Genomic DNA, 99,880 nt, shown 5'->3' with positions numbered 1-99,880 from the left:
GTGGTGACACGTGGAGCTGACAGATACTAATAGATCGAGGACTTAACCTATATTCTAATGTGAAAAATGAACATTGTTATCTAGTTTTGAGAGAATATTTTTAAAATATCTCTTGATTTATTTTCAATACATAGTATAATATCTTTTGTCACTAAATTGTCTGGTGATGATGGCGAAGAGGTCACACCCGTTCCCATACCGAACACGGAAGTTAAGCTCTTCAGCGCCGATGGTAGTTGGGGGTTTCCCCCTGTGAGAGTAGGACATCGCCAGGCTTTCTTCATTCCGCAGTAGCTCAGTGGTAGAGCTATCGGCTGTTAACCGATCGGTCGTAGGTTCGAATCCTACCTGCGGAGCCAATTTGGAGAGCTGTCCGAGTGGCCGAAGGAGCACGATTGGAAATCGTGTAGGCGGTAACCCCGTCTCAAGGGTTCGAATCCCTTGCTCTCCGCCACAATTTACATAATAAAGGGCCCGTTGGTCAAGCGGTTAAGACACCGCCCTTTCACGGCGGTAACACGGGTTCGAATCCCGTACGGGTCACCATTTTTATAGAAATACATACCAGCATTTTATTCGGAGGATTAGCTCAGCTGGGAGAGCATCTGCCTTACAAGCAGAGGGTCGGCGGTTCGAGCCCGTCATCCTCCACCATATCTTTTATATCGTCGCGGGGTGGAGCAGTTCGGTAGCTCGTCGGGCTCATAACCCGAAGGTCGCAGGTTCAAATCCTGCCCCCGCAACCAAATTTCTCTTTATTGGTCCGGTAGTTCAGTTGGTTAGAATGCCTGCCTGTCACGCAGGAGGTCGCGGGTTCGAGTCCCGTCCGGACCGCCATTTTTTAAAAAGAATACTTGGCTCGGTAGCTCAGTTGGTAGAGCAACGGACTGAAAATCCGTGTGTCGGCGGTTCGATTCCGTCCCGAGCCACCACTATTTGCCGGTGTAGCTCAATTGGTAGAGCAACTGACTTGTAATCAGTAGGTTGGGGGTTCAAGTCCTCTTGCCGGCACTGTTTTTCAAATGTGGAGGGGTAGCGAAGTGGCTAAACGCGGCGGACTGTAAATCCGCTCCCTCCGGGTTCGGCGGTTCGAATCCGCCCCCCTCCACCATTTTTATTTTCATAGGGGCATAGTTTAACGGTAGAACAGAGGTCTCCAAAACCTCCGGTGTGGGTTCGATTCCTACTGCCCCTGCCAATTATATGATTCATTACATCTATGGCGGTTGTGGCGAAGTGGTTAACGCACCAGATTGTGGCTCTGGCACTCGTGGGTTCGATTCCCATCAATCGCCCCATTTTATTATTGGGCTATAGCCAAGCGGTAAGGCAACGGACTTTGACTCCGTCATGCGTTGGTTCGAATCCAGCTAGCCCAGTTGATATGCGGAAGTAGTTCAGTGGTAGAACACCACCTTGCCAAGGTGGGGGTCGCGGGTTCGAATCCCGTCTTCCGCTCCAATTATGGCGGCATAGCCAAGTGGTAAGGCAGAGGTCTGCAAAACCTTTATCCCCGGTTCAAATCCGGGTGTCGCCTTTTTTGAAAAGACTGCCGGGGTGGTGGAATTGGCAGACACACAGGACTTAAAATCCTGCGGTAGGTGACTACCGTGCCGGTTCAAGTCCGGCCCTCGGCACCATTTTTTATTATTATAAGTTGCGCTCTTTAATGATCATGCCGGTGTGGCGGAATTGGCAGACGCGCACGACTCAAAATCGTGTTCCTCACGGAGTGCCGGTTCGACCCCGGCCACCGGTATTTTTAGATTAATTTATGCTAAGATTAATTATTCAAAAAAGCTCATGAATCCTTTATCTTAAAGGATTTTTGAGCTTTTTATTTTTTTGAACTATACGATAGAAACCGATAGAATTTCAAATCATTTTACACATTTTTTACACAATCATATTCTCGAAAGTATTAATTGTTCCAAGCTCGTCTTTTTCTCGTAACTCTTTAATGACGTGAGTGTATGCCCTTAACTTTGTATCAATGTCACCATGTCCAAGTCTTTCACTTACATAATAAATTGAAACTTTTTTATACAACAATAAGCTGGCATGAGTATGCCGTAATCCGTGCATGGTAATTGGATCTATCCGAAGATCAGTTAATATATTTCTTAACAGCTTATTTGCATTAGTATTGCTGATTACTTTGTATTTGGAAGATGGGCTATAAAAGACTAACTGATGAATATTAGTAGGAATACTTTTAAATAGCTCTTTAAAATGTCCCATGGTCTTGCCATCCATTTTAATTGTTCGATTTGATTGCTCATTTTTTGTTGGACCAAACCCTTCAGGATGTCTTTTCAAATAGCCCCAAGTTTTATTGATTTTGATTGTATTATTAACAAAATCAAAATCGTTTCTCGTTAACCCTACAAGCTCTCCAAAGCGCATTCCTGATGTTAAACCTAGTAAAAGTAAGGAATAACCCAATCCTTTTTCAAGACGCTTCCAGATCTCTTTTAACAACAATTCACTTTCTTTCTAGTGTAAGTACTTTTCATCAGGTTTTTTAGCAAGCGTTGTAAAGGTTATTTTAGCATTTCTTGTAAAGTCACGATGTATGATTTGTTCATCCACTGCATCCTTCACACAAGCACGGATATGGGTATTGACCTTTTCAACGGTTTCCTTAGCTTTATTAGAACCGAATTCATTGATAAACATCTGATAATCATATCTAGTGATTTCCTGCAATGGTTTACTGCCGAAAAATGTTCTTATTGCCCTAGATGTGTATTCATAATGCATACGAGTAGTAACACTTATATTTGTCTTATAAAGATTCACCCATTTGTCAAAATACTCATCTATTGGAACTGGAGTTAGGTGCGGAAGCAAACCTTAGCTTAGTTTTGATTCTATTTCTGCAGCTGCTATTTGAGCTTCTTTCTTTGTGCGAAATCCTCCTTTACGAATAGATTTTGATTTTCCATTTACAGTACGACTGACGGTAAACTGATATGTTTTACCTCTCTTTTGAATGCTAGCCATATTATCCCCTCACTTTTAAAATAGGGGTAGACAGCCGAAATAGGTTACCCCTATCTTAACAAGTCTTATTTAAATTTTGTAATTACACTGTATGAATAATTTTTAGCTGCTGAATATTTGTTGAAAATTCCTCTCCAAAAACTCAGCCATTTTTGTAGCTTGAAAACACCATGTTTGCCCCTTTGTTCTTGGATAATAGACAAACCCGCCATATTCCACATCAAGTAATGTTCCAAACTTTTTTGGATAAAGTATATTCTCTTTAATCCATTCATGTTTTCTATTAATTCTTACTTCAAGATCTCTGATAAAACGCTCAGGCGTCAAGTATAGGTAGATCAACTGCATTGTTGGACTATCGATAATATATTGGCGTACTGGGCGTTTTTTGTATGTAAAATTTGAAGGAGGACTAATTAAATGAAGAATATTTCACTAGCATTTTCTGATGCGGAATCGACAGAAAGAATGGAGCAAGTTCAAAGAACAAGGCAAAAGTGGATTGAAGAAGGTGAGCAGCTTTTAAAGTGGCGAGAAAAGTTAGGGTTATCAAGAGCATTTATTGCTCTCGAGTAACGGGAGTGAACTATGGAAGAATAACCAGGATAGAGTTTGGGGAACCAGTCAAAGAAGCAAAGTTAATAAGGCAGGTATATAAATTGACATTAGAAAAAGTAGAAATACTAGAAATACTAAGAGCGATGGATAGAGATAGAGTATTAAAAAGAACTGGAATCATATCATCTTTATATTCTCTTAACTAGGTCAGGGGGCTAATCAATCACTGAGCGTCAATAATGATTAGTCCTCTCTGAAACTGATATTAGTTCTAATTACATTTAAACTAGGTGTAAGGGAAGGAATTTGTATCGTTTTATAAAAACGAAGAGAACGTGATAAAATCAAGGCTTTTATAAGGGAATAAATTAAACGATAAAAGTCTTGACAATCAAGGGATTAGGAACCGTTGATTTCTCAATGTCCTGAAAAATTATAACACGTGGATTTCCAAAGGATGTTTAATAAAGCAAAATCAGCGGTAATACTATTTGTTTACGCATTTTTCAACAAAATATGTGATATAGCTCAAAAATCCGAGTAATAAAAGTAGTTGTGGGAGGAGTATGTAGTTTTCTATTCTATTACTTTTTCATCGATCATATTTCATATGTCTGTCAAATGTTTTTTTGAACTCAGATATAGCCTCACGGGCAATATTCAATAGACCCTTAGCAAAAGCAAAGTGTGTTTTTACAAGTTTACTTTCTTTTGTGTATTTCTACACGTCAATAGGTAAATCTTTTAAAAAATTAAATTTGATATAATGGATCAGGATATATTTGGGTATTATAACCAGAAATATTAAAAAGTAGGTGTTTATTGTTGTCCGAGTTTAAAATAAAAATATCTAATTTTAGATCTATTTTCAACCTTACAGTGGATTGTAAAAACGGGGAACTTTTAATAGTTTGCGGTCCTAATAACATTGTAAAAACAAATTTTTTAAGAGCGCTTGATTTATTCTTTTATTTAGATAAAGATAAGTTCAATCATGAAATTGATATTCCATACCACATTGCGGAGGGTTCTTACGGAGGCGGTAGTAAGTCCCAAATTACTGTGGAATTCGGTAATCAATCTGGGGATATTTATACTATTACAACTAAGTATTCCAGAAGTAGAAGTGAGAACATTTTTCAAATGAATGGGAAAAAAATACGACAGAACTCAGTATTGTTGAAATAAAAGGTTTTTTATCAAATTTTAAATTTACTTATATTCAATCAAATAATATAGATTTACCTAGTCTTATAGCTACATATTTTACTGATGAAATTTTACCTGGTTTGGACAGGCTCCGGAGAAGACAGACAGAGCTATTAACATCATTAAATGAATTTATGTTAAAATCCAAACAATTGGAGCGTTATTTAGTGATCAACCATATGAAGCAGTCCAAAATTAAGCCGCTTGTACATCAATAGGAAAAGCAACCATTAAATGGTTGTATAAAATTTTAAGGTATTTAAAAGATTTGGAAATACCAATGATGTCTTCATAACATTCACTTAGGCTATTGGTGGCAAGGACAATAAGCGATTAAAATCTCCAAAAGAAAATAGAGAAGTTTGCACAAGGATTAGGAACATTTTCCTTTACATATTGACCAATTGAAAAAGAATATTGTGAATAATGGTCAGAACAATTTGTAAAAAACAGATAGCTTCGAAATGTCTTGGAGGGAGAACTATGTCAATAGATATGGAAAGTTTAGTAAAAGGCGAAAAATATAATCGTGATGCGCTAGCTTCATTATGGGGTTACAAAAAACGCCAAGCGATAAGCCGTGGCATTGTTACACCAGCAAATCAGAAAATAATTATTTTATTTGTAACTAAAATAAAGCAAAAATCCGATACTCAGTATCAGGATTACTTTATTGAAGAAGGCTTGTTGCATTTGGAAGGAGAAACAAGCCATACGAATGATGAAAGGCTTATTAATGCTGGATCCCAGAATGATTCTATTTATTTATTTTACAGAGAAATACATCATACCCCATTTATCTATTATGGTAGGGTATTTTTAGTTGACTATAAAGTTTATGCTGATAAGCCCTCAATTTTTATTTTATCAACAACCAAAAGTATGGCAGTAGGCGCTAGGGCTTACGCAACTGAAATGAACAAGACAAGTTTGATTGAAGATGATTTTATACCTGACCAGGAAGGCGCAAAAAGAGTCAAAACACATGTAAGTTATGAAAGGAGTTTAAAAAACCGAGCAAAGGCAATCGAAATACATGGGACGGTTTGCAAAGCATGTGGTTTTGACTTTAATTTGTTTTACGGAAGAGATTTGGCTTTCCATTTTATCGAAATCCATCATGTAATCCAACTTTCGGAACTTCGGGAGGGAACAAGTATTAATCCTGAAACTGATTTGGTTCCTCTATGTTCAAACTGCCACAGTATGATTCATCGTAAAAGGGAAAGTACCCTGTCGGTAGAAGAGCTAACAATGGCGATTGAAAAAAGAAGGAAGCAAGTGCTATTAAAATTATAAAAGACCTAGTTGGAATTCCTTATCAAAGGGGTTCCATTTTTATCATGATAGATATTAATCATTTCTTCCTTTTTAGAGACTCCAGCAGAAAAGATTTAGACTGAACGCAAATGATTTCGCTCAACTACAGAGAAATAGTGCAGATCCGGTTATCTACTTCATAATTTCCTCCAATATACAATCATCTGAAAAAGTTGAAGGCATGACATGGTTAATAATTAAAATGATTTTTCTCCTAGAATACCAATTTCTTAAAGAATTGTAGTAAAATTATTATTATATGGCTAGGGCGTAATATTTGCACCGGGAAATAGTGCCCATTAGAAATAGAGGTGGGAAATCCTAATGGGCATAACTGTAACGATGCTCTTTAAATCCTTTAAAACTGGGAGAATTGGTGGCACTCAATGAAGCCATCATTGAAAATATGCCCGAACAAATAATAGATTTTAAAAAATAGAAAGAGAGGTTAATAATAATAGATATGAACCTGATAAATGTTATGAACGATTTTTCTTCCCCAAAGTATGATGAGCATCGAATGGCAGTCGAAAGGTTGCGTAAAAAAGGACGGGACTGGAATTTTATTAAATATTACGGCAAGCATGATGTAGAGGGGCTAAAATATAAACTTGAATTATTACAAGAAGCCGATCAGATTCCCGAAGATTTGAATGCACAAATGTGGATGGCGATCGTAGATTTTTTGCGTGAGGCAGAAGAGCGAGAACAGTTGATTGAAGAGAAAATTGCCAATAATCGTATTTTAAGTCGTCGGATAGATAATGATTTGACGATTCCTACTAGCGCTGCAAGTAGCTGGATATTATATAAGAACAAGTTAATCCAACAACGTTGGACTGATGAATCGATAAAAGATGTTGAAAATACAACAATCAGTATTTTAAGAAAGCTCCGGGTAGAGACAGAGAATCCGATAAAAGGTTTAACCATTGGTCATGTGCAGTCAGGTAAAACAGCAAGTATGGCTGCATTAATGGCAATGGCAGCTGATTGGGAGTTTAATTTATTCATCGTTTTATCCGGAACAATTGAAAATTTGCGTAAACAAACAGAAGAACGTCTCATGGATGACTTGAAAAATCCAGGAAATCTTTCTTGGGAACGTTTAAGTCAGCTTTCATTAAAGCCGGGTTCTTCCCATAAAGTCAGCAGTCTTTTATTGAATGAAAGGTCACGTGACCGTTACTTAAATGTATGCTTGAAAAATAAGACACGATTAAATGATTTAATTCAATGGTTAAAAGAAGATGGAAAAAAGCTTTCTCAAATGCGTATTTTGATTATTGATGATGAATCCGACCAAGGTGGAATAAATACAAATGATGTAAATGATTCCTTGGCGGAACGAACAGCATTGAATAAAGCAATTGTAGAACTCGTGAATATTCAAGCAAATGATGGTTCGAAACCATTGAGTATGAATTACGTCAGTTATACAGCTACACCTTATGCTAATTTTTTAAATGAAGCTTCACAAGAGTCCTTATACCCACGTGATTTTGTTGCTGTTCTAAATCCGGCGAAAGAATATTTTGGTGCCAAACAAATTTTTGGTTTAGACAATAATGAATATTATCGCGGGTTGCCAATTGTTCGTGAAATTACCATTAACGACCGTGATTTAGTAGTAGGTGGTATTCATAAAGGAGAGGAATCATATTTACCACAATCATTTGAAGATGCACTCCATTGGTTTTTATTAGCTACTTCCATTATGCGTTATCGTAAATATAAAAAGCCGATAAGTATGCTTGTCCATACGAGTCAAAAGCAAATACATCATCAAATTTTTGCTGATTTAATCAACTCGTATTTCAGAAGTACATCGAAAGCGCAAATTATTGAAAATTGTAAATTATTATATGAACAAGAGCAAAAAAAACTTACAAAAGAAGACTTTGAAATGGAGTTTGAAGTTTATCCAAATAAAGAGGATGTAAAAGATTATCCGCCATTTGAAAAAATTGAAGAAGAGCTAAAACGTTTAATCCGTCAATATCCTTCTCACATCAATGTGTTAGAAGATACAAAACGATTGGAATATCATGACGGATTACATTTATGCATCGATAACTGTGCAAATAATGGTATAACGGAAGATTTAGAGCATGTACGTTTAGTATATCCAGATCCAAAATCACCAAATTACCCTGCTCCAGCACCAGCATTTATTGTTATTGGTGGTAGTACATTATCGCGCGGTTTAACTATTGAGGGGTTAGTAAGCACATATTTCCTTCGTACGACCTCTCAGGCAGATACGTTACTTCAAATGGGGCGTTTCTTTGGTTATCGTAAAGGTTATGAAATGTTACCGCGTATTTGGCTAACAAAGGATACAGAAGCGAAATTTAGATTTATGGCTACCCTTGAGGAAGAATTACGTGAGGATATTGAAACATATATTTTAGAAGGTATGGATGCCAATGAATACGGACCAAAAATTAAAAACTCACCGAAAGTATCATGGTTGCGAATTACAGCAAAAAAACGTATGCAAAGTGCAGAGGAAATCGATTTGGACTTCTCTGGGACATCGAGTCAGACCATTGTATTTGATGATGATGCAGTTATTCAGAGACAAAATATCAATGTAACCGAACAATTTCTAAATTATTTAGGTTCGCCAAATGAAACACGGAATAATCGGGGTCTCTATTGGGTAGATGTGCCGTTCCAACAAATTATGGATGACTTTTTCCGTAAATTCACATTTAGTCAGAATAGTGAATTCTCTAATATTGAAACCTTTTTTAAATGGTATCAAAAGAAACAAACGGAAGCCGGTTTTACTAACTGGAATGTCGTTTTATCTAGCAGTGGTAAGTTAGATGATCTCACACATAAACAATGGATAGTCTGTGGTCGTGGTGTAGGGCTAGCTACACGTAGTCGTCGTGGATCGGCTACTGGCGAAAAAATTAATATTGGTGTGTTACGTACTCCATCTGATTTATATGCAGATATGACGAAAGAAATGTATGACTCTATTCCAGAGGAATTTAAGTTAACACAAGCTGGGAAAGCAAAGCGCGCACATATTGAAGATCAATTAGAAGAAATTGATCAAAAACAGCAAAAGAAAAGTGTTGTAAATGAAATACGTAAAGTTGCCGGTATTGGTTTAACACCTCAGCTACTTATATATCGTATTGATAAAGATTCAAAATTTGAAAAAAGACAAAGCCCAAATACAAAAGAAGCTGATAGACGTTATGACTTAAATGCTTCAGAAGATTTAATTGGTGTTAGTTTGTTTGTTCCGGGGTATCGTTCGGGCAAAAATTTAGCTACAAAATTGTCAATTCGAATTGAGAATCCAATGGGTGAGACTGAAACGGAAGAAGGAAATGAGTAATGCAAATTGAGATTGCAGAGATTGGGAAAATGTCCCAAACCGGCAGTTCATTATTAAAACTTATTCAGAATAACGATTTACCGATTTTAGATTTACTTGTCCGTGAAGCTGTGCAAAATAGTTTAGATGCGGGTATTCGTGTAGAAGGGCATGACTCTGTGTATGTGGACATTGGCATCAAGGATGTCAATGTCCCGAACTTTGCTAAACATTTGGATGGAATTACAGATCGATTAATCGAAAAGTATGGAGCCTCCCCACAAAAGGCGATTTATATTGAAGATGCCAATACAACCGGATTAACGGGTTCATTAGACTTTAAACGTTCACCAAATGGCAATATTTTTAAACTAATCTATGGGATTAGCATGGCACAAGAAACACCAGGTGCTGGCGGGTCTTGGGGATTAGGGAAAACTGTTTATTTCCGTATAGGCATTGGCTTAGTTGTTTACTATACACATATTTTAAATGACAATGGTTGTTACGAGCATCGTTTAGCTGTGACATTAGTAGAAAACGAGAAAATGCCGGATCCGATTATTCCAAGATCCGCCGGAAAAGTCCCGAGCGGAATTGCCTGGTGGGGACAACGGATATCATCTGATCAATATGATACTATTCCAATTACAGATCAAGTATTGATTCGAGATATTTTACAATCCTTATCTATTGAGCCGTTTGAGGGCGACCGTCTTGGTACAAAAATCATAATTCCATTTATTGATGAACAGCAGTTACTAATTAAGCACGAAATCAATCCAGATGAAAACAAGCCATGGGAATCAAATGTAGTCGATTATATACGAGTGGGAATGCAACGTTGGTATGCACCGCGCTTAGCTAATAAAAAATATTATTATGGAAAATATTTAGACGGGCATGTCAATGGAGAGAGGCTAGAAAAGGACGATTTTTTACCAGTATTCTTTGAGTTACAATTAATGTACAACGCAGCTGTACTCGGTGGTAATTCAAATCGTTATTTTATCAATGACATTCAAATTCGTAATTACTTTGAACACAATAAAGTAAATAACGCGGGGCGAGTAGCGTATAGGAAGTTCACGATGAAGGAGCTAGATATGCTAGCACCTTTAAATGGTCCGAGTCCATTTACATGTGTGAATAAGAAGAATCCGGATGTTGAGCAAAATGCTCCAATAATGGCTTATGCAAGAAGACCGGGAATGATTGTGAATTATGAAACAGATGGCGAATGGTGTAAAGGACTGGGTGCAACAGAAGAGAACGAATATTTAGTTGCTATTTTTGTGCCAAATTCCAATACGAAATTACTGAATCCAGAAAATGATGTCGTAGATTTAGAGGGCTATTTACGAAAAAGTGAGATGGCAGATCACACCACTTGGACAGACCTTATTATAAAAAGTAAACCGTTTGATATTGTTGAGAAAATTCGAGCACAAGCTCGCCGTAAAATCAAAGCGTCATTTGAAAATAAAAAAGAAGTGAAAGAAAAGCAATCTCTTAATAAACTAGCACGCAATGTTGGAAAGATGCTATTACCGCCGACCGGATTTGGACGTCGTGCTTCCAGTCGTAATCGAGCGGGCGGTCCGAAGTCCCCCACTATTAGAGGTAATCGTGGCAATAGTTTTACGATTGTATCACAAAAATATTTAGAAACTGGTACTTTAGAAGTTCATTTTCAATTGAAACTAGCAAAAAATGTTGCTGCTTTTACAATAGAGTTATATATTGCTTCCGAAGGTGGGAAAATCTCAGCAATGGATTGGGAATCAGTAGATAGTGTAGGGACACCATTCCCTGCACAAATTACGTACTATTCTTTCCCAAATACTATGGGTCTATTTGGGAGATCCTCTGCTCAAAAAAGTGACAGCAAAGTGTTGCATGCTATACGTATTGAGAAAAGCGAAGTGCCAGTTGAATGTTCAGGTATATTAGTATTCACTTGTACTGACCCTCATGTGCAAGTCGAAATGTTGATGAAGCCAGAAGGAAGTGTAGACAATGGCTAATAAGATTAGCATGCATCGACTTTATGATGAGGCTATGGAAGAATTGTTAGATGTCTCGATAGATTTCCAGTTCTTTTACAGGGGTGAAGATGGTAGAGAATATGTCCTCAATCAAACTGAAGACTATGAATATAAAACATTGTTGAGTAATGAAGATGATAGCTGGGACTATGTAGAAAATGGTTTTGGGCTCTCAGGCAATTTAAAACTAGGATGTCCATCCAGTTTGTTTGGACCAACACAATTGATAAATAGTGATGCCGAGTTAGGGATTGCGATGCAATGGCTGTCAAAGCAATCTTCTCAGCGCGGTGTTATCCCGGTTGGAACCATTACAAGTACAACGCCGAATGGTTTGATTATACCTATTGATTATTATTTCCCAAACGATAAATTATTTGGCGAAGTATATATTTCAATTGTCATTTATTTAAAAAAAGCGAGCCGCAATGGAATGCATGGACAATCACAACTACCAGGTACGATCTTAGGGAAGTTAGTAGAATGGGCTATTATTTTAGATGGATCTGGTTCGACATTCCCGATTGTGCTTGTAAATGAACCGGATAAACCTTTATGGTATGTCGACTTCAATTATACCGAGCCTTTAGTTGAACCGTTTGACAAAGAATATATCGCGATTTATTTAAATAAAGCACATGTCGCATTCCCGTCGATTCAAAACCCGAAAACGAAGCTCGATCAAACATTATATGTGGAGTTTTTAGCAAGCGCCCTTCAGCTTATATTGCAAAACTTGATGGAATGTCCAGATTGGCACGATATTCAAGACGGGAGAAACTGCGAAGAAGGTTCTATTGGGCAAGTCATGCATTATTTTAAAACAACTCTGAATTGGGATTTCGATACGCCAGAAAAACTTGCGATGTCTCTTCGCAAAGATTTAGAGACAAGAGTAAAGACAGGTGAAATGTAGTGTGGGAAAGTGTGGTATATACAAAAGCACAAGCAAAATTTAAGTTTCAGCAAATTATGTCCGAACCGGAAAACTGTGCACCACGACAAGTCAAAGCGCCTTTTGATCATCTGCGTGAAATCATGATGAATGAAAAAAAAACATTTTTAATGGATGGAATGAAGAAAATTAATTCTTATGCATTTGATTTGCATATGGGATTGTTATTGTACCATGTACTAAAAAAATATTACCGCTTTAATGAGAGATTAGCGGCTCAAGATGAGATATGGCGTTATTTATCGTTAGAAGTATTTCCGGACTTAGTATACGAACGTTATGGGATGAATGATCAACGTTTTTTTAAAGGAACACGTCGTATTTGGCTGAAAGGTATTTGGTGGTATATTCATCTTTCTTGGCAAGGAACAGAGGAAGAAACGCTCGATACATTAAAAGATAATTCGTCGGATGAAATCCTACAGCTACTCGACCGTTCAGGCATCGGCGGTTATCGTTTGGAACTGACACGCGAAATTATGCGTCAGTATAAAATACATGCTAGTAGCAAAGTTCCACAATTATTTCGTCGTGTGTTGAAATTAAACACCGCAAGGTTAAATATGATTGAACCTAATTTAGTAGAAGGTGGCATAGAAACATACGTAACAGATTTGTATAATTATTTTTTTAATGATTTTTGCACAATTGGAGAAAAGAGTCCGGTATATGGAAACATTACAAAAAATTAGAGATAGGTTCGCTTATTTTCGAATATCTGCAAAACGTTCCATTGCGTTCAAAGAGCTTTATTATTGGATTATAAAAATTGATGGGATGCAAGGTGTTGCAATTGAAATCCCGACAGATAAATATGTAAATGAGCGGTTTGCCAGCATATCTTATTATACGAAGGAAATTGTAGTTGGCGGTGAAGAACGGCATTTATTAATGTTGCTATCTGATCATCCGAAGTTATACGATGATTTTGCAATTATTTGTTCCGGCTTTTTAGAGAAGATACTCTATGCAGAATCCTATCAAGAAATCAAACAGAATCCAATCTCATGGTGGCATTCGATGAAAGAACTGATGGGCAATGCCAATATTGAAAAGGCAACCTATAGTGTAATAGCAGAAATGCTAAGTTATTATCATTTGCTTAAAGAAGAAAGGGACGTTTCTTGGGTTGGACCATTTGGTGGTTCTATTGATTTTAATTGTAATGATGGTAGTTATGAGGTGAAATCGACTGTAGCACGATATGGTTCAAAAATTACAATTAATAGTCAATACCAGCTAAAAGCAAAATATTTGTTATTTTATCGTTTTGAGCCAGATGTACACGGCATTTCAATTCAGGATATGGTAACAAAATTAGTAGAATTGGGAGTAGAAAAATCGGAAATAGAACGTGCACTTGAAAAGCTAAAATATCCACTTGGCAGTGAGGTTCGAAGAAAATCATATCGCCTGCTCGAAGTAAAGAAATATGAAGTCGATGAAAGCTTCCCAAAAATCGTACCAGAAAGTTTTAAAGATGAACAGTTGCCAAAACATATTAGCGGACTCGTTTATACATTAGATTTAGATGGTTTGAATGGGGCAGTTATCGACTTGAAGGAATTCCAATAGAAATAGTGATGTTTTTTTAAAATGAACATCAAGGACGTAATTTCAACGCTCCAGAGAAAGCAAAGAAGGTTTTGCCAAGATAACTCAATTCAGAAAGCGCCTCTTCAGAGGCGCTTTTAAAATTAATTCGAGTAAGGAGTGGGTGAAAAATCAAACAGACCACTTTTTCCGGTTATTAAACAAAGGGAGTTTATCATTCACACTTACTTTGGTGGTAAGTTGTTTTTTTTCATTCCGGTTCGAAAGAAAAACCCACCCAAATAATTAGTGAAAAGTGACGATAATCCTCCTATATACTGAGAATATGAGGTCTCAAAAATAACTGTAACACATATATGTTAAGGTTAGTTTTTTGCATATAAAGTTGATGTAAATACCGGGAAAAGAATTATTATACTAATACTTAATCGCTGTTCCGGAGAACAAAGCAACGCCAATCTGCCCACCGTAAACGCCAGCCAGTCATAGTAATGGCATACGCGCCAATACTCGTCTTTCTTTACACTCCAAAATCCATGAAATAGGTTTCATTATCAATTTTATAGACTCTCACACTTGTTCTTCCGTAAGCGATGACATCCTGTGCGTCTACTCTCCCGCCGAAAGGAACACCAATCCGGTTACGGAAATACCTTCCCATGAGGCTGTTGTTTTCATGGGTATGTATGGCTTTTCGGTTGGCCTGAGCCATAACGCACATCAGCCGCTCTCCATCATCTGTAACTATAGTAAACTCCTGCTCAAGCGGAGGGAAGAAGTCAGGGTCTGCGGCGTGAATTGTGGATGAAACGGGAATGTACGCCTGATTCCGTTCTCTTCCTTCGCGTTGCCCCCAGTTAAGCCCGCTTCTTTCATGGATGGCAGTATCGTTATTCAGAAGTAGAGGTAGATCCACATACGGCAGATGATGCAGATGACGGTAATCCCTTCGGTCCGATCCGTAAGTTTTCTGCTGAATGGTAACAATTCTTTCATGATTTCTTATTGTCCGCCTGATAAACATATCATGGAATCTGATATGTTGTTCAATTGTCGGGTCGGTGCAGCTTAGGCAATCGGGAACATCAAACACTTCTTCAATATTGTCATGATTCGCTTCTACAATAAGTTCCGTTTGGTCTCTGAATCCTCCCCAAGAGAAGTTCGCCGAGCCGACGTATGTCATGGAGTCCTGAAATAAGCCTCCATTATGCCAATGGTAGATTTTATTGTGAACAGGAGGCAGGCTTGTTTTATAACTGATGCTAATCCGAGGATTTTCGTTCATGATTTGCTGATAGCGTTCATGATCCCAACGTCTAATTCCATCTTGTTTGCTCATTCCGATAATAAGTTCAATTTCAATCTCAGGGTATCTGTTCAAAATGTGATACAAAAAAGCGCTGGATGCATACCCGGAGAGGATTCGCAGTTTACGGTAGCCCCGTTCGTAAGGAACGCGAAAAACACGCTCTTCCAAATTATTGATAAGGTACATTTTATTTCCCCCAATTCTATTAAATTACACTATTAATTTAATAATAATTAAATTTGGTTAGCATGTCATCTATTAAAATGGGAATCCATTCCTTTGTATCAGAAACTTTTTTTGATAGAGTAGGTAGTGTATAATAATATTTACGACAAATACTACAAACGTAGGAGAGTTATAGAATGATTTTCGAAAAGGAGAACTGTTCTGCGGTCCGGGCGGATTATCGCTCGGAGCAAAAGAAGCAGTTGTATTAGATGAAAATGGACAAGTTGTTTTAGACGAAAACGGAGAAGAATATAAAGTAGTACATGCATGGGCGAATGATTTTCATGAAGATACATGCAAAACTTTCCGCCTTAATATCGTTGGTAATGATGAGGATACTGTAACTGTAAAGCATGGGGACGTAAAAGAACTTGATATTAAATCCCTTCCGCCCATCGATTTCTTCGCGTTCGGATTCCCATGCAACGATTTCAGTTTAGTGGGCGAAACCAAGGGACTTGATGGTAAATATGGCGGACTATACAGGTACGGAATAAAGTTATTGAATCACCATCAGCCAAGTGTGTTTGTAGACGAAAATGTAGGCGGATTAGAAGGCGCCAATGAAGGAAAAGCATTCGTCCAAATCTTAAAAGCAATGGAAGAAGCAGGAGAGTTCGGCTTTAATATTACGCCTCATAAGTACCGCTTTGAGGAGTATGGCGTGCCGCAAGCGCGTCACCGCATTATAATCGTCGGCATTCGAAAAGATTTAGGGCTGAGATTTCTGGTTCCAAATGCTCCTTTTAAAAACAAGGAACAATGGATGATAGCAAAAGAAGCATTGGAAAGTGAGCCGATTGAAAAGGATGCCCTTAATCATGAATTCACAAACCATCACCCTAAGGTTGTGAAAATGCTGGATGAAATCCTTCCAGGGGATAACTGCTGGGTAGATTACCTCTCCCCGGAATTGCGGCTAAATGTGAAGGGCGCGAAAATGAGTAACATTTACAGACGTTTACACCCTGAGGAACCAGCATATACTGTTACAGGAAGCGGCGGAGGCGGAACACATATGTACCATTACGACGAGCCAAGAGCATAAACGAATCGAGAGAGGGCGCGTCTCCAGACTTTCCCGGACTGGTTCGAATTCATCGGTGTAAAAGAAAGTGTCAGAAGGCAAATCGGCATGGCGGTTCCTCCAAAGGGAGCGAAAGTGATTGTGGAAGCCATTTTAAAAACGTTCGCAAAAGTTCCATACGAAACGGAAGATGCCAAATGGGACGAAGAACATATTCAGGAGATGCTGGCATCAGGGGAAAACAAAAAGAAGAGGCGTTCCGGCAAAATCAAAAATAAAAAAGAAGCGCCGGAAGGTCAGACTGAACTCGAGTTGGAAGAAACAAAGGCATAAAGGAGCAAAAGCATGTTCTGTAAAGAATGCCACTTATAGAAGAATACTCTAAAGGTTAAAAGACAAAATCAGCTACCAGTGGCTTTGCGACGTTGAATGCCTTGAGTGCGGAAAGGTTTAAAATTCCCAGCCATATGATTTTTGGACAAACAATCAACAAAGCCAGAAACTTAAAAAAAGGAGATCGAAATTGATCTCCTTTTTTGTTAGTCATAGATTTTAATGTAATGTCCTTCATCTGCCAATTTTTCCGTATGTGCCACTTTAAAATCCTTTAATGCTTTTACTACATATTCGCCTAATTCTTCTGCGCTGGAACCGGTAACGACAACTTCCATATGCTGATATAATTCCTGAATAACTATTGCCAGGTCCTGTACCGTTCCGATTGTTTCCACTTTTTTTATAAGAATCCTCACTTTTTCTTGTTTTCTCCTGTTATTTTAACATCAATCATATTAGGGTGTGATATTTTTAAATTATCAATGAAGGAAATAATATCATTGATTGACTGGTTAAAATCTTCTTTCACCTGATGCTCCCATATTCTTTTTATTTGCCAACCTTTATCCAGATAGTAGGCGGTTACTTCCTTATCCCTTTTAACGTTCCGTTCCAATTTTTCCTAGTAATCCATATTGCTTTTCGGTATGTTTCCGTGTATGGGGCAAGCGTGCCAGAAGTAGCTATCAATAAAAATGACGACTTTATATTTTTTGATGGCAATGTCTGGTTTACCTTTGAGGTCTTTTACATTTCTTCTGAACCTTATACTCTTGCTCCATAATTGCTTCGTTATTTTATCTTCCAATTTTGAAACAGACTTAATTGCCTGCATGTTTTTTGTTCTATTTTCTTTCGAGATCCTGTCAGCCATTTGGATCACACCACCGTCATATAAAAGTTTATTGCTTGATGTGCCTTTTTAATAAAGGGTATCAAAAAACAAATCAAAAGTACAAAAAGGAGGAAGGTAAGGAGAAGTAAGATAAATAAATAGTTAGAAAATTTAAACGTATATCTACATATTCAAAATTTCCGGAGCTATTTGATTTGGACATACTAAATGGGAAAAGAGAAATTGTTATATCTGATGATTATGGTCAGCAAGATTTTGAGGCGATAACTTCCAAAATATGCTCTTTTACAAGGTCAAAATAAGCTTTAGAATTACCGTACATCCACTGCACTGTTGTCAGTGCTCGTCAACACAATTAAGCCATGGATAATATTTGATATGTAGAAATGTTCATAAAAAGTCAAGTTATGACATTTTTGTTAACGCTATGATAAATATTTAACGAAAGTAGAAAACAATCATGCTCTTTTAATATTTATAAATAAAAATCCTTTTACACAAGTTTTACACTTTAACCGAATAAAACCTTGTAATATCAATACTAATTAACCTATTTCGACCCCGACCACCGGTATTAATTAAAAGTTTCATGATTGGTTTTTACCATGAACCTAACGTTTCACCCTCGTGGTGAAACGTTTTTTTGTGGTTTAAATGAGTTATTTAGATGAAAATAGAATCCTATTAGAAGAGAATGAGCATGTACTACTTTTAACAGAATAAACTTTAGATGATTTGCAACATTTGGTACGATACATTTAACCATATAAGGAAACAAAATGGAGTAGCGCATTCACATAAAACAATAAACTACCTTTGTGTAACTAAATGAATATTTGTGGGTACATACACATCTTTAGCTGGCATCATCATTGTGACCCAGTTTTGGGGGGAGAATTTATGAAAAAACAAAAAGATCATGAAGAGTTATTGACAGGTGGAAATGTCTCGAACGTATATCGTTCGGGAGATACGGTTCGCAGAGAGGTAAAGTCAGATAATATGAATATACAAAAGCTGCTAAAGCATTTAGAAAAAAAGAATTTCTCCTATGCTCCAAAGTTTTTAGGGGTTGATGAAAAAGGTAGAGAGATCTTGTCCTTCATTGAAGGTGTAGCCGGTCATGATCCCTTAAAAAAATACATGTGCTCTCACAATGCTTTAAAAGAAATAGCGAGAATGCTTAGACTGTATCATGATGCTGTTAGTGATTTTCCCATTTCAGACGACTGGGAACGAATGGACAATACGCCTAACAACATAGAGGTTGTGTGCCATAATGATTTTGCGATGTACAACATCATTTTCAAAGATCAAAAGCCAGTGGGAATCATTGATTTTGATGTAGCCGCCCCTGGTCCAAGGCTTTGGGATATTGCATATACTCTCTATACTTGTGTCCCTCTCAGTAGGTTTTTTCGTACTGAAACAGGGGAGGTCGTAAATTATCATTCATTAGAGCATGCAGCCCATTTAAAGTATAGAGTCAAACTGTTTTTTGAAGCTTATGGTGAGGAAATACCAGAAGATTATGTGGACATGGTGTTGCTGCGTTTAGAAGGTTTATGTCAATACATGAAGCGAAAAGCGAATGAAGGGGATAGAGCCTTTCAAAAAATGATTCATGAGGGGCACCTTGAACATTATCAAAAAGACATACAATTCATTCATGAACACAGAAAAGAATGGATTTGAGGATGACAAGGGTTTTATAAAAGAAAAAGGACAACTCATCTTTTTACTAGTTTCATGTGGATGTTACAATTGGTTATAATAGTTCAATAGAATGAATGTAAAGAGGCGGAGTTGTTATTTTGCAAACGAAGACGATATTACAGACTATTATTGAAGATGAGCGATCACATGATTATCCGCTTTTTAGACAGTACTGTGTAAGGAAAGAACAGGGTCTGCGTAAAGATGCGTTAAAGGTTCTTCAGTCTTTTGTTGAAGAGATGAATAAGAATGAATTTGCAGCACGGCGTTCATTTGTTGCTTGGCTGTTTGATTACATTGAACGTTTTGAGGATGGTCATCATTTGCTTGTGTATCCATTGGTACATGGGGTGATCCACCCTGTTCTTCGAGAGTGGGAAAATATTGATCCAATGGATGTGAGACTGTATCGCTGGCAAGGCTTGTTTGTGCATCAGGGGGAAGGGCTGCCCTATTTATTGAAGGCACTAGAGATGGGAGGCAGCAAAGAGCAGCGAGTGATTGTTCAAATTTGCGAAACCTATTTCTCGGCTTTGTGGTATTCGTTTCATCATATACATGAAGATCTTTATTTAAGCACCTATGAGAAAGATCATGAGCGAATTCAAGGGATTCAAGATGTCATGAAACTGATCGAAGATAAAAATGTTCAAAGCAATGTTGAAAAACTAGCAGTCTACTATAACCAGCTTTTATCGGACTGGAAGGAATTTCAGCAGACGGAGACAAGAGGTTTTGTGAAATGGTGTGCGGATCGTAAGAAGCCCTATGAGTGGGTACAGACATTTTACTATCACCAATAGTTGTTTTTCATAAGAAAAAGGCAGGGATCAACCCTGCCTTTTTTATTTATGCCATATTCTTTCTATTTCTACATGGTCTGGTTTAAAATATTTCAGGATGTAGACATCTGGATTGCTTAGTTGTTCCCACTCCTTGAATCCAATTGCAGGATCGGCGTGTTTTAGAAGCAGGCTCATAATATTGCCATGAGTGGCGAATAAAGTATGATCTCTTCCTAATTTTATTTGTTCATAGAGTGCCTCTACAATACGATTCATCGCTTCTTGGCTCGATTCTCCGCCTTCACAGGTCATATGCAAGTCCGAAAAACTGAGCTTTAGTTTTTCATACCAATCCTTCATTGGTTGACTGCTTAACCTACGTTCAGAGAGACGCTTATCCATTTGTACCTTGATCTGTTTGGCATGAGCAAGGGGCTCAACGGTTTGAATCGCTCGTTTATAAGGACTTGAGATGATGTGGTTGAGCTGAATGCCGGAAAAAAACTGTGCGAGTTCATGCGATTGTGTGATGCCTTGAGGCGTTAAAGACGCATCCTCGGATTGTCCATCTGCTTGACAGTGTCTGACGAAATAATATGTCTTCATAGGGGGACACCTTCCTCTAAGTATAAAAAAATCATCCAATATTGGATGAGGGTTCACGAAAGTTTAGGTTCTATTTGTTCGTGTCTGCTTCTTTGTATGGATCTATCAGTTTTGAGGTTAGGTCTAAGTTGAACAAAAAATCATCTATGGTGTCTGTGCCAAAGGGAAGGGTGGAAAAATTAATTGGGATGCTGTCTTCTTGCGTATCTGAAGTAATCGGCTGTTTGTGCTGCTTTTTTCTCCAGTTCTTAAACAAGCGCATGTGAGGCCCCCTTTTCTAAAAAAAGATGGATTTATACATAATATACGGGGAGAGTTGTCCGAGCGTCAATTGTTTTCTTCAAAAGGATTTATTACATTTGTACGAAAAGAGCCACAGCTAAGTGCGGCTCTTTCCATGTTTTGACATGGCACGGTGTATGGCTTGTTGTACCTTTCGTTCGCATTTGATGTTGTATGGTTTCTTATGGAGTTTACTCGTCTTAAATTGACCAATTACACGGCGGACTCCTTGATCATAAATGATCAGCTCTCTGCTCGTTTGATCATTTAATAACGCTTGAAACCAGCTGTATTTTTTTAGCTGTGCTGCATTTCGTGATATATCATCTTCATCTACCTGTAAAAAAGGGATATACAGAGCAAGATTGAAGATGTCTAAAATGAATCCCATATTACCGGCCCCCTTCATATCGTTTATTACGTTTAGAAAGGGGAATGGTTCCATACAATTGGTTTTAAAAACAATCCCAGTGCATGAACCATTCTTTATTGTGTTTGTCGTAATAGAAATACATCGTGCCGTTATCACCAATCATGAACCGAGGTTTTTCTTCTGAGGCGATTTGCAGCATGAATTCTCCTGACATCTGGTGGGGAGGAGATTGGATGTAAGCCCCGTATCCACCGATTTTTGTGAACGAGTAGTTTGAGTAATGCTCGAAGAAATGATCTGTTGCTTCTTCACTTTCATTAACCTCTGATAAGTCAACGTATGACCAAGCTTCCTCCCAGCATGGATAATCCGGTTGTTCCCCTTCGAGCCACTCTATCTGGAAAGGTTTAATTCCTTTCACGTCTTCAGGGGTCTCAGCGATTTCTAATCCTTCCATTGATGAATATTCAATGAGTTTCCAGCCCTCACCGTTTTTGGCGATATCAATCGGAAGGGTTTTCTTGTTGATGAAAATTTGAATCATCTTACATTCATCAAAGCCGTTCATTCCCCCTGGTACTTCGGGTAAATACATTTGTAAAATGGGAATCATAGCTCCATCTTGATCTGCCGGCCACCCTTTATCACGTTGGATGAAAAAATGGCCAGCAAACCAGCTGTACTTAGATGGATCAGGACGAAATCCGCCTATTTTGGCTACAATAGGTGTTTTTCCTAGTTGATTTAATTCGTCAAAAGCTTTGATCTTCATTTATCCATCCCCCATTCTTTAGCCAGCAATGTGTGCATCTTGAAACGTTCCATTCATATTGCCAGAGACAATGATGACATGTCCCCAAAATAAATCTCCGTCATGATAGTAGGCTTCGAATTCTCCATTTGGATAAGCATGGAGGCTTTCAAGAGAGATGCGGCTGATAAATTGATCCGGTGTGATCTCTTCTGAATGTTCAGCGGAGTCGTCTTGTTCCTGCCAATCTTTTGCTAGTTCAATCAGCTGATTTGCTGCATATGACTTCATGGAGGCATCCCATGTTGTCTGCTCTTCTACGAGTTGTCTAGCCGTTTTCAGAGAGTCATTCATTTCTTCCTCTTCTTCAAGATTGAAGTAAAGAAGGCACTCCTCATTGCCCCACTTGATGGTTGTTTCAAATAAGTCTAGTCCTTTCACTAATTCAAAGGTACCCAGCTTGTCATCATGGTAAAAGATAGGTTGTTGAGCTTCTTCTAATATTTCTTGAAGTTCTTTATCTTCAGTATCTGTATCAACAAGTGAAACGAGCATAAATTCACCTTCACCTTTACGTACTTGAAGTGTGACGATAGATTCTTTATGTAATTGCGCTTGTTTTTCTCGTAATCCCTTTTCATCTGTTAACCAGCACAGTCTCACTTTTTCGGTTATGATGCGGTCTTTTTCCTTCCATGCAATGAGCGGGATTGAAGCAGTCCAAAGAGTCTCTTTTCCTGCTTTTCCTGCGCCGACTCCAGAAGGTCCTGTAACAGCCATGATGTCTATCACTTCTTCTGAGAATCTTTGTTCAAATATGTTGATTTGTTTGTTTGATTTCATAGGATGTCCCCCAGCTTGATTTATTTGATGGAGCTATACCTTTATCACACCGTACATTGGCAGGGGAAATCAAGCTTTTTTTATTTAAAACTGTTTTTTAGGTATGTGGCAGCAGAGAGGATACATGGATTGTAGGAGGTTGAGTCACAATAAAAAAGCAAATCGGTTCGGATTTTGTATAAATTTGGCTAAGTGAGTCGAAAAGCCTAGGTGATTCTTCCTTTTCTTTATAATTACTTTGACACGATTAGATGAAAAAAGTAAAGTAGTACTGAGTGATTTACAAAACCTTCATCATTCTCTGAAACATGTAGAGGCAGTAAATTTAATGTAAATGGATATTTTTCCTTTTATTTACTCGTATTTTTTTTGAAACTTATGATGCTTCTTATTCGTTATATTAAAGGAGCACATGTAACCTGCGGAGAAAAGAGCATCGGAATGCTTGGTGCAGAAGATTTACATTTGCAAAATCAATGTAAATTTTTTATGATTTCATTTATATCAGATCGAAAATAAGAAAGAAGAGGTTTTATGAAAAAAATATTTGCGAACAAATATAGCTTTTTTGTTTTGGCTGTCCTTTTATTTTGGGCAAAATCGTACACAGCCTACAAAATGGACTTTAATTTAGGAGTGAAGGGATCTTTTCAAGAGGGTCTTCTCTTATTAAATCCATTTAGTTCAGCCATTGTGTTTTTGGGACTGGCTCTCTTTTTGAAGGGGCGTAAATCGGCCATTGTTTTAATTGTCATTGATTTTATTATGACCGCACTTTTATATGCGAATGTAGCGTACTATCGTTTCTTTGATGATTTTTTAACATTCCCGACAATGAAACAAGCCGGTAATCTTGGGGGAGGTATGACCGGTGGTGTTTTAGCAAGTATTAAGCCGCATGACCTTTTGTACTTCCTTGATATCATCATTTTAATTGCCATTGTCATTTGGAGACCAGAAGTGAAGAAGTTCCAAATGAAAAAAACTTTCGCACTGCTGATTGTGGCTGCAGGTGTTGGACTATTCTTCGTTAACCTACACTTAGCTGAAAAAGATCGTCCAGAATTATTGACGAGAACATTTGATCATAAGTACATTGTGAAATATTTAGGTGTTTATAACTATGCGATTTATGACGGCGTGCAAACCGCACAAAATGCAACGCAGGTAGCAAATGCGAGTAGTGATGATTTAACGGATGTCGTGAACTATACGACCTCTCACTATGCGAAACCAAATGCAGAATACTTTGGTCAAGCAAAAGGGAAAAACATCATCAAAATCCATTTAGAAAGCTTCCAGTCATTTTTAATTGACTACAAGTTAAATGGAGAAGAAGTGACGCCGTTTTTAAACAAACTAGCTCATGGAAAAGAAGATTTTACGTATTTTGATAACTTCTTCCACCAGACTGGTCAAGGGAAGACTTCTGATGCTGAGCTCATGATGGATAATAGCATGTTCGGCTTGCCAGAGGGAGCAGCGTTTGTGACAAAAGGTGAAAATACCTTCCAATCACTTCCTGCTATCCTAAATCAAAAATCAGGCTATACGAGCGCAGTGCTTCACGGAGACTATAAATCTTTCTGGAACCGTGACACAATTTATAAGCACATGGGGTATGATCAATTCTTCGATGCTTCATATTACAACATGGATGAAGAAAACCTTGTGAACATGGGTCTGAAGGATAAGCCGTTCTTTAAAGAATCAATCCCAATGTTAGAATCAATGAAAAAGCCATTTTATGCACACTTAATGACATTGACCAACCATTATCCATTTAATTTAGATGAGAAAGATGCGACAATCGCTAAGGCAACAACTGGCGATAAAACAGTGGATAATTATTTCCAAACAGCGAGATATTTGGATGAGTCATTAGAACAATTCTTTAAGGACTTGAAAAAATCGGGTCTGTATAAAGACTCAGTGATTCTATTATATGGTGACCATAATGGAATTTCTGAGAACCATAACCGTGCAATGAGTGAGATTCAAGGGAAAGAAATTACGCCATATCAAAATGCACAAAATCAGCGTGTACCGCTCATGATTCGTATCCCTGGGAAACAAGGCGGCGTGAATCATACGTATGGCGGTGAAGTAGACGTGATGCCAACGCTTCTTCACTTACAAGGTATTGATTCAAATGAGTACGTGAATTTTGGAACAGATTTATTCTCTAAGAAGCACGATCAAACTGTTGCATTCCGTAACGGAAACTATGTGACACCAAAATATACCCTTGTAGATAATACGGTCTACGATACAAAAACGGGTAAAGTGGTGAAACAAAACAAAAAGACAGAAGCGATTAAAGCCCGTGTTGATAATCAGTTAAGCCTGTCAGATAAAGTACTGTACAGGGATCTTCTTCGATTCCATAAGCTATCTGATTTTAAACCAGTGAATCCATCTGATTATTTCTATGGTAAAACAAACAAAGAGACAGAAGCGGATTCTTCTGCTAACTAACTGAGTTTTGGGCAAGCACAGAAAGGTGCTTGCCTTTTTCTCTCTTACAGCTTGATTTGTTGGCAAAATATGTTTATATTTAGGGAGAAACAAGCGTGGCGTCAGCGATCAGCTGGCGATAACTCATTTTGTCCTAGGGGATTTCAGGAGGAGCTTATGACAACAAATACAAAAACACAAAAAAAGAAATCAGAATTATGGGGCTGGATCAAAGCCATCTTAATCGCATTTATTGCTGTTTTTATCATTCGTAACTTTTTATTCGCACCGTATATTGTGAAGGGGACTTCTATGGAACCGACACTGCATAATACAGAGCGGGTGTTTGTGAATAAAACAGTCGATTACTTCGGCGATTATAAACGCGGACAGATCATTGTTCTTGATGGGGAAGACCGCAGTACTCACTATGTGAAACGATTGATTGGTTTACCTGGTGATAAAATCGAAATGAAAAATGACCAGCTATATGTGAACGGTCAAAAAGTGGCGGAGCCTTATTTAGCATCAAACAAAAAGAAAGCTGCCGCAGATGGCACCTTGTTGACACCTGATTTTGGTCCTCTTACAGTCCCTAAAGGAAAGTACTTTGTCATGGGTGACAATCGCCAAAACTCAATGGACAGTCGCAACGGTTTAGGTCTTTTTACAAAGAGTGACATTCAAGGGACAACATCATTCGTGTTTTATCCCTTCCAAGATATTCGATTAATCAATCACTAATCAATAAGAAAAAGCACACAGGCGTGTGCTTTCAGATTGTTGACAAAGGGATAAAATGAACTTTATTTTATCCCTTTGTCTTCTTTTCAGCCCAGCGTGATAGAAAACCTTTGCAGTCTAGGAAGGACGAGTACTGGCGCGGAGCGAATTTGACATTCGTGAGCACCAGCACGCAGGACTGACAAAGAATGCGAGGGTTTGTCTACACGATGAAAGCACACAGGCGTGTGCTTTTTTTGTTTGGTTAAGACTGGCTTTTTGAAATTGCCTGTTCTAGATCTGCCAGAATATCTTCAATCGCTTCTGTTCCAACAGATAAACGAATAAGTTCTGGTGTCACCCCTGTGGCTTTTTGCTCTGCTTCACTTAATTGCTGATGCGTTGTGCTGGCAGGGTGGATGATGAGTGACTTAGAGTCGCCTACGTTTGCAAGATGTGAGAAAAGCTGAACCGAATCAATGAGTTTTTTTCCTGCGTCTTTGCCACCTTTAATGCCGAATGTGAGGATGGCACCTTGTCCTTTTGGTAAATAAGTTTGAGCCAGCTCAAAGGATTCATGGCCTTCAAGACCTGGATAGCTGACCCATTCTACAAGAGGATGATCTTGTAAAAATTGTGCTGTCTTCAATGCATTTTCACTGTGGCGTTCAAGACGTAGATGCAAGGTTTCTAAGCCTTGCAAGAGTAAAAATGAGTTGAATGGTGATAAAGCCGCCCCTAGATCACGTAAGAGCTGTACACGTGCTTTTGTGATATAAGCCGCTTCACCAATCGCTTCCGTATACGTCAGGCCATGATAGCTTGGGTCTGGTTCAGTCAGGCCTTTGAACTTATCGCTATCACCCCAAGGAAACTTGCCGCTGTCGACGATGACTCCGCCAATAGATGTGCCGTGGCCGCCGATGAATTTCGTCGCTGAATGGACGACAATGTCTGCGCCAAATTCAATCGGTCTTAACAAATAAGGGCTGGCAAGTGTGTTATCCACAATTAGAGGGATGTGGTGCTTGTGTGCAATGGCTGATACGGCTTCAATATGTAAAATGTCGCCTTTTGGATTTCCGATGCTCTCTGCATACACTGCTTTTGTTTTATCTGTAATGGCTGCTTCAAGTTCTTCAAGGTTTGAGGAATCCACAAACTTTACTGTTATTCCAAGCTTTTTCAAGGTATGCGCAAATAAATTATATGTGCCGCCATACAGACTGCTGGAGGATACGATTTCGTCACCAGCTCCTGCAATGTTTAAAATGGAGTAAGTGGTCGCTGCTTGTCCTGAGGAGACAGCAAGTGCACCAATTCCACCTTCAAGCTCAGCGATCCGTTTTTCAAACACATCATTTGTCGGGTTCATAATACGTGAATAAATATTACCGGGTTCCTGAAGTCCGAATAAATTCGCCGCATGCTCACTATCTCTAAAACCGAAAGAGCTTGTTTGGTAAATAGGTACAGCTCTTGAATAGGTGGCTGAATCCAGTTCTTGACCTGCGTGTATTGCTTTTGTTTCTAAACGAAATTGAAGTTCTTCTGACATGTGTGTATCCTCCTTTTGTTAGATAAAACCAACTACTTTAATAAGAAATATTTAATAAGACTATAAATCTTGTTTACTGCCTGGTCAATCATTTTTTAGATAAATCTGAAAAAACAATAAATATAGTTGACATGTCGGAATAGTATGTATTAACATAAGCATACTGAAAATACCAACAAGAATCGCTGATCGGTCAACCGAAGGCTCGTTCACTCAGGCATGAGTGAAGGGCCTTTTTTTATTTTAATCAGGAGGGAAGCTGAAGATGGAGAAAAAGAAAAAACGAAAAAAATACAGAAAACATTTGGATATCACATTAGACATTTTGATTGAGCGGAACAAATATGAGATTTACAGCAATCAAGAACGAATAGAAGAAATTTACGATCGTATTGATGAAAAGCATACAAGGTCAAAATAACCATTTTATAAAATATAGTTGATTTATAGGAATAATATGATTTAGGATGGTGCTAACAACTCAATATGAATAGCTGATCGGACAACACGAAGGCTCTTATCTCTCTTTTGGGATAAGGGCCTTTCTGTGTATTTATCTGATGAAAAGAGGAGTGAACTTGCAATGACTATTTCCATTGATATTGTGGATAAGTCTTTTTGGAAAGACAAACAAACCATTCAAGTGCTTGAAAACGTAAGGCTCACCATCGTTCCTGGTGAATTCGTGACGGTGATTGGTCCGAGCGGATGCGGGAAAAGTACATTGCTGAAGATGATTGGAGGCCTTGATACAGATTATGATGGGCAGATCGTGATAGGAGAAAGGCGTGTGGTAGAACCAGGAATGAAACAGGGCTTTATCTTTCAAGAGCATCGCTTGTTTCCATGGCTGACGGTCGAAGAAAATATCGCTGCCAATTTCAATTTAAAACAGGTGGCTGTTCGCCGCAAAGTGGATGAATTAATTGAAATTGTTCGGTTAAAAGGTTTTGAACACGCCTATCCACATGAGCTTTCAGGCGGGATGTCACAACGTGTTGCTATTGCAAGAGCACTTCTGCGTGATCCGGAGATTTTATTGCTTGATGAACCTTTTGGTGCGCTAGATGCATTTACACGGAAACACTTACAGGATGTACTGCTGGATATTTGGCAGGAGAAAAGAACAACGATGGTGCTTGTCACTCATGATATTGACGAATCCATTTATTTAGCCAATGAAATTGTGCTGTTACAAGCAAGACCCGGCCGAATTCATAAAATCCTTCCCGTGAACTTACCATTCCCGCGGAATAGAACGTCAACAGCTTTTCAGAGCTTAAGACAAAGGGTGCTTTCAGAATTTGAGAAAACAGATGAGCTGTTACTGACGAATGGCTCAGGAATTTAAGGAGGTCAAATTGAATGAAAAGGCAAAAAAGGATCGTTCTCTTTCTGGGTATCCTCCTTGTATTAGCTGGGTGTGGTCAAGCAGCGAATGGATCAGAAGACAAGCCGAAAGAGATTCGGATTGGGCTTCAGCAAAGTCTAAGCCCACTTCTTTTAGCAAAGGAAAAAGGGTGGTTTGAGCAATCATTTGAAAAAGAAGGTGTGAAAGTCAAGTGGGTGGAGTTCCAAAGTGGTCCTCCCCAATTCGAAGGACTCGCCGCCAATCAATTAGATTTTTCACAGGTTGGTAATTCACCTGTTATAGCTGGTCAGGCAGCAGGTATTGATTTTAAGGAAATTGGTTTATCTCAGGATGGGTTAAAGGCGAATGGGATTTTAGTGAATAAGAACAGTGAGATTCAAAAAGTAGAAGATTTAAAAGGAAAAAAAATCGCCGTTGCCAAAGGAAGCAGTGGTTTTGACTTTTTATACAAAGTATTAGATCAGGCTGGTTTATCTGCAAAGGATGTTCAGATCATTCAGCTTCAGCCGGATGAGGCAATATCTGCGTTTGAAAATGGATCAGTTGATGCTTGGTCGATCTGGGAGCCGTTCTTATCACTTGAAACGATAGAAAAGGGAGCAAAGCTACTGGTTAATGGAGAAGCGACCGATTTATATTCACCTGGATTCACACTTGTCAGATCCAAGTTTGCCGATGAGTACCCTGAACTAGTGGTGCAATTTTTAAAAGTATATGACAAAGCGGTGAAATGGCAGAAAGACCATCAACAGGAAGCCATTACACTTTATGCTCGTTTGAAACAATTAGATCAGAAGGTGGTGACACAAGTATTAAACAATACAGAGCCGCTCAATGAGCCCATTTCTAAGAAGATCATAAACGCTCAGCAGCATACAGCTGATTTTCAATATCAAACAAAGGCGATTCAGCGGAAGATTGATGTCAATCAGGTGGTAGATAATTCGTTTATTGAAAAAATGCTGAAAGAGGAGAAGAGTTGATGAAAGCTGCATCTAACCCAGCCCTTGTGACTAAAACTGAGCGAATGAAGAAAAAAAGGAGAAAAGCTTCATCCTTCATCATGTTAAAAGGACTTGTATTACCTGCTTTACTCATTGCGATTTGGCAGGGAGCTGCTGCTTCCCAAATCGTTTCTTCTACTGTACTACCTGCACCCACTGTCATTGCGGAATCTTTTCGTGAGTTGATTCGTTCCGGTGAGCTGTTTGGCCATCTTTACATCAGTCTCTACAGAGCAATATGCGGGTTTTTACTTGGGGGAGGTTTAGGACTTGCGATGGGTCTGTGTGTCGGTTTTTCTAGGAAAACCGAGCAGTATGTAGATCCGACCTTGCAAATGCTGAGAACAGTTCCTCATTTAGCGGTGACTCCTTTATTTATTCTTTGGTTTGGTTTTGATGAATCAGCGAAAATTTTATTGATTGCACTTGGGGCTTTTTTTCCGATCTATATCAATACTTTTCTAGGAATTCGCAGTGTAGATAACAAGCTTTTCGACGTGGCTCGCGCTTTAGAGTTTAATCTGTATCAAAATATCACAAAGCTCATTTTACCTGCTGCCCTTCCTCATATTCTTCTGGGCGTGAGGCTTTCATTAGGCATTGCCTGGCTTGGTTTAGTGGTGGCTGAATTGATGGGGTCGAGTAGTGGAGTCGGCTACATGATTATGGATGCAAGACAATTCTCGCAAACGGATAAAGTGTTTGTAGGGATTATCATCTTTGCGGTAGTTGGTAAGATGACTGATTCATTTGTACGGCTGTTAGAAAAGCGATTGCTCAAATGGCGCATAAGTTATCAAGGTGAAAAATAATAGGAGGCGATATGATGAATATTCTATGGTTTATTCCAACGCATGGGGATGGGCGTTATTTAGGATCTTCGAAAGGGGCAAGACAGGCAGACTATCCGTATTTTAAACAAATTGCTCAAGCTGCCGATCAGCTTGGGTACACAGGGGTCTTGCTACCTACTGGTAGATCTTGTGAAGATCCATGGCTGACAGCGGCCGCTTTAGCTGCAGAAACAACCCATTTAAAGTTTCTTGTGGCTCTTCGGCCAGGGTTGATGCAGCCATCTGTTGCTGCTAGAATGACCTCCACATTTGATCGGCTTTCAGGCGGGAGACTGCTGATCAATGTTGTAGCGGGAGGAAGTAAAGAAGAACTTGAAGGAGACGGGCTATTCATTTCTCATGATGAACGTTATGAGGCAGCAGAAGAATTTTTGACCATATGGAAGAGGTTATTGAAAGGAGAGAATGTTCAGTTTCAAGGGAAGCATCTGCAAACACAAAATGGACGGCTGTTATTTCCACCAGCTCAAACACCACATCCACCCGTTTTTTTTGGAGGATCATCAGAAGCAGGCATTCAAGCCGCTGCAAAACATACAGATGTTTATTTAACTTGGGGCGAGCCGCCTGCACAAGTAAAAGAGAAAATCGCACAAGTGAAAAAGCAGGCTGAAAAGGAGGGAAGAACGGTGAGGTTTGGTATTCGACTTCATGTGATCGTGAGGGAAACGGAAGATGAAGCTTGGCAGGCAGCGGAACATCTGATTCGTCATTTAGATCAAGAGACTATTGATGATGCGCAAAAGACTTTACAAGGGATGGACTCAGTAGGGCAAAAACGAATGGTTGAATTACATCAAGGGAATAAAGAGAAGCTTGAAATTAGCCCTAATCTTTGGGCGGGCATTGGCTTAGTTAGAGGCGGGGCAGGAACAGCGCTCGTCGGGGACCCGCATACAGTAGCAGAACGTATAATAGAATATCAGTCTCTAGGTATTGATACATTTATCTTTTCTGGTTATCCGCACTTAGAAGAATCTTATTATTTAGCAGAACTTGTTTTCCCGCTTCTCCCATTTAAAAGAAATGGTGATGCAGGACCACACGTTCCTGATGGTGAAATTATTGGGAACAATTACTTTCCTGATACAGCCTCTGCTGCAAGTTCCTCATAAATGAAAGCAAAGCAGTCATACTTGTCGGGCTGCTTTGCTTTTTTTATAGAAAGAGAAGCAAGTAAAATGATATGTGCTGTGGAAGAAGGCAAGGGCTTTTTTCCCAACAGGTTTTCTTGTATATACATATTTTAAGAGACAAGAGAAGAAGGAAAATATGCTCACTCTTTTGTCGGAATTATCAGTTAATATGTCGTATTTGATGTGTTAACGACATATAATTAGGACTTTTATATCTGATATATCGGGGGAATTCTTTCTATCTCAAAAAAATGAAAGATTAAATAGAAGAGATGATGAAAATGAACTATTTGAAAAAAGGCAGAAAAAAGATGGATTTATTGACAATATATGGGTTTGGTGGTTCTTATGTTGTGGTGGAAAATAGTAAAAAAGGGAGAATTTATATAGTTGAACATGAATAATTGAATAAAAAGTCACATTTTACACGAAAATGTGTTCGGTCAAAAATGGGATCTTCTGTTGATGTTTGGAGTGTGACGCCTATGATACGATCATCATAAGCTGGGAGGTGAAAAGTATGACTTATGCAGCGCCGCAAGTTGACTATTCCACTATGGAACCTGCTATTATGGACCAAGCTTGGTTCTTAGTATTTGTTGCTGTCCTTCTTGGATTGGGAGCAACAGTTGTTCTAGGAGCAGCAGTTTGGTGTTTAGCAAACGGCAAGGGTAGCTTTACAGGAGCCGTTCAGTGGGAAAGTGGCTTAAAAGTCCAAATTGAATGTAAGTAGCTATACTTAGGATTCATCTTTTTACTTCTTAGATAAGACACCAGGGCTAAACCGTCTGTGGCGGGCGGTTTAGCCTGATCTGTTTTTAAAGAATATGCAGACACTTGGAGGTTATATGTTTACGATCGAGAATTTAACCAAGACGTATAAAAATAACGTGACTGCTGTCAATGATTTTCATTTGAAAATTGCCCCTCATCAAATCGTTGCTGTGGCTGGACCAAATGGATCCGGTAAAACAACGATGATTAACTGTGTACTCGGCATCATTAAGCATACAGAAGGAACCATTCATATCAAGGATGTCACAAATGATGATCCATCCTTTAAAAAACAAGTCGCCTATGTTCCAGATGATCTGCTGCTCCCTGAAGCATTGACTGGTGCTGAATATTTAGATTTTGTTTCTTCTATGTATGAATGTAAAACAATTCAAAGAAGAAATCAACTAATTGAATTGTTTGATATGGAAACAGCTTTATCAAGACCGATTGAAACCTATTCCCATGGAATGAAAAAAAAGACACAGCTGATTGCTGCCTTTATGCTTGAGAGTCAATTAGTGATCATGGATGAGCCCTTTAGAGGACTTGATATTGAAGCGGTTATAAACACAAAGAAACTGATGAAACGTTATGCCGAGCACCATGGTGCAATCTTGCTTTCAACGCATGATATGCTTTCAGCGGAAGAGCTGTGCCACAAGATCGCCATTATTTCTAAAGGAAATAAAATGGATGAAGGGACGGTTTCAGCTTTAAAAGAAAAGTATCAATCAAGCACATTGGAACAGGTGTTTCTGAAAGCTTCAATGTTAAGTGATAGGGGTGCACATTTTGATGAAATCATTAATCATTTCTAAAATGATGCTTAAAATGTGGCAGCAGGAGATGTATAAGCTCTTTGATACTCAAACGAAGCGAATCATTGTGGTCTTATTCTTTTTGTTTGCAGTCACAATGGGAGCCATCATCGGATACAGTTTTACGGGTGTCTTTATGAAGGCTTTCTTAAATGGAGATGAACGGTCACTTGGGTTGTTGGTTGTGTCGATGGCAATCAATGCATCCATTTTTACAAGCTTGTTATTTGTGCTGATCAAAGTCAGAACACCTGAACAAGATCGTTTTTCTATGCAGCTCAGCTGGTTTCCGCTGTCTACCTTTCAAAAAAGTCTTGGTTACTTCATTCCGATGGTGACAGTCGTGACAGGGCTTGTTTTATTTTTCATCGGGATCTTGCTTTTACCTAATTTTATTGCACAAGGGATCGGTATTTTCTTTATTCTTACATTCTTTTTGATGGTGCTTTTGCAATCCCTCTTTGTCTTAACACTGCTTCAGCTCATTTACAACGTGACTTATTTACTCGTACTAAAATTAAAATTACCGTTGCAAAAATTTGCAGCGATATTTGTTTTATTAGCGCTAGTTGTAGCGTATGGAATGACACATTTCGACATCAATCAAATACAGCAATCATATGTACAGTTTGATTATCATTTGATGTATTTTACAGCGCCGTTTTTCTTAGCGGCACAAGGGATGTCTCCTGACGGGGTGAATTATGCGATTTTGATCCTCTTCATCTTATTATCTGCGGGAGGCGCATTTATTTCTCTTGCTTTAATGCCAATTATGGCTGAGAAAAAAGCGTTAACCTTTCTGCACAAACTACCATTTTCATCTTCGAAAAAGTGGTCACTCATTGTAAAGGAAATAAAGTCACAAGTGAGAAATGAAGAAAATATTTTAAACTTTCTCATCCTCCTTATTGTCATTTTATTTGTCCGTTATCAGTTTGCCTTCCGCTTTGAAGGAGAAGCTTTTTTTGTCTTATGTGCGCTAGCTGGGTTAACAGCTTTTAATTCATTTGGCAATGACAAACGTATGCTTGGGATGTATAAAACGTTTGGTCTAAGGCCATGGGAAGTGGCTCTTTATAAGTTTCTCGGACTTTTGCTCGTTGGTGTGATCCAAATTGTTTTATTTATGATCACAACACTGACGCTCCCGGATCAGATCTGGATCGTGTTGATTGGCGCTGCTGTCTTGTGTAATGCAACGGCTCTCTTTTATGTGGTAGGTATTTTATTACCCCTTGATCGAAATAATCCTTACACAGGTATTTTCTCGTTTGGAGCGCTTATTTTAATCATGATTCCGATTGTATTTATTGGAAACTATGTGATAGGGGAATCGAGTCAAATGCTTCAGTGGCTGCTTGTGGCAGGATTTGAATGTCTGCTCATCTTTGCCATATATAAAGGTTTTTCATGGAGGTATTCACATGATTCAACTTCTTAACAATAAGCTAAAGATTGAGCGGGTGCCGGCACTTGCGCCATATGTGACTTTACAAAAAAGGCATTTGACTGATACGCAGTACGGAAGCTCACTTCCAATTAACGAAAGTGCATATCATATGTTAACGAAAGTGGATGGTCAAAGGACAGAGGCGAGTATTACGGCAGAACTCGCCGATTTGTTTCAGGTCGATGAGTCTGTGATTGCCCGCGATTTTTATCAATTGATGATGGGGCTGAATCAGCATCACTTGCTGTCGATTCATTATCAATCGCCATATCGGACTGTCACAGCCTTCTGTCAATTTTTTAAGCAGTATCAAGTAAAGATGAAAGAGCGATTTGACTGCACGGGTCATTCATTTCTTCACATATTGGGTACGGCTCTGCTGATGGTGACGCGCAAAATCATCTTTTTCTGGGTGCTCTTTATGATCATGGCGGGAATCGCCTTTTTATTTATTCCTGATCCATCGATTGCAGCCATTGCGATTTATTTTACGATTATTTATTTCGGATTAATTACTGGAACCGCCTTGCATGAGGCGGCACATGGGTATGCACATCGGAAGTTCGCCGGCCGGGATGGCCCTCAAGGCTTTTTTGCGAGCGATATGATGTCTGTGAAATTTGTGAGGCCTGTTTTAGATCCGTTTCAGAAAAAACAGGTGTGGATTACACTGCTTGGTCCGCTTTTGCCGGGGCTCATTGGCGCAGCCGGAATCATTGTGACTGTTTTATTTCTAAAAGAAAATCCAATTTCGACAGGGTTTTTCATTTTTTCAATCACGTATTTTATTCAATTGCTCTACCTTCTTCCGTTTATGGGGGATGGTAAGTCTATTATGAAGCAGTTATTGCTTGGTGGAATGGGAGGACAACGATCATGAACGTTCAGGCAATGAAACAAGGTGCAATTGTTGGTAGTTTCCTAGGTTTCTTAGGCTTTCCGATGCTGACCATTGGTGTTCTGTTCTATCACTTATTTCAATCAAAAACAAATAATGAATTATTATTTAACAGTCTTGCTTTTGAGATGGAAGGTTCGTCTGCATTTACGTTCCAAATCAAACCAAACTTTTTTATTTATATGGTTGTCATTTTTGCTGTCAGTTTTCTCATTGTGGCATTCCTATCAGCCATGAAACAGAAAAAAGCGAAAGATTAGGAGAATACTCCTAATCTTTTTTTGTATAATCAACCAAATTTTAGTATAATAAAAAATAAAAGTATAAAAGGGGATATCAATGATTAAGAAATGGAGCATTCTTTTATTGACTGTTTTTCTATTAGCAGGATGCGGCGAGAAGGCTGCAGAAACAACAACGACAGAGAAAACGGTCTCTAAAATAGAAACAGAGTCTGACTCTAAAAACCAAGTAACGATTGAAAAAATGAAATTGACAAAGAAAGAAAAAAACTTACTAGAGGCATCAACGACGAATGAAATAGTAGCTCTTACACTTAAAGGATTAACGAAGAATGATAAGAGTATTACTTTTATCGGGAGCCACTACAAAAATGGCCGGCTAGTTGATAAGGAAGTATATTCTTCGACTTTTACGTTACATCAGGATGGAACTGACCAAACGATGAATATACTTTTACAATTAAGAGATGAGAAAGATACATATGAATCACAATTTAGTATGTGGTCAGACAACAAGAATGAGGGAATGACAAAAGCAACAGCAAGTTTTCCGTTCAAAATAAGTGATTATGTTTTTTCTGCACAATCTGATACTGTCAAAGTCTCTTCTGGAGGAAAGGCACTGATTGCATATACAGCGGAAATGGGAAAAGACGGGAATTCACCGATGCTTGAAAGGATTGAGAAAAATCCTAAGCAAGCGCTGAAGAATAAGTCACATGCCTACTTATTTTATATCCAGCTAGACAAATAACTATCGTAATATATATGGAGAATATGAAATTTTTTGACGAAAAATCTTCATATTCTCTTGACGAATTGTTAAGAAAGTTGTAACATAATAAAAGTCAACGCAATGATGTTGTCTTTAAAAGATTGATGCGGGTGTAGTTTAGTGGTAAAACCTCAGCCTTCCAAGCTGATGTCGTGAGTTCGATTCTCATCACCCGCTCCAATACATAATTTTGTTTATAACGCAGTATTTCGTTTCATAGATAAACGAAGTGTTGCGTTTTTTATTATGTCAGTATAATGTAAAAAGCACTGTCACCTACAGTGCTTTTTCAATGAGTTCATATTTACTTTCTCCACCATGTATTTGTATAAACATCTTCGTCAAGGATTGTATAAGTGCCTCACTCTTTTCCCGGGAAATAGATGGTGGGAAGAGAATGATTTGAAGAATGCTTTTTGTGTCTTGAGAAATTTGAGCTTTACTTGCTTGAGAAAATAACCCTTTAAGCTCTGCGCCATCCTGCCATTCAATATGACCAGTTTCATTTTTGGATAATGAAAGAGGCCCTTTCAATTGATCGGCATCTAATGTAAGGATAGGCAAGAAATATTTTAATGAAAAAAATATCGACAAATCCTGTACGGAATTGGTCGAGTCAATAAATTGTTCTTTTTGAATATCAGCAAGAAGCGGAAGAAAGGGGACACCTTCTAGAAGATTCGTCCATTCTTTGATCGCTGGTACTTCTTCCAAAGTTTGATCTTCATATTCAAAAAACAAAGATTCTTGAAACAGTCGCAGTCGGCCTTTTAACATTTGAGGGGATTTTCCTATCTCAATATGTGAATATTCAATCTGTCCAACATGGATAGACGGGCTTTGAGGTTGGGAGATTTCCATTTGTATCTTCACAGTGACTCACTCCAATCGGTCATGATACACTCGTATTATACTGAAAACAACTGAAGAAACAAAGAAAGGAGGTTTGCAAGGTGATTCATGTTGGACAATTAAAAGAAGAGTTAATTCAATATGCGAATGAAATTGGTGTCGATAAAATTCGATTTGCAAGTGCTGATACATTTGATTCATTAAAGGACCGCCTCATCTTACATGAATCGTTAGGGTATTTGTCCGGTTTTGAAGAGCCTGATATCGAAAAACGAACAAATCCTGCTTTGCTGCTTCCAAAAGCAAAATCAATTGTCGCCATTGCGCTCGCATACCCTTCCAAAATGAAAGATGCTCCCCGAAGTACAAAGGATGCAAGAAGAGGGATTTTTTGCAGGGCTTCATGGGGAACTGATTATCATGTTGTGCTGAAAAAAAAGCTCGACATGCTTGAAGAATTTTTGCGCAGTAAACACGAAGATATTCGGACAAAATCAATGGTGGACACAGGTGAATTGTCTGACCGTGCTGTAGCCGAACGTGCTGGCATTGGCTTTAGTGCAAAGAACTGTATGATTATCACACCAGAGTTCGGATCTTATGTCTATTTGGCTGAGATGATTACAAATGTTCCATTTGAACCGGATGAGAAAATAGAAGACCAGTGCGGAACTTGTAATAAATGTGTGGATTCATGCCCAACGGGTGCTCTTGTGAATCCAGGCCAGCTCAATTCTCAAAGGTGTATTTCGTTTTTAACACAGACAAAAGGGTTTTTACCTGACGAATTTCGCTCGAAAATAGGGAATCGGTTGTATGGATGTGATACGTGCCAAACGGTTTGCCCAATTAATAAAGGGAAAGACTTTCATCTACATCCTGAAATGGAGCCGGACCCTGAAATTGCAAAGCCGCTCTTAAAGCCACTGCTGACAATCAGCAATCGTGAATTTAAAGAGAAGTATGGTCATGTTTCTGGATCATGGCGAGGGAAAAAGCCAATTCAGCGGAATGCCATTTTGGCACTTGCTCACTTTAAAGATACATCTGCTTTGCCAGATTTGGTTGACCTGATGCATAAAGATCCAAGACCAGTCATTCGAGGCACGGCTGCTTGGGCAATCGGTAAAATTGGCGATGGTCAGCAGCTTTCAGAACTCGAAAAAGCCCTTGAGCGGGAAAGTGATGAAGAAGCAAAACAAGAGATCATCAAAGGGATTGAATTGTTACAAACACCTTTAAATACTAAATAACCTCCCATTGAACATAGAATGAACCAAACAGAGATGTTAAAAAAAGTTTGGTGGTGTCTGTGTGAAACAATTATTAGAACAAACGTTAGAAGACAGACTGGCATATTTATTAAATGGCAGTACGATCAAACAGCCGCAGCTGATGTCTGATGTGGACGCTGTGGAGAGAAAGAAAGAGCTGTTTGCAAGAAGACAAGTTGAGATTGTCAAGGCGAAAGCAAAAGCAAAACTTCTCGATTCAGCTATTCAAGATGATGGAGCTCAGCAAGTACAATATCTCGCGCACCTCACTTATGTCTGTAAGGATATAGACGATTCTTTTTATTTAGAGGAACAGGTTGAGAAAAGAGAAGCGTTTCTTTATAACGACATGCTTGTGAAAGATCGGATGATGTTAGAAGAACGACAAAAGGAAGATCAGGTGGATGAGCGCTTCCAAAATGAAGACCAATTTGGAAGAGCTTTTCACTATGACCGGCGTGCAGCTGTTCAATATGCTGAGACGTATTGGAATAAACGGAATCCAGCCTATAAAAATTTCGAAGATAACTGTACGAATTTTATTTCACAATGTCTAAAAGCAGGGAATGCGCCAACGAGAGGATATCCGAACCGTGGATCTGGCTGGTGGGTTCGTCCACATACGTGGAGCTACAGCTGGACGGTGGCACATTCGATGAAAAATTATTTAGCGAATTCCAAAGCGGGGTTGAGAGCGAAGAAGCTCAAGGAGCCGCAGGAGCTTCAAATAGGTGATGTTATTTGTTACGATTTTGAAGGTGACGGTAGGTATAATCATACAACCATTGTCGTTGATCATGATAAAGGCGGAATGCCTCTTGTGAATGCACAAACGTATGACAGCCGTATGCGTTACTGGTCGTATGAAGATTCAACGGCTTATACACCTAGTATTCGTTATACGTTTTTTCACATTTTGGACGATGCTCCGAAGGATAGTTAATGGTATAATGTTGAGCGGAAAAGAAAATTAGAGGTGAACTTTTTTGGGACTTCATGTCGTTTTATATCAACCAGAAATTCCAGCTAATACTGGAAATATTGCGCGAACATGTGCAGCAACAAATACAACACTTCATCTGATTCGTCCGCTTGGTTTTTCGACAGATGATAAAATGCTGAAGCGTGCAGGACTCGATTATTGGAAATATGCCAATGTCGTCTATCATGATTCATTAGATGAATTGTTTGAGGCTCATCCGAAGGGGCAATTTTTCTATATCACAAAGTTTGGGCAAAAGCCGCATACAACGTTCGATTACTCGCAGCTAGATGAAGACTACTTCTTCGTATTTGGCAGAGAAACGAGTGGATTGCCAAAAGATTTGATTGAACGGAATATGGATCGCTGTCTACGTTTACCAATGACAGAGCATGTTCGTTCACTGAACCTATCGAATACGGCAGCGATTCTTGTGTATGAGGCGCTTCGCCAGCAGCAATACCGAGATTTGATATAAGAACATGATAAAAGCCGAGATCCCATCTCGCTTTCAGTGAATATGTAAGTACTGAAAATATGAACGAAATGAAAAAGGATGTTCCGCTGATGGAACATCCTTTTTTTCATTTACCAGGCTTGCCTTCGTAGCCAGCTGTGAAAATGGATACTAAAAACGTAATGATGACGCCCATCATAATGACCGTTCTCATATAAGCTCCCCCTTATCCCTTTGTTCCTTCGCTGCCGGTTTCATATGTTGTGAAGTTCGCCTTGAAAAGCAGGAGATGAAGATCATTTTTCTCCTGTTTTTCCTTTATTATGAAGGGTCTTGCGGATGGTTGTCAATTCAGTTTGCCAATTCGTCATTTTGAAGAACGAAAGCATGTAATAGGACGCCTCCGCATAGATTGTAAAACAGTATCTGATTTCTAGCTTCAATCTTGAAAGAGGAGGTTCATATGGATATTTTAAAGAAAATTGAACAGCACAGAGAAGAAGAGCAGCGACTGAAATGGGAAGGCACCTTCAGCGAATATTTAGATATTATTAAAGAAAATCCACTTGTCGCTCAATCTGCTCATTCTCGCGTTTATCATATGATTAAGGACAGCGGGATTGAAGAGGAGAATGGGGTCAGAACCTACAAATTTTTTGATCAGGAGCTTTTTGGTTTAGAGGAATCATTGGAAAGGCTAGTGGAAGAGTATTTTCACCCTGCGGCTAAACGTTTAGATGTCAGAAAGCGTATTTTATTGTTAATGGGTCCAGTCAGCGGCGGGAAATCGACGCTTGTCACAAGGCTGAAAAGAGGGCTTGAAGAGTATTCACTAACAGATCATGGCGCAGTCTATGCGATTAAAGGCTGCCCAATGCATGAAGATCCGCTTCATCTCATTCCGCAAAATTTGCGGGAGGATTTTTATAGAGAATATGGCATACGTGTGCAGGGGAATTTATCACCTTTGAACTTGATGAGGCTCGAAGAGGAATATGGTGGCCGCATTGAGGATGTGAGAGTGGAACGAATTTTTTTCTCAGAGGACAAACGGACCGGCATTGGTACCTTCAGCCCGTCGGATCCGAAATCTCAGGACATTGCTGACTTAACAGGAAGTATTGATTTTTCAACGATTGCTGAATTTGGTTCAGAGTCAGACCCGCGTGCGTACCGGTTTGATGGAGAGCTCAATAAAGCGAACCGTGGAATGATGGAATTTCAGGAGATGTTAAAGTGTGATGAGAAATTTCTATGGCATCTTCTTTCATTAACGCAGGAGGGAAATTTTAAGGCGGGGCGTTTTGCGTTGATTAGTGCGGATGAATTGATTGTTGCACATACGAATGAAACGGAGTATCGATCATTTATTTCGAATAAAAAGAACGAGGCTTTACACTCAAGAATTATTGTGATGCCGATCCCTTATAATTTAAAGGTGACAGAGGAAGAACGCATTTATCATAAGATGATTTCAGAAAGTGATGTCTCAGATGTTCATATTGCACCGCACACGCTAAAGGTGGCTGCGATGTTCTCTATTTTGACAAGACTGAAAGAGCCGAAGCGGTCTGATATCGATTTGGTGAAAAAAATGCGACTGTATGATGGGGAAAGTGTCGAAGGTTTCCAATCTGTTGATATTGATGAGATGAAAAAGGAATTTCATGACGAAGGAATGAGCGGAATTGACCCGAGATATGTCATTAACCGCATTTCATCCACTATTATTCGAAAGAACATGGAATCCATCAATGCACTGGATGTCCTCCGTTCCTTAAAAGAAGGACTCGATCAGCATCCATCGATCTCAAGTGAAGATCGGGAACGTTATTTGAATTTTATTTCTGTCGCACGAAAAGAGTATGACGATATGGCGAAGAAGGAAGTTCAAAAGGCATTTGTGTATTCCTATGAGGAGTCTGCGAAAACTCTCATGGATAATTACTTAGATAATGTTGAGGCGTACTGCAATAAAAACAAACTGCGTGATCCGTTAACAGGTGAAGAAATGAATCCTGATGAAAAGCTCATGCGTTCAATTGAGGAACAGATCGGCATTTCTGAAAACGCCAAAAAGGCATTCAGAGAAGAAATCCTTATTCGGATTTCAGCTTATGCGAGAAAGGGCAAACGCTTTGATTATAATTCTCACGAGAGATTACGAGAAGCTATTCAGAAGAAGCTCTTTGCCGATTTGAAAGATGTCGTGAAAATTACGACATCGACGAAAACGCCGGATGAGCAACAGTTGAAAAAGGTCAATGAAGTAGTGGCGCGATTGATTGATGAGCATGGCTATAATTCTACAAGTGCAAATGAACTCTTAAAATATGTAGGCAGTCTTCTGAATCGTTAATAAATGAAGGAGGCATTATTGGCGCAAACTAGCACCGGTAATGTCTTTTTTAAAAATCATCGTCATTTCGACGACGGCCAGCATACGATAATGGAATCGATGGGTACAAGAATTGTCCAAAAAGGTGAGGAGGGGGATGGATGTCCCGGCAAGAAAAAAGTCAGTTTATTGTGTCTCAGGAAGACTGGTCCCTCCATCGAAAAGGCTTTGATGACCAGCAGCGTCATCAGAAAAAAGTCAAAGAGGCGATTAAAAACAATTTGCCGGATCTTGTCACAGAGGAAAGCATCATCATGTCTAATGGCAAAGATGTGGTCAAAATTCCGATCCGTTCTTTAGATGAATATAAAATTCGGTACAACTATGATAAGAATAAGCATGTAGGTCAGGGGGATGGAGAGAGCCAGGTTGGCGATGTGGTCGCTCGGGATGGATCTGACAGTAAGCAAGGGCAGGGAAAAGGTCAAGGTGCTGGAGATCAAGCCGGTGATGATTATTACGAAGCAGAAGTCTCATTAATGGATTTAGAGGAAGCGCTATTTCGTGAGCTGGAGCTACCAAATCTTAAACAAAAGGAACTTGATGATATCGTTGTCGAGGAAATTGAGTTTAATGATATTCGCAAAACGGGGTTAACCGGTAATATTCATAAAAAACGAACCATGCTGTCAGCATTTAAACGAAATGCCATGACAGGAAGCCCTTCCTTTTATCCTATTTATCCAGAGGATATTAAGTATAAGACGTGGAATGAAGTCACCAAACCAGAATCAAAAGCGGTTGTCCTAGCGATGATGGATACGAGCGGAAGTATGGGGCTTTGGGAAAAATATATGGCGAGAAGCTTTTTCTTTTGGATGACACGTTTCTTGCGGACAAAGTATGAGACAGTCGAGATCGAATTCATTGCCCACCATACAGAGGCGAAGGTCGTAGACGAGGAGCACTTCTTTTCTCGGGGAGAGAGCGGGGGAACCATTTGTTCTTCTGTCTATCGAAAGGCACTAGAGCTCATAGACGAACGATATCCTCCGTCACGATATAATATTTATCCTTTCCATTTTTCTGATGGTGACAATTTGACCTCTGATAATGCACGGTGCGTGAAGCTCGTTTCTGAAATTATGAAAAAAGCCAATTTATTTTGTTATGGTGAAGTGAATCAATATAATCGGCATTCTACGTTAATGTCAGCATATAAACATATTCAGGATGAGAAATTTAAGCATTATATTTTGAAGCAAAAATCAGACGTTTTTCTCGCATTAAAAAAATTTTTTCAGCAGGAAGAAGTTCTTTCTTAAAGAGAACATTCAAAAAAACCTTTCAGCATAAGGGCTGAAAGGTTTTTTGTGTGGAGAAGGAAGGGATCACCAGAAAAAAAGTAAAACTTTCTCTTTGACATTTCAATTTTCATTTATTAATATTTAATCTTGTTAAATATAAGTTTTTCAAAAAAGATGCCGATTGTCTTTTCTTCTTTTTCTGCTTTTTGCTCATAAGTGAACAATAAGTATAAATGGGCTGCACACCATTTTCAGCGGAGTAGAAAAAGGGGAAACAGGCAGCTCTATGAGCTTGTTTCATAATCTGTCAGATGATGGGCATTCTAAGTTTGCTAAAGCAGATGACACTATATTTTTATACATGAAAGGAGAAACAAAACATGAACAGAGGGCGTTTATTGCTAACGAATATTATTGGCCTTATTGTGATTCTTGCCATTATTGCCGGAGGTGCTTATTACTACTACGAAAGCACAAACTTCGTAAAAACAGATGAAGCAAAAGTGACAGGTGACATGTACCAAATTACAGCGCCAGCAGCTGGACAAATCAAAGGCTGGGACATCAATGAAGGTGACGAAGTGCAAAAAGACAGCACAGTTGCAAAAGTTGAAGGAGAAGCAAAAACTAACATTAAAGCAGTGGCTGATGGCACATTAGTCAAAAAAGAAGTACAAAACAACCAACAAGTGCAGCCTGGGACAGTTCTTGGTGAAACGATTGACCTAAGCAAGCTTTACATTACAGCGAATATTAAAGAAACAGACATTAAGAACATTGAAAAAGGTGACAAAGTGGACATCGTTGTAGACGGCGATCCTGATACAACATTTGAAGGAACAGTTGAACAAATTGGTTATGCAACAAACTCAACATTCAATATGCTGCCAGCAACAAACTCAAGTGGTAACTACACGAAAGTGACACAAAAAGTAGCAGTGAAAATTTCAATTAAAAATCCATCTGACAAAGTACTTCCAGGTATGAATGCTTCTGTCAAAATTTCATCTTAATGATGACTGATATCAAAAAATGAAAGGAGGTTGTCTGAGATGGCAAATCAACCTGCAGCGACAAAACAGGGAGCAGGCTCCTTGTCTTTACTGATCATTTTAATGGCCGGTTTGTTCGTAGCGATTTTAAACCAAACGCTTTTGAACGTAGCCATGCCCCATTTAATGACTGAATTTAATGTGAGTGCGACGACAATTCAGTGGCTTACAACAGGTTACATGCTTGTCAACGGTGTGCTCATTCCGTTATCTGCGTTTTTAATCACACGTTTTGGCCAGCGCAGCTTATTCCTCGTGGCGATGATTTCATTTACACTAGGGACTTTTATTTGCGGTATTGCGCCAAACTTTTCTACGATGCTGATTGGTCGTTTGATTCAGGCAGTCGGTGGCGGTATCTTACAGCCGCTCGTCATGACAACAATCCTTTTTATTTTCCCTCCAGAAAACAGAGGGAAAGGAATGGGGATTTTTGGTCTTGCGATGATGTTTGCGCCAGCTGTCGGACCAACGTTATCTGGTTATATTATTGAACACTATTCATGGCGTATTATGTTTTATGGACTTGTACCAATCGGTGCGATTGTCATTATCGCGGCTTTCTTTATGTTTAAAAATATTGTAGAGCCTAAAAAAATCAAGCTGGACACTCTTGGTGCGATTCTGTCGATCGTTGGTTTTGCTTCGCTTCTATACGGAGTGAGTGAAGCGGGAAGTGATGGTTGGACAGATCCAATCGTTTTATCTACGATTATCATTGGTGCGATTGCGATCATTCTCTTTATTTTCCAACAGCTAAAAGCGGATAATCCGATGCTTGATTTCCGCGTGTTTAAATACAGCATTTTCTCATTATCAAGTGTTATTAACATTATTATTACCGTTGCCTTATACACTGGGATGTTCTTACTACCGATCTACTTGCAGAACCTCGTTGGGTTTACTGCACTGCAATCGGGGCTATTAATGCTTCCAGGGGCACTTGCGATGCTTATTATGTCCCCAATTTCAGGGATCTTGTTTGATAAATTTGGACCTCGTCCACTTGCCATTGTGGGGATGCTGATTACGGTTGTCACCACATACGAGTTTACAAGGCTAACGATTGATACATCTTATAGTCACATTGTGCTCATGTATGCAGTACGTGCCTTTGGTATGTCACTCTTGATGATGCCAGTCATGACTGCTGGGATGAACCAATTACCGCAGCATTTAAACAGTCATGGTACAGCGATGTCAAACACACTGAGACAAATCAGTGGTTCGATCGGTACGAGTTTGATCACGACGATTTATACAAATCGCACGACATTCCATTATTCCAATATGGCAGATCAAACGAATACAGCTGATCCGTTCTTTATGAATTCATTCCAAGCGGCTGTCTCTAATGTGATGCACCATATGGGCATGACAGCAGAAGCTGCTCAAAAATATGTGTCGACCCAGCTCTTTACGAAAGCACAAGTCGATTCCAATGTGATGGGCATCAATGATGCTTACATGTGGGTGACATTATTCTGTGCAGCGGGTGTGATTCTCAGCTTGTTCCTGCGAGATGTACGTAAGGATAAAAAGCGAAAAGAAAAGCAGGATAAGAAACAAGAAATGACATTGCTTCCAGCACCTAAGGAAGCAAACCAAGATGCAAGATAAGTGTGGAGGGACCGTACATGAAAATTTATGTCGTATATGATAGTGAAGGTGACCATACAAAAGCACTTGCAGAAGCGATTGCAGCTGGCGCAGGTGAAACAGAGCACGCTGAAGTGTTCATTGATCATGTGAAAGATGCGGATATCCGCAAGCTTGATCAAATGGATGCAATCATTTGGGGCTGCCCTGGTCACTTTGGTACCATTAGTTCTGGATTAAAGACATGGATTGACCGTCTTGGGTATTTATGGGCAGAAGGAAAACTCATCGATAAAGTCGGTGCCGTTTTCTGTACCACTGCAACAACACACGGCGGATTAGAAATGACGATGCATAATTTGATTACGCCAATGTTCCATCAAGGGATGCTTGTGGTCGGCCTTCCTGGAAATGTTCCAGAAAATGCGTTATACGGCTCTTATTATGGAGCAGGTGTGACGTGCCCGATTGATTCTGATGAAGTGATTTCTTCAGAAGGCATTGAGCTGGGGAAAGCATTAGGAAGACGTGTAGCATCAGTCACTGCGTCATTTAAGCGATAAGGAGAGGGTTCTTTTGGCGACGATTATTGTAGCGTTAGTAGCTGCTGTTCTAGTCATTATCGGATTAGTAGCGTTCAATGTCAGACACGCTTCGGCCGAGAAGGAAGAGATCAAAGAAGATGTATCGAATCATCCTGACGTGCCGCATAGCGAGCCAGAAGTTGCGGCGAGACCTGTAGAGCCTGAAGTGGAAGAAAAAGCGTCAGAGCCTTCTCAGACAGATGATGCTCCGTCAGGTGATGATTTCTATAGACAGGCGCTTCAAAAGTTTAAGCAGCCAGAACCACCTGTCAAAGAAGAAGAACCAGAGACGAAAATGAATGATGATATGTATCGTTCTGCTTTACAGAAACTAAAGCAGAAGGACAAATAAAAAGAGAACCTTTCGTCAGGTTCTCTTTTTATTGCACAAAAAAACCGCCGGCATAAAAGCCGAGCGGTTTTCCTTCACTCTATAAAGTGCTAAAAGAGCAGATGCTCTTAAATTACGCTTTGTTAACGTTAGCAGCTTGTGGTCCACGGTTACCTTCAACGATTTCGAAAGAAACTGATTGACCTTCTTCTAAAGTTTTGAAGCCTTCGCCTTGGATAGCAGAGAAGTGAACGAATACATCGTCTTGACCTTCTACTTCGATGAATCCGAAACCTTTTTCAGAGTTGAACCATTTTACTTTACCTTCTAACATGAAATTTCCTCCTAAAGCGATCTTAACGCTTAAATTCACTATTCTTGCTCTTACACAAACTTCAAAGACGAAAACTCTTTCAAAACTTTCTTCTTAAAGATGATACGAACAAAAATAATTACCTTTACTTTACCAGTGTTTGCGGGAAAAAACAACTGTTATACGAAAACTTTTTTAAAAATAATTAGCGCTAACAAATTGAGGAAAAAGCCTATGTTAAGTGTTCTCTTTTTCGTCCAGAAAAGCTCACTTGGTTTCTGCCTGCCTGCTTCGCTTTATAGAGCTCCTGGTCTGCAATAATCGGTAATTGTTTGATGTTTTCACTTGTTCCTGCATCATAAGCACATCCAATTGACACCGTAATGTGAATCGATGTTCCGTTTTGTAAATAAATTGGCTGATCCGCCATTTTTTTTCGTAAACGTTCCGCAATTTGCCATGTTTTTTCAACGGAACAATTCGGTAAAAGCACAGCAAATTCTTCACCGCCGATTCGCCCAATATAATCAGAGCTTCTTGTGTTTTTAATTAGCCTTGTTCCGATTTCTTTTAAAACGATATCTCCCTCATGATGTCCATACTGATCATTGATGGTTTTGAAATAATCGATGTCTAGATAAATCAAGGACATTTGATGGATAGGTTGCTTTAAGTTCAGAGAAAAAGCATCACTTAATATTTCATCGAATTTCCGTTTATTTAAAACACCAGTTAAAAAGTCATAATGAGCTTGGAATTTATACAAATTTAACATCTGATACGCTTTTGTTTGATGCTCAATGACATAAAAGTTAAATAAACCGGCAATATACGAGAACATCCAATAGGCAGCATGTAGTTCAAATGACCTTTCATTGACGATGATGATAAATAAAATCGTCGCTATGACGTTGCTCATGGTAATAGATAACAGCATTTTTACGACGTGATTGATATGACGCTCAGCAATTAAAAAAGAAGCTGTGGCGATAAATATCATGGAAAAAATATTAATGAAAGAAGCGACATTGGCTTCGATTAATAATCGGCCAATAATGATCACACAGGCTGCAATGAACGTTTGTGCAATGCCTCCATAAAATGCCGTTAAAATAAGGGGGATATGTCTTAAATCGATGATGGCTGGTCCTGCTTTAATAGAGAAAAACATTAAGAGGACACCGAGTAACCCAGAAATCATTCCTTTATAAATTTGTCTGAGCAGGGTGTCTTCCTTTTTTAAAAAATTCTCTTTAAACACAAGCATCAATAAATAATGGAAAGTGACAAGAATTGTTAAATTAATAAAGAGGTCTCTTAGCAAAATAAAATCACCTTTTTAAAATTACTAAAATTTGTTGCAAAAGAAAAGGGGAAACAAGATAATTAATAAAAATTTCACTTATGAGGGGTTTAAAATGAGGAGAAAACAATTTCCAGATCGAACGGACTGGCTTTCTTTTTTTGAGACGTGGCCTGATGAAGGATTTGAACGAGATATGCCCATTGAATATCAAGATCTAACGTTTCGGTTTGAGAATGAGGAAGAGCGATTTGTGGTGACGATGTCTCTTGGAGTACAAGAATTTTCTTTGAAGGCTGTTCGAAAAAAGGACGCATCCGTTTTAGGAGTATATGCCTTTAAAACTGTGCGACATGTAGAAATAAAAAAGGATCGGCAGCATGAAAAAGAGCTGTTGATACTATTAGATGGTGTGGAACGGTTTGTTATCACGATCGAAATCACCTTCTTGCCTTCCTTCTGCATCATGGTGAAAGAGCATTTTTCAGGAGAATAAACAGGAGCCTTCTGAAAAAAGGCTCCTGTTTTAGTTATTTGTGCTCGATGTCATTGAGCACTTGCTGAATAGATTCATCATCCATTACATTCATGACACTTTCATCAATGTGAAGAGACTGGGCGTAAGACTCTCTCGGCGGCTGATGAGTTTGGTATGTTTTTGATGATGTTTGATGCTGGCTTGTTTCATTTGGCTGGACAGCGGTGAATGCTTGCTTGATCATTTGTCCTACTTCAGCTGTGCCTTTTGAGTCTTTACGTGAATGTGAATGGGACTCATGACGAGATGACTCATGCTGGTGTTGATCTTTGCCTTTCATCATTGAGGACAAATTCATTTGAGTCATGCTGCTTAGTCTTCTCCGTAATAGTGGTGAAAATAATGCAATGATGGCTGTTGATGCTGCGATCATTGCACCAGTACTCATACCTTTTCTCTTTTTAAACAAACGAATCCCTCCATTTGATCGTGATGATACTTCTTCATCATGTTTAGGATGACCAATCAAGGCTGATTTATGAATTCATTGCTGAAATAGAGGATGTGTGCATAAAAAGTCTGCTGGATGAAAAACCTATGAGCAAAAGGAGGGAATAAATTGATGAATAAGAAATGGATGCTATCTTTATTACTCGTTCCAACATTGATCACTGCTGGGTGTGGAATGAACAACCAAGGCGATGAACGAAGAGGAACAATGAAACGACAGTACGAAAATGTCACATATAAGAACGACAACATGAGACAGGATCAACCAAATGTACAAACACCTCAGAAGGTGAAAGTGGCAGATAAGGCATCAGAGCTTGTTGCCAACATGTCTGAAGTGAAAACAGCGAACATACTTGTCACAGGGAAAAATGCATTTGTTGCTGTCGTGCTTGAAGGCAATAAAAGCGGAGATGTAACAGACGATTTGAAAAAGAAAATTTCTGACAAAGTCAAATCGACGGATCAACAAATTGATAATGTGTATGTATCTGCTAATCCAGACTTTGTCGATCGTATGGCAGGGTACGGAAAACGTATTAGAAGTGGAGAGCCAATTTCAGGATTCTTCGACGAGTTTACTGAAACGGTTCGACGTGTCTTCCCTGAATCAAAATAGCTACGACAAAAGCCGTATGTCATATGCGGCTTTTTTGTTTGGAACCGCACCTTGCGCACCTGACTGCATAAAGTAAAAAATATATCACCTCTTGTTGATCTTTGTTTTTTCATAGAGAGAAAGAGGTTGCAGGATGAATTCAGGTGGGGAGTAAATGAAAGCAAAACCGTCATTAATTCATAAAAAACTTGTAAGCGGAATGATTGCAGCAGGTTTGATTTTTTATGCGTTCACTGCGTACTTGATTTATGTAGGGTTCCAGCTGGCAGAGCAATATCTAGAGCAGCATTCTTCGCCTAAAACGGTCTTAACGGAAGGACTCAATAAGCAAGTCTATGAACATATTCGAATATACTATGCAAAGGATGAGGGCGCCTTTGTCGATTTGACCATAGAAGCGCTGGAACAGGCAAAGAAGAGAACGATGTCAGTGTTTCAGTATGAAGCTGACAAACCGTTAGATATCATTTATTTTGATGATAAAGAGACGATTGAGCAATTTGCCGGTATCAAGCATATTACAGGTTTTTATTCTGATGTTGATCATATGATTGGATTATACCCAGATAAACGGGAAGAATTGTTGAAGAAAGAGACACTGCCTTTATACTTTTTCAACACGTTATTCATTCATGAGTATGCCCATTTCGTTTTCTATGAAAAGGTGCATGCATACAATGTATCTCCAGTCGTCTTTCCCCTTTGGTTCCATGAAGGAACAGCAGAATGGACGGCCTATGATGTGCTGAACGCCACGTCTGAACGGTTTGACGTCATTCCTTTTAAATCTCTTTATTCTGATCAAGACTGGCAAGAATCTCGCACGACGTATGAGACAGATGTTTATTTACAAAGCTACTATATGATCTATGAGCTTGTGCAGCTTTATGGACGAGATGTCATACATGAGATCATGGAGGAAACGGCGAAAACTAGTCGTTTTGATAGAGGGTTTGAACAAGCGACAGGACAACGTCTCACAGATTTTGAAGAGCAATTTAAACTGAATTATCAAAGAAAAAACGGCTGACCTGTAAATAGGGCGGCCGTTGTTTTTGGTTAATGAAGCGGTTTTTGCTGGTTGGCTTTGCTTGGCGGCATCTGCACTTGTCCCTGCATAGGGGCAAATGTAGACGTCATCGCCTGCATATCTTGCGCTGTAAGCTGCGGAACTTGATAATAGCTATGTTTGTTTTGATATAAGAAAATTTCATACGCCATTTCAATAAAGTTCGGGATTTGCGCTGCAAGCACACGTCGCACCACAGGGTTTGTGACCTCTAATGCAGTCATTGAGAGTAATCCAGCATGAGATTTCATGAGACCAAGCATATGCCCTGTAATTCCCGCATCTTTTACATCCTGTAATGATTGATTTGGCTTCTTAGGCTGGGATGGTTTTATTCCGTATGTCACCTGTGTCTGTTCTTTCATCATATAAGTAGATGTTTCTTCACTAGGCTTTTGACCAGTAGAAAAGCAATCTACCGTGACGTTGTACTGGGACAATACAAATTGATATTGTCGATCTAACATGTCGGATAATGCGGGATCTTGGATAAATTGCCGAAAGATCATGTACTGATCCAAAATATTAATGGTCCCTGCTAATACCTCATGTAAATCAAATAACTCATGCCCGCCATGATTGAATTGGGACTGCTGGACATGTCCTTGAACGTTTGGTTGCTGATCGTTTTGCATAAAGAATCCTCCTTCTGTTTATACAGTCTGTTTTAATGTGAGGAAGTTTTCCTCCTTTCATGCAAAAACATTATTTACAATTAGAGGGTTTTCTTCCTTTTTGTCGAAAAAATGTATCAGACGAATGAACATGGGGGTACCAGATGCAGGACAAAATCATTAATCGTTTGATAGAAGACGAACATGTGCAGGCACCAGTGATTGGCATCGGTGTTTCGCCGTTTGAACAGCATCATCTTGAGGCTTTTTTTCAATCATTTCCGCATGAATTAAATGCCTCTTTTATTGTTGTGCAAAATCATGTGACAGGCGATTGTGTAACTGATTTGGAAGCACTTGTTTTACCGATTGGCTACCGGGCAAAGCCGATTAAGCATGGTGAGAAAGTCATGAAAAATACGATTTATGTTTGTCCGCAGCATGCAGCTGTGACATTGACAGAAGACAAACGGCTACACATAACAGAGCAGCATCCTACGAACAAGGCGTGTGCTGTAAATTCGTTGTTTCAGTCACTTGCAATTGTGCAAAAGGAAGAGGCCTATGCGATCTTTTTTCAAAAAGGCTATTGTGTAGGAAGTGGTTTGCTTCAAATCGTTGAGCAAGGCGGTACAGCCATATCGTGCAGTGAGACAAATAGTGGGTTTGATCGTATGTATCATCAAACATTTCAAGACCCTTCTGCACTTGCGTCATATATAGCCAACATCATCAACGTTCCGCATACAGATGTTGCAGACCCTGTTTTGATCAGAATCATTGAACGTCTTGAAATGCATAAAGGAATTGCATTTTCAACCTATGAGAAGCGGAGACTGCTCTCTGTCATTCAAAAAAGAATGAGGAGTGCGAACCAATCGATCTCCTTATTGTCCGAGTACGATCGTTTATTAGAGAGAGAACCAGATGAGCTTGATCGCCTGCATGTACAGCTCTTAAGCGGCACGACTTCCTTTTTTAGAGATATGGAAGCCTTTCGAGTATGTGAACATCACATCATTCCGTCGATCATTGATAATACATTGAAAAATGGGAAATCTCGATGCCGCATTTGGATTGCAGGATGTTCTACAGGTGAAGAAGCCTATTCTTTTGCGATGTTATTTTTAGAAGAAATGAAACGAAGACAAGTGTCCATTGAACTTCAAGTGTTTGCAACAGACATCAACCGGAAAGCCATCCAAAGTGCAAGCAAAGGTGTTTATTCGCTTGAGTCTATGGCACGGATGCCAGAAAAATGGAGGGCACGATATTTCGAAAAAAAAGGTGACGCTTTTATTGTGAAGCAGTCGCTTAGAAAACATATTGTTTTTGCTCCTCACAATTTATTGATCGATTCACCTTTTATCCACCTCGATTTTATCAGTTGCCGAAATGTTCTGATGTACTTCCAGCCAGAAGTACAAAAACGAGTCTTATCTCGATTCCAATATGCACTAAAGGATCAAGGGATGTTGATATTAGGACCGAATGAAAAGGTACCCAATATCCCTCGTTTATTTCATTTGTTCAATGAAAAGTGGAACATTTACACCCACTCAAACGTTCCTAAATACAATGCAGGTCATACGGAGTTAAAAGAACGAGCTGTTCAATATATGAAAGAAGTAGAGCAGGAGTATGATGCATGTTTCATCATAGACGATTGCGAGAAAATCCTCGCGATATCAAACGGTGCCTATTCTTTCTTAGCGCATGCAGAAGTCTCAGATGAATTATGTGAATATGTAACCCCTGATTATATGAAAGAGATACTAAGTCAAAGCTTTCAAAAGGTATGGACTGAAGAGACTGAGGTTGTCTTTCAACATGTCCTCATTTCGGAAAATGGAAGAAAGCAGTATGCTGATTTCACAGTGAAACATTTTGATCGCCGTTTTAAAGGAGTATACGTCATTCTCATTCGGATGAGTGAGAGAGGAAAAAATCAAAAGAACGGCAGGGACAAAGAGATGTTAGAGCAGAATTCGGTTTATCAACAGCGAATTGTCGATTTAGAAAACGAGCTCAATGAGGTCAAACAAAAGGAGCAAGAAGCAAGGGCTCAATTAAAAGAAAAAAACAAGCAAATAGAAGTGCGCGAGAAAACAAACGAGCATTTTATTAATATTATAAACAATTTAAAGGTGACAAGAGAAGAACTGTACCGGCCGTCTGTGAAGCCAGAACTTGCCACGTTGTTTGTGGACCGGGAAATGAATATTCGCTATCACACTCCTACAGCTACCTCTTTATTCACTTCAGCTCAAACCCGGCACCAGCAAACGTTTCAGTCGATGGTGAAGAAGTTATCGAAGGAAATGCTCTATCATGATATTCAATCTGTCATTTCAGATAGGCGCGTGATCGAACGTGAAATTGAAACGAACGAAGGAGAACAATTCACGGTTCATTTGACGCCTTTCTATGATCAAGATCGCGAGGGAGCAGTGATGACCTGGATCAAAATGACCGAAATGACGAAATTGAAGCAGGCTCTTCATCTTGCGGTGACAGCACTTGATAACAGCCATATTCATATTGTGGTTGCAACAGGAGAAGGTGTCATTCAGTGTGTCAACCAGCGCTTTTGTCAGTTTGTACAACAGCATGAATATGACTTGATCGGAAAAGATATTTTTTCTGTCTATTATGCGTTGTGTCAATGTGATGATCTAGCGAAACAATGGGACATGTGTTTAAGAGAGGGCAGCTGGACAGGTGAGCTGTATTTTCAGAACTTATCAGGGCGTGAGCGATGGGAAAGAGTCTCTTTACACCGAATCGATGACCCTGACAAAATGCAGTCTACTGTCATGCGGATTTCAGAGGATATTACAAGTCAAAAACAGTCTGAGAAAATGCTGATGAAGTCTGAAATGCTGTCAGCAGTTGGACAGCTTGCAGCTGGTATTGCTCATGAGATACGTAACCCACTTACGTCGTTAAAAGGCTTTTTACAGCTAATGATTCAAAGTAAAAAGTATCAGAAGGATTATGCCGATGTGATGATGTCAGAGTTTAATCGGCTTGAGTCTATTATTAACGAATTCCTTGTGCTCTCTAGAAGTAAATCTGTTAAATTTGAACCGGTGAATGTGAATCTTCTGCTCGAAGAAGTCATTATGGTCGTTGAATCTCAGGCGGTCTTAAAAGGAGTGTCGATTCAAAAGAATCTGGCGCCCTCACTGCCACATATTCAAGGCATTCCAAATGAACTAAAACAAGTGTTCCTTAACATTCTTAAAAACGGAATTGAAGCGATGGATGGAGTAACAGGTGTGATCCAAGTGACTTCATTATTGAAAAACGACCAAATGATGCTGATATTTGAAGACCAAGGAAAGGGCATACCAGAAGAGGAGATTGGGAAATTAGGTGAACCTTTTTACACAACGAAAGAAAAAGGCACGGGTCTTGGATTAATGATGACCATTAAGATTATTGAAAGCCATGGCGGTACCATTCGTTTTGAGAGCAAAAGCTTTGAAGGGACACGTGTGATTATTACGTTTCCAAGTAATTGAGATCAGCTTTACATGAAATCCATCCAGTCTTAATAATTGCTTTGTACACTAGAAGAGATGAAGTTCAAAGGGGAGAAATCTAATGAAACGTATACAATCTATTCGAATGGTCTGTTGTTTGATTTTGGTGATATTTAGTCTGCAATCTTTACTGCCTAGTATCATGACAGCTGAGGCGTTTTCTTCTTCTGAGAAAAAGCAGACTTTATGGAAACAAACAAAGCCGATGAACATAAAAAAAGCCCGAAAACTGATAGGAGAAACGGTAACGGTGAGCGGAATCGTAACAGCAGATCAATCCGCTATAGGGAATGGGAAACTATCAACATATATTCAAGACAAAACAGCTGGTCTCAATATTTATTCTGCGCAGCCTAAGAATTTTCCAGAACTGAAAGCAGGCATGAAGGTCACGGTGATTGGCAAGGTGACGACTTATAAAGGGCTCGTTGAAATTGTGCCAGATCAAGATCGTCTGAAGATAGAGGCTGTGAATCAGCCATTGCCTTCGCCAAAGAAAGTTTCCATTAAACAATTGGAATCGGATCAGGCAAGCAAATATGAAGGAAGATTAGTGAAGGTAAAAGGCTATGTAGAACAGACGCCAGATCAGCCAGCTGGCGGTGGATACAATGTGGTCATCATCGATAAAAAATATCATAGCACAGTCCTTAGAGTCATGGTTGATACGGGTGCCATTGATCAAGTGAAGACCGGAAAATGGTATGAGTTTACTGGCGTTTTAAGCAGATATGATACGCTGCAAGTACTTCCAAGACACAAAACCGATGTCAAATTGCTGAAGCACCAGCCAAAGCCGCCAAAAATCAAAAAAGAATATGAGGCAACGGTAGATCGTGTTGTGGATGGAGATACCATTCATTTGAAGAAGCCTGTGCTCGGCACAACAAAGGTACGCTTCGTGAATATGGACACACCAGAAACCTACCACAAGCCAAAAAATGAATTAGATCAAAACCAGCTGCGCTTTGGACAAAAAGCGACGGATTATTTAAAAACACTTCTTTCAAGTGGTGATCGAGTCACATTAAAGATTGGCCCGGAAGCAAAGGATGGATATGGACGTCTTTTAGCTCAAGTCAAAACCAAAAAAGGGCTGAATACGAACCTAGAGCTTGTGAAAAAAGGATATGCCCCTACTTATTTCATCTGGCCTGTTGGAGATGAAAAAGAGTATCAGATGTTCCAGCAAGCAGTGAAAGATGCCAAGGAAAAAGGGCTTGGTATTTGGAATGAAGAAGATCCTCTGCTAGAACAGCCGTTTGAATTTAGAGCACGCGAGCAGAAAAAAGGGCTCACACGTTATGTGGGGGATTCATCTGCAAAAACCTACGTATCACCTGACAGCTGGAATGAGATCGATGTAGATAAACGTGTCTTTTTTGCTTCTAAAGAAGAAGCAGAGCAGGCAGGATATCAGGCGTCAGAATCATCCAGTGAAGTCCCATTAACCATTTTAAGCATGAATGATTTGCATGGGAAAATTGATCAGCAATATGAGCTGGATGTAAAAGGTGATGGCAGTAAAGGAACATATGGACGGATGGATTATGTGGCGGCTTATATAAAACAAAAGCAAGCTGCGCAAAAAAATACACTGACAGTTCATGCAGGAGATATGATAGGCGGAAGCTCGCCAATATCTTCTCTTTTACAAGATGAACCAACGGTTGAACTAATGGAGAACATCGGCTTTGACGTTGGGACAGTTGGCAACCATGAGTTTGATGAAGGTGTAGACGAACTATTACGAATCTTAAAAGGTGGAGATCACCCGAAAGGCACAAAAGGATATGATGGGCAGAACTTCCCGCTTGTTTGTGCAAACTGTGAATACAAGGATACTGGCAAACCACTTTTACCGGCCTATGAAATCATGGATGTCGAAGGAATTCCTGTGGCTTTTATCGGGATTGTGACAACATCAGCGGCAGGTATGGTCATGCCAGAAGGAATTAAAGACATTCAATTTACTGATGAAGTCCAAGCTGTCAATGAAGCAGCGAAGGAATTAAAGCAAAAAGGGATTAAAGCGATCGCAGTTCTGGCTCATATGACCGCCTCTCAAAATGGCGATACCATTACTGGAGAAAGTGCAAGGCTGGCCAAAGAAGGCGATGACGAAATTGATGTCATTTTCGCTGGCCATAATCACGAAGTGGTCAATGGAGAAGTGAATGGAAAATTAATTGTCCAAGCCTTTGAATACGGAAAGACAATTGGAGAAGTCAATGTCACACTTGACCGGAAAACAAAAGATATTGTCAAAAAGAGTGCAAACATCCAGTATGTAGACCAGGCTGGTATTGAAAAGGATCAGGAGGCAGCGGACATTTTAGCTCGTTACGGAAAAGAAGTGGAGCCGATTATTAGTGAGGTGGTTGGAGAAGCAGGGGTCAAGATGGAGGGCGGCTATTCAAATGATGGTGATACACCACTTGGCAATCTCATTGCGGATGGCATGAGATATTCAATGAAAAGTGACTTTGCCATGATGAATGGTGGCGGCATCAGACAAAATCTCGAAAAAGGACCCATTACTTGGGGAGACCTCTTTAATATTCAGCCATTTGGAAATGTGTTAGTGAAGCTGGACATTAAGGGGAAAGATTTAGTTGATATCATTGAAGCTCAAATATCTCCTCAATTTGGACCGGATTATAGCATTTCAGGCTTTTCTTATTCGTACAATCCGTTAACATATAAAGTAGTCGACTTAAAACTGCCTGATGGTTCTTCCGTTGATTTCGATAAAACGTATACACTCACAGTGAACAACTTCATGGCGACTGCCACTGGAAGTAAGTATGCACCGATTGGGCGGCTAGGGAAAAATCCGGAAACAGGCCCAGAAGATTTAGAAGCAACGGTCGCTTTTGTAAAGAGCTTCGAGGGAGCTTCTATTGTGTATCAAAAAGAGGGCCGAATTCAACAAGCGAAACAAGAAGAAAAGGCAGCAGCAAGCTAAAGAATCATCAGCAAAGACAAAGGAGTTAACGCATGAAAAAATGGCTTGCAGTGATTGTCATGTCAGCGGGGATTGTGGTGCTTGGCTGGGGAATCTGGCAAATGGCTTCTACTCACTTACAAACAGCACATTCTTTAGAGGAAGCAAAGAAGGTCGTAGAAACTGATCAAGGGATGACAAAGGAAAAATTTTCACCTGAAATGGGGAAAGCCTCTGGCATCCTGACCATTCCGAAATTAAAAGCCGATTTGCCGATTGTTGAAGGGACAGATGCGGACGACCTTGCCAAAGGCGTCGGTCATTATAAAGGCAGTTATTACCCTGATCAAAATGGACAAATCGTTTTGTCGGGACACAGGGATACGGTCTTCCGCCGGACTGGTGAACTGGATATTGGGGATCAGCTAAAAATCACTGTACCGTATGGTGAGTTTGTTTATGAAATCACGCATACGAAAATTGTGGATCAGCATGATACATCCATTATTACCTTACAAAATAAAAAGGAAGAGCTTGTGTTAACCACATGCTATCCATTTCATTTTGTCGGCAACGCACCAGAGCGGTACATTATTTATGCGAAAAGAGCATCTGTCTAACGTCAAAAGAGCCTGTATGATCAGGCTCTTTTTTCTACATATTGTCCATTAATTCAGCCATATCAGGTGGAAGCGGTGCTTCTATCGTCAGCTTTTCACCTGTGAATGGATGGTTCATGTCTACTTGTTTGGCATGAAGGGCGCATCTGTTTATCAGGTCACGCTTCCCGCCATATAATGTATCGCCAGCTAAAGGATGCCCGAGACTGCTAAGATGGACCCGAATTTGATGCGTTCTGCCTGTTTCTAATCGCAGCTTAACGGCCGTCATCTGTAAACGTTTATTGAGATGGAAGACCTCATAATGAGTCTTGGCGCTTTGACCAGTAGGAGAAACCCTCCTTCTGACGGCATGGTGTTTATCACGTCCAATGGCTGCTTGGATCGTTCCTTTCTTTTTCTTAAACAGTCCTTGTGCGATGGCAAGATACGTTCTGTTAATCGCTTTTTTTGAAAGCATTTGATCGAGTACAGCATGTGCCAACCTGTGTTTGGCAAAAATAACGGTGCCGCTTGTGTCTTGATCCAGCCTATGTATATGTCTGACCCGCTTTTCTTCTCCATTTGCTTGAAAATGGAAAGCGACTAGGTTCGCCAGCGTACCTGTTTGTCCTTTTTCATTTGGATGCGTCGGCTTTCCAGCAGGCTTTTGGACAACTAATAAATGCTCGTCTTCAAAGAGTACCTCTAATTCACCGTATTCTGGCGTCACATCACTTTCTTCCGTCTCAAATAAATCAATGAGAATCTGATCACCTGTACTCACTTTTGCAGCATGGTGGGCAGGTTTTTGATTGAGACGGACTTTTTGGTGCTCCATCCAAAAATGGATAATTGGTTTAGAGGCAGACACTTCGTCTTTTAAAAATTGACTTAAGGAAATGCCATTTTGCTGCTCACCTACTTTTAGGGAGAGCATGTGTCCTTTTATGATCATGATATTCGTCCTCTCTTTGGGTATATATAGGAAACACTTACCTTAGCGAATGACTTTTTTTCTGTGCTATTCTGAATGGAGTAATAACGACAGAGAGGTAGATGCCACGTGAGATTAATGAAAGCTGCGACAGACCTTCAAGAGCAGGCAATTGAAGAAGTATCAAAGGAAATTGAAGATCTCTTATCCCATTCTGTCAATGGAGAAGCGCAGGAAAAACAACCCCCGCTTACATTCATTGATGGTGTGTATAACGGGACAATGGATGATGCTTTTCGTATCTTATCAGGTCTTCAGCTATTACATACCATTATTTTAAAGCCGAAGCGACATATCACAAAACGAGATCGTGAGTTATTTGAACTCAACCGTGAACAAGTTAATGCGTGCGGCTTTTCTTTCCCGTTTGATTTAGATGATTTTGCAGGCCGTCACCTTCAAAATGCGTAAAAGTTGGTGTGAACTTCCTTGTTAACTTACAAGGTCGTCGCACATACTATTTTTAAGGGAACGGAGAAACCTTCAAGATCTGTAATACCAATTCCGCTCTTTTTCAACAATGTCTATTCTCCACGAATCGGAGCGCTTGGATCTCTTGCAGAAAGAATCGAACATGACAGGAGCCTGACAAAACGATGCAGGCTCCTTTTATACATAATCATTTTAGCAGACATTCATCTTTGAAAGTCAATTTTATTCACGATATGATAGCAGTATGGAAGATATTTCAGACTTTCGGAAAAAAGGAGTGGCCTCTTTGGTAAAGGCGATTATATTTGATTTTGATGGATTAATTTTAGATACAGAAACACATGAATATGAGGTTCTGCAGGAAATGTTTGCGGAGCATGAATCGGAGTTGCCTCTGTCTGTATGGGGAAATGTGATTGGAACGCAGGCAGGTTTTAAGCCTTTTGAATATTTGGAAGAGCAGTTAGGGAAGACATTAGATCATGAGGCTCTCACAGAAGACCGGCGTTCACGTTTTCAAAAGAGAATGAAGGACGAAGCAGCAAGACCTGGTGTAGAAGCTTATTTAGAAGCGGCAAAGGAGCTTGGAATTAAGATTGGACTTGCTTCCAGCTCAGATTATAAATGGGTGTCTGATCACCTGAAACAAATTGGACTTTTCGATTACTTTGAATGTATCCGCACGTCAGACGATGTGGAAGAAGTGAAACCTCACCCAGAACTTTATTTGCAAACCGCACAATGCTTAGGCGTTGAGCCAAAAGATTGCGTGGCATTTGAGGACTCTGTGAATGGGTCAATCGCTGCCAAACGAGCGGGTATGAAATGTGTCATCGTGCCAAATAAAGTGACGAGCACACTGCAGTTTGAAGAATATGATGCGAGATTAGAATCCATGGCTGAAATCGAATTGCTCCAGCTATTCCATCAGCTTGAAAAAGAGGATCAGTAAGGGGGCAATACATCATGGCAGAAAAACTAGATTTAACGCGATTTGAAAAAAGAATGGTGATTCGAAATATTAGAGAAGAAGATATCGACCGAATCATCGCATTGCAAGAGGTATGCTTTCCAGGCATGGACCCTTGGAAAAAAGAGCACCTTGAAAGCCACCTTGAACATTTCCCAGAAGGCCAGTTCTGTGCGGAATTCGAGGGAGAAATCATTGGCTCATGTTCAAGTTTATTAATTAACTTTGATGAATACGATGATCGTCACACATGGCAGGACATCACAGATGATGGATATATCACAAACCATAATCCAGATGGGATGAATATGTACGGAATTGAAGTAATGGTCAGTCCTGAGTACCGCCGGATGAAAATCGGTCATCGTTTATACGAAGCAAGAAAAGACTTAGCGAGAAGATTAAATTTAAAAAGCATCATCATTGGCGGACGTATCCCGAATTATCATAAATATCAAGAGGAAATGACGCCTCGCCAATATGTAGAGCAAGTCATGCTGCACCAAATTTATGATCCTGTGCTATCTTTTCAGCTGTTAAATGAATTTAGCCTGATGCGGATCAATCCGAATTACTTGCCGGATGATAAAGCTTCCAGTACGTACGCAACGCTAATGGAATGGAACAATGTCGATTATCGCCCGCAATCGAAAAGATATTATAAATCGGCGTTCCCAGTACGAATTTGTGTCATTCAATATGCAATGAAGCAAATTCATTCCTTTGAGGAGTTTATGAATCAAGTGGAGTATTACGTGGATGTGGCATCAGATGCGTCAGCTGACTTTGCCGTTTTCCCGGAAATCTTTACAACGCAGCTTATGTCATATTTAGAAGAGAGATCACCAAGTCTAGCAGTGCAGCGGATCACAGAATATACCGAGGACTACATCAATTTGTTTACAGATCTCTCGGTCAAGTACAACATTAATATCATCGGTGGTTCTCATTTCGTTGAAGAGGAAGGGAAAATCTATAATATCGCCTATTTATTTAGACGTGATGGAACAATTGAAAAGCAATATAAGTTGCATATCACGCCGAATGAAAGAAAATGGTGGGGGATTTCAGCTGGTGACCAAGTCCGGGTATTTGATACGGACTGCGGGAAAATTGCGATCCAAATTTGCTACGATATTGAATTCCCTGAGCTTGCTCGAATTGCAACTGACAAAGGAGCGAAAATTATTTTCACTCCATTCTGTACAGAAGACCGTCAAGGCTATTTACGAGTACGTTACTGTGCGCAGGCGAGAGCGATTGAAAATCAGATATATACGGTCATTTCTGGAACGGTCGGAAACCTTCCGCAAACAGAAAACATGGATGTCCAATATGCACAATCAGCAATCTTTGCACCATCTGATTTTGAATTCGCAAGAGATGGCATTGTAGGGGAATGCAACCCGAATATTGAAATGGTGGTTGTCGGTGATGTCGACTTAGAAATATTAAGAAGGCAGCGTCAAGATGGGACGGTTCGTCAGCTGAAAGACCGAAGAAGAGACGTGTATCATATTGAATATAAGAAATAACCAAAACAAGCGCCCCGCAGTTATGCGAGGCGCTTTTCTTTATGTTTACATTTTCTTTAATGCGAGTGTAGCAAAGTGGGCAATGCTTTTGGCAGCTAAAAATGGAACGTCTGATTTGACAAGAGATTGATAAATCGTTTTTTCTACTTGTTTCCATGTAAGAGCAGGCTCTTCTAAAAGATTTTTTAAATCAGGTCCTACATGCTGGTTGAAAAACTGTTCAAATTGTTCGCGTTTTTCTTGTCCGGCAATCACTTCTAATTTTTGTAGCCACTTTTCTTGTTTTTGGAAAGATTGTTCGATGTTTTGTTTAATGGTGTCTGTTGTTGAAGGAAGCTGAAAATCACTTTCTGCTGTCACCTGCTTCGTTTGAATAGATGCAGCATCAGCCGTTTGTGTAATAGGTGAAGCGAATAAAAGGACAGAGGTGGAGAGCATCAAAGATTTTGCGATTGTTTTCATTAAGAAAACCTCCTAGTTCATTTAGTATTGTGCACGAGATTTATTATACATTTTTGTTAAAATAAGGTAATGGGGCTTACCGCTTATTTTTTCATGCGACAAAGGGATGCCAAATGAAAAGACGAATATACTGAATGGAAATGATGTTTTACAAAGGGAGAGGGATATGGGGCGAGAATCTAAACATCTGTATATCAATTTGCCGGTTAAGCATGTAAATGAGTCAAAGGATTTCTTTGAACAGCTAGGTTTTGACTTTCAACAAGAACTGACGAATGAACATGCTGCTTGTTTTGTGATGAATGAGACGATCACAGTCATGCTGTTATCACTTAAGCATTTCCAATCCATTTCAGAGAAGGAATTGGTAGATGCCAGAAATGGCGCAGAGGTCATTATCTCTTTACAGGTCGAGACGAGGGAAGAGGTTGATGAGCTTGTAGAGCGTGCGATCGCAGCTGGTGGTTCACCGTTTAAGGAAAAACAAGACCATGATTTCATGTATGGCTGGAGCTTTCAGGATCGTGATGGTCATTTATGGGAAGTGTTTTATATGGATGAGGAGAGAAGCGACCTTTCATAAGGGTGCTTCTTTTTTATTGATGATCAGTGGTATGATAAGAGGGTAAAAAATAGGAATTCATCTAGAGAAAAGTAGGTGCTGCATGGAGTTTTTACTTGTCTTAATGCCAGTGTTCGGCATATTCCTTATAGGGTATATTGGGCAGAAGACAATTGGTTTTGATATACATACGCTCTCATCTATGTCTTTATATTTAATGTCACCATTTCTTGCGTTTGAAACCTTTTATCAAAATAAAGTATCGATGGACTATGTGTACTTATCTATATTTGTCGTAGGGCTTTGTCTTTCACTTGTTTTATGTGTCTTCATTTTATCTCGAATTTACGGGTATTCGAATGAAACGTATTGTGCCATGATTTTGTCATCAGCATTTATGAATAATGGAAATTACGGCACGCCTGTTGTCCTTCTTGTTTTTGGAGCAGCTGGTTTAGATATTGCGATTGTGCTAATGGTCCTTCAGCAGCTCGTCATGAGTACGATCGGCATGTATTATGCAGCAAAAGGTGGAGAGGACGCGGGAGACTTGAAGGTCGTTCTAAAAAAAGTGCTGCGTATGCCGGTTGCTTACGGGGCTCTTCTTGGTCTATTATTTCAGCTCATTGACCTTTCATTACCTAAAGAGCTTATGACAGGTGTTCAGCTGGTCGGGGATGCAGCGATACCAACGATTATGCTGATTTTAGGTATGCAGCTCGCAGTGATTTCTTTTAAACAAGTGGATTATCGCAATATTTCCTATGCGGTGCTGCTCAAGCTGTTTATTTCACCTCTCATCGCCTTTGGTTTTACACTTATTTTACCTGTAGATGATTTGGTGAAACAAATTATGATTTTAGTTGCAGCGATGCCGACAGCGGCGAATACAACGCTGATGGCTGTGCAATTTCGAACGAAGCCTGAGTTTGTCTCAAGCACGACGTTTCTCAGTACGATTTTAAGTATTGTGACTTTACCTGTTTTATTATGGATTTTATCCATGCACCCTCTGGGATAGGGGACGGCAAACAAAGGGGGACTTATGAATGAATGTAGATGTTCATTTTCAAGTAAGTGATGTGTTAAAAACGAAGCATTTTACGCATGCGAAAGTGTTAGCTGGGGAAAAGGGATTGTTTCGGCAGGTAAAATGGGTACATGTACTTGAAGTGCCTGCTGTAGAGGATTTGCTAAACGGAGGCGAGCTGATCTTAACGACGGCCGCAGGCTTCCATGATCAATTGGAAGTCTTTCAGGCGTTTTTAAGGCAATTGATTGACTCAGGTGCGGCTGGACTATGTATTGAATTTGTACCGCTCCGGTTTGATGTACCGGAAGAACTGATTATTTATGCAGAAGAACGTGATTTTCCGCTTATTCTGTTTACAAAAGAAGTGAAGTTCGTCAATATTACACAGCATCTCCATACGATGATGATTGAGCGTCAGTATCAGATGATGGCGGATTTAGAAACACTGTCGTCCAAGTTGAATGAGCTTTTATTGACTCCTCATCCGCAGATGGATATTTTGGATCAAGTGTATCAGCACGTGAGAGGGATACTACTGCTGATCCCTGTTCAAGGTGAGCCGATTATTTTATGTGATTCTTCCAAACAAACAGAAGAGCTTGTGATGAATTATTTGCAATATGCTTCATTACCAAAAGGATATGAAGTGACGCAAAAACAAGTCCTTGCACTCAAACAAACCTTTGCAGACCTCGTCCTCATTCATCAATCGAACACGCTCTCGGAATTTGAACTGCTTGTGATGGATAAAGGAGCGAATGCCCTTGCCCAGCAAACTTTAAGAGAGCTGTATACAGAAGAGCTGAAGAAGACAAAAGAGAATGAATGGCTGCAAAAATGGTTTCATGAAGAGCATACAGAAAGAGAAATCATAGAACACCTTGAGGAAACAGAAGGACTGAAAAAACCGACCGGCTGTGTGGTGATGCTCTTTCAAAAAAACCACCAAATAGAAGAAATCGCAGGGAATCTTTATTTTCTTGTCTCTTGCCGTTCTATTTTTCAGCGTGCTGGTTTCTATTTGATTGTGTACGAGCATCAAGGACAAACCTTATTTATTTTATTGAATACAAGAAAAGTTGAGGACTGGAAAGAGCGTGCAGAAAAAGCGGCAAACGACATCACGCAATTATATGACCGTGAGAAGCCCGGCGAGGCAGTCATCAATTATGGAATCGGTTCATATTGTGAGCAATTTCAGCACATGAGAAAAAGTTTTCAAGCAGCGAAAGAAGTGCTGCATTTAAAGAAAGTGATGCCGCAACGGATCAAAAGCCCATTTTATCAAGATTTACATATGCTTCGGTTGATGCCTGTCATGAAAGAAAGCGGGTTATTAGAATGCATGGTGAAAGAGTATTTAGAGCCGGTGATTTTATATGATAAACAAAATAGCGGCAGGCTCTATCAGACGCTGAATATCTTTTTACAGACAAACGGTTCTAAAAAAGAAACCGCAAGCCAGCTCTATATTGTGAGGCAGACGCTTTATCACAGATTGGATAAGCTTCATGCTTTACTTGGTGAAGATATGATGCAAGCGCCAAAACGTCAAGCGCTTGAATTTGCGATCCTTGCTTATGAATTTTTACAGGGGAATCGCCATTAACGGTATATGTTAGATTTGCCAAGGGATCAAGTAGAGTGTCTCATGGTTCTTTTCAATCAGTTGACGATCTGTCTAATGTAATGTGTCTGGTCCCTTTTTTATAATGAGAGTAACGACACGAGCGGTCTTGTTTCAGTTTCATATGCCTCACTTTTATCCATATAATGAATGGAGAGGTCATATGCAGGACCGGTTTAAGCTTCTTTTATGATGAAAACGGATACATGGGGGCGTGGGAAGATGAAAACACATAACGCACAAGATCTTCAGGCGAAAGATGATCAGTTCATTTGGCATCATATGAAAGGGACAAACAAAGAAAATGAAAGTATGGTGATTCATGAGGCAGAAGGCGCTTGGGTGACAGATATTCATGGAAATCGCTATTTAGACGGGATGTCAGGACTATGGTGTGTAAATGCCGGATATGGACGTAAAGAGCTTGCAGAAGCGGCGTATAAGCAATTAAATACGATGCCTTACTACCCACTGACACAAAGCCATGTGCCAGCGATTCAGCTGGCTGAGAAGCTCAATGAATGGCTAGGCGGGGACTATGTGATCTTCTTTTCTAACAGTGGTTCTGAAGCGAATGAAGCGGCATTTAAGATTGCCAAACAATATCATGCGCAAAAGGGAGAGAGTACACGAACAAAATTCATTTCCCGATATCGATCGTATCATGGCAATACAGCAGCAGCTCTAGCCGCAACGGGTCAAGCGCAGCGTAAGTACAAATATGAACCGTTAGGGCAGGGGTTTATCCATGTCGCACCGCCTGATATGTACCGGCATCCTGAAGATCAAGAGAGCTTGGCAAGTGCTGATGCAATCGATCAAGCGATGACGTGGGAATTAAGTGAGACCATTGCTGGCGTCATCATGGAGCCGATGATTACAGGAGGCGGTATCTTAATGCCGCCAAAAGGATATTTGAAGAAGGTGAAAGAAATCTGTGAAGATCATGGGGCGCTCCTCATTGTGGATGAAGTGATATGCGGCTTTGGCCGGACAGGAAAGCGGTTTGGATTTATGCATGAGGAAGTGAAGCCAGATATCATCACCATGGCAAAAGGGATCACAAGTGGATATTTACCGCTATCTGCAACGTGCGTGAAACGAGACATTTATGAAGCATATGCAGGAGAAGATACGTATGACAGGCTACGGCATGTGAATACATTTGGCGGTCACCCTGCTTCCTGTGCGGTTGCGCTTGCTAACCTAGAGATCATGGAAAACGAGCAATTAGTGGAGCGGTCAGGCACGCTTGGCCAAGACATGCTCGAACGTTTGCAAGAGTTAAAAGAGCATCCATTTGTCGGTGATGTGAGAGGAAAAGGCCTGCTGTTTGGAATTGAGCTTGTGCAGGATCAGGCGTCAAAAAAGCCAGCTGATCCAAGTGTAGTCGGTCAATTGATTGCAGAATGTAAAAAACGAGGATTGATCATCGGGAAAAATGGCGATACAGTGGCTGGCTATAATAACGTGGCACAGCTCGCACCACCGCTAAATATCACTGATGAAGACGCCTCATTCATTATTCATACTTTAAAAGAAAGCATGGCACAATTATAGCAGAGATTTCTCTGCTTCAGATTGTTGACAAAGGGCTAAAATATTATTTATTTTAGCCCTTTGTCTTCTTTTCAGCGTGATAGAAAACCTTTGCAGTCTAGGAAGAACGAGTACTGGCGCGGAGCGAATTTGACATTCGTGAGCACCAGCACGCAGGACTGACAAAGAATGCGAGGGTTTGCCTACACGCTGTAGCAGAGAGGTTTCTCTGCTTTTTTCTATGCCCTGAAAGGATCAGGTTTTGATCGATCTGCTAGGCTGAATGGTCAATGGGTACACTAGGTGTATTGAAAAAAACATGCGATTCTATTACTGTAAGGAGAAGATAGAACCAATACACACGAGAAGGAGACGGCATATGAGTTTTCATGATCAACCCATTCTACCTGCTGTTCGCAATATGAAGCAATTTGAGGAATTTTTAAAAAGTCCATTTACATATGGGGTCTTACTAGATGTTCACTTAGGGCGGCTTAAGGGCATCATGAATGAGGCGAATGCGCATCATAAAAAAATGTTTGTCCATGTCGATCTCATTCACGGAATCAAACATGATGAGTACGGAACGGAATTTATTTGTCAGGAAATGAAACCAGCTGGCATTATTTCTACTAGGTCTTCTGTCATAGTAAAAGCCAAGCAGAAAAAGGTATATGCCATCCAGCGAATGTTTTTACTTGATACAAGTGCGATGGAAAAAAGCATGGAGTTTGTCGGGAAACATCGTCCAGATTTTATTGAAGTATTGCCGGGTGTCGTGCCAGATTTAATTACAGAAGTGCGCGAAAGAGCTGGAATACCAATATTTGCAGGAGGATTTATCCGAACAAAAGAAGATGTAGAAAGGGCGCTTGCAGCAGGGGCGACAGCTGTCACCACATCGAATACAGAGCTTTGGAAAGCGTTCCAAAAGTGAAAAAGATAAAATGTGAAAATTGATTGACAACGTTTTCATCCTCTGTTACTATAGCACTAAGTTAATATCATGTGATGGAGAAACGGAGATCCACAACGACGCTTTACTAGGTGACAAATGACCCTGATGTAAAGTATGTTTGTTGTGGATCTTTTTTCTTTATCTTTTCTACACATTTATAGGGGATGGCAACTGAACCAGAGGAGGAATTTTTCATGACACCATTTTGGGGTGAAGTCGTTGGTACAATGCTTCTTATTATTTTCGGAGGCGGTGTGTGTGCGGCAGTCAGTTTAAAGAAATCGCTCGCTTACCAGTCCGGCTGGATTGTAATCGCTTTCGGATGGGGATTTGCAGTAGCGATTGCAGCTTATGCCACTGGAGGAATCAGCGGTGCACATTTAAACCCGGCGCTGACAATAGGTCTTGCACTAGAAGGAAGTTTTCCTTGGGCTGATGTTCCAATGTATATTGTCGGTCAAATGCTTGGCGCATTACTCGGAGCTATTATTGTCTTCTTACATTACTTACCACACTGGAAAGCGACAGACGATCCAGGTGCAAAACTAGGCGTATTCTCAACTGGTCCTGCGATTCCGCATACTTTTGCAAACGTGCTCAGTGAAGTCATTGGTACATTTGTATTGGTGGTAGGAATTTTAGCGATTGGTGCAAATAAATTTGCAGACGGAGTCAATCCGCTGATTGTTGGTTTCTTAATTGTCGCAATTGGTCTTTCATTAGGTGGTACAACTGGTTACGCAATTAACCCTGCACGTGATTTAGGTCCAAGAATCGCACATGCCATTCTGCCGATTCCAGGTAAAGGTCCATCAAATTGGAAATATGCTTGGGTTCCTGTTGTTGGTCCAATTTTGGGCGGTGCATTTGGCGGTGTTTTCTATAATGCAGCCTTTAAAGCGAACGTCACACCAGCCTTTTGGATTGTAAGCGTTATTTTAGTTGTGGTATTGTTAGGACTCTATGTTTCTACGAAAAACCAGACAAATGCTGTCAATGAAAGTATGTAAGGGGAGGAAAACATCATGGCAAAAGAAAAATATATTCTCGCATTAGATCAAGGGACAACAAGCTCAAGAGCGATCTTATTTGATCAAGAAGGTAAAATTGCCCATACAGCTCAGAAGGAATTCAATCAATATTTTCCGAACCCAGGCTGGGTAGAACACAATGCAAATGAAATTTGGAGCTCTGTTCTATCAGTTATTTCAACTGCTTTAATCGAATCAGGAATTGAAGCAGATCAAATCGCCGGTATCGGAATTACGAACCAGCGTGAGACAGCTGTTGTTTGGGATAAACATACAGGCGCACCCGTTTACAATGCAATTGTTTGGCAGTCACGACAAACATCTGGTATATGTGATGAGCTAAAAGCGCAAGGGCACGATGAAACGTTTAGAAATAAAACGGGTCTACTCATTGATGCTTATTTCTCAGGTACTAAAGTGAAATGGATTTTAGACAATGTCGAAGGTGCTCGTGAGAAAGCAGAAAATGGTGACTTACTGTTTGGCACAATTGATACATGGCTCATTTGGAAAATGACTGGCGGGCAATCACACGTGACAGATTATTCGAATGCATCAAGAACGTTAATGTTCAATATTTACGATCTGAAATGGGATGAAGAACTACTTGATATCTTAGGTGTTCCAGCTTCCATGCTGCCAGACGTCAAACCATCATCACACATTTATGGTGAAACAACAGACTATCACTTCTTTGGTAAAAATATTCCGATTGCAGGAGCGGCAGGAGATCAGCAGTCTGCGTTATTCGGTCAGGCTTGCTTTGAAGAAGGAATGGCGAAGAACACATATGGTACAGGATGTTTCATGTTGATGAATACAGGGGAAAAAGCAATTAAGTCGGATCATGGATTGTTAACGACGATTGCATGGGGCATTGACGGCAAAGTTGAATATGCTTTAGAAGGAAGTATTTTCGTTGCTGGCTCAGCGATCCAGTGGCTGCGTGATGGACTTAGAATGTTTAAAGACTCAAAAGACAGTGAAGCTTATGCTGAGCGCGTTGAGTCAACAGACGGCGTATATGTCGTACCAGCATTCGTTGGTTTAGGCACACCATATTGGGATAGTGATGTCCGAGGCGCTGTATTCGGTTTAACACGCGGTACTTCTAAAGAGCACTTTGTTCGTGCAACGTTAGAATCACTTGCTTATCAAACGAAAGATGTTTTAGATGCGATGGAAAAAGATTCAAACATCTCACTTAAAACATTGCGTGTCGATGGCGGAGCTGTAAAGAATGATTTCTTAATGGGCTTCCAAAGTGATTTGCTCGATGTACCAGTAGAACGTCCAGAAATTAATGAAACGACGGCACTCGGTGCGGCCTATCTTGCGGGAATAGCAGTTGGTTTCTGGAACGACCGTTCAGACATTGCAAAACAATGGAACCTTGACAAGCGCTTTGAACCTAAAATGGAAGAAGACAGCCGTGACTCGTTATACAGCGGGTGGAAAAAGGCTGTAAAAGCAGCTCAAGCTTTCAAATAAACAAAAAGTATGGTATACTTCAAGTAAGTTAATAGAACGGTTGGAGAACTGGAGAGACCGCAAGCACCGAAGTGTAGAAATACGCTTTGGGTGTTTGCGGTCTCTTTTTCTTTACCGTACAACATGGGAGGAACAAGAGATGACTTTTTCTAGCTTAGAAAGAGAACAAATGCTTCAGGACATGACAAAAAAACCATATGATGTGTTTATCATTGGTGGGGGTATTACAGGCGCTGGTACAGCACTTGATGCGGCTTCACGCGGAATGCGTGTCGGTCTTGCGGAAATGCAGGACTTCGCAGCAGGTACATCTAGCCGCTCAACGAAACTTGTACACGGCGGACTTCGTTATTTAAAACAATTTGAAGTGAAAATGGTCGCAGAGGTCGGTAAAGAGCGTGCCATCGTATACGAAAACGGTCCTCATGTGACAACGCCAGAATGGATGCTTCTTCCGATGCATAAAGGCGGGACATTCGGTAAGTTTTCAACTTCAATCGGACTTAGAGTATATGACTTTTTAGCTGGCGTTAAGCATAGTGAACGCAGAAGTATGCTAAGTGCAAAAGAGACACTTGCAAAAGAACCACTTGTGAAAAAGGATGGCTTAAAAGGCGGGGGCTACTATGTTGAATACCGTACAGATGATGCACGCCTGACAATTGAAGTCATGAAAGAGGCTGTGAAATTCGGGGCAGAAGCGGTCAACTATGCGAAAGTAAAAGAATTTATTTATGATAAAGGCAAAGTTGTCGGTGTTGTCATTGAAGATGTCACAACACAGAAAACATACGATGTATATGCGAAAAAAATCGTCAATGCGACTGGTCCGTGGGTCGATCAGCTAAGAGACAAGGACCACTCAAAAGAAGGGAAACATTTACAGCATACAAAAGGAATTCACTTAGTATTTGACCAATCTGTTTTCCCATTAAAACAAGCAATCTACTTTGACACACCTGATAAACGTATGGTCTTTGCGATTCCAAGAGAAGGAAAAACGTACGTGGGAACAACAGATACCGTTTACAAAAAACAGCTGGAACATCCGCGTATGACAAAAGCAGATCGTGATTACGTGATCAAAGCCATTCAATATATGTTCCCAGATCTTCATATTACAGAAAAAGACGTTGAATCTAACTGGGCTGGTCTTCGTCCACTCATTCATGAAGAAGGCAAAGATCCTTCAGAAATTTCTCGTAAAGATGAGGTGTGGACATCATCTTCAGGCTTAATCACGATTGCTGGCGGTAAATTAACAGGTTACCGTAAAATGGCTGAACACATTGTGAATCTTGTACGTGATGGACTGAAAGAGGAAACTGGAAAAGATTTCGGACCATGTAAAACGAAACATATGCCAATTTCAGGTGGGCATGTAGGCGGTTCGAAAAATATGGCATCCTTTGTTCAAGCGAAAACGGCAGAAGGAGCATCCGTTGGTTTGACAGAACCGATTGCACAAAAATTAGCTGAGAAATATGGCTCAAACGTCAGCAATGTCTTCAAGCGTGTAGAGCAGCTTCAAGGGGAAGCAGACAAACGAAACATTCCCGCATATGTGTTGGCTGAACTTGTCTATGCGATCGAAGAAGAATTGGCTGTAACACCTGTTGATTTCTTCTTGAGAAGAACAGGCAGCCTATTATTTAATATCAATTGGGCAAAAACGTATGCACAGCCTGTTGTTGACTATATGGCAGATCGTTTTGGCTGGGATGAAGCGACAAAACAGAAACATCAAACTGAATTAGACCGACTATTCCATGAAGCAGTCGTACCGCTTGATGCTGAATAAGTAAAAAGCCGATCGTGCATCGGCTTTTTTTATTTTGTTCATCGTTTTTTCATATGTTCATGATATAACATGACATGAAGGATAATTCCATATAAAATAACAGTAGATGTTATTTTATTGATGATAAGAGCTGGGAGGACGACCATGAGTTGGAATACGAATTATGAGCGTTGGATCAATGAGAAGCACCTGGATACTGAACTAAGGGAATGGCTGGAGGCACATCAAGATGATCATCAAGCGCTTGAAGACTGCTTCTACAAAAACCTTGAGTTTGGTACTGGAGGAATGCGCGGAGAAATTGGTGCTGGAACGAACCGAATGAATGTTTACACTGTTCGAAAAGCATCTGCTGGTCTTGCTGCGTATATTGCAGCACATGGAGAGGATGCAAAAAAAAGAGGCGTCGCCATTGCCTATGATTCACGCCATAAATCTCCTGAATTTGCAATGGAAGCGGCCAAAACACTTGCTTCACATGGCATTCAAACATACGTATTTGACGAACTGCGTCCGACACCAGAACTCTCTTTTGCAGTTCGAGAACTGAATGCCTTTGCAGGGATTGTTGTGACAGCAAGTCACAATCCGCCAGAATATAATGGCTATAAAGTTTATGGAGAAGATGGAGGCCAAATGCCCCCATTTGAAGCAGATCAAGTCATTAAAGAAGTAGATGCCATCGAAAATGAATTAGCCATTTCAGTGGAATCAGAAGAAGTATTGAAGCAAAATGGTTTGATCCGCATGATTGGTGAAGAAATCGATCAAGCGTATATGGAAAAATTAAAAACCATTCGTCTGCACCCTGAGCTTGCAAAAGAAGTCGATGTCAAAGTGGTGTTTACTCCGCTTCACGGGACGGCGAATAAACCTGTCCGAAACGGACTTCAGGCCTTTGGTTATAAGCATGTGACGGTTGTGCCTGAACAGGAAAAACCAGATCCGCAATTCTCGACGGTTACGTCTCCAAATCCAGAGGAGCATGCCGCTTTTGAATACGCCATCAAGCTTGGCGAAAAGCAAAATGCTGATATTTTGATTGCGACAGATCCAGATGCAGATCGATTAGGTATCGCTGTGAAAAATCATGATGGTGAATTTACCGTTTTGACCGGCAACCAAACAGGCGCCTTACTACTTCATTATTTATTATCTGAAAAACAAAAACTAGGCCAGCTGCCGCCTCGCCCCGTTGTGATGAAAACGATTGTGACAAGTGAGCTTGGGCGTGCTGTTGCCTCAGCATTTGGAGCTGACACGATTGATACGCTCACTGGCTTTAAATTTATCGGAGAAAAAATCAAGCAGTTTGAAGAAAGCGGAGAATACACGTTTCAATTCGGCTATGAAGAAAGCTACGGCTATTTGATCGGTGATTTTGCACGAGATAAAGATGCAGTTCAAGCTGCGTTATTAGCAGTTGAAGTCGCAGCCTTTTATAAGAAACAAGGGAAGTCATTATATGATGCGCTTGTTGATATTTTTAAGGAATTTGGATTTTACAGAGAAGGGTTAAAGTCATTAACCTTAAAGGGGAAAGTAGGAGCAGAGCAGATTTCTGCTATTCTTCATACCTTTAGATCAAACCCACCAGCTTCTATCGCTGGTCAGCGCATTACGGTCATTGAGGATTATCAATCAAGTCAAAGGCACCTTGTGGCTGAAAAGAAAGAAGAAACGATTCATCTGCCGGCATCAAACGTCCTGAAATATTTCCTTGAAGATGGCTCATGGTTTTGTTTACGACCTTCTGGTACGGAGCCTAAAGTCAAATTTTATATTGCAGTCAAAGGCACATCGTTAACAGACAGCGAAGAAAAGCTGAAACACTTATCAGAAGAAGTCATGAAAGTCGTCTATGACATTGTGGAAGAAACAGCTAAATAAAATATCACAAAGCCATCATGTCATGCATGATGGCTTTTTCTCAGTCAAAAGGATGAGAAAAAATCATCCTTTTTGAGAAAGAGCCGCACAGATGCTCATGGTATAATCAACATATTGATAAGAGAGGCAGTAAAAGCCGGGGGTACACACGATGGGAGATTACCAAGAAAAAGTCAAAACATTAAAAACGTTAAAAGAAATTGCTGAAAAGCTAAATGAAGGGATGGAAATGAAGGAAACGCTTCATGAAGTGCTTCATATGCTTATGGAAGTGACAGGCTTTCAAACAGCATGGATTTATTTTATAGAAGAAGACGGATCGTATGAACTAATGGCAGAAGTATGTTTACCTGAAGCACTGGCAAAGGATCGAAAGCAATTGATGTGTCAAAACGATTGCTATTGCATCAACCGCTACACAAAAGGCTCACTGCAATCAGCGACCAATATCATCAATTGTAAACGGATTGAAACAGCGATTGAGCAAAAGCTTGGAGATACAGAAGGAATTACCCATCATGCAACCGTTCCGCTCCAAGCATGTAAGCGAACGTTTGGCTTATTAAATGTGGCGGCAAAAGGGAAGGTCACATTTACACAGGAGGAGCTGAATCTGCTTGAAAGTATTGCACTGCAAATAGGTACGGCCATTCAGCGCATGAAGCTTGTGCAAAATGAGCAGCAGCATGCACTGCTAGAAGAACGAAACCGGCTTGCGCAGGATTTGCACGATTCTGTGAATCAAATGCTGTTTTCCGTGAGTTTGACTGCAAAGGCAGCGCGTCAAATGACAAGTGATCAAAAATTAGGTGAAATGATTGATTTTATTCAGCATTTATCACAAGATGCCCTCATTGAAATGCGATCACTCATCTGGCAGTTAAGACCAAAAGGACTTGAAAAAGGTTTTACGACAGCGATTGAAGAGTATGCACAGCTTTTAGGTCTAAATTGTTCATTGTCTTTATCAGGCTGTATGGAAATAGATCATTCAAAGCATGAGACTTTATTTCGCGTATGCCAAGAAGCTCTAAATAATTGCCAAAAGCATGCGGGCGTTGAGAAAGTAGAGGTCAAACTGGAGCAATCAGGAGATACGTTTGGTATGAAAATCATCGATCAGGGAAAGGGATTTCAGTATGATGAACAAATGAGTCTTCCTTCATTTGGGCTGAAAGGGATGGCTGACCGTATCCGAAGAGCAGGAGGTACATTTTGCATCAATTCTGAGCTAGGGAAGGGAACGACGATTGATGTGAAAGTACCATTTTCTCAAGAAAGGAAGGGATTGTCATGAGGGTAGTCATTGCAGATGATCATCACATTGTCCGAAAAGGACTGGTCTTTTTCTTGCAAACCCAGCCAGATGTGGACATCGTTGGTGAAGCATCCAATGGAGAAGAGGCACTACAGGTAGTGAGGCAGACAAAGCCTGACATTGTCTTGATGGATCTTTCTATGCCTGTAATGAATGGGATTGAGGCGACAAAGCAAATGACGCTGGATATGCCGGATGTCCGCATTGTCATTTTGACAAGCTATGCAGATAAGGACTATGTGATCCCTGCTATCCAAGCGGGAGCGAAGGCTTATCAGCTCAAGGATGTAGCACCTGAAAAGCTTCTCACGACAATGATTGAGGTGCAAAATGGTACGTACCAGCTAGATGGTCATATTACAGCGTTTCTTGTCCAGCATCTAACAGAACCTAAAGAGCAAAAATGGGCATTGATGAACGAACTGACCAATAGAGAACGTGATGTCTTATTTGAAATCGCAAAAGGGAAAAGTAACAAAGAAATTGCCTCATCGCTTTTTATTTCTGAAAAGACTGTGAAAACTCACGTGTCTCATCTGTTATCAAAGTTAGAGCTGGCAGATCGAACTCAGGCCGCTCTCTATGCAGTAGATTATCAAAAAAATCAGCCGAAAGAGCTGTTGTAAACAGTCATGGTGGACATTCCAAAAGACTTCATGAGTATTCCTCATGAAGTCTTTTCTTCTTTATGAAAGGCGGTTAGTAAAAGGCTGAAAACAAAGAGCTAAAATAAAGTTCATTTTAGCCCTATTTCAACAATCTGAAAGAAAATCAGCCTTTTCCTTTATGTGTACATTGGTTCAGCATATGCTTCAGCAACGGCAGCCTCTGAAGCATGGTCGATATACTGCAGGAGTCCATATAAACATTTTTCAACATCTGCATCGTTCCGGTTAAATTGATACGCATGTAAGAAATGCTCAATACGTTTCGAGAGCAAGTCATCTTGCGTACGTACCATAAGAATAAGTAAATTATCCCATTGCGAGCGATGCGTATAATAAAGTGCCTTATCATAATCTGCCACATTCATTAAACCTTCTCCTTTCCCTTGAGAAGTCTTACTTAGTTTGCTCGGATCAGATCGACTTTTTCAGGGGAAAAGTTGGTGTCTGCATAAACAGGGTACCGGGAATTATAGGCTGAATAAATGCTTGATGTATGAAAAAGAACCAACCAGCAAAACCTAAACAAAATAGACATGAAAGTGAGAATATTGATATTATGCACCCGAAATTATGGATGCTTTTTGCAGCAGGAATTGTTTTATTTGGCAGTCTCATGATTCATCCATCTTCACAAGCAGCCGAGCAGCCGGCAGAGAATTGGGAAAGACTTGCGTATACTGCCTTGCAAGATGAATATGAAGGCGCCGCTTTAAACGATTATCATTACATTGGACGTACACAAGTGAATGAAGATCAAACAAAAGATGTGTTTCGCGTGACCGTGAAGGAAGGCTCCACACGATTTGCAGCACATGCAGAAATTTATTTTCATCCGGTGACGGGTCATTTGATTAGTATTAACGTGTTTCGGTTATAAAAAAGCACCTCTTTTAAAAAGAGGTGCTCCAGCTGAAAAGAAGATCTATTTCATGCTTCCTTGAAGATATGAGCGAATATCCACACCAAGTGAATCCGCTAAACGCTGTCCATAATCTTCATCTGCACGATAGAAGTTGCAGATCGCAAGTAATTTCGTTTTTTCATTTACGTCTTTCAAGTCAGCTGTCAGGTTTTTGATCAATGCTTGTTTCTCTTCTTCAGAGTAGCTTCGATATTTTTCTCCAGCTTGTTTGAAATCGTTTGGTTTTTCGATTTTTTGTCTCACCATACGGTCACCGTGAAGAACCGGTTCACTTTCTTTGTAGTGAGGGTTTTCTTTTGGCTGATCGTCATAACGGTTTGGTTCATAGTTAATATGACCGCTTGGACGAGTTGTAGTCATAAAGCCATCCTGTTGGTTATTGTGAACAGGCGCATAAGGACAGTTCACTGGGATGCGCATGTAGTTTGCACCTAGGCGGTGACGCTGCGTGTCAGGATAAGAGAACAGACGACCTTGAAGCAGTTTGTCTTCAGATGCTTCAATTCCTGGTACTAGGGCACTTGGCGTGAAAGCAGCTTGCTCTGTTTCAGCAAAGAAATTTTCTGGATTGCGGTTCAGTGTCATGCGGCCCACTTTTTGCAGCGGATAATCTTCCTCGCTCCATGTCTTCGTCGGATCACATGGATCATAATCTAGTTCATCATAATCACTGAGCGGCATAAGCTGAACGTAAAGATCCCATGCTGGATAATTTCCTTTTTCAATACGATCATACAAGTCTCTTGTCGCATGCTGGAAGTCGTTTGCTTGAATTTCTGCAGCTTCTTCCATCGATAAATTGCGAATGCCTTCTGATGGTCTCCAGTGGTATTTCACATATTTTGTTTCTCCGTATTTGTTTACCCATCTAAACGTATGAACACCAGAACCGCGCATTTCAGCGTAGTTCGCAGGAATACCTTCGTCAGAGAAGAGCCATGTGAGCATGTGAGTAGATTCAGGTGTTAACGTCATAAAATCCCAATAACGGTCAGGATCTTGAATGTTGGTTACAGGATCTGGCTTGAGAGAGTGAACCATATCAGGGAATTTAAGTGCATCACGAATGAAGAAGATCGGCAAGTTGTTCCCAACTAGATCATAGTTGCCTTCTTCTGTATAAAATTTGACAGCGAAGCCGCGAGGGTCACGTAATGTTTCAGGCGAACCTTTAGGGTGAATAACCGTTGAGAAACGGACAAAAACGTCTGTTTGTTTTCCTTCTTCACTTAAGAAGGCTGCTCTTGTATGTTTCTCCATGCTATTTTCTACTTCAAATACACCATAAGCGCCGGCGCCTCTTGCATGAACGACACGCTCTGGAATACGTTCACGGTCAAAGTGTGCAAGTTTTTCAATCAAATGGTAATCATCAAGAAATGAAGGCCCCCTGTGACCAGCAGTTCTTGAGTTTTGATTATCGCCAACTGGCACGCCTTGATTCGTTGTCAAATTTTTATGATTAGAATTTGTCATTCTTTTTCTCCTCCTGTAAACAAAAAATGGTTTCTAGCAATCTATATACCCTAATTATATTGAATCAAACATGATAGTCAATATTTATTTATAATAATTTTAAATAAATTATTATTACAAGGAGGTAAAGAAAAAGACGAAAGAAATAAATTCTTTCGCCTTAGAGCAGAAGCTCTCTTAGAGCATCTTTGTTTTGTGTTAAATCATTTAATGTGTATTGGTCAAGAACGCGTAAATAAGCAGTGAGTGCTTCATGAAGTACGTGCTTTAATGAACAAATCGGGGAGATAATACAGCTGTTTTTCTTCGGATCAAAGCATTCAACCATGACTAAATCATCCTCTGTATAGCGGACAACCTCACCAATATTAATGCTTTCTGGGCTTTTCCCCAGCCTAATCCCACCATTTCTTCCGCGGATCGTTTCTACATAACCACGTTTTCCTAGATGGTAAATTACCTTTGTCAGGTGATTTTTCGAAATGCCATAAATATCGGCAATCTGCTGAATATTTGACAGTTCATTGTTTTCTCTCGAAGCTAAATAAATGAGTACCCTTAATGAGAAATCTGTATAATTCGTAAGTTTCATTTGGACGACCTCTAAACCTAATAGAGTTTTGTATCATCGTAACACATTTTAGACAAAAACTGTTCGAGAAAGTGCTAAATGTGACAACATTTAAAACATGTATTATAAATATTGCTTTTATACGTTGTCTTCCATTACGATAAAGATGTATTTAAAATACATCTTTTGAAAGAAGGAATAACGATGTTATCCACAGATCAAATGAATGCCATTAAACAATCAGCCCCTCTTCTAAAAGCTGAGGGAACAAAACTTGTGACAGTTTTTTATCAAAATATGATTAGACAGCATCCAGAGCTACTCAATCAGTTTAATAAAACAAATCTCATGAATGGAAGCCAGCCAGAGGCGCTTGCCGCAACACTCTATCAAGCTGCACTGCACATTGACCGCTTGGCAGACTTGCTTCCTGCTGTGAAACAAATTGCCCATAAGCATGTCAGTGTCATGGTGAAAAAAGAGCAGTACCCAATCGTCGGATATCACCTTCTTGAAGCAATGAAAGAGGTATTTGGGTTATCAGAGGAAGATGACACATTGTTGGCTTGGAAGGCTGCATATGACATCATTGCGAATATATTCATCACCATTGAGGCAGAAATGATGGCTGAAAATGTGAAACAAACTGGTGGATGGGCAGATGTCAAACCGTTTATTCTGAAGAAAAAGAAACAAGAATCTCCATCACTCATTTCCTTTTATTTAGTACCAGAGGATGAATCTGAGCTACCAATGTATGAAGCTGGTCAATACATTACGGTGCAGGTAGATATGCCGGGTGAAGCCTATGTATGCAGCAGACAATACAGTTTATCAGATCAATATCACCCATCTTACTATCGCATCACAGTGAAACGAGATGGGCATGTCTCCACATTCCTGCATGATGAAATGGAAGAAGGCGATGTTCTTCACGTCAGTATGCCGCAGGGAATGTTCTGCTTGCAAGATGACACAAAAGAACCCGTTTATTTGATTAGTGCCGGTTCTGGTGTCACACCAATGATTGGTTTAGTGAAAACAGCGTCGCATAACAATCAGCCATTCACGATGATTCATGCAGACAGACTAGAGGATGTAACTGCTTTTGAACAAGAGTTTGAACACGTCCTCACTTCATCTCCAGAGGGGCGTATTATCCTTTGTAACGAACAATTTGAAAAGAGTATAAAGAGTGAGCTGGTTGAGAAGGTGGCTACGCGGATTGACCGACCTTTCCTTCAATCAGTCATTGGTGAAGGAAAAGGCCAATTTTATGTTTGCGGTTCCCCAGCATTTACTCAAGAGATGATCCTTATTTTAAAAGCGTTGGACATTCCAGAAGAGAATATCCATTTTGAAGCGTTCGGCGGGCAGTCCATGAAAGAGATGGAAGTCGTCTAAACAACTGGCTGAACATCATGTTTTTTTAGGTACGCTCATATAGTAGGGATAAGTCCGATGAGGAGGGATGGTTTCCTTGAGCGTATCTGAAAAGCGTCTTTTACAACGAGCCATTGATGAAATTACAGAAATTGCAGAAGGATTTGGTCTGGATTTTTATCCGATGAGGTATGAAATCTGTCCCGCGGAGATTATTTATACATTCGGTGCATATGGCATGCCAACACGATTTAGCCACTGGAGCTTTGGAAAGCAATTTCACAAAATGAAGCTTCATTATGATTTAGGATTAAGCAAAATTTATGAGCTGGTGATTAATTCAAATCCTTGCTATGCCTTTCTCCTTGATAACAATTCGCTTGTTCAAAATAAACTAATTGTGGCTCATGTCTTGGCACACTGCGATTTCTTTAAAAACAACTGCCGTTTCCAAAACACAAAACGAGATATGGTGGAAAGTATGTCAGCGGCAGCAGAGCGAATTAAAGAATATGAACATATCCACGGTACAAAAGAAGTCGAGTCCTTTTTAGATGCTGTATTGGCATTGCAGGAGCATATTGATCCGTCGCTTGTTCGTTCAAAATTAAGCTGGAATCTCGACGATGAAGATGAATATGAAGAGGACAAACCAAAACGTCATACGCCATATGATGATTTGTGGGGAATGGATGAACCGAAAACACGTGAGAAAAAGAAAACGATCAAGCAATTCCCACCAAAGCCAGAAAAAGATATATTGCTCTTTATCGAGGCACACTCCCGGGAGCTAGAGCCTTGGCAGCGGGATGTGCTGACGATGCTGAGAGAGGAAATGCTCTATTTTTGGCCACAGCTAGAAACGAAAATCATGAATGAAGGCTGGGCATCGTATTGGCACCAGCGGATTATGCGTGAACTTGATTTAGATTCAAGTGAATCGATTGAATTTGCCAAATTAAATGCAGGTGTCGTGCAGCCATCTAAGACAGGAATCAATCCTTACTATTTAGGGCTGAAGATTTTTGAAGATATTGAAGAGCGCTACGATCATCCATGCGAGGAATTGAAAAAAGCAGGAGTGACGGAAGGGTCGGGTCGCAGTAAAATGTTTGAAGTGCGGGAAATTGAATCAGACATTTCTTTTATTCGAAATTACTTAACGAAAGACCTTGTGATGAGGGAAGATTTGTACTTGTTTCAAAAGCAGGGGAGAGACTATAAAGTCATTGATAAAGAATGGAAGGCAGTCCGTGATCAGCTAGTCAGCATGAGGGTCAATGGCGGTTTTCCGTATTTGACAGTCATCGATGGCGACTATTTAAAAAACAATGAACTCTATATTAAACATTGGTATGAAGGCATTGAGCTCGATCTCAAATACTTAGAAAAGGTGCTTCCATATTTGTATCAGCTATGGGGAAGAAGTGTGCACATCGAGTCAGTTCTTGAAGGAAAAGAAGTGATGTTTTCATACGATGGAAAAGGGGTTCATAGGAAGTATCTCACTTAATGATCAAAAAAGATGTCTACGAATAGACATCTTTTTTTGTGATTAGCACTTTATTGGTTTTTCAGCAGTTTGAAAATGTGTTTCGCTTGATCTGTATTTTCCATGAGCCCTTTTAGCTGTTCGCTTGTTGGCCCATAAGCATAAAATGGTACTTCATCCCCTGTATGACCCGATGTGGTCCAGCCTGTATGAGACCTCGTATTGATGACTTTTTCGATGGCATCATCAATTTGAACAGGATCTTTTGTTTCAGCTGCCTTTTGAATAGAGGCGATTTCCTCTTTTGTGAAATCAAGGTCGATGTATTGTTTAAGCGCAGTCTCGACCGTCATACCCCCTACAATTTTGTTTGCAATGAAATCAGGTGTCTTTTTTGCTGCTTTGACAGGCTGATAATCCCAGCTGCCCGAGCCGTCTGCCCCGAAGGAAAGGCCGCCAGTTGAATGATCTGCTGTCGTGATGACTAACGTGTTTTTATCCTTTTTTGCGAAACGAATGGCTTCTTCAAATGCTTTTTCAAAATCTTTCATCTCACTCATTGCACTGACAATATCGTGGTCATGTCCAGCCCAGTCAATTTGACTGCCTTCAACCATGAGGAAAAATCCTTTTTTGTTTTTAGACAGCTGTTTGATGGCTGAGGATGTCATGTCTTGCAAGGAAGGGGTCGTTTTATCACGATCAATTGCTTTATCGAGACCACCGTCAGCAAAAATGCCTAACAATTTTTGCTGTTTGTTTTTTTGTAAGTCCGCTTTATTGGTTACGTAACGATAGCCTGCTTTTTGAAATTCTTTCGTCAAATCACGATCTTTGCGGACAAAATCGATCAGTCCTCCGCCAAGCATGACATCGACTGTATGCTGTTTGCCAATTTTCTCATCGAAGAAATCATCAGCAATGGCTGCTGTGTTTTTTCTAGAAACATCGTGGGCGGCATACGCAGCAGGTGTCGCATTGGTTAATTCAGATGTGACGACAAGGCCAGTAGACTTTCCTTTGCGTTTTGCTTCTTCTAATACTGTTTTTAGTTTTTTGCCATTTTTGTTTACACCAATGGCGTTGTTGTATGTCTTTTGACCAGTTGCCATGGCTGTCCCAGCTGCTGCTGAATCAGTAATGTTACTTTTAGAATCATCAGGGTATGTTTTATGCATGCCAGTGAGGTAAGGGTCAAACGCTGTTTGCTTGGAAAGATCACCGTTGTGTTTAAATGAGCGGTAAGTTGAAAGGTAAGGTGTTCCCATGCCATCTCCAATGAGCACGATCACATTTTGTACGTCATTTTTTGGTTTCTTTTTAGCCTCAGCTTTGTCAGCCTGTCCAAATTCAATTCCTGAAAAAATACCAATCGATAACACTGATGCGGCTGCGATTGCAGCTATTTTCGTTTTCGAGCTTTTCAACACACTCATTCATTTTGCCTCCTCATTGTTTATGTATCGCTCTCACGTTTACAATGGTAGAACAGAAGTGTGGATTCCAAATGACAGCACCGTAAAGTTCACTTTAAAATTGTAAAGGTCCACTTTACATAGAATGAACCAAAAAGAGAAATGAATGTATGATTTATCTATGACAAGATGCATTTGTTTTGTCATGATTGTGTAATAAAAATGAAATAAAAAGAACCCTAAAAAAAAATATTTTTTGCCGAATTAATAAGCATAATGTCGTAGGAAGTCAAGACTATTTCTTCTGGTATTCGATCCTTATAATAGAAAGTAGATAAAAATTCGGATCACGATAGATACATACAGGAGGAACAAATGAAAAAACAATTGATCACAGCTGCAAGTGCAGTTCTACTTGGGACGACATTATTTGCCGGAGCTGCCTCAGCACAATCAGTAAAGGTTCAAAAAGGTGACTCTCTTTCTGTTCTAGCGAAAAAATACAAAACAACCGTGAGTAAGATTAAATCAGACAATAAACTGAAATCTAACACGATTTATGTTGGACAAACCTTAAAAGTGAATGGTACTTCTTCAAAAAAGGTAACGAAAACATCAAAAACAACAACAAAAGTAAAAGCGTCTTCAACGACAGCCACTCATAAAGTTGTCAAAGGAGATACTTTATCTAAAATCGGCAAAAAATATGGAATGACAGTGAAAGAGCTGAAATCGTTAAATAAACTCAAAACAGATCTGATTAAAATTGGACAAAAGCTGAAAGTGAAAAAGACATCCAAAGTGAAACCAACACCTGTCAAAGAAAAAACAGTTGCTACTTCTTCTTTAAATACGTCTAAACTCGTAGCAGATGCGAAAGCACAAAACGGTACACCATATAAATGGGGTGGAACGACACCGAAAGGCTTTGATTGCAGCGGTTTTATGTGGTATATCATTAACAAACAAACAAAGATTTCAAGACAAACGACTGAAGGTTTTTGGGGATCAATGAAAAGCGTTTCAACACCTAAAGTTGGAGATTTTGTCTTCTTTACAACCTATAAATCTGGCCCATCTCACATGGGTGTCTACCTTGGGAACAACAAGTTTATCCACGCTGCTTCTGATGGTGTGACGATCAGCGATATGACTTCAAGCTATTGGAAGCCAATTTACCTTGGCGCAAAGACATTTGTAAACTAACATCATCTAGAGACTGCTTATAAAGCAGTCTCAAATTGTTGACAAAGGGCTAAAATGAACTTTATTTTAGCCCTTTGTCTTCTTTTTTCAGCGTGATAGAAAACCTTTGCAGTCAATGAAAGAAAATAAAAATGATATCATAAAAAAGCCCATGCTGCTTGGTATTAGCCAAGTAACACGGGCTTTTTATCTAATGAGTTTTAAAAACCTAATTGAAGATCGACATCAATCGAGACGATCGCATAGACACAAACGATGACAAAAATATTCAGAACGACGCCTAGGAAACCTGGTCCAGTGCGGCCTTTTTTAATGAACAGTTCAATCACACCGAATGGAACTGCGGCCATTGCAAAAGGAAGCATTTGAAACGAATAAAATGTCACATTGCTAATAATGGCGAGGTTCAGCATGAGTAGCGATAAAATAGCGGTGCCGACCGAAATCCAGCCAAACACATTATGCTCTTTAAAGATTCTTACCAATTCCATAATTCCACCTCGCTCACTTTGGCCGTTTTAATGCGTTTTGTCTTCACAAATTTCTCTATTTCTTTAGAAGGACCTGTGACAACAGAACCGTAAACCGTGACACCATTTTGATTGATGTAGCGTATTCGGTTAGAGAGGTCAAGTTCAGGTCTGCCAGAGATCGTTTTTGCCCAGGATGGATGCTGGTTGACATAGGCGAGGGCATCTTTGAACTGATCAACCTCTGTTTTTGATGTGTGCTGAAGCTCTTTTAAAAATTCAGAGTCTTTCCCGGGAAAACCGATTGGACGCTGATTTCCACTTAATGAATCTTCTGTTTTTATCGCATTCCAAAGCACTTTCATATCATATTTTTTAGCAAATGAATACACGTCTTTCGGTGTGTATGCTTTGTCATAGGATACATACACTTCACTCACTGTTCCTTCAGGTAGCTTGTCTAGAGTAGTGAGTGTTTGTTTTTTAGATGTATCTGCCTGAGACGAAGGGTGCGTAAAGAAATCCTCCGTATTACGTGCGCTGTCTCCATAATAAGAGATCGTAGGCTGCTTTAATTTATCGAAAAACATTTCGATTTGTTCACTGCCGATGGCTTCTGTTTTATTGCCAATTTGTTTTTGTAGCTTAAGTTCTGTGTTCATACCAAACAGTTTGACTTGCCCTTTTAAATCCTTCATATCAATGGCGACATTCGGTTTTGTTAGGGCGACTGTTACAGCGGCCGTTTCCATAAAATGATTGCCTTTACTGTCTGCTCCGCCAACGCCGTAGTATAGATAACTACCTAGTGTACAAAGCGGTAAAATAATCAGTGTAGATATGACAGCAAGCACAGAAATACGTAAATAGGACTTTCTTTTTCCGTATTGTAAAATGGCTTTTTGTTTTTCAGGACTGATGGAGAAGTCTGTCCAATCTGAGTCATTCAGTTCTTGGCTTAAGCGTTTTTCATTTTCTTCGAGCTCTTCTTCAAACGCCATCATTTCTTCTTCATTCATCTCGCCATTATTATATTGTTCCCATCGCTTATTAAACTCTTCATTCATCATTAACACCTCTGTTATATAGTGCTTTTAGGCGCTGCCTTGCACGAAATAAAACACTTTTAAAATTTGCTTCAGTAATATTCATGACCTTGGATGCTTCTTTGTAATTCAGTTCTTTTAAATAATACAATGTCAACGCTTCCTTGTAGTTATCTGGAAGCTGCTCCAAATACATGTTGAGGACTTCTTTTATTTCAATCTGTTCAGCGGGACTTTGTACAGACGTTTGTAAAAGGCCGCCAATGAGATCATCCGATATGGTCACTTCTTTTTTATGTTTCCTGACATAATCAATAAAAGCATTTCGTGCCACCTGAAATAACCAAGGTTTCACTTTGCTATGGTCGTAGGAATGAATATGTATATAAGCACGCATAAAGGTTTCCTGCAATAAGTCCTCTGCCAAATGTTTGTCTTTTGTCATGGAGAGCAGAAACCTGTAAACATCGTTCATATACATTTGATAAATTTCATCGATCGTCACTGATTTTTCTCCCCTCTATGTTATACACGCATAAGAAAGGCATAAAGTTGCACGAAACTTCTCATAGGCCGTACATTACTCATCTCTTTCACCGAATCAAAATCATTTCTCCTTATCATAGCGAAATTTGCATCATTTATAAAGTGTTTTCAATAGAACAAATAAGGAAAAAAACTCAAAAAACGACAATTTCGGACACATTTCTTCCTCTATTCTCTCCTAAAAACACATGCTTGAATACAGAAGGAGCGGTCATCTTAAGTGAAAAGATGATTTTAGTGAACCGTCTCTATTTTATCAGCAGGAGAAAATTTTTAGTACCAGGTAATAAAAAATTTGTTATAATAGAAACAAATCCTTCATTCTTCAAACAAAGGAAGTGCACTATGTATAAATTTTCAGGCTATACCGTCAAAGCTTTTTTTGCTCTCCGAGGCGGGATCAAAGTATATCAAAAAGAGAATCTGCCAACAGACCGGGGGTTTGTCATTGCTTGTACGCATGAGGGTTTTGTGGATGTTCTTGCATTAGGCGCAGGAATTCTTCCGTTTGAGATCCACTACATGGCGAAAAAAGAATTGTTTGCAAATAAATGGATCGGCGGATTTTTAAAGAGGATTCATGCTTTTCCAGTTGATCGAGAGAATCCTGGGCCAAGCAGTATTAAAACGCCCATTAAATTATTAAAAGAGGGAAAGATCGTTGGGATTTTTCCGAGCGGCACACGTACAACGGAAGATGTTCCTTTAAAAAGAGGGGCCGTTACGATTGCGCAGCTCGGCAAATCACCAATCGTACCAGCAGCGTACAAAGGACCTTCTAATGCAAAAAGCCTTTTTAAGAAGGGGAAAATGCGCTTAATCATTGGTGAACCGATTGAGCAGTCTGAATTTGATCATCTGCCGCCAAAAGAAAGATTAGGTGCGATGACAGAAGTATTAAACACAAGAATCAAAGAACTTGAAGCTAAGTTAATCGAAAAGGGATAAAGAAAACGACCACTTGCTAAGGCAAGGGTCGTTTTTTTTCTTAAGAAGCGCCTTCTTCAGCTGCTTCTAATAGTTGTTCGTTTAGTTTTTTGACTTCGATGTATGCCACATGGTGTCCATCGACTTCATTAATGATAAATTCATAGCCTTGTTCACGAATCGCGTCATTTTTCTCGACTTCATATTTTTGTGTAAGGAACCAGCCGCCGATTGTGTCGACTTCTTCGTTATCAAGCTGAATACCTAGTAGCAGGTTAACTTGATCTACAAGGACCTTTCCATCAAAGATGTAGTGGTCTTCTCCCAATTTACGCACTTCGTTGATTTCATCAATATCGAATTCATCACGAATCTCACCGACAATTTCTTCAAGGATGTCTTCAACTGTTACAAGTCCTGCTGTACCGCCATATTCATCTGATAAAATGGCCATGTGTACTCGCTCACGCTGCATTTTAAGCAGTAGATCATGAACAGGAACTGTTTCAATTACATGAATAATCGGGTTTACAAAATGTTCGATCGTATCACTTGTGGAACATTCACCACTAATACATGCAGTGAGTACTTCTTTAATATTCACAACACCGATGATGTTGTCTTTATCGCCATCTTCAATTGGATAACGTGTATATTTCTCGACTTTGGTCACTTTCAGCATTTCCTCAATCGTAATATCGTGCGGGAAGCTGACAACTTCGGTACGAGGAATCATAATTTCTTTCGCCAGACGGTCATCAAATTCAAAAATTTTATTCACATATTTGAATTCAGACTGGTTAATCTCGCCGCTTTTATAGCTCTCTGATAAAATAATCCGCAATTCTTCTTCAGAGTGCGCCATGTCATGCTCAGAAACTTGCTGAAGACCGAACGCTTTTGTTAACAAACGAGCAGATCCATTTAATACCCAGATAAAAGGGAACATCACTTTGTAAAAAATCATAAGCGGTCTAGCAAATAGAAGGGACACTTGCTCAGCCTTTTGAATGGCGAGTGTTTTTGGTGCAAGCTCTCCAACCACGACGTGTAAAAACGTCATAATACTAAACGCAATAATAAAAGTGACAATAGAACTAGCTGATTGAGGAATGGACAGCTCTACAAATAGTGGAGCAAGCATGTGCGCAATAGTTTCTTCCCCTAACCAACCAATCCCAAGGGCGGTAATGGTAATACCGAGCTGACAGGCCGACAGATACTCATCAAGGTGAGTCGTGACATGCTTGACAGCAACTGCTGTTTTATTACCTTCTGCGATTAACTGATCAATTCTTGAGCTTCTTAAGCGAATGATCGCAAACTCTGATGCAACGAAAAATGCGGTTAAAGCTATAAGCAAAGCAACTATAAGTAAATTAACTATGTCCAATTAAGGCCTTCGTTCTGACTTTGAGAACGAAGGTAACACCTCCTGTTTAGTAAAAATTTTAACTTAACAGCAGTAAAAATGATTGGACAGCCGTCATCTTCTCAGGTGTAAGCTGTTCTTTTAATTTTTCACGTTGTTCTGGCTGAAGCTGCTTACAACGTACCAAAATGCGGTCCATATGCTCATTCATCCGATCGATATCAGAGGTTAAATGGACAAGTTCATCAGGATCTTCCTTTTGAGAAGGGAATTGTTCATCTAATCTGGATTTGATGTCAGAAAGAGCCAATCTCTGCTGTTTGCAAAGAACGATTAATTGTAATCGTTTTAAAGCATGTTCATCGTAATAACGATAATTAGAGCAAGATCTAACAGGCGCAAGCAACCCTAGATTCGTATAATAATCTACAGTTCGTTTCGTCACCTGTGCAATCTGTGCTAGTTCACCAATACGATACTTTTTCTCAGCCCCATCTGAACATCTCCTCCTAACCGTCACGTTATAGTTTATGAAAATAGTTTAATATAATTCGAGTCTGAAATACAAGATAATTGTTCAGATTTCCTGCCAATATGAAGAAACAAAGGGCATTTCCATCAATTTAGGTTGTCATCTCTAAAATACTGTAGCGATACAGGAATTTTCAGATTATTTATGGTAAGATAAAATGAATACCGTTTCATATATATGTAGAGAGACGGATTTTACGTGAACCGGAGGTGGTTAAGTGGGGCCCTCAAAGTAGTCTTATTTAATCAGTTAACCGTTTTGCAAAAGACAACATCATCAATCAGGAGGTGACTCCTTGTTCTTCTAAGAAAGAGCAAGGTTAAATGGACGATATTGTTAATCTGAGTATAGTCGGAGTTTTGATTGCTTTAACAGCTTTCTTTGTTGCATCTGAATTTGCCATTGTAAAGGTGAGAAGTTCAAGAATTAATCAGCTTGTTGCCGAAGGGTCCAAAAAGGCTATCATGGCGAAAAAGGTGACATCAAGGCTAGATGAATATTTGTCAGCCTGCCAGCTCGGTATTACAGTGACATCCCTTGGTTTAGGGTGGATCGGTAAACCGGCAGTAAAAGAACTTTTAGTTCGAGGTTTTGGTTTGACAAACATTCCTGATTCAGCAATCAGCCTGATCTCAGCAACACTTGCGTTCTCTATTATTACCTTTTTGCATGTAGTTGTTGGCGAGCTTGCACCAAAAACACTTGCCATACAAAAGGCAGAAAAAATGACGCTTTGGCTGTCAGGACCGCTGCATGCATTTTATATCCTTATGTATCCTTTCATTTATGTGTTGAACGGGTCAGCCCGTGTGCTAACGAAAATGATGGGTATCGATATGGGGTCTGAAAAAGAACATTCCCATTCCGAAGAGGAATTAAAGATTTTATTATCTGAAAGCTTAAAAAATGGGGAAATCAACTCATCAGAGTATAATTATATGAACAAGATATTCGATTTTGATAATCGAATCGCAAGAGAAATTATGATACCGCGAAGAGAAATTTGTGCGATTCCAGAAGATATGGCGTTAGACGAAATACTGGCGATCATGACAAAGGAAAAGTACACACGCTTCCCCGTGTTTTCAGGGGATAAAGACCATGTCATTGGCATGCTCAACAAAAAGCAGCTCTTTGCAGATATTGTGTATCAAGGAGAAAAAGATCAACTGAAGCTTCAAGATTATATTTATCCAGTGATTGAAGTGATTGACACGATTCCAATTCAAGAGCTTCTCGTCAAGATGCAGCGCGATCGAATGCATATGGCGATTTTAACGGATGAATATGGCGGGACATCTGGACTTGTCACAACGGAGGATATTTTAGAAGAAATTGTTGGAGACATTCGAGATGAATTCGATGAAGATGAGCAGCCTGTCATTCAAAAGAGAGCGGAGCATCATTATATATTAGATGGAAAAGTGAGATTAGAGGAAGTTCAAGATTTGATCGAAATGTCATATCATGATGAAGAAATTGATACGATAGGCGGGCTAATCTTAAATGAGAACATTGATATCCGAGAAGGACAATCCATTTATCTTGATGATATTCGGATGAAGGTCTTGGAGATGGATGGACGCTATGTGAAAAAGATCGACCTGAAAAAAGGCGTCACATCATCAGAAAAAGAAAATACACGCACAGAGCTTGATATAAAAGAGCCGCTGTTAGTAAATGAAATGACCTTGAGCGAAAAATAAGCTCAAGGTTTTTTTAGGTATTTAGCCTCTTTTTTGAGAATGTATGTTCGTATATAATAAGAACAAACGTTCGTAAAAGGGGGATGGACATGCTCTGGTATGAAACAGCAAGTATCGCGGAGAAAAAAACCTCAATGAAACGTATTGAGTTTCATTTAAAAAATTTCAAGAACTATCAAGCAGCCATTTTAAATATTGAAAGACAGCTTGAAAAGCGAAGTTCTCTCCAACATCATCATATGGCACGTCAAAAATTAGAAGAGCAGAAAAGTCAGTATGAACTGATTGTTGCTTGTATTGAAACGGCTTTAAAAGAATTGGATGAAATAGAGAAGCAGCTCATTGATTATAAGTATTTTCGAGATTGGCGCATGGCAAAATGCGCAATCGAAATCGGCTATAGTGAGAAGACACTATTTTTAATGAAGCGCCAGCTGATGGATCAACTGCTCATCAGCCTAGCTGCCATCACAGATATTTAAAACAGAAGTTGTCCTATTTGATAAAACGCCGCAAAAAGGCATAAAGAGCCGATAATTGTCACAAGTAAATAGGCAGCAAGCTTTCCTATTTGACGCTGCATCAGCATCGTCGCAGATTCTACACTAAACGTAGAGAATGTGGTAAAGCCGCCAAAAAAACCAGTTCCTATGATCACTAGCAATGGATGATTGGACGTTACAGCGCCTGTGAGAAAACCTAAACCGGCTGCACCTAATAAATTAATGAAAATAATACTGTACGGGAAAAGGGCATGGGATGGAGTTTTCTGGATTATTTGGCTGATGAAGAAACGACATGCACTACCGATCCCTCCAGCTACAGCTGTACAAAAAACAATCATTTATCTGCTTCCTTTCTGCTGCTTATTTTGATGAAAGAGCCGTTCAGCAAGGATCAGGCCAGCTAAAGCAGCGGCTACTCCAGCAATGACTGAGAGCAGGATGTACATCATACTTAAATTGAACTGCCCTGCCTGTAACAGAAGAACTGTCTCTTTAGAAAAGGTGGACATGGTCGTAAACCCGCCGCAAAACCCTGTTCCAATCAAAGCTGCAAGATATTTTTTTCCTTTCTGAAATAGAAAGTATCCTGTCGCAAAACCAAGAAGCAGGCTGCCGGAAATGTTTTCAATCATCGTTGCATAGGGGAATGTCTGGCTGATGACAGTTTGGCTTAGTTCATATCTGCAAAGTGTACCAATCAATCCACCGATAAAAACGGCGAAATAAGTTTTCATCTGCATCATTTCTCCTTTTGAAAAAATAGCGGGTTATCGGTTACCACACCATCAATTGGATATTTTTTGATTCGATCCGCTGTTTTTTGATCTTTTACAGTCCATATAAACACATCCATCCCGAATGTGTGGATGCGGTCTATCCACCATCTATTGATCATCGTTTTCTTCATATTAAGACAATTTGCAAACGAGCTGTATGTCGTTAACTTTCGTTTCGTTAGTTTAAATGCATCAGGTTTTATAATCAAAGCTGTGCGAAGAGAAGGGGCGAATGCTTTAATTCTTTGTAGTGCATGAACATCAAAAGATTGAATGATGATATGACGAGAATAGGCAAACCGATTGATGATGCGGGCAACGGCCTTTTCGATTCCTATCTGCCGTTTTGGGTGTTTGATCTCGATCAATATCCCAATCCGCCGACTGTATCTTTCAAGAATTTCTTGTAATGTTGGAATTCGTTCATTCGTATACTGTTGGTCAAACCAGCTTCCTGCGTCCAGTTTTTTCAACTGATCAAGTGTATAGCTTTTGACTAAGCCGTTTCCGTTCGTCGTTCGCTCAACGGTATCATCATGGATGACGACGACGTGCTGATCCATTGTCATTTGTACGTCTAATTCAATATAATCTGCTCCTTGCTCGACAGCTACATCAAACGCAGCGATTGTATTTTCTGGGGCTGCGCTTGATGACCCTCTATGTGCGATAATATACACTTGCTCCAGCTCCCTGACATAAGTTCTGGTCTTATCATATCAAATGCTTTGGTGGTTTTCCTTCTTTACTATATGGAGAAGAAGAGCGCCGTATTATCATGGAACCTCATGTACCGAAAAAGCTTGATGTATCATTTTGAAAAATTTACAGGAATAGAGCAAGCTTTGATTGAGTAAACCTGAATTACATCAATTTTTCTTCGATCAATTTTGTCCAAATCGTCAGCGTTCGTCAAAATATTAGTGCTTTCGTCATGTTGACTGAAAATTCTGATGTTTTATAATGATGAAAAGGAGGCGAGATGATTGGGTAAAGGGAGAATTAGAGTGGAAGAACGTATTAAGGCCGAAACGGATGCTGAAATGTTTAAAGCGACTCTCCTTGATCAGGCTCAGAAGAAAAAGTAGTTTGCTGCCCGTCGATATGTCTCAAGCCAAAATTTCATAATTGAACATCATGCCTCGGGATAGGTCCCGAGGCTTTTTATATAGAGGTCAGACATTTAAGAGAGGACATAAACGAAGGTTATATTATAAACTAGAGAGGATTGTTTTAAAGGAGAGAGACAGAGATGTTTACACAAAAATGGATGGATACATATTTTACAGTCGATATTGCGATCCAAATAGGCATTAGCCTTTGTATTTTATTGCTTTTTTTATTACTTCGAAAAGTATTTACGAAATACTTGTTTCACCTGCTCTTTAAGCTGACAAATCGGTCTAAAACCGAAGTCATTAACCAAATTGTCGTGGCGTTTGAAAAACCTGCGAGACTGTTTTTTGTGGCACTAGGTTTATATTTTGCGTTAAGACAAGCCCCATACTTTGAGCACCATATGGATGTCATTGTCAAATTGTATAGATCTTCTATTATTTTGATGCTGACGTGGGGGCTTTGTAATCTAACCGCAGCTTCTTCCTTCTTATTTCAAAAAGTGAATTCAAAATTTGAATTAGAGATGGATGATATTTTAGCCCCATTTTTATCAAAGGTTCTTCGGTTTATTATTATTGCACTGAGTATTAGCGTCATTGCACAAGAATTTAATTATGATGTGAACGGACTTGTGGCAGGGCTTGGCCTAGGTGGTCTTGCTTTTGCACTCGCTGCGCAGGATACAGTGGCGAACTTTTTTGGAGGAATTGTGATTATTACAGAGAAGCCTTTTACAATGGGCGATTTTGTAGAGACTCCAAGTGTACTTGGGACTATAGAGGACATTACCTTCCGAAGCACAAAATTTAGAACACCTGCTGAAGCAGTGGTGACCGTGCCAAATTCGACCCTTTCAAAGGAGCCGATCACAAATTGGACGAGAATGAATAAACGTCAAATTACGTTCTCCGTTCGCGTATCTTACAATACACCGAAAGAAAACATTGATAAGTGCATCAAACGTCTGAAGCAAATGCTTTATGAGCATGATGGGGTTCATAAGGAAACGATTATGGTGAATTTCGATGTGCTGGCAGACAGCTATTTAAACTTATTCTTTAACTTTTATACAAACACAACGGCTTGGTCTGAAAACCTGGATATTAAGCAGGATATTAACTATCGCATTATTGATATCTTCCATGAAGAAGGGGTAGAATTTGCTTTTCCTGGACAGACCATTTATATGAAACAAAAAGGTGAGAAACAGCTCGGTGAATAAAGGAGGAATGGTGGTTGGATCAAACAAAAGTGGCAGCGCTAAGAGAGAGATTATCAAAGGCCTCACATATTACAGTCCTTTCAGGTGCTGGGATGAGCACAGAATCGGGAATTCCCGATTTTAGATCAACGGGTGGACTATGGACAGAAGATACTTCTCGCATGGAGGCAATGAGCCGGTCCTACTTTTTATCACATCCGCATCAATTTTGGCCGAAATTCAAAGAATTGTTTCAAATGAAGATGAGTGGAGAGTACGAGCCAAACGCTGGACATGCTTTTTTAGCCAATTTAGAAAAGCAAGGAAAACGTGTGGATATTTTCACGCAAAATATCGATGGTCTGCATAAAAAAGCGGGAAGCCAGCATGTGTATGAACTGCATGGTTCCATTCAAACAGCTACATGTCCATCATGCGGGTCAACATACGAACTGCCTTATTTATTACAAGAAGAGGTACCGGTTTGTGAGCGGATTTCATCAGACGGCCGTACATGTGGACGAGTACTTAAAACAGATGTTGTCCTTTTTGGAGACATGGTGAAGCACTTTGATCAAGTGGAGAAATCACTCCAGCAAACGGACATGCTACTCGTCATGGGAACTTCCTTAGAAGTGGCACCAGCCCGATATATTCCAGAAGATGCTGCTCATCATCCTTCCATCTTTAAGGTCATGATGAATTTAAGTGAAACGGAATTCGATCCGCTGTTTGATCTTGTCTTTCACGAACGAATTGGCGAGCTTGTGAATGCTTTATAAATTATAAAAAACCCGCATCCAATAGGTGCGGGTTTGCTTTATTGTTGTAGTGGCTTCATTGTTTCATCAAGGACTTCAAACGTGTAGCCCTTCGCCTTTAATTGTGTGATCAGACTGTTTAAGTATTTTGCGGTAGCTGGCTGATCATGCATTAAGATGATTTTTGGCTCTTTCGGGTACTTGGTTTCAAGCACTTGCAGCTGATTTAATACTTCTGGTACATATTTTGAGCTTTTATATTTCCAGTCAAGACTGTCAATGGTCCAGTCCCAGTATACAAAGCCTTTTTGTTTTAAACGTGTTTTTTGCTGGTCTGTTAAGTTTGGTGAACTGCCATAAGGTGTTCTCACAAGATGTGTATATTCACCAGTAACAGAAGCCAATATACGTTGATCTTCTTTCATCTCATTTACAGGAGAATCACTTTTTTGATAAAAGCGTTTCACATCATGCGTGATGCCATGAAGTCCTAATTGATGACCTTCTTGATGAAGTCTTTTCACAGCTGCTGGGTGTTCTTTGATTTGCGGCCCGAGCATAAAAAATGTGGCCTTCACTTGCTGTGACTTTAGCACATCTAACAGCTGATTTGATGTAGTAGAAGGGCCATCATCAAAGGTCAAAAAGATCGTTTGATCCGTTACATGTTTGTTTGGATTGATCTTAAAATGTGCATCTAATGTTTTTGGCGAATCATCTTTTGCTTTCAGACTTGTACTTGTGTCTCGAAATGGACTGCTCGCAGACACTTCATTCGGTTGATCTGCTGCCTGCATATTGGTTTTAGACATATCCCAAATGAAAAAAAGGATCAATGTCAGGATGACTAGACCAATCGCCTTTGAGAGCAGCATCGTGTTTGAAGGTGTCTGTTTTTTCGTAACCCGTTGCATTACAATCGCTCCAATAAATCAGTAGTTTGTGTCGAATCATGTAGTGGATTCTGTCTTTTTTCGCTGTTTTTTGTCGTGCTCATATGGAGTAAGTATACAGGAAAAAAGAGCCTATGAATATAGAAGATGCTAAAAAATTGGAATCTTTTTGGTTATGAATCTATATTTGTTACAATAGAAGGTTATCCAGTCAAATGGATATGAAATAATTCTGAATAATCATTGAAACGTTTACATTTATCCGCTAAGATAGCATCAGATTCAACCATTAAGCAAAGCGAAGGGGAGATTCCATATGAAAGTATTGTACAATGGGGATTTTATTGAAAAAAAAGATGCACATGTTGATATTGAAGACAGAGGCTATCAATTTGGCGACGGAGTCTATGAGGTCATCCGCGTATATAATGGGACTTTGTTTACATTAAAAGAGCATACTGAGCGTCTATTCAAGAGTGCAAAGGAAATTGGCATTCATCTGCAAGGTACAGTATCCGATATGGAAGAGAATTTGAAGAAGCTAGTCGCAGATAATCAAGTGATTGATGGCGGCGTGTATATTCAAGTCACGCGAGGCGTCGCACCTCGTAAACATCAATATGGTGTACTTACCCCTCAAATTACGGCATATACATTTCAAGTGAAAAAGCCTATTCAAGAGCAGACAGCTGGTGTGAAAGCTCTATTGTCTGAAGATCTTCGCTGGTTAAGGTGTGATATTAAAAGCTTAAACCTTTTATATAACGTCATGGAAAAGCAGAAAGCGTCTGAAGCTGGTGCGTTTGAAGCGATTTTAATAAGAGACGGCTTTGTGACAGAGGGGACGTCCTCGAATGTATATGCCGTCATTGACGGTGTCATTCGTACACACCCAGCAAATAACCTGATTTTAAACGGCATTACACGTAGAAAGCTGCTAGAGGTTTGTCAGGAAGAAGGATGTCGTGTGGAAGAAACCCGCATGAGTAAAGACGAACTTTTGCATGCACAGGAAATTTTCATCAGTTCAACGACAGCTGAAGTGATTCCAATTGTAGAGATAGATGGTCAGCCAGTTGGGGAAGGTGTTCCAGGAGAGATCACGAAGCGTGTACAGGAAGGGTTCCAGAAAAAAATTAAGCATGAAAGCGAAGCATCTATTTCTTCGTAAAAGGAAAAAGGCTGTAAACCAATGTTTACAGCCTCAGGCTGTCGAGAAAATCTCGACAGCTTTATTTTTTCCCTTAAATTTTCCACTACCCCATTTTATAATAGAGAAAAGCATACTAAAGGAAGGT

93 protein-coding genes, 17 tRNA genes, 1 rRNA gene and 3 pseudogenes are annotated in these 99,880 nt (G+C 39.8%); 83 read left to right on the top strand and 31 right to left on the bottom strand.

Going from position 1 to position 99,880, the window contains the following annotated elements; all coding sequences use genetic code 11:
- Window positions 1-159: 159 nt before the first annotated feature.
- From rrf to M2369_RS17795, 17 genes are all read left to right on the top strand, one after another.
- A 5S ribosomal RNA gene (rrf, locus tag M2369_RS17875) occupies window positions 160-275 on the top strand.
- A 9-nt stretch (window positions 276-284) separates the two neighbouring features.
- A tRNA-Asn gene (locus tag M2369_RS17870) sits at window positions 285-359 on the top strand.
- A gap of 4 nt (window positions 360-363) precedes the next feature.
- Window positions 364-454: transfer RNA gene (locus M2369_RS17865), tRNA-Ser, on the top strand.
- Between the two features lie 17 nt (window positions 455-471).
- Window positions 472-546 (top strand) — tRNA-Glu (locus tag M2369_RS17860).
- Between the two features lie 32 nt (window positions 547-578).
- Window positions 579-654, top strand: a tRNA-Val gene (locus tag M2369_RS17855).
- Between the two features lie 15 nt (window positions 655-669).
- A tRNA-Met gene (locus M2369_RS17850) sits at window positions 670-746 on the top strand.
- A gap of 14 nt (window positions 747-760) precedes the next feature.
- A tRNA-Asp gene (locus M2369_RS17845) sits at window positions 761-837 on the top strand.
- A 19-nt stretch (window positions 838-856) separates the two neighbouring features.
- Window positions 857-932: transfer RNA gene (locus M2369_RS17840), tRNA-Phe, on the top strand.
- 6 nt (window positions 933-938) lie between these two features.
- Window positions 939-1,011: transfer RNA gene (locus M2369_RS17835), tRNA-Thr, on the top strand.
- Window positions 1,012-1,026: 15 nt separating this feature from the next.
- Window positions 1,027-1,111, top strand: a tRNA-Tyr gene (locus tag M2369_RS17830).
- A 13-nt stretch (window positions 1,112-1,124) separates the two neighbouring features.
- Window positions 1,125-1,198, top strand: a tRNA-Trp gene (locus M2369_RS17825).
- Between the two features lie 24 nt (window positions 1,199-1,222).
- Window positions 1,223-1,298 (top strand) — tRNA-His (locus tag M2369_RS17820).
- Between the two features lie 9 nt (window positions 1,299-1,307).
- A tRNA-Gln gene (locus tag M2369_RS17815) sits at window positions 1,308-1,379 on the top strand.
- 7 nt (window positions 1,380-1,386) lie between these two features.
- Window positions 1,387-1,461: transfer RNA gene (locus M2369_RS17810), tRNA-Gly, on the top strand.
- A 5-nt stretch (window positions 1,462-1,466) separates the two neighbouring features.
- Window positions 1,467-1,537: transfer RNA gene (locus M2369_RS17805), tRNA-Cys, on the top strand.
- 14 nt (window positions 1,538-1,551) lie between these two features.
- Window positions 1,552-1,640 (top strand) — tRNA-Leu (locus M2369_RS17800).
- A gap of 37 nt (window positions 1,641-1,677) precedes the next feature.
- A tRNA-Leu gene (locus M2369_RS17795) sits at window positions 1,678-1,759 on the top strand.
- 137 nt (window positions 1,760-1,896) lie between these two features.
- Here M2369_RS17795 and M2369_RS19495 read toward each other — a convergent pair.
- Together M2369_RS19495 and M2369_RS17785 are read right to left on the bottom strand one after the other, a co-directional pair.
- Window positions 1,897-3,006: pseudogene (locus M2369_RS19495) on the bottom strand (tyrosine-type recombinase/integrase).
- 102 nt (window positions 3,007-3,108) lie between these two features.
- Window positions 3,109-3,354 carry a DUF771 domain-containing protein gene (locus tag M2369_RS17785; RefSeq protein ID WP_084231759.1) on the bottom strand — a complete coding sequence of 82 codons (246 nt, stop codon included), beginning with the start codon at window positions 3,352-3,354 and terminating at the stop codon, window positions 3,109-3,111.
- A gap of 72 nt (window positions 3,355-3,426) precedes the next feature.
- Between M2369_RS17785 and M2369_RS17780 the strand changes: the two genes are divergently transcribed.
- The 8 genes from M2369_RS17780 to M2369_RS17745 all read left to right on the top strand — a co-directional run bounded on the left by M2369_RS17780 (window position 3,427) and on the right by M2369_RS17745 (window position 14,011).
- Window positions 3,427-3,582, top strand: a complete 156-nt coding sequence (locus M2369_RS17780; protein WP_160282809.1) for a hypothetical protein — start codon at window positions 3,427-3,429, stop codon at window positions 3,580-3,582.
- 807 nt (window positions 3,583-4,389) lie between these two features.
- Window positions 4,390-4,752, top strand: a complete 363-nt coding sequence (locus M2369_RS17775; RefSeq protein ID WP_041507566.1) for an AAA family ATPase — start codon at window positions 4,390-4,392, stop codon at window positions 4,750-4,752.
- Window positions 4,753-5,256: 504 nt separating this feature from the next.
- Complete coding sequence (locus M2369_RS17770; protein ID WP_052472196.1) at window positions 5,257-6,072, top strand: HNH endonuclease; 816 nt, start codon at window positions 5,257-5,259, stop codon at window positions 6,070-6,072.
- A 556-nt stretch (window positions 6,073-6,628) separates the two neighbouring features.
- Window positions 6,629-9,454 (top strand): Z1 domain-containing protein, encoded by a 2,826-nt coding sequence (locus M2369_RS17765; protein ID WP_160282807.1) that lies wholly within the window; start codon window positions 6,629-6,631, stop codon window positions 9,452-9,454.
- A complete protein-coding gene (locus M2369_RS17760; protein ID WP_052472194.1) occupies window positions 9,454-11,460 on the top strand; it encodes a hypothetical protein in 2,007 nt (668 codons plus the stop codon). The genes M2369_RS17765 and M2369_RS17760 overlap by 1 nt, the downstream gene beginning before the upstream one ends.
- Window positions 11,453-12,397 (top strand): hypothetical protein, encoded by a 945-nt coding sequence (locus tag M2369_RS17755; protein WP_259255459.1) that lies wholly within the window; start codon window positions 11,453-11,455, stop codon window positions 12,395-12,397. Before M2369_RS17760 ends, M2369_RS17755 begins: the two co-directional genes overlap by 8 nt.
- Window positions 12,397-13,128 (top strand): DUF6339 family protein, encoded by a 732-nt coding sequence (locus M2369_RS17750; protein ID WP_052472193.1) that lies wholly within the window; start codon window positions 12,397-12,399, stop codon window positions 13,126-13,128. The genes M2369_RS17755 and M2369_RS17750 overlap by 1 nt, the downstream gene beginning before the upstream one ends.
- Window positions 13,106-14,011: a PD-(D/E)XK motif protein gene (locus M2369_RS17745; RefSeq protein WP_041507564.1), complete on the top strand. Its 906-nt coding sequence runs from the start codon at window positions 13,106-13,108 to the stop codon at window positions 14,009-14,011. The genes M2369_RS17750 and M2369_RS17745 overlap by 23 nt, the downstream gene beginning before the upstream one ends.
- A gap of 499 nt (window positions 14,012-14,510) precedes the next feature.
- Here M2369_RS17745 and M2369_RS17740 read toward each other — a convergent pair whose 3' ends face one another.
- The gene (locus M2369_RS17740; RefSeq protein WP_052472192.1) at window positions 14,511-15,488 is read right to left on the bottom strand and encodes a restriction endonuclease PLD domain-containing protein; all 978 of its coding nucleotides are present in this window, start codon (window positions 15,486-15,488) and stop codon (window positions 14,511-14,513) included.
- A 193-nt stretch (window positions 15,489-15,681) separates the two neighbouring features.
- Between M2369_RS17740 and M2369_RS17735 the strand changes: the two are divergent.
- A pseudogene (locus M2369_RS17735) lies at window positions 15,682-16,578 on the top strand (DNA cytosine methyltransferase); the annotation flags it as partial.
- 12 nt (window positions 16,579-16,590) lie between these two features.
- Window positions 16,591-16,890 (top strand): annotated as a pseudogene (locus M2369_RS19365) (DNA cytosine methyltransferase); the annotation flags it as partial.
- Window positions 16,891-17,096: 206 nt separating this feature from the next.
- Here M2369_RS19365 and M2369_RS17730 read toward each other — a convergent pair.
- Window positions 17,097-17,309 carry a hypothetical protein gene (locus M2369_RS17730; protein ID WP_041507563.1) on the bottom strand — a complete coding sequence of 71 codons (213 nt, stop codon included), beginning with the start codon at window positions 17,307-17,309 and terminating at the stop codon, window positions 17,097-17,099.
- 206 nt (window positions 17,310-17,515) lie between these two features.
- Window positions 17,516-17,767: a hypothetical protein gene (locus M2369_RS19360; RefSeq protein ID WP_310504001.1), complete on the bottom strand. Its 252-nt coding sequence runs from the start codon at window positions 17,765-17,767 to the stop codon at window positions 17,516-17,518.
- 882 nt (window positions 17,768-18,649) lie between these two features.
- Between M2369_RS19360 and M2369_RS17720 the strand changes: the two genes are divergently transcribed.
- Together M2369_RS17720 and M2369_RS17715 are read left to right on the top strand one after the other, a co-directional pair.
- Entirely contained in the window at window positions 18,650-19,444 is a 795-nt protein-coding gene (locus tag M2369_RS17720; RefSeq protein WP_041507562.1) for a phosphotransferase, read from the top strand.
- 119 nt (window positions 19,445-19,563) lie between these two features.
- Complete coding sequence (locus M2369_RS17715) at window positions 19,564-20,268, top strand: hypothetical protein (protein ID WP_041507561.1); 705 nt, start codon at window positions 19,564-19,566, stop codon at window positions 20,266-20,268.
- 42 nt (window positions 20,269-20,310) lie between these two features.
- On the opposite strand, the gene M2369_RS17710 is transcribed toward M2369_RS17715, so the two are convergent.
- The 5 genes from M2369_RS17710 to M2369_RS17690 all read right to left on the bottom strand — a co-directional run bounded on the left by M2369_RS17710 (window position 20,311) and on the right by M2369_RS17690 (window position 23,105).
- A complete protein-coding gene (locus M2369_RS17710) occupies window positions 20,311-20,856 on the bottom strand; it encodes a histidine phosphatase family protein (protein ID WP_039170147.1) in 546 nt (181 codons plus the stop codon).
- Window positions 20,857-20,926: 70 nt separating this feature from the next.
- Window positions 20,927-21,118 (bottom strand): hypothetical protein, encoded by a 192-nt coding sequence (locus M2369_RS17705; RefSeq protein ID WP_024719924.1) that lies wholly within the window; start codon window positions 21,116-21,118, stop codon window positions 20,927-20,929.
- Window positions 21,119-21,235: 117 nt separating this feature from the next.
- On the bottom strand, window positions 21,236-21,529 hold the full coding sequence (locus M2369_RS17700) for a hypothetical protein (protein ID WP_041507560.1): 294 nt from the start codon (window positions 21,527-21,529) through the stop codon (window positions 21,236-21,238).
- A 64-nt stretch (window positions 21,530-21,593) separates the two neighbouring features.
- Entirely contained in the window at window positions 21,594-22,283 is a 690-nt protein-coding gene (locus tag M2369_RS17695) for a YwqG family protein (protein WP_259255442.1), read from the bottom strand.
- Window positions 22,284-22,301: 18 nt separating this feature from the next.
- Entirely contained in the window at window positions 22,302-23,105 is an 804-nt protein-coding gene (locus M2369_RS17690) for a DUF2262 domain-containing protein (protein ID WP_017360389.1), read from the bottom strand.
- A 534-nt stretch (window positions 23,106-23,639) separates the two neighbouring features.
- Here M2369_RS17690 and ltaS point away from each other — a divergent pair.
- Together ltaS and lepB are read left to right on the top strand one after the other, a co-directional pair.
- Window positions 23,640-25,583 carry a lipoteichoic acid synthase gene (gene ltaS, locus M2369_RS17685; RefSeq protein WP_173407871.1) on the top strand — a complete coding sequence of 648 codons (1,944 nt, stop codon included), beginning with the start codon at window positions 23,640-23,642 and terminating at the stop codon, window positions 25,581-25,583.
- Between the two features lie 156 nt (window positions 25,584-25,739).
- Entirely contained in the window at window positions 25,740-26,306 is a 567-nt protein-coding gene (gene lepB, locus M2369_RS17680; RefSeq protein WP_017360387.1) for a signal peptidase I, read from the top strand.
- A 244-nt stretch (window positions 26,307-26,550) separates the two neighbouring features.
- On the opposite strand, the gene M2369_RS17675 is transcribed toward lepB, so the two are convergent.
- Complete coding sequence (locus M2369_RS17675) at window positions 26,551-27,843, bottom strand: homocysteine synthase (RefSeq protein ID WP_019743963.1); 1,293 nt, start codon at window positions 27,841-27,843, stop codon at window positions 26,551-26,553.
- 265 nt (window positions 27,844-28,108) lie between these two features.
- Here M2369_RS17675 and M2369_RS17670 point away from each other — a divergent pair, with 265 nt between their 5' ends.
- The 12 genes from M2369_RS17670 to M2369_RS17615 all read left to right on the top strand — a co-directional run bounded on the left by M2369_RS17670 (window position 28,109) and on the right by M2369_RS17615 (window position 37,352).
- A complete protein-coding gene (locus M2369_RS17670; protein WP_034647783.1) occupies window positions 28,109-28,264 on the top strand; it encodes an FbpB family small basic protein in 156 nt (51 codons plus the stop codon).
- Window positions 28,265-28,426: 162 nt separating this feature from the next.
- The gene (locus tag M2369_RS17665) at window positions 28,427-29,194 is read left to right on the top strand and encodes an ABC transporter ATP-binding protein (RefSeq protein WP_041507556.1); all 768 of its coding nucleotides are present in this window, start codon (window positions 28,427-28,429) and stop codon (window positions 29,192-29,194) included.
- 14 nt (window positions 29,195-29,208) lie between these two features.
- Window positions 29,209-30,198: an aliphatic sulfonate ABC transporter substrate-binding protein gene (locus M2369_RS17660; RefSeq protein WP_041507555.1), complete on the top strand. Its 990-nt coding sequence runs from the start codon at window positions 29,209-29,211 to the stop codon at window positions 30,196-30,198.
- Between the two features lie 44 nt (window positions 30,199-30,242).
- Window positions 30,243-31,031, top strand: a complete 789-nt coding sequence (locus M2369_RS17655) for an ABC transporter permease (protein WP_234712545.1) — start codon at window positions 30,243-30,245, stop codon at window positions 31,029-31,031.
- A gap of 14 nt (window positions 31,032-31,045) precedes the next feature.
- The gene (gene ssuD / locus M2369_RS17650; protein ID WP_041507553.1) at window positions 31,046-32,188 is read left to right on the top strand and encodes an FMNH2-dependent alkanesulfonate monooxygenase; all 1,143 of its coding nucleotides are present in this window, start codon (window positions 31,046-31,048) and stop codon (window positions 32,186-32,188) included.
- 541 nt (window positions 32,189-32,729) lie between these two features.
- On the top strand, window positions 32,730-32,942 hold the full coding sequence (locus M2369_RS17645; protein WP_003211695.1) for a hypothetical protein: 213 nt from the start codon (window positions 32,730-32,732) through the stop codon (window positions 32,940-32,942).
- 115 nt (window positions 32,943-33,057) lie between these two features.
- Complete coding sequence (locus tag M2369_RS17640) at window positions 33,058-33,804, top strand: ABC transporter ATP-binding protein (protein WP_041507552.1); 747 nt, start codon at window positions 33,058-33,060, stop codon at window positions 33,802-33,804.
- Window positions 33,782-35,248, top strand: a complete 1,467-nt coding sequence (locus tag M2369_RS17635; RefSeq protein ID WP_019743966.1) for a hypothetical protein — start codon at window positions 33,782-33,784, stop codon at window positions 35,246-35,248. Before M2369_RS17640 ends, M2369_RS17635 begins: the two co-directional genes overlap by 23 nt.
- Window positions 35,232-36,137 carry a PqqD family protein gene (locus M2369_RS17630; protein ID WP_008349091.1) on the top strand — a complete coding sequence of 302 codons (906 nt, stop codon included), beginning with the start codon at window positions 35,232-35,234 and terminating at the stop codon, window positions 36,135-36,137. The genes M2369_RS17635 and M2369_RS17630 overlap by 17 nt, the downstream gene beginning before the upstream one ends.
- A complete protein-coding gene (locus M2369_RS17625) occupies window positions 36,134-36,415 on the top strand; it encodes a hypothetical protein (RefSeq protein WP_008349089.1) in 282 nt (93 codons plus the stop codon). The genes M2369_RS17630 and M2369_RS17625 overlap by 4 nt, the downstream gene beginning before the upstream one ends.
- A 79-nt stretch (window positions 36,416-36,494) precedes the next feature.
- Window positions 36,495-37,151 carry a hypothetical protein gene (locus tag M2369_RS17620; RefSeq protein WP_259255390.1) on the top strand — a complete coding sequence of 219 codons (657 nt, stop codon included), beginning with the start codon at window positions 36,495-36,497 and terminating at the stop codon, window positions 37,149-37,151.
- Between the two features lie 127 nt (window positions 37,152-37,278).
- Window positions 37,279-37,352 (top strand) — tRNA-Gly (locus M2369_RS17615).
- 96 nt (window positions 37,353-37,448) lie between these two features.
- Here the strand turns inward: M2369_RS17615 and M2369_RS17610 are convergent.
- Window positions 37,449-38,045 carry a hypothetical protein gene (locus tag M2369_RS17610; RefSeq protein ID WP_017360378.1) on the bottom strand — a complete coding sequence of 199 codons (597 nt, stop codon included), beginning with the start codon at window positions 38,043-38,045 and terminating at the stop codon, window positions 37,449-37,451.
- A gap of 83 nt (window positions 38,046-38,128) precedes the next feature.
- On the opposite strand from M2369_RS17610, the gene queG reads away from it, so the two are divergent.
- The 9 genes from queG (at window position 38,129) to M2369_RS17565 (ending at window position 47,969) form a co-directional block, all read left to right on the top strand.
- Window positions 38,129-39,277, top strand: a complete 1,149-nt coding sequence (gene queG / locus M2369_RS17605; RefSeq protein ID WP_026050065.1) for a tRNA epoxyqueuosine(34) reductase QueG — start codon at window positions 38,129-38,131, stop codon at window positions 39,275-39,277.
- Between the two features lie 61 nt (window positions 39,278-39,338).
- Window positions 39,339-40,241, top strand: coding sequence for an amidase domain-containing protein (locus tag M2369_RS17600; RefSeq protein ID WP_008349082.1), 903 nt, complete (start codon window positions 39,339-39,341; stop codon window positions 40,239-40,241).
- A 43-nt stretch (window positions 40,242-40,284) separates the two neighbouring features.
- Complete coding sequence (gene trmL, locus M2369_RS17595; RefSeq protein WP_003211950.1) at window positions 40,285-40,758, top strand: tRNA (uridine(34)/cytosine(34)/5-carboxymethylaminomethyluridine(34)-2'-O)-methyltransferase TrmL; 474 nt, start codon at window positions 40,285-40,287, stop codon at window positions 40,756-40,758.
- Window positions 40,759-41,200: 442 nt separating this feature from the next.
- The gene (locus tag M2369_RS17590) at window positions 41,201-43,096 is read left to right on the top strand and encodes a PrkA family serine protein kinase (RefSeq protein WP_017360374.1); all 1,896 of its coding nucleotides are present in this window, start codon (window positions 41,201-41,203) and stop codon (window positions 43,094-43,096) included.
- A gap of 140 nt (window positions 43,097-43,236) precedes the next feature.
- Window positions 43,237-44,400 carry a sporulation protein YhbH gene (gene yhbH / locus M2369_RS17585; protein WP_041507549.1) on the top strand — a complete coding sequence of 388 codons (1,164 nt, stop codon included), beginning with the start codon at window positions 43,237-43,239 and terminating at the stop codon, window positions 44,398-44,400.
- A gap of 362 nt (window positions 44,401-44,762) precedes the next feature.
- Complete coding sequence (locus tag M2369_RS17580; RefSeq protein WP_007497037.1) at window positions 44,763-45,395, top strand: biotin/lipoyl-containing protein; 633 nt, start codon at window positions 44,763-44,765, stop codon at window positions 45,393-45,395.
- A gap of 39 nt (window positions 45,396-45,434) precedes the next feature.
- Window positions 45,435-47,054 (top strand): DHA2 family efflux MFS transporter permease subunit, encoded by a 1,620-nt coding sequence (locus M2369_RS17575; RefSeq protein ID WP_041507548.1) that lies wholly within the window; start codon window positions 45,435-45,437, stop codon window positions 47,052-47,054.
- A 17-nt stretch (window positions 47,055-47,071) separates the two neighbouring features.
- On the top strand, window positions 47,072-47,596 hold the full coding sequence (locus M2369_RS17570; protein ID WP_041507547.1) for a flavodoxin family protein: 525 nt from the start codon (window positions 47,072-47,074) through the stop codon (window positions 47,594-47,596).
- Between the two features lie 13 nt (window positions 47,597-47,609).
- Window positions 47,610-47,969: a hypothetical protein gene (locus M2369_RS17565; RefSeq protein ID WP_017360371.1), complete on the top strand. Its 360-nt coding sequence runs from the start codon at window positions 47,610-47,612 to the stop codon at window positions 47,967-47,969.
- 112 nt (window positions 47,970-48,081) lie between these two features.
- On the opposite strand, the gene cspB is transcribed toward M2369_RS17565, so the two are convergent.
- Window positions 48,082-48,282 carry a cold shock-like protein CspB gene (gene cspB, locus M2369_RS17560; RefSeq protein ID WP_008349061.1) on the bottom strand — a complete coding sequence of 67 codons (201 nt, stop codon included), beginning with the start codon at window positions 48,280-48,282 and terminating at the stop codon, window positions 48,082-48,084.
- Window positions 48,283-48,493: 211 nt separating this feature from the next.
- Window positions 48,494-49,585: a GGDEF domain-containing protein gene (locus M2369_RS17555; RefSeq protein WP_041507546.1), complete on the bottom strand. Its 1,092-nt coding sequence runs from the start codon at window positions 49,583-49,585 to the stop codon at window positions 48,494-48,496.
- 94 nt (window positions 49,586-49,679) lie between these two features.
- Here M2369_RS17555 and M2369_RS17550 point away from each other — a divergent pair, with 94 nt between their 5' ends.
- Complete coding sequence (locus tag M2369_RS17550) at window positions 49,680-50,060, top strand: hypothetical protein (protein WP_008349057.1); 381 nt, start codon at window positions 49,680-49,682, stop codon at window positions 50,058-50,060.
- 34 nt (window positions 50,061-50,094) lie between these two features.
- On the opposite strand, the gene M2369_RS17545 is transcribed toward M2369_RS17550, so the two are convergent.
- Window positions 50,095-50,511, bottom strand: a complete 417-nt coding sequence (locus tag M2369_RS17545) for a hypothetical protein (protein ID WP_041507545.1) — start codon at window positions 50,509-50,511, stop codon at window positions 50,095-50,097.
- A gap of 153 nt (window positions 50,512-50,664) precedes the next feature.
- Between M2369_RS17545 and M2369_RS17540 the strand changes: the two genes are divergently transcribed.
- Window positions 50,665-51,171 carry a YhcN/YlaJ family sporulation lipoprotein gene (locus tag M2369_RS17540; RefSeq protein WP_259255318.1) on the top strand — a complete coding sequence of 169 codons (507 nt, stop codon included), beginning with the start codon at window positions 50,665-50,667 and terminating at the stop codon, window positions 51,169-51,171.
- 154 nt (window positions 51,172-51,325) lie between these two features.
- Window positions 51,326-52,201, top strand: a complete 876-nt coding sequence (locus M2369_RS17535; protein ID WP_041507543.1) for a hypothetical protein — start codon at window positions 51,326-51,328, stop codon at window positions 52,199-52,201.
- A gap of 29 nt (window positions 52,202-52,230) precedes the next feature.
- On the opposite strand, the gene M2369_RS17530 is transcribed toward M2369_RS17535, so the two are convergent.
- Window positions 52,231-52,875 (bottom strand): spore coat protein, encoded by a 645-nt coding sequence (locus tag M2369_RS17530; RefSeq protein ID WP_041507542.1) that lies wholly within the window; start codon window positions 52,873-52,875, stop codon window positions 52,231-52,233.
- A gap of 143 nt (window positions 52,876-53,018) precedes the next feature.
- On the opposite strand from M2369_RS17530, the gene M2369_RS17525 reads away from it, so the two are divergent.
- The 3 genes from M2369_RS17525 to M2369_RS17515 all read left to right on the top strand — a co-directional run bounded on the left by M2369_RS17525 (window position 53,019) and on the right by M2369_RS17515 (window position 59,969).
- Entirely contained in the window at window positions 53,019-56,381 is a 3,363-nt protein-coding gene (locus tag M2369_RS17525) for a CheR family methyltransferase (RefSeq protein WP_041507541.1), read from the top strand.
- An 82-nt stretch (window positions 56,382-56,463) separates the two neighbouring features.
- Complete coding sequence (locus tag M2369_RS17520; RefSeq protein WP_259255311.1) at window positions 56,464-59,370, top strand: 5'-nucleotidase C-terminal domain-containing protein; 2,907 nt, start codon at window positions 56,464-56,466, stop codon at window positions 59,368-59,370.
- A gap of 32 nt (window positions 59,371-59,402) precedes the next feature.
- Window positions 59,403-59,969 (top strand): class D sortase, encoded by a 567-nt coding sequence (locus M2369_RS17515; RefSeq protein ID WP_024719945.1) that lies wholly within the window; start codon window positions 59,403-59,405, stop codon window positions 59,967-59,969.
- A gap of 34 nt (window positions 59,970-60,003) precedes the next feature.
- Here M2369_RS17515 and M2369_RS17510 read toward each other — a convergent pair whose 3' ends face one another.
- On the bottom strand, window positions 60,004-60,906 hold the full coding sequence (locus M2369_RS17510; protein ID WP_024719946.1) for an RluA family pseudouridine synthase: 903 nt from the start codon (window positions 60,904-60,906) through the stop codon (window positions 60,004-60,006).
- A gap of 108 nt (window positions 60,907-61,014) precedes the next feature.
- Between M2369_RS17510 and M2369_RS17505 the strand changes: the two genes are divergently transcribed.
- From M2369_RS17505 to M2369_RS17495, 3 genes are all read left to right on the top strand, one after another.
- Window positions 61,015-61,356, top strand: a complete 342-nt coding sequence (locus tag M2369_RS17505; protein ID WP_024719947.1) for a DUF5365 family protein — start codon at window positions 61,015-61,017, stop codon at window positions 61,354-61,356.
- A 307-nt stretch (window positions 61,357-61,663) separates the two neighbouring features.
- Complete coding sequence (locus tag M2369_RS17500) at window positions 61,664-62,329, top strand: HAD family hydrolase (protein WP_017366913.1); 666 nt, start codon at window positions 61,664-61,666, stop codon at window positions 62,327-62,329.
- A 14-nt stretch (window positions 62,330-62,343) separates the two neighbouring features.
- Entirely contained in the window at window positions 62,344-63,882 is a 1,539-nt protein-coding gene (locus M2369_RS17495) for a bifunctional GNAT family N-acetyltransferase/carbon-nitrogen hydrolase family protein (RefSeq protein ID WP_041507539.1), read from the top strand.
- Window positions 63,883-63,927: 45 nt separating this feature from the next.
- Here the strand turns inward: M2369_RS17495 and M2369_RS17490 are convergent, their stop codons facing one another.
- Window positions 63,928-64,344: a hypothetical protein gene (locus M2369_RS17490; RefSeq protein WP_024719949.1), complete on the bottom strand. Its 417-nt coding sequence runs from the start codon at window positions 64,342-64,344 to the stop codon at window positions 63,928-63,930.
- Window positions 64,345-64,510: 166 nt separating this feature from the next.
- Here M2369_RS17490 and M2369_RS17485 point away from each other — a divergent pair, with 166 nt between their 5' ends.
- The 11 genes from M2369_RS17485 to M2369_RS17435 all read left to right on the top strand — a co-directional run bounded on the left by M2369_RS17485 (window position 64,511) and on the right by M2369_RS17435 (window position 78,220).
- Window positions 64,511-64,927: a VOC family protein gene (locus M2369_RS17485; protein ID WP_024719950.1), complete on the top strand. Its 417-nt coding sequence runs from the start codon at window positions 64,511-64,513 to the stop codon at window positions 64,925-64,927.
- An 82-nt stretch (window positions 64,928-65,009) separates the two neighbouring features.
- Complete coding sequence (locus M2369_RS17480; RefSeq protein ID WP_007497064.1) at window positions 65,010-65,927, top strand: AEC family transporter; 918 nt, start codon at window positions 65,010-65,012, stop codon at window positions 65,925-65,927.
- A gap of 28 nt (window positions 65,928-65,955) precedes the next feature.
- A complete protein-coding gene (locus M2369_RS17475) occupies window positions 65,956-67,548 on the top strand; it encodes a PucR family transcriptional regulator (protein ID WP_039169252.1) in 1,593 nt (530 codons plus the stop codon).
- A gap of 240 nt (window positions 67,549-67,788) precedes the next feature.
- Complete coding sequence (locus M2369_RS17470) at window positions 67,789-69,126, top strand: aspartate aminotransferase family protein (protein WP_061418518.1); 1,338 nt, start codon at window positions 67,789-67,791, stop codon at window positions 69,124-69,126.
- Window positions 69,127-69,484: 358 nt separating this feature from the next.
- On the top strand, window positions 69,485-70,042 hold the full coding sequence (locus M2369_RS17465) for a glycerol-3-phosphate responsive antiterminator (protein WP_017360356.1): 558 nt from the start codon (window positions 69,485-69,487) through the stop codon (window positions 70,040-70,042).
- Window positions 70,043-70,257: 215 nt separating this feature from the next.
- Window positions 70,258-71,073, top strand: a complete 816-nt coding sequence (locus M2369_RS17460) for an MIP/aquaporin family protein (protein WP_008349011.1) — start codon at window positions 70,258-70,260, stop codon at window positions 71,071-71,073.
- Window positions 71,074-71,088: 15 nt separating this feature from the next.
- Window positions 71,089-72,585, top strand: coding sequence for a glycerol kinase GlpK (gene glpK, locus M2369_RS17455; RefSeq protein ID WP_007497075.1), 1,497 nt, complete (start codon window positions 71,089-71,091; stop codon window positions 72,583-72,585).
- A gap of 139 nt (window positions 72,586-72,724) precedes the next feature.
- On the top strand, window positions 72,725-74,386 hold the full coding sequence (glpD, locus tag M2369_RS17450) for a glycerol-3-phosphate dehydrogenase (protein WP_039169256.1): 1,662 nt from the start codon (window positions 72,725-72,727) through the stop codon (window positions 74,384-74,386).
- Between the two features lie 144 nt (window positions 74,387-74,530).
- On the top strand, window positions 74,531-76,276 hold the full coding sequence (locus tag M2369_RS17445) for a phospho-sugar mutase (protein ID WP_259255286.1): 1,746 nt from the start codon (window positions 74,531-74,533) through the stop codon (window positions 76,274-76,276).
- Window positions 76,277-76,427: 151 nt separating this feature from the next.
- Window positions 76,428-77,573 carry a GAF domain-containing sensor histidine kinase gene (locus tag M2369_RS17440; RefSeq protein ID WP_041507534.1) on the top strand — a complete coding sequence of 382 codons (1,146 nt, stop codon included), beginning with the start codon at window positions 76,428-76,430 and terminating at the stop codon, window positions 77,571-77,573.
- The gene (locus M2369_RS17435; RefSeq protein ID WP_056705088.1) at window positions 77,570-78,220 is read left to right on the top strand and encodes a response regulator; all 651 of its coding nucleotides are present in this window, start codon (window positions 77,570-77,572) and stop codon (window positions 78,218-78,220) included. Before M2369_RS17440 ends, M2369_RS17435 begins: the two co-directional genes overlap by 4 nt.
- A 158-nt stretch (window positions 78,221-78,378) precedes the next feature.
- On the opposite strand, the gene M2369_RS17430 is transcribed toward M2369_RS17435, so the two are convergent.
- Window positions 78,379-78,627: a YhdB family protein gene (locus M2369_RS17430; RefSeq protein ID WP_008349000.1), complete on the bottom strand. Its 249-nt coding sequence runs from the start codon at window positions 78,625-78,627 to the stop codon at window positions 78,379-78,381.
- A gap of 128 nt (window positions 78,628-78,755) precedes the next feature.
- Here M2369_RS17430 and M2369_RS17425 point away from each other — a divergent pair, with 128 nt between their 5' ends.
- Window positions 78,756-79,139 (top strand): YqzG/YhdC family protein, encoded by a 384-nt coding sequence (locus M2369_RS17425; protein ID WP_056705090.1) that lies wholly within the window; start codon window positions 78,756-78,758, stop codon window positions 79,137-79,139.
- A 45-nt stretch (window positions 79,140-79,184) separates the two neighbouring features.
- On the opposite strand, the gene M2369_RS17420 is transcribed toward M2369_RS17425, so the two are convergent.
- Complete coding sequence (locus tag M2369_RS17420) at window positions 79,185-80,660, bottom strand: catalase (RefSeq protein ID WP_041091807.1); 1,476 nt, start codon at window positions 80,658-80,660, stop codon at window positions 79,185-79,187.
- 160 nt (window positions 80,661-80,820) lie between these two features.
- Window positions 80,821-81,252 (bottom strand): Rrf2 family transcriptional regulator, encoded by a 432-nt coding sequence (locus M2369_RS17415; RefSeq protein ID WP_041507532.1) that lies wholly within the window; start codon window positions 81,250-81,252, stop codon window positions 80,821-80,823.
- Between the two features lie 183 nt (window positions 81,253-81,435).
- Between M2369_RS17415 and M2369_RS17410 the strand changes: the two genes are divergently transcribed.
- Together M2369_RS17410 and M2369_RS17405 are read left to right on the top strand one after the other, a co-directional pair.
- The gene (locus M2369_RS17410; RefSeq protein WP_045034839.1) at window positions 81,436-82,635 is read left to right on the top strand and encodes a globin domain-containing protein; all 1,200 of its coding nucleotides are present in this window, start codon (window positions 81,436-81,438) and stop codon (window positions 82,633-82,635) included.
- A 67-nt stretch (window positions 82,636-82,702) separates the two neighbouring features.
- The gene (locus M2369_RS17405) at window positions 82,703-84,127 is read left to right on the top strand and encodes a SpoVR family protein (protein ID WP_373422530.1); all 1,425 of its coding nucleotides are present in this window, start codon (window positions 82,703-82,705) and stop codon (window positions 84,125-84,127) included.
- 50 nt (window positions 84,128-84,177) lie between these two features.
- On the opposite strand, the gene M2369_RS17400 is transcribed toward M2369_RS17405, so the two are convergent.
- Complete coding sequence (locus M2369_RS17400) at window positions 84,178-85,542, bottom strand: alkaline phosphatase (RefSeq protein WP_041507529.1); 1,365 nt, start codon at window positions 85,540-85,542, stop codon at window positions 84,178-84,180.
- 354 nt (window positions 85,543-85,896) lie between these two features.
- On the opposite strand from M2369_RS17400, the gene M2369_RS17395 reads away from it, so the two are divergent.
- Window positions 85,897-86,727 (top strand): C40 family peptidase, encoded by an 831-nt coding sequence (locus tag M2369_RS17395; RefSeq protein WP_007497097.1) that lies wholly within the window; start codon window positions 85,897-85,899, stop codon window positions 86,725-86,727.
- Window positions 86,728-86,927: 200 nt separating this feature from the next.
- On the opposite strand, the gene M2369_RS17390 is transcribed toward M2369_RS17395, so the two are convergent.
- Genes M2369_RS17390 through M2369_RS17380 form a run of 3 tightly spaced genes read right to left on the bottom strand, consistent with a single transcriptional unit; the run spans window position 86,928 to window position 88,748 of the window.
- Entirely contained in the window at window positions 86,928-87,218 is a 291-nt protein-coding gene (locus tag M2369_RS17390) for a hypothetical protein (protein WP_008348984.1), read from the bottom strand.
- On the bottom strand, window positions 87,206-88,264 hold the full coding sequence (locus tag M2369_RS17385; RefSeq protein ID WP_024719964.1) for an anti-sigma factor: 1,059 nt from the start codon (window positions 88,262-88,264) through the stop codon (window positions 87,206-87,208). The genes M2369_RS17390 and M2369_RS17385 overlap by 13 nt, the downstream gene beginning before the upstream one ends.
- The gene (locus M2369_RS17380) at window positions 88,257-88,748 is read right to left on the bottom strand and encodes a sigma-70 family RNA polymerase sigma factor (protein ID WP_008348979.1); all 492 of its coding nucleotides are present in this window, start codon (window positions 88,746-88,748) and stop codon (window positions 88,257-88,259) included. Before M2369_RS17380 ends, M2369_RS17385 begins: the two co-directional genes overlap by 8 nt.
- Window positions 88,749-89,134: 386 nt before the next feature.
- Here M2369_RS17380 and M2369_RS17375 point away from each other — a divergent pair, with 386 nt between their 5' ends.
- Window positions 89,135-89,737: a lysophospholipid acyltransferase family protein gene (locus M2369_RS17375; RefSeq protein ID WP_024719965.1), complete on the top strand. Its 603-nt coding sequence runs from the start codon at window positions 89,135-89,137 to the stop codon at window positions 89,735-89,737.
- 40 nt (window positions 89,738-89,777) lie between these two features.
- On the opposite strand, the gene M2369_RS17370 is transcribed toward M2369_RS17375, so the two are convergent.
- Together M2369_RS17370 and M2369_RS17365 are read right to left on the bottom strand one after the other, a co-directional pair.
- Complete coding sequence (locus M2369_RS17370; protein ID WP_008348975.1) at window positions 89,778-91,109, bottom strand: hemolysin family protein; 1,332 nt, start codon at window positions 91,107-91,109, stop codon at window positions 89,778-89,780.
- A gap of 58 nt (window positions 91,110-91,167) precedes the next feature.
- The gene (locus tag M2369_RS17365) at window positions 91,168-91,608 is read right to left on the bottom strand and encodes a MerR family transcriptional regulator (RefSeq protein ID WP_034620022.1); all 441 of its coding nucleotides are present in this window, start codon (window positions 91,606-91,608) and stop codon (window positions 91,168-91,170) included.
- 335 nt (window positions 91,609-91,943) lie between these two features.
- On the opposite strand from M2369_RS17365, the gene M2369_RS17360 reads away from it, so the two are divergent.
- Together M2369_RS17360 and M2369_RS17355 are read left to right on the top strand one after the other, a co-directional pair.
- Complete coding sequence (locus M2369_RS17360) at window positions 91,944-93,326, top strand: hemolysin family protein (protein ID WP_259255253.1); 1,383 nt, start codon at window positions 91,944-91,946, stop codon at window positions 93,324-93,326.
- Window positions 93,327-93,415: 89 nt separating this feature from the next.
- Window positions 93,416-93,808 (top strand): hypothetical protein, encoded by a 393-nt coding sequence (locus M2369_RS17355; protein WP_061418534.1) that lies wholly within the window; start codon window positions 93,416-93,418, stop codon window positions 93,806-93,808.
- On the opposite strand, the gene crcB (M2369_RS17350) is transcribed toward M2369_RS17355, so the two are convergent.
- The 3 genes from crcB (M2369_RS17350) to M2369_RS17340 are packed head-to-tail and all read right to left on the bottom strand — an operon-like array spanning window position 93,805 to window position 95,288.
- Window positions 93,805-94,170: a fluoride efflux transporter CrcB gene (gene crcB, locus M2369_RS17350; protein WP_061418536.1), complete on the bottom strand. Its 366-nt coding sequence runs from the start codon at window positions 94,168-94,170 to the stop codon at window positions 93,805-93,807. The two genes, M2369_RS17355 and crcB (M2369_RS17350), sit on opposite strands and share 4 nt — an antisense overlap.
- Window positions 94,171-94,572 carry a fluoride efflux transporter CrcB gene (gene crcB, locus M2369_RS17345; RefSeq protein ID WP_034647784.1) on the bottom strand — a complete coding sequence of 134 codons (402 nt, stop codon included), beginning with the start codon at window positions 94,570-94,572 and terminating at the stop codon, window positions 94,171-94,173.
- Window positions 94,572-95,288, bottom strand: a complete 717-nt coding sequence (locus M2369_RS17340; RefSeq protein WP_159159503.1) for a glycerophosphodiester phosphodiesterase — start codon at window positions 95,286-95,288, stop codon at window positions 94,572-94,574. The genes crcB (M2369_RS17345) and M2369_RS17340 overlap by 1 nt, the downstream gene beginning before the upstream one ends.
- Before the next feature lie 306 nt (window positions 95,289-95,594).
- On the opposite strand from M2369_RS17340, the gene M2369_RS17335 reads away from it, so the two are divergent.
- From M2369_RS17335 to M2369_RS17325, 3 genes are all read left to right on the top strand, one after another.
- A complete protein-coding gene (locus tag M2369_RS17335; RefSeq protein WP_017360338.1) occupies window positions 95,595-95,696 on the top strand; it encodes a YhdX family protein in 102 nt (33 codons plus the stop codon).
- A 164-nt stretch (window positions 95,697-95,860) separates the two neighbouring features.
- Window positions 95,861-96,949, top strand: coding sequence for a mechanosensitive ion channel family protein (locus tag M2369_RS17330; protein WP_259255244.1), 1,089 nt, complete (start codon window positions 95,861-95,863; stop codon window positions 96,947-96,949).
- Window positions 96,950-96,978: 29 nt separating this feature from the next.
- A complete protein-coding gene (locus M2369_RS17325; protein WP_026050067.1) occupies window positions 96,979-97,710 on the top strand; it encodes an NAD-dependent protein deacylase in 732 nt (243 codons plus the stop codon).
- Window positions 97,711-97,748: 38 nt separating this feature from the next.
- Here the strand turns inward: M2369_RS17325 and M2369_RS17320 are convergent, their stop codons facing one another.
- Window positions 97,749-98,603: a polysaccharide deacetylase family protein gene (locus tag M2369_RS17320; protein WP_061418543.1), complete on the bottom strand. Its 855-nt coding sequence runs from the start codon at window positions 98,601-98,603 to the stop codon at window positions 97,749-97,751.
- A 295-nt stretch (window positions 98,604-98,898) separates the two neighbouring features.
- On the opposite strand from M2369_RS17320, the gene dat reads away from it, so the two are divergent.
- A complete protein-coding gene (gene dat, locus M2369_RS17315) occupies window positions 98,899-99,753 on the top strand; it encodes a D-amino-acid transaminase (protein ID WP_024719973.1) in 855 nt (284 codons plus the stop codon).
- Window positions 99,754-99,880: the final 127 nt, after the last annotated feature.

Source organism: Bacillus sp. JUb11 (genome assembly GCF_024807925.1).
GTDB classification, from domain to species: domain Bacteria; phylum Bacillota; class Bacilli; order Bacillales; family Bacillaceae; genus Bacillus; species Bacillus altitudinis.
Note: the sequence above shows the minus strand (reverse complement) of the source record. Positions and strands in the feature narration are given on the sequence as shown.

Coding starts and splice junctions, on each gene's coding strand:
- M2369_RS17410 (WP_045034839.1), top strand. CDS start 81,436: ATGTTATCCACAGATCAAATGAATGCCATTAAACAATCAGCCCCTCTT.
- crcB (WP_061418536.1), bottom strand. CDS start 94,170: ATGATTGTTTTTTGTACAGCTGTAGCTGGAGGGATCGGTAGTGCATGT.
- M2369_RS17755 (WP_259255459.1), top strand. CDS start 11,453: ATGGCTAATAAGATTAGCATGCATCGACTTTATGATGAGGCTATGGAA.
- M2369_RS17485 (WP_024719950.1), top strand. CDS start 64,511: ATGGGGCGAGAATCTAAACATCTGTATATCAATTTGCCGGTTAAGCAT.
- M2369_RS17745 (WP_041507564.1), top strand. CDS start 13,106: ATGGAAACATTACAAAAAATTAGAGATAGGTTCGCTTATTTTCGAATA.
- M2369_RS17395 (WP_007497097.1), top strand. CDS start 85,897: ATGAAAAAACAATTGATCACAGCTGCAAGTGCAGTTCTACTTGGGACG.
- M2369_RS17440 (WP_041507534.1), top strand. CDS start 76,428: ATGGGAGATTACCAAGAAAAAGTCAAAACATTAAAAACGTTAAAAGAA.
- M2369_RS17665 (WP_041507556.1), top strand. CDS start 28,427: ATGACTATTTCCATTGATATTGTGGATAAGTCTTTTTGGAAAGACAAA.
- M2369_RS17655 (WP_234712545.1), top strand. CDS start 30,243: ATGAAGAAAAAAAGGAGAAAAGCTTCATCCTTCATCATGTTAAAAGGA.
- lepB (WP_017360387.1), top strand. CDS start 25,740: ATGACAACAAATACAAAAACACAAAAAAAGAAATCAGAATTATGGGGC.
- M2369_RS17430 (WP_008349000.1), bottom strand. CDS start 78,627: ATGAATGTGGCAGATTATGATAAGGCACTTTATTATACGCATCGCTCG.
- M2369_RS17435 (WP_056705088.1), top strand. CDS start 77,570: ATGAGGGTAGTCATTGCAGATGATCATCACATTGTCCGAAAAGGACTG.
- M2369_RS17385 (WP_024719964.1), bottom strand. CDS start 88,264: ATGAATGAAGAGTTTAATAAGCGATGGGAACAATATAATAATGGCGAG.
- M2369_RS17720 (WP_041507562.1), top strand. CDS start 18,650: ATGAAAAAACAAAAAGATCATGAAGAGTTATTGACAGGTGGAAATGTC.
- M2369_RS17710 (WP_039170147.1), bottom strand. CDS start 20,856: ATGAAGACATATTATTTCGTCAGACACTGTCAAGCAGATGGACAATCC.
- M2369_RS17330 (WP_259255244.1), top strand. CDS start 95,861: ATGTTTACACAAAAATGGATGGATACATATTTTACAGTCGATATTGCG.
- dat (WP_024719973.1), top strand. CDS start 98,899: ATGAAAGTATTGTACAATGGGGATTTTATTGAAAAAAAAGATGCACAT.
- M2369_RS17625 (WP_008349089.1), top strand. CDS start 36,134: ATGAACGTTCAGGCAATGAAACAAGGTGCAATTGTTGGTAGTTTCCTA.
- M2369_RS17465 (WP_017360356.1), top strand. CDS start 69,485: ATGAGTTTTCATGATCAACCCATTCTACCTGCTGTTCGCAATATGAAG.
- M2369_RS17405 (WP_373422530.1), top strand. CDS start 82,703: ATGGTTTCCTTGAGCGTATCTGAAAAGCGTCTTTTACAACGAGCCATT.
- M2369_RS17510 (WP_024719946.1), bottom strand. CDS start 60,906: ATGATCATAAAAGGACACATGCTCTCCCTAAAAGTAGGTGAGCAGCAA.
- M2369_RS17670 (WP_034647783.1), top strand. CDS start 28,109: ATGGAGAAAAAGAAAAAACGAAAAAAATACAGAAAACATTTGGATATC.
- M2369_RS17520 (WP_259255311.1), top strand. CDS start 56,464: ATGAAACGTATACAATCTATTCGAATGGTCTGTTGTTTGATTTTGGTG.
- M2369_RS17575 (WP_041507548.1), top strand. CDS start 45,435: ATGGCAAATCAACCTGCAGCGACAAAACAGGGAGCAGGCTCCTTGTCT.
- yhbH (WP_041507549.1), top strand. CDS start 43,237: ATGTCCCGGCAAGAAAAAAGTCAGTTTATTGTGTCTCAGGAAGACTGG.
- M2369_RS17770 (WP_052472196.1), top strand. CDS start 5,257: ATGTCAATAGATATGGAAAGTTTAGTAAAAGGCGAAAAATATAATCGT.
- M2369_RS17390 (WP_008348984.1), bottom strand. CDS start 87,218: ATGGAATTGGTAAGAATCTTTAAAGAGCATAATGTGTTTGGCTGGATT.
- M2369_RS19360 (WP_310504001.1), bottom strand. CDS start 17,767: ATGGCTGACAGGATCTCGAAAGAAAATAGAACAAAAAACATGCAGGCA.
- M2369_RS17620 (WP_259255390.1), top strand. CDS start 36,495: ATGATTAAGAAATGGAGCATTCTTTTATTGACTGTTTTTCTATTAGCA.
- M2369_RS17640 (WP_041507552.1), top strand. CDS start 33,058: ATGTTTACGATCGAGAATTTAACCAAGACGTATAAAAATAACGTGACT.
- M2369_RS17515 (WP_024719945.1), top strand. CDS start 59,403: ATGAAAAAATGGCTTGCAGTGATTGTCATGTCAGCGGGGATTGTGGTG.
- M2369_RS17355 (WP_061418534.1), top strand. CDS start 93,416: ATGCTCTGGTATGAAACAGCAAGTATCGCGGAGAAAAAAACCTCAATG.
- M2369_RS17635 (WP_019743966.1), top strand. CDS start 33,782: ATGAAATCATTAATCATTTCTAAAATGATGCTTAAAATGTGGCAGCAG.
- M2369_RS17645 (WP_003211695.1), top strand. CDS start 32,730: ATGACTTATGCAGCGCCGCAAGTTGACTATTCCACTATGGAACCTGCT.
- M2369_RS17495 (WP_041507539.1), top strand. CDS start 62,344: ATGGCAGAAAAACTAGATTTAACGCGATTTGAAAAAAGAATGGTGATT.
- ltaS (WP_173407871.1), top strand. CDS start 23,640: ATGAAAAAAATATTTGCGAACAAATATAGCTTTTTTGTTTTGGCTGTC.
- M2369_RS17475 (WP_039169252.1), top strand. CDS start 65,956: ATGAATGTAGATGTTCATTTTCAAGTAAGTGATGTGTTAAAAACGAAG.
- M2369_RS17420 (WP_041091807.1), bottom strand. CDS start 80,660: ATGACAAATTCTAATCATAAAAATTTGACAACGAATCAAGGCGTGCCA.
- M2369_RS17580 (WP_007497037.1), top strand. CDS start 44,763: ATGAACAGAGGGCGTTTATTGCTAACGAATATTATTGGCCTTATTGTG.
- M2369_RS17320 (WP_061418543.1), bottom strand. CDS start 98,603: ATGCAACGGGTTACGAAAAAACAGACACCTTCAAACACGATGCTGCTC.
- M2369_RS17535 (WP_041507543.1), top strand. CDS start 51,326: ATGAAAGCAAAACCGTCATTAATTCATAAAAAACTTGTAAGCGGAATG.
- glpK (WP_007497075.1), top strand. CDS start 71,089: ATGGCAAAAGAAAAATATATTCTCGCATTAGATCAAGGGACAACAAGC.
- M2369_RS17660 (WP_041507555.1), top strand. CDS start 29,209: ATGAAAAGGCAAAAAAGGATCGTTCTCTTTCTGGGTATCCTCCTTGTA.
- M2369_RS17360 (WP_259255253.1), top strand. CDS start 91,944: ATGGACGATATTGTTAATCTGAGTATAGTCGGAGTTTTGATTGCTTTA.
- cspB (WP_008349061.1), bottom strand. CDS start 48,282: ATGTTAGAAGGTAAAGTAAAATGGTTCAACTCTGAAAAAGGTTTCGGA.
- M2369_RS17540 (WP_259255318.1), top strand. CDS start 50,665: ATGAATAAGAAATGGATGCTATCTTTATTACTCGTTCCAACATTGATC.
- M2369_RS17445 (WP_259255286.1), top strand. CDS start 74,531: ATGAGTTGGAATACGAATTATGAGCGTTGGATCAATGAGAAGCACCTG.
- M2369_RS17460 (WP_008349011.1), top strand. CDS start 70,258: ATGACACCATTTTGGGGTGAAGTCGTTGGTACAATGCTTCTTATTATT.
- M2369_RS17375 (WP_024719965.1), top strand. CDS start 89,135: ATGTATAAATTTTCAGGCTATACCGTCAAAGCTTTTTTTGCTCTCCGA.
- M2369_RS17760 (WP_052472194.1), top strand. CDS start 9,454: ATGCAAATTGAGATTGCAGAGATTGGGAAAATGTCCCAAACCGGCAGT.
- M2369_RS17695 (WP_259255442.1), bottom strand. CDS start 22,283: ATGAAGATCAAAGCTTTTGACGAATTAAATCAACTAGGAAAAACACCT.
- M2369_RS17780 (WP_160282809.1), top strand. CDS start 3,427: ATGAAGAATATTTCACTAGCATTTTCTGATGCGGAATCGACAGAAAGA.
- M2369_RS17490 (WP_024719949.1), bottom strand. CDS start 64,344: ATGAAAACAATCGCAAAATCTTTGATGCTCTCCACCTCTGTCCTTTTA.
- crcB (WP_034647784.1), bottom strand. CDS start 94,572: ATGCAGATGAAAACTTATTTCGCCGTTTTTATCGGTGGATTGATTGGT.
- M2369_RS17740 (WP_052472192.1), bottom strand. CDS start 15,488: ATGTACCTTATCAATAATTTGGAAGAGCGTGTTTTTCGCGTTCCTTAC.
- M2369_RS17590 (WP_017360374.1), top strand. CDS start 41,201: ATGGATATTTTAAAGAAAATTGAACAGCACAGAGAAGAAGAGCAGCGA.
- M2369_RS17570 (WP_041507547.1), top strand. CDS start 47,072: ATGAAAATTTATGTCGTATATGATAGTGAAGGTGACCATACAAAAGCA.
- M2369_RS17785 (WP_084231759.1), bottom strand. CDS start 3,354: ATGCAGTTGATCTACCTATACTTGACGCCTGAGCGTTTTATCAGAGAT.
- M2369_RS17550 (WP_008349057.1), top strand. CDS start 49,680: ATGAGGAGAAAACAATTTCCAGATCGAACGGACTGGCTTTCTTTTTTT.
- M2369_RS17530 (WP_041507542.1), bottom strand. CDS start 52,875: ATGCAAAACGATCAGCAACCAAACGTTCAAGGACATGTCCAGCAGTCC.
- M2369_RS17480 (WP_007497064.1), top strand. CDS start 65,010: ATGGAGTTTTTACTTGTCTTAATGCCAGTGTTCGGCATATTCCTTATA.
- ssuD (WP_041507553.1), top strand. CDS start 31,046: ATGAATATTCTATGGTTTATTCCAACGCATGGGGATGGGCGTTATTTA.
- M2369_RS17705 (WP_024719924.1), bottom strand. CDS start 21,118: ATGCGCTTGTTTAAGAACTGGAGAAAAAAGCAGCACAAACAGCCGATT.
- M2369_RS17700 (WP_041507560.1), bottom strand. CDS start 21,529: ATGGGATTCATTTTAGACATCTTCAATCTTGCTCTGTATATCCCTTTT.
- M2369_RS17630 (WP_008349091.1), top strand. CDS start 35,232: ATGATTCAACTTCTTAACAATAAGCTAAAGATTGAGCGGGTGCCGGCA.
- M2369_RS17690 (WP_017360389.1), bottom strand. CDS start 23,105: ATGAAATCAAACAAACAAATCAACATATTTGAACAAAGATTCTCAGAA.
- M2369_RS17675 (WP_019743963.1), bottom strand. CDS start 27,843: ATGTCAGAAGAACTTCAATTTCGTTTAGAAACAAAAGCAATACACGCA.
- M2369_RS17470 (WP_061418518.1), top strand. CDS start 67,789: ATGAAAACACATAACGCACAAGATCTTCAGGCGAAAGATGATCAGTTC.
- M2369_RS17425 (WP_056705090.1), top strand. CDS start 78,756: ATGAAAAAGAACCAACCAGCAAAACCTAAACAAAATAGACATGAAAGT.
- glpD (WP_039169256.1), top strand. CDS start 72,725: ATGACTTTTTCTAGCTTAGAAAGAGAACAAATGCTTCAGGACATGACA.
- M2369_RS17400 (WP_041507529.1), bottom strand. CDS start 85,542: ATGAGTGTGTTGAAAAGCTCGAAAACGAAAATAGCTGCAATCGCAGCC.
- M2369_RS17415 (WP_041507532.1), bottom strand. CDS start 81,252: ATGAAACTTACGAATTATACAGATTTCTCATTAAGGGTACTCATTTAT.
- M2369_RS17525 (WP_041507541.1), top strand. CDS start 53,019: ATGCAGGACAAAATCATTAATCGTTTGATAGAAGACGAACATGTGCAG.